Origin of the sequence: Pseudomonas sp. A214 (assembly GCF_900156295.1) — a bacterium.
Taxonomy (GTDB): domain Bacteria; phylum Pseudomonadota; class Gammaproteobacteria; order Pseudomonadales; family Pseudomonadaceae; genus Aquipseudomonas; species Aquipseudomonas rhizophila.
On sequence record NZ_LT707062.1, the window covers coordinates 5,022,533 to 5,137,875 of the forward strand.

Consider the following 115,343-nt stretch of genomic DNA (forward strand, 5'->3'; position numbering starts at 1 on the left):
TGATCTTGTATAACATGTAGCGAGCCGCCCACCCTTTCAACCCCCGCTCCAGGCCAGACTCTGCCAGATATTGCCCCTGCATATCCCACGCATAGCGAATGGGTGAGTGGCAATAACATACATGCAGTTGATCAGGACCGGTAATGACACCTTTAGCGACTGCATGACTGCTACTTATAACAAGATCATATCCAGAAAGGTCTAGTTGCTCAATCGCAAGAGGCATCAAAGGCAAATATAGCTGATATCGGGTGCGGGCTTTGGGGAGGTGTTGAATAAAAGTCGTTTTGGAAAGTTTTCCACCCAATTTTTCTCGATCACTAGCAGACAGAAAATCAACAACAGAGAAAAGATCAGCATCAGGCCAAAGATTAATAATTTCCGCCAATACTTTTTCAGCCCCAGCAAAAGTAACAAGCCAATCGTGAACTATAGCAATCTTCATATTTTTCCCTAAACACACAAATACAAAACAGAAAAGCAACCGATTACACTATCAATACATCATCCACTGCGATCACACTTCAAAAACAAATTTGAAAAGCATAATTTTATTATTATGCCCAACAAAAGCGCCGCAATCATTGCGTACTGCCCGAGACCTGTTGTGAATAAATTCACCACTGCAAAAAAAGGTATAAACGTGCAAAAAATTAAGTACATTGGCAACCAACAAAAGTTCCGAATTATTACATTGCGCGCCACCATGCCAATTACAATAGCAAAAAATAAACAAGCAACACCTGCGCCTAACGGGCCAAAATCATAAAGCACAGGCCCAAACAGTGTAGTGTAAACGCCCGGCCTGACTACACCCGCCGTTAAAACATCCTCAATTTTACCGAGTTCTAACAGAGACATAACAATTTTTGATGGAATATAAAAACTCTGTAAACCATACGTCGTCGCGCCGTCAGTCAATCCGCAAAGGTAAAAAAACTCGTATACCCCATGCGTAATATACTGACTAAAGTGAGTAAAAGCATATACAAGCCCAGATAAGCCAGCGTCACCATCGTTTGTCAGATAGTTGACAACCTCCTCACTTGCAGGGGCAAACCGTGCATAACCCGAAAGCTCCATAGACGCTATGGGATCAACTCCCATCTGCACTGTTCTTACCCAAAAAACCATACCTGCAAACCAAACCAAAGCAATCGCAGCGGTCATTCCTAAAATGATATTCCTCAAAGAAACCTTGATATATCCTGTCATCAAAACGGAAAGCAAACAAACGGCCATGAATATGACCAAACCACTTCGAGATCCTTGAAGCACCACATCGGAAACCGCAAATACAGCCGACAGAATCAGCATTGGAAAATGACTGATCCTTGAAATACCGGCACTTCTCATGAAAAAGATCAGAAATGGAAGAAATAAAAACATTGACGAGAGTACAGCTCCAATCAAGGCGACACTTTCCATACCTCCTGATGCAATCATTTCTCTGTTGGCCATAAAATCAGCGCCAATATTTCCCCCTGCCCGGATAAAAATTCGCTCGAAGATCCGAAGCGCTAATCCAAATACCCCCATCAAAAAAACGAGCCAAATTAAAGTACCTAACAGTCGCACATCAAAATGCACATAAAGCGCTTTCCCTCGCCTTCGCCCGCAAGACAAAAACATACCCATATAAAAAATCGATGTGTAGATTAAAAAAACTACAAAAGAAAAATCCCCGCCTTCATAGCTAAAATTAATCGGCGCCAACAACCAAATAAAAAAATATACAGTACCACCCATCAAAAAAATTTTATGCGGACAGAACACGGTTAGCTTCAAAACAGAAGCATTCATACTTTCACCCTTTATTTTTAGAATCAAAACTATCAACCCAGAAGCTTCGACCTAAATATGAATATAAACTGCACTGCAACCATACTAATAAAGCCTGCAAGCCATGCTATGGTGAGCGAAAACTTGTGATCCGTCCCCCCTGTAAAATAGAAACTCCCAAAGATAATTAGAAAGACAATTAACCCCAAGGCCACGGCAATAGATTGTGACATGACTCTACCTGCACTACTTAGAACCCCTTCGAAAGAGGCACTGGCGGACCATAAAATCATTACTCCGGCCATCGACCAGACCAGCCATATATCATTAGAGTCGGGTAAGGGAATATTAAAAGAGCGAACAAATTGAGACGAAACAGCGAATGCAATAAGTACGGAAAATATTGCCACCAGCCCTACACACCCCAACAAAGCAAATTTTCTTTTGGTCAGATCTCCACGATAGATCTGCCTAAAATAGAAAGTATTAATAAATTGATGGATTATAATTGCAATAGATAGCCAGCGAAAAACTATCGAAAAAGACGCTACAAGCGTCGCATCACTAATCCCGCCCATCAGCAATCTGGGCCCGGCCATAAACGCGCCCATTAATGTGCCTCCAATGAAAAATTTATGGCTAAGGGAGAACATTTTTTTATAGTCTTCATGAAACCAGTAATTAGCACTGGGCAGGTCTGATATTTTTATCAAAAGCCATAACATACAAAGCTCGATGGCGATCATCACGAGCATAAACCCGAGCACAAAATCCACACCCACAACCGTCAACAACAAGGACAACATTAGAGCGATATATAGAGCACTCTCTGCTAGAGATGCCCAAGCCCCCTTTCCTAGCCCCTTCAGACGAGCAGATAGCGCCAACTGCAGAACCACCATCGCACTTTGCAGTGTCACGACACCGACAAAGGAGACCTTCCAATCAATGCCTGCCACAGGTAATAGCAAAACAAAAAGCAGTGCACAAAAGCACACCAAGCAAACATACATCACGGCGGCTCTTACATAAGGAGTAAATACCCCTCCCAAGGAACCATAGGCGACAACACCATGAGCACCTAACGCCATTATCGGACCGAGGGTCATTGATAGCGAGAGCCACCATTCAAGAGCGCCATATTCGGCCTTGCTTAATAACCATGCGGCCAAAAACGGCGCAAATAATACTGAAGATTTCGAAGCACCAAATAAGACAGCATGCCCTGAAAGCCTCGTTACAAAACTATGCAATTTCAGCTCTCCGGTTTCTTATTGAAAACCGCTTCAACCAAACCATTAACTTTTACCTCTGGATAACGCTGCTTGGCCGCATCGTAATCTGACTCAATCCATCTCAGCGCTTGACTTACATACAGGCCAGGTTTAACAAGTGACTTCGAAACACAGGAAGATGCTCCGACCGTTATACCATTGTTAATTGTCACTCCAGCATTGATGACGCACGCAGAACCTATATAGACGTTATTTCCAATCTTTACGCTGCCATCAACTCTAAATCTATCCAGGCCGGCGGGAGCATGAAGATACCCATGCGTCCATATTTGGCTCGCCACTCCTGCAATAGTAGTATAGTTACCCAATCGAACGCTTCGAGTACAATCAACAAGATGCTTAGATGTAATTTTAGAAAACACCCCCAGACGCAAAACAGATCGCCCCCATGTAACGCCTCGTCTTGCTCTTATTATTTTATTGAAATTACCGATTGCGGCATTCGTTCGAAGAAATACCCAGACATCACCTCTTATCTGGTTAAAATGTTGGAGATATGAGCTATCTTTCAACACCAAAGCTTTGCATGACAGGTAGTTCCCATGACCAATTTTAACCGAATCATGTAAAATGATCTTGCCACACTCAATCCAGGAGAAACCGATTTTACAACCTTTGCCAATCTCCCAACCAAGAAGCCTTAACAAGAAATTTTTCGGCATTATTGGCGGAAATACCAAGCATACAATCGCCGCAAGTTTTTTCTTCACATGCATTGCTCAGCCACTCTTATCAGATTAGCGCCAACCTTTTCTATGTTCTTCGAATCTAACACCGAAGGTAGACTGGCAGGATCAGAGATCAAACCTGGAAAGGTAGTGAAGTAGAGTTTTTTAACCAAGTCGATTCTGCCCTTGTCGTCAGCCAACTGAAACAGCCCTGCGTCAATTCGTGCAATAACAGTTCTGACTTCCTCTACGCTGTCCGCATACGAATAGCCGACCTCATCAGACAATACTCCAGGCCCAAACTGAACAACAGGCTTACGAGAAAGAACACTTTCAACAGCAATAGTACCGGTAACAGTACAGACGAGATGAATCCGATTGAATATCTTGTCCATTCCCATTTCAAAGGGTATTGGAACAATACGTTGGTCCTTTGAGACAAGATCTAACAGGCTATTGTTCAGCTCGTACTTTGATTTGGGGTTCAATTTTACGAGTAACTTCCACCCCAGAGGTAAGGCCTCAGCGAGGTCACTTATAAGTCGTGACTGATCCCTGTATTCCTGCCCCCACAGATCAAGATTTGACTCTGGTTGCATTTGCATGGGATATAAGAGATAGCGATATCCATCGTCAAGTTTAAATTTCGACGTACAAATTTCACTCCACTCAATCAAAAGCCGTGACACCGCCTTGTCCAGCTTTCTTTTCCGCCAAGGAGATGGCGTATTAAATCGCTCCCCGCGAAAATAGCTCTTTATCAATACCAAGCGATTTGGAAACGAGCCATGGATTGGAAAAATACGTCCGACATCAGTAGGCAATGAGGGCCGCATATATTCAGGAATTCGCTCGCGCTTGCGTATAGCCTCCGCGAGGGAATAGCACTCTTCATCCGAAGGTAAATCTGTTGATCCATCAATCGCATTCTTGGTATCGCCCAGATAAATGCTATACCGTCCGCCAGGATAACCAGGCATCGATGGATGAAAGAATGGTACGTTATTTTTCTTGCACCACTCGACTGTCATCAACTCATGAAATAACGTCGCCTCACCAATCACAAGCTCAGGTTTCTCAATTGAAAGAATACGCTCTATTTCGGCGTTGTAGTACTCATAGTGAGTAGTGCCTCCGCCGAAATAGTTAATATATCTATCCGACTTGATAACTTTTTCGAGCCCATGATTACTTGAAAGAGATTTCATATCTCTTCTCGAAGGAAAAGGTATCAAATTAGCCGTGCCATTTTTAGGCATAAAACTCGGATTCTGCACTACCCAAGCTACATAATGTCCTTGCTTGATGAAATATTCAGCTAACGCATCCCAGAAAAAAGTCTTATATCTATTTTCCAACATTACTATTTTCATGAGTTAATACTTTTCTTTTCGCTCAATAAATCTAAAACCAGGACCAACGACGATCGAGTTCTCTGGAATGCTTTTACTTACAACTACCCCTGCTCCAATGACCGAATTCTTGCCAATTGTAACACCAGCCAAAATGATACTATGCGCACCAATCCACACACCATCTTCGATGGTGATTGGCTTAGCTATATGCTTATAGGGTAACTCTCCATTAATGTCTAAAGAGGCTGTCTCTATATGGACTCCTTGCGAAAGCCTAACTTCGCTGCCAAATGAAACAGGTGACATGGCGCCTATGACACAACCTGGACTCAACATGACTCTTCCTGAAAAGCGTATATTTTCAGGGTATTTAAAAACAACACTCCAATGACAGTTGCTTCCTTTCGGTATATCCAACAACGACCTCGCCCTCGCGAAGGTCCAAAATCTATCAAAACCAATGCCCAGAGTAATCAGCGCTCTAAAAAAGCACTTAACTATTGAAAATTGAAAAACAAACTCTGCAATATCCTTTAATGTATTCTTCATTTCACATAAAGCCGATTGACATAACCATCCAAATCCAAAATTTTACTACTGTTCAGTTTTACTGGACTGTAGTCGTATATACCTATTGGATGAAGGGAGTACTGTGCTTGAAATAAAAGCCGTCGCTCAGTCGAAGGAAGCTGTCCTTTATGCAAACCAAACGTATTTTCTAGAAAGGCTGTCCCCCTTGTACCAGTAAAATACTTGATACCGTCCTTTCCAAAACTAGTCTCCACTTCTTCATCTGTGTATCTGCGAATTTTTCTAAATGCCGGATTTCTATGACTCCCTGGAACAAAAACATGGGGCCCTGAGCCAGAGCCTACATCCGTCAAATATATAAATAACTTAATAAACCGCAGATCATCCACATCTCGATGAAAACTCTCAGCCTCCTGAGGAGCATCATGACCGGGATAAGACCACCAGACGCTTAAGTTGGACAGCGTCGGCTTTGCACCGAGGATACTTTCAACAACTTTAAGGACTCTCTCATCATTGACCCACTTCATTGCATGTGGCGAGTTAACAATATCCTCGGTAGAAAAAGGCGCGGTGTGACAATCCGCTGGTGGCCTCTCGGGGTCGAAGTAACCGGCATCTGCATCCCAACGATCGAAAGTTTTTTTATCAGAAAACCAGTCGACCATTTCTTTGACTTCGCTCTCCCTCACTAAATTATCCAGCATTGCATAGCCCGCTTTATGTAAAGAGGCCGCATCATCCTCATAGGGAATAACAGGTAGTGATTTGCTTGGCAACCGTTTACAAGCAAGGTCAGATAACAGCTCTCTGCACCTTGGATTCATCAAGAGCCTCTGACTGAAAAAAGCAAGTCTTTTTAAGGGATACACTCGACCTATTATTTTCTTTATCTTTGTTTCAGCCATGACTCACAGTCCTTTCATCAGAAGCCAACATTATCACTAAATTTTATATCCCAGTATCTACTAACTTAGTGCTATGCAAAAAAGCAATCCAACCCAGCTAGAGTTACCTTGTATCTCGTTCCATTACGTCGATTTACCGTAGGTCTATATCGAGACTCAAGCTATATGCGTCAAATCCTCTCCTGCGAATATGATCAAGCAAGTTGCCAACATGCTCCTAACAGATTAAATGGCAATCAGCCCCACGTTCTTAACGCTTCAGAAAAAGCCAGGCATTGAATGGCACACCCGCTGTTTATTTGCAGCGAAGCATCAATCCGAAACACCCCTTTCATTAAATTCACGAAGGGTTGGACTCAGCTTGAAAGGCTTTGTACAGCCATTCCGCGCGAACCCAGTCCTCGGGAGTATCTATGTCTTGCACGCGGTGACGCGGCAACAGGACGGCACTAGACTCGGGGCTGAAGATCATTTTGCCCTGCAACCATGCATCGGCGAGCCCCCAGTAGAACTGCCCGGCGTCGTGATAGCTTTCATCAAGGTCCTGAGAGCGGGTATTAAAGTACTCTGGGTAGAACATTTCGACACGTCCGGTTCCAGTCAGGCGAATTGCCCGCTGAACAGGGAATGCATAACTGGTGACTGAGAACGCATACTGGCTTCCCGACAGTTCCAGGGTGTTCAATCCGCGACGCAGATCCTCAGAACTTACAAAAGGCGCGGTGGCATATATACAACATACCTGTCGAGCGTCAAAACCGTTCGCCTTGCACCACTCGATCGCCTGCTGAATCACCGGAATAGTCCCGGTGTAATCGTCAGACAGTTCGGCCGGACGCATGAACGGAACACTGGCACCGTACTGTTGGGCAACTTCAGCTATTTCTTCGTCGTCCGTAGAAACAATTACTCTATCAAAACAACCACTTTTTAACGCCGCTTCAATCGACCAGGCGATCATCGGCTTTCCGCAAAACATTTTGATGTTTTTTCGTGGGATACGTTTGCTGCCACCCCGGGCAGGAATGACGGCCAGTCTCATACTCGCAGAGCCTTGGAGATTGCTGTCACGACCTGATCCTGCTGCTCGTTGGTCATGGTCTGGAACATTGGAATACTGATGGCTTCACGATAGTAGTCTTGCGCCACTGGGTAGTCTTCAGGCTTGAAGCCCATCCGCACGTAATAAGGCTGAGTGTGAACCGGAATGTAATGCAGGTTTACACCAATTCCTTGTTCTCTCAAGGATTCGAATACTTGACGGTGAGTCCGGGTAATTTTTTCCAGTTGCAGACGAATCACATAGAGGTGCAAACCCGAATAGCTGTCGACATGTTGCCACGGCGTGCTCACTGGTAATGTGGCCAGCAGATCGTTATAGCGAGCGGCCAACTCATGCCGACGAGCGATGTACTGATCCAAGCGCTCCATCTGGCTGAGGCCTAACGCTGCCTGCAGTTCGGTCATCCGGTAATTGAACCCCAGATCAATCTGTTGGTAGTACCAGGGCCCGTCTGCTTCGTGGGTCATCTGCTGCGGATCACGGGTAATACCGTGACTGCGCAACAGGGCCATTTTATTGGCCAACTCGGCATTGTTGGTCATAGCCATACCACCTTCAGCGGTGGTAATAATTTTGACCGGGTGAAAACTGAATACGGTGATGTCGCTGTACTTACTGTTACCGATGAACGCCCCCTGGTATTTACCGCCAATGGCGTGTGAGGCGTCTTCGATAATCTTGAAACCATAACGGCCGGCCAGGGCGTGAATCGCCTGCATGTCGCAGGGCTGCCCACATAGATGTACTGGCACCACGACTTTTGGCAAGGTTCCTTCGCGTTCAGCCTGTTCCAGCTTACGCTCAAGCGCTTGCGGGCATAGGTTGTAGGTACGAGGGTCAATATCCACGAAGTCGACTTGCGCACCGCAATACAAACCGCAGTTGGCGGAAGCAACGAAAGTAACCGGACTCGTCCACAGGCGGTCGCCGGGACCAAGACCCAGTGCAAGGCAAGCAATGTGCAGCGCCGAAGTGGCACTGTTCACCGCTAGCGCATGACTGGCGCCTACATGGCGCGCAACCTGTTGCTCAAAGCGAGGCACCATCGGGCCTTGAGTGAGAAAGTCCGATTGCAACACCCCAACCACCGCATCAATGTCAGCTTGGGTTATGTCCTGGCGACCATAGGGAATCATGTATCAGATGCTCCCAATCTTGGCTTCGTTGATGGTGATCCAATTCTGCAGATCTTCGTCACTCATCCACTCGGTATTATTGTCACTGGCATAAACAAAACCTTCAGGGACTTTCTTGCCATCCTTGATCCGTTTCGCGCAGGTTGCCCACTCGTTGATCACTGGCAGGATCTTGAAGTGCTCTGGGTACTCGTAGGTGTAATAGGAGTCTTCGGCGCTGATCATCTGCTCATGCAGCTTCTCCCCTGGACGGATGCCGACGATTTTTTGGGTGGCGTCCGGTGCAACGACACGGGCAAGATCAGTGACCTTCATGGACGGGATCTTTTTCACGTAGATCTCACCGCCCTCCATGTCTTCAAATGCATGCCAAACCAGCTCGACGCCCTCTTCCAGAGAGATCATGAACCGGGTCATGCGCTCGTCGGTAATAGGTAGTTCGCCACTGTCCTTGATCGACATGAAGAAGGGGATTACCGAGCCACGCGAGCCCATGACATTGCCGTAGCGCACTACTGCCATACGCGTCTCATGGCCCCCGGCATAAGAGTTACCGGCAACGAAAAGTTTGTCGGATGCCAGCTTAGTTGCGCCATACAAGTTGATCGGGCTGCTGGCCTTGTCGGTGGACAATGCGACAACGCGTTTGATGCCTTTGTCGATGCAGGCATCGATCAGGTTCATCGCACCGTTGATGTTGGTCTTGATGCACTCGAACGGGTTGTATTCGGCAGTGGGTACAATTTTGGTCGCAGCCGCATGAACCACATAGTCAACACCATCAAGGGCCCGATACAGGCGCTCTTTATCGCGAACGTCGCCGATAAAGAAACGAACACGTGAGTCACCCTCGAATTTTTTGGCCATGTCCCACTGCTTCATTTCATCCCGAGAGAAGATGATGATCTTTTTCGGGTTGTACTTGGCTAAAGTCATGGGCACAAAGGTGTTACCGAAAGAACCAGTACCGCCTGTGATGAGAATGGTTTTGTTGGTGAACATTAACGCGTCCCTTGGTTGCTTCCCGAGCGAAGTCAGGATTGGAATAAACGGTAAGGTGCGGAGTCAGGCAGTAGAGCCCCCATGACTTCCAGCCCAATACGAAAAAAAGCTGATATACAACTCTACTGGTACAGCCAGTTGCGACCAGTATTGCGCAAACCTCCAAGTTGTCAGGATGAAAATCCTCAGACTGGCATATGGCGATGAATCATCGGCCGCTCAACGCCTTGGGCACATATAGCCTGCGGGCAGGAACCGTGGACTCTCTGGCCCCGGGCACGCTACCGCCCCAGGATTTACCGTTGGCTTCCTGAGAACGCAAACACCTATCATTCTTCCCCTCCCGTATCTGAAGCCATCCATTGCTAGGCAGAAACGATATTTGCCAACGGTACACTGATTTGCCGTTGACGGTTCAGCATGTTGATGAGCAGGATGACTCGCTCCTCCCCTTCCATCGCCATGAACACGGCGTCGATCTCAGAGAGGCCACTGTCAAGGATGCGAACATTGTCGCCGACGTTAAAAATCTTTTTTACTTCGGATTCTGATCGCTGTTGCAGTTGGTAAATCAGGTCATCGGCTACGCGCAATGGCTGCCCGCCAAAAGCGACTACCCGAGCAATGCCGCGGGTTGAACGCAACGGTGCCCAGCTGGCTTCGTTAGACATCTGAATAAATAGATAACCAGGGAACAGCGATTCAATGCTTGTCTGCCGCTGTCCGCGCACGATGCGTTCGCGCCTGCACGTCGGACGCGCACATTCGTAGCCTTGTCGGCTAAGGTTGTCTTCGGCGCGCTCGTCCTGACGAGGTTTGCATTGCACCAGGTACCAATTTCGAGTCTGAATCATCAGGTGTCTTGGCATCGCGATCTAGTTTTCATTTCCCACTCTATCTCAAGCGCTTAGCTTGGTCGAAATTATGCCTGCTATCGCCCCACATGGCTTTAAGGTAATTATACGTCCACCCGAACGCATACCGCTGCCTGAGAAAACATGCGCAGGCGGCAGATTTCGCGAGATACCCGATTTTTCTGATGCTGGGGCTGACAGCTTATGGTGATTAGCTGACCAAAGTAGCAGCGTCATAAGCTTCGGTGCCCCCGGCAAAGGTCAGCTTTTTGAAACCTACCAAAAGAAAGCAAGGCAGACACCCGAAATGTCCGGCGCGCACAGACCAAGGCAAAAGCGCATTGCCCTCTGATTAATCGCGGCACACTGCTATGCGCCCTATTCGCCTGAACCTGTCAGTCGACTGCGCAAAAAACGCAGTCGACTGACAGGCTCAGGTTGGCACCAACATAACATTGATGACGCGATCGAGTGCCGCAGCACTATGGTGAAAACCGTTCGAAAATGAGATGACCTTGCAGCCAAAGAGCAGCTAACCCCCCATCAGTCGTTCGAAGGTTATCCCTTGACAGCCTTTTGGTGATCAGAAACCCGAGCCAAACCGAACCGAACCAACGCGAGCCCGCCCCCTAATATCAAGCCGGCAATAAAACCCAGCACTAAAATCAAAGCCTTTTTAGGTTTTATCGGACTCTCCGGCACTTCAACACTACCATCCTGCCGATAAACCGAAATCCTTTCAGGATCAACATTCAACTTACGATATAAACCGTACTGCATCTGCAGCGGCCGTAAATCAGTGATGAATGCATCATCAGAAGACCTGGACTCCAGCGCATTGATTTCCGCCGCCAATGCTTTGCTACCCCGCTGGTAATCCATTTTATCGCCGGTCTCTACCGTGATATCCACCGCTGCAGAAGAGTTGATTATCGGCGAGGTCAAACCTATCGCTTCAGCGATCTTCAACGCCTCCCGCAGCTGTTGAATGCGGTCCTCGCGAACTCGCTGCGCAGTCTCGCGCAAGCTCACAATTTGCTGCTCAAGATTACGCGCATTTACCGACGCCTCGGTGGTCACGTTCTTGACCAACTCCGACTCAGCAGCTTCACTGGCGTGCTGGACGTAGATCCTTGCCCATTCGGTGGCCTGAGTAGGGTCCCCACCTTGAACGGCCACCGAAAAGCGATCTGGCGTATCTTTTCCCGGCCCTTTGATCACCAGTTCCCGGGAAAAGCGCGCGTACAAACGGTCGAGAGCGCCCTGTCGTTGAGACTCTTCAAGGGAAGGAAGATAAACCTCATCGAAAAATTTCCGACGAAGGGATTCACCTTGGAGGTTTCTGGCAAAAACGTCATAAACATACTTGATCGAATAAGGTTCCAGCTCAGTGCTTTTCCCACGACCAAAATTCAGCTCGGCTATATCATTCTGCGTTGGCGGCATGATGAAAAGCTTGGACTCATAGACCGGCTTACTGAGAAGCGCATACGCAGCCGCACCTACCGTGACTAAAAGAGTCACACCAATGATCAGCCATTTTTGGGACCAAAGCCCCTGAGTAAGGGCGATAAGGTCAATCTCATCAGAGCGATGGGTTTCGACTTGATTATTTTGCATCTGAGGCCTCGTGTCCTTTTTTTGACATAGCGCCCGCACACAAACTGGACGCGCTAAAAGGCAGAACGATCAGCCCCTCGGCGGATACCGCAGTAAACTGAGTTAAATTAAACACGATCAAAACGCACCCAAAAGCCAGAAAAAAGTTGCAGACAGTGATCCTTTTACACAAAGACTTCCGGGCTCACACATCCATTATTTAAACCGCCGGCGCAGGCCCATGAACCATGCGAGTAGCGGGCCCAACATCATACCAGCGAGAAATGCCAACAGCACGAAAACCGAAACAGGAACCTGCGGCGTCGACCAGCCCAAGAACAACAATGCGACAGAGTGGGTATTTTCAAGCACAAACAGAACGATGACTGCAGCCACTAGCAACGCGAGCAAGACGAGGGCAAAACGTTTAAAGCGGTGCATGAATTTCCCCTTGCATAAACGCCTCCTTACAGGTCATCCCCCTCCTCCTCATTGACGCGATCCCTGAGTTCCTTGCCCGGCTTGAAATGCGGAACAAATTTACCGTCCAGGCTCACGGATTGGCCGGTTTTGGGATTGCGACCGACACGCGGCGCACGGTAATGGAGAGAGAAGCTGCCGAAGCCACGGATCTCGATGCGGTCTCCGGTCGCCAGGCACTGGGACATTTGCTCAAGCATGGTCTTGATGGCCAGCTCCACATCTTTAGATGAGAGTAGCCCTTGATGGGTGACAATTCGTTCGATCAACTCCGACTTCGTCATATTTTTCCCTTCTTTTTCAAGCAGCTAGGAAAATCGCTTGAAAAGGTTTTAGCATGACCGGAAGAATTTGAACAGCCCAAGTCTTGACATATCTTCATCCTGTCGTATTTGCCCCGCTTCTGCACAAGCCTTGCACTTGAGCGAATTCAACGACAAATGACCAACATCGTGCGGGTCAGGTAGCCTGCCGGATTGAAGCCGAATGGATACTGATCTTCATCCTTGGCATCATCGGAGCGAGTGATGACTTTGTACCCTGCGCCCTTGCACTCCTTCGCAGCGCGCTTGTGGCATTTTTCCCAGCCCGATCCCAGGCCGGAACAATCGACCTCGATGCCACTGACGCCACGCACCGCATGGGTCTTGGCACTTGTGGTGCAACCTGCCAAGGCCAATACCGCGAATACCAGGATGAGCCTGTTCATTCGTCTCCTTAAATAGCCAGCACCCGACTGGGTGGTGTCTGACCTGACGCTATCGCGAGCAGGCTCCCCCCCCACATTGGCCCGGGGAGACCAGGGCATCCACAGTCTAACCTTGAACAGGTGATTGATCTGCTTAAAGAAAGAGACAGTTAGGTTGCAGGATTGGTTTCACTGCCGAGTCAGATAGAGGAGCCAACTTACAAACAGGCCAGTTTTCCCGAATCACGCCCACAAAAAAGGGCGACCGAAGTCGCCCTTTTTTATGGTCTGACAGAACTCAGTTCTGCTTTTCCATCTGTGCACGCAGCAGGTCGCCCAGAGTGGTAGGACCAGCAGCAATGTCAGAGGTAGCTGGCTTGTCGCGCAGGCTCTGGATTGCTTCTTTCTCTTCAGCATCGTCTTTCGACTTGATGGAGAGCTGGATTACGCGGCTCTTGCGGTCAACGCTGATGATCTTGGCTTCTACTTCTTCGCCTTCTTTCAGAACGTTGCGCGCGTCTTCAACGCGGTCACGGCTGATTTCAGAGGCTTTCAGAGTCGCTTCGATATCGTCGGCCAGGGTGATGATGGCGCCTTTAGCGTCAACTTCTTTCACGATGCCCTTAACGATTGCGCCTTTATCGTTCTCTTGAACGTACTCGGAGAACGGATCGCTTTCCAGTTGCTTGATGCCCAGGGAGATGCGCTCGCGCTCTGGGTCAACCGACAGGATAACGGTGTCCAGCTCGTCGCCCTTCTTGAAGCGGCGTACGGCTTCTTCGCCCACTTCGTTCCAGGAGATGTCGGACAGGTGAACCAGACCGTCGATGCCGCCGTCCAGACCAATGAAGATACCGAAATCGGTGATCGACTTGATGGTGCCGGAGATTTTATCGCCCTTGTTGAACTGGCCAGAGAAATCTTCCCATGGGTTAGATTTGCACTGCTTGATGCCCAGGGAGATACGACGACGCTCTTCGTCGATGTCCAGAACCATAACTTCCACTTCGTCGCCGACTTGTACGACTTTCGAAGGGTGGATGTTCTTGTTGGTCCAGTCCATTTCGGAAACGTGTACCAGACCTTCAACGCCTTCTTCCAGCTCAGCGAAGCAGCCGTAGTCGGTGAGGTTGGTAACACGAGCGGTGACGCGGGTGCTTTCTGGGTAACGGGCTTTGATAGCAACCCATGGATCTTCACCCAGTTGCTTGAGGCCCAGGGAAACACGATTGCGCTCGCGATCGTACTTCAGAACCTTGACATCGATCTCGTCGCCAACGTTGACGATTTCCGAAGGATGCTTGATACGCTTCCAGGCCATGTCGGTGATGTGCAGCAGGCCATCGACGCCACCCAGATCGACGAATGCGCCGTAATCGGTGAGGTTCTTGACGATACCTTTGACCTGCTGGCCTTCCTGCAGCGATTCCAGCAGAGCTTCACGCTCGGCGGAGTTCTCGGCTTCCAGGACACTGCGACGGGAAACGACAACGTTGTTGCGCTTCTGGTCCAGCTTGATGACCTTGAATTCCAGCTCTTTGCCTTCCAGGTGCGTGGTGTCGCGCACTGGACGGACGTCAACCAGGGAACCTGGCAGGAACGCACGGATGCCGTTAACGTCGACAGTGAAGCCGCCTTTAACCTTACCGTTGATAACGCCCTTGACCACTTCCTCAGCTGCGAAAGCCGCTTCCAGAACGATCCAGCATTCAGCGCGCTTGGCTTTTTCACGGGACAGCTTGGTTTCACCGAAGCTATCTTCAACCGAGTCCAGCGCAACGTGAACTTCGTCACCGACGTTGATGTTCAGTTCGCCAGCGTCGTTGTAGAACTGCTCAAGCGGGATGAGTGCTTCAGACTTCAGACCAGCGTGAACGGTTACCCAGCGAGCTTGGTAATCGATATCAACGATAACACCGGTGATGATGGAGCCTGCCTGAAGGTTCAGGGTTTTCAGGCTTTCTTCAAAGAGTTCCGCAAAGCTTTCGCTCATTTTAATTCCTGTTGATTAGGGCGAAGAATACGCCCGCCTCCACACCCCAGACGGTGTGGGTTAGTTTCATATAAAAGAAGCACCGCAGGACTATGACTGGTCCCCTGCGGAGCTTCCTGGTCACCCGGCGATATCGCGGATGGCGATTTCGCTCATGATGCGTTGCAACACCTGATCGATGGACAACTCCGTGGAATCCAGCTGTATCGCGTCAGCCGCCGGCTTGAGCGGGGCTACTGCGCGCTGGGTGTCACGCTCGTCGCGTGCACGGATCTCATCTAGCAGACTCGACAGACTAACATCCTCGCCTTTGCCCTTCAACTGCAAATATCGGCGACGAGCCCTCTCCTCGGCACTGGCGGTGAGGAAAATCTTCAGCGGGGCATCGGGAAACACCACGGTCCCCATGTCGCGCCCATCGGCCACCAATCCGGGCGGCTCCTGGAAAGCGCGCTGGCGCTGTAGCAACGCCTCGCGCACCGCCGGCAGCGCGGCGACCTGGGAGGCCCCGGCCCCGACGCTTTCGGTACGAATGACATTGCTGACTTCGTCACCCTCCAGAATGATGCGCTGCAGCTGACCGTCGGTCGCCGCGATGAACTGCACGTCCAGATGCGCAGCCAGGGCCTTGAGCAGCTCTTCGTTGGTCAGATCGACGCCATGATTGGCCGCGGCGAACGCCAGCAGACGATACAAGGCGCCCGAATCAAGCAGGTTCCAGCCCAATTGTTTGGCCAGTATTCCGGCGATGGTGCCCTTGCCCGAACCGCTTGGGCCATCGATGGTGATAACCGGTGCCTTGATGTTCACGACTGTGCCTCTTGTGCTACTCGAATACCGACCTGGGCACACAGCGCCAGGAAGTTCGGGAACGACGTCGCGACGTTGGCGCAATCATGGATGCGGATCGGCGCACTGGCGCGCAAAGACGCAACACTGAAGGCCATGGCGATACGGTGATCACCGTGACCATGGACTTCGCCACCGCCGATCTGGCCGCCGTCGATAATGATGCCGTCCGGCGTCGGCTGGCATTTCACGCCCAACGCGATCAGGCCGTCAGCCATCACCTGGATACGATCCGACTCCTTGACCCGAAGTTCTTCAGCGCCGGTCAGCACGGTGCGCCCTTCGGCACAGGCCGCCGCCACGAACAACACCGGGAATTCGTCGATGGCCAGTGGCACCAGCGCTTCGGGAATCTCGATACCCTTGAGTTTAGCTGCTCGTACGCGCAGGTCTGCAACCGGCTCGCCGCCCACTTCACGCTGGTTTTCCAGGGTGATGTCAGCGCCCATCAGGCGCAGGATGTCGATCACACCGGTACGGGTCGGGTTGATGCCCACATGCTCAAGCACCAGCTCGGAGCCTTCGGCAATCGAGGCGGCCACAAGGAAGAACGCCGAGGACGAGATATCGCCCGGCACCTCAATGTGGGTCGCGGTCAGTTTGCTGCCGGACTCGACGGAGGCCGTGGCACCGTTGACCGTGACCGGGTAGCCGAAGCCGCGCAGCATGCGCTCGGTGTGGTCGCGGGTCGGGGCCGGCTCGGTGACAGTGGTCTTGCCTTCGGCATAGAGACCGGCCAACAGCAGGCAGGATTTCACCTGGGCGCTGGCCATCGGCATGGTGTAGGTCAGGCCCTTGAGCTTGTTGCCACCGCGAATGGTCATTGGCGGACGACCTTCGGCCGCCGTCTCGATCACCGCACCCATTTCCCGCAGGGGGTTGGCCACGCGATTCATCGGCCGCTTGGACAGCGAAGCGTCACCGGTCAGGGTGCTGTCGAAGTCCTGGGCGGCCAGCAGGCCGGACAGCAGGCGCATCGACGTGCCGGAGTTGCCCAGGTAGATCGGCCCCGGAGCCGGCTTGAGGCCGTGCAGGCCGACACCATGAATGGTCACGCGACCGTGATGCGGGCCTTCGATGACCACGCCCATGTCGCGGAACGCTTGCAGCGTCGCCAGGGCGTCTTCACCTTCGAGAAAGCCTTCCACTTCGGTCACGCCTTCAGCCAGGGAGCCGAGCATGATCGAACGATGGGAAATCGATTTATCGCCCGGTACACGAATACGCCCACTCAGGGAGCCACCAGGTTGTGCCAGGAAAATCAGATCGTTGGAGTTCATAGCGTCCACATAGGCCCGACGGGCCAGGATTTTACTGAAATGCTCGCGGGCCACCCTGGCGCGTGTGAAAACGCCCAGCAATTGGTGCCCGTCCCCTGCATCGACCGCGTCGCGCAAGGCGTCGAGGTCGCTGCGAAATGTATCGAGTGTGCGCAGGACAGCTTCGCGGTTGGCGAGGAAGATGTCGTGCCACATGACCGGGTCGCTACCGGCGATTCTCGTGAAATCGCGGAAACCGCCGGCAGCGTAACGGAAGATCTCAAGATTTTCATTGCGTTTGGCCAATGAATCCACCAGACCGAACGCCAACAGGTGTGGCAAATGGCTGGTGGCGGCCAATACTTCATCGTGGCGCTCGACCTGCATGTGCTCGACGTCCGCACCCAGCTCGCGCCACAGGCGATCCACCACTGCCAGCGCAGCCGGATCGGTCTGGTCCAGTGGCGTCAATATTACTTTGTGACGACGAAACAGTTCGGCGTTGGAGGCTTCCACCCCGCTCTGCTCGGAACCGGCAATCGGATGACCGGGCACAAAGCGCGCCGGCATCCCGCCGAAGGCTTCGGTGGCCGCCCGCACGACATTGCCCTTGGCACTGCCGACGTCCGTGAGAATCGCCTGCCCCAGGTCCATGGTCGCCAGGCGTGCCAGCAGCTTCTCCATGGCCAGGATCGGCACAGCCAACTGGATCACGTCCGCACCCTGGCAAGCAATCGCCAGGTCGTCCTCACAGCGATCCACCACTCCCAGTTCCACCGCCAGCCGACGCGACTGCGGGTCCAGATCGACACCCACCACTTCACGACACAGACCGCTTTCGCGCAGGCCTTTGGCGAAAGAGCCGCCGATCAACCCCAGACCGACCACCACCAGGCGACCGATCATAGGTGCAGCAGATTGCAGTGAAGTGACATCAACCACGAGCCAGAACCTTGCTCAACGCCTCGAGAAAGCGGCTGTTTTCCGCTGGCAGGCCAATGGTGACGCGCAGGTGGTTCGGCATGCCGTAGTTGGCAACCGGACGCACGATCACACCCTCGCGCAGCAAGCCCTGGAACACCGGGGCTGCGACACGGCCCAGGTCGACGCAGATGAAGTTGCCTTTGGATGGAATCCAGCTCAGGCCCAGCTCGCGGAACCCGGCTTCCAACTGCCGCATGCCAGCCTCGTTCAGGCGGCGACTTTCGGCCAGGTAGGCGTCGTCCCCGAGCGCAGCGCAGGCAGCGGCCAAGGCAAAGCTGTTGACGTTGAACGGCTGACGCACGCGGTTGAGCACATCGGCCACCACGGCGGTGGACAGGCCGTAACCAACCCGCAGCGATGCCAGGCCATAGGCCTTGGAGAACGTGCGCGAGACCAGCAGGTTCGGGTAGGCGGCGAGAAAATCCAGGCCATCGGGCAAATCGCTGCCTTCGGCGTATTCGATGTAGGCCTCATCCAGCACCACCAGCACGTGCTCGGGCACGTCCTGCAGGAAGTCGTCCAACGCCTGGGCGTCGAACCAGGTGCCGGTCGGGTTGTTTGGGTTGGCGATGAAGACGACCCGCGTGTTGGCGTCGATGGCCGCCAGCATGGCGGGCAGGTCGTGCCCCCAATCCTTGGCCGGCACCACATGGGCGTCGGCGCCGACAGCCTGGGTGGCGATCGGGTAGACCGCAAACGCATGCTCGCTGAACACGGCGTTGAGGCCCGGCGCCAGATAGGCACGCGCCACCAGCTCGAGAATGTCATTGGAACCGTTGCCCAGGGTGACCTGGCTCAACTCCACGCCACAGCGCTCGGCCAGCAGGCTTTTGAGGGCGAAACCGTTGCCGTCGGGATAACGGGTCAGCTCGGCCAGCTCGTCACGGATCGCTTCCAGCGCCTTGGGGCTCGCCCCCAAAGGGTTTTCGTTGCTTGCCAGCTTGACGATGCTGGCCGGGTCCAGATCCAGCTCACGAGCCAATTCGTCCACCGGCTTGCCTGGAACGTAAGGCGAGAGTTGTTGCACGCCTGGCTGAGCCAGAGCGAGGAAGTTGCCACTCATTAGCTATCCGCCCTTAAAGAACTGCTTTGGGGTAGGAACCCAGCACCTTGAGTGCCACTGCTTCCTGACTGATTTTTTCCAGCACACCTTTTACCAGTGGATCGCGGTGGTGGCCGACAAAATCGATGAAAAACACGTAGGTCCATTTACCGCTGCGCGACGGACGGGTCTCGATCCGTGTCAGATCGATGCCATTGTCATGGAACGGCACCAGCAGCTCATGGAGCGCGCCGGGCTTGTTGCTCATGGAGACGATGATCGACGTCTTGTCGTCGCCGGTCGGCGGCACTTCCTGGCTGCCAATCATCAGGAATCGCGTGGAGTTGTCCGGGCGATCCTCGATTTTTTCCGCCAGGCGGGTCAGGCCGTAGAGGCCGGCTGCCATGTCGCCGGCAATCGCCGCCGAGTTCCATTCACCCTTGACCCGCTTCGCCGCCTCGGCGTTGCTGGAGACCGCCACGCGCTCGACATTCGGGTAATGGGCATCCAGCCACTTGCGGCACTGGGCCAGTGACTGGGCGTGGGAGTAGATTCGGCTGATGCTGTCGGTCTTGGTGTTCTCCCCCACCAGCAGGTGATGGTGGATGCGCAGCTCGACTTCGCCGCAGATCACCATGTCGTGCTCAAGGAAACTGTCCAGCGTGTGGTTGACCGCGCCTTCGGTGGAGTTTTCCACCGGCACCACGCCGAAGTTCACCGCGCCCGCCGCCACTTCACGGAAGACTTCGTCGATGGCCGCCATCGGCTTGCTGATCACGGCGTGGCCGAAATGCTTCATGGCGGCCGCCTGGGTGAAGGTGCCTTCAGGACCCAGGTAAGCGACTTTCAGAGGCTGCTCGAGGGCCAGGCACGAAGACATGATCTCGCGGAACAACCGCGCCATTTCTTCGTTGCCCAGAGGCCCCTTGTTGCGCTCCATGACACGCTTGAGTACCTGCGCTTCACGCTCCGGGCGATAGAACACCGGCACTTCGCCTTCGGCCAGGGAGGCCATTTTCACCCGCGCCACTTCCTGGGCGCAGCGCGCGCGCTCGCTGATCAGCTCCAGGACCTTTTCGTCCAGGGCATCGATGCGCAGGCGCAGCGCCTTGAGTTCTTGCTCAGACATCAACCATGTTCCTTCTCGAACTCTGCCATGTAGGAAATCAACGCATTGACCGCGTTGATATCGACGGCGTTGTAGATGGAAGCGCGCATGCCGCCGACCGAACGGTGACCCTTGAGGTTCAGCAGCCCGCGCTCGTCAGCACCGGCCAGGAACGGCTTATCGAGACGATCGTCGGCCAGGCGGAACGGTACGTTCATCCACGAACGATCGGTCTTGTTGATCGGGTTGCTGTAGAGGCCGCTGGCGTCAATGAAGTCATAGAGCGTGCGCTGCTTCACTTCGTTGAGCTTGCCGATGGCCTCGACACCGCCCTGTTCTTTCAGCCACTCGAATACCAGGCCGGACAGGTACCAGGCCAGGGTCGGCGGGGTGTTGTACATCGAGCCATTGTCGGCGGCGACCTTGTAGTTGAGCATGGTCGGGCACAAGGAACGGGCGCGTCCCAGCAGGTCTTCGCGAATGATGCTGACCAGGATGCCGCTGGGACCGATGTTCTTCTGGGCGCCGGCGTAGATCATGCCGAAACGGGAGATATCCACAGGGCGCGACAGGATGTCCGAAGACATGTCAGCCACCAATGGCACGTCGCCGGTTTCCGGAATCCAGTTGAATTCCAGGCCGCCGATGGTTTCGTTCGGCGCGTAATGAACGTAGGCCGCATCCTTGGACAGGTTCCACTCGTTCTGGCCGGGAATGGCGAAATAGTCGTAGGGCTTGGCCGTGGCCGCGACATTGACGTGGCCGTAGCGCGAGGCTTCTTCGATGGCTTTCTGCGACCAGATCCCGGTGTCGATGTAGTCGGCCTTGCCGCTTTCGGGCAGCAGGTTCAGCGGGATCTGCGCAAACTGCTGGCTGGCGCCGCCCTGCAGGAACAGCACCTTGTAGTTGGAGGGGATGTTCAGCAGATCACGCAAGTCCTGCTCGGCCTTGGTGGCAATGGACACGAACTCATCGCTGCGATGGCTCATTTCCATGACGGACAGGCCCTTGCCATGCCAGTCGAGAAGTTCACCTTGGGCACGCTTCAGGACCGCTTCAGGAAGCGCCGCCGGGCCGGCACAGAAGTTATAGGCTCTCTTGCTCACATCCAATCTCGCTCTGATCTGGTGGTCACATCAATCTTCAATCAACACATGACCCAAATGTGGGAGCGAGCCTGCTCGCGATAGCGATGTAACAGTCAGCATCCATGTTGAATGTCAGTCCGTCATCGCGAGCAGGCTCGCTCCCACAGTTGCGCGTCATGTGCAGTGTCGCAAATTTTCAAACGGGACAAACAACAAGGGGGCGAATCTTCATCCGCCCCCTGCATGTCCGCTTAGTCCTGCGGTTCTTCTTCGTCTGCAGCAGCGTCGAGCGGTTGGTCGCCGGTCATGTCGTCAACGTCGGTAGCAAGAGTGCCGTCGAACGCCACGCCCTCCTCGCCTTCCAGCTCCTCGCCTTCGACTTCCGATGGCTCCTGCACGCGCTCAAGCCCGACCAGCGTTTCGTCGCTGGCCAGCTTGATCAGCGTCACACCCTGGGTGTTACGACCCAGGCTCGACACTTCGGCCACCCGCGTGCGCACCAAGGTGCCCTGGTCGGAGATCAACATGATCTCCTCGCCATCGAGCACCTGGACAGCGCCGACCAGACGACCGTTACGGTCGTTGCTGACCATGGCGATCACGCCCTGGCCGCCACGCTTGTACTCAGGGAATTCGCTGATGGCCGTGCGCTTGCCATAACCACGCGCCGAAGCGGTGAGGATCTGGCTGCCTTCTTCGGGGATCAGCATGGAAATCAGCTTCTGGCCTTCCGGCAGGCGCATGCCGCGTACACCGCGGGCGGTACGGCCCATGGCGCGAACGTCGGATTCCTTGAAACGAGTAACCTTGCCGCCGTCGGAGAACAGCATGACCTCACGCTCACCGTCGGTGATGGCAGCGGAAATCAGCACGTCACCTTCGTCCAGCTCCAGGGCGATCAGGCCGACACTGCGCTGACGACTGAAGGATTCCAGCGGAGTCTTCTTCACGGTGCCCTTGGCGGTGGCCATGAAGATGTAGTGGCCTTCGGTGTATTCCTCCACTGGCAGCATGGTAGTGATGTACTCATCGCTATCGAGCGGCAGCAGGTTGACCAGCGGACGACCACGGGCGGCACGAGACGCTTCGGGGATTTCGTAGGTCTTGAGCCAGTACACCTTGCCCTTGCTGGAGAACAGCAACAGCGTGGTGTGGCTGTTGGCAACCAGCAGGTGAGCGATGTAGTCCTCGTCCTTGACGCCTGTGGCCGACTTGCCTTTGCCGCCGCGACGCTGGGCCTGGTAGGCGGCCAACGGCTGGGTCTTGGCGTAGCCGCCGTGGGAAATGGTCACCACGCGCTCTTCTTCCGGGATCATGTCACCCAGGGTCAGGTCCAGGCGCGCATCGAGAATCTCGGTGCGGCGCACGTCGCCGTATTCGGCGCGGATCACTTCCAATTCTTCGCGGATCACTTCCATCAGGCGCGTGGCGCTGTTGAGGATGCGGATCAGCTCGCCGATCTGGTTGAGGATTTCCTGGTATTCAGCCAGCAGCTTCTCGTGTTCCAAGCCGGTCAGGCGGTGCAGACGCAGTTCCAGGATGGCTTGCGCCTGTTCCGGGGACAGGAAGTACTTGCCGTCGCGCAGGCCGTATTGCGGGTCGAGATTTTCCGGACGGCACGAGTCGGCGCCGGCACGCTCGACCATCGCCACTACCGCGGTGGATTCCCAAGGCGTGCTGATCAGCGCTTCCTTGGCTTCCGACGGCGTTGGCGAGGCCTTGATCAGGGCGATGACCGGGTCGATGTTCGACAGGGCAACGGCCTGGCCTTCGAGGATATGACCACGCTCACGGGCCTTGCGCAGCTCGAACACGGTGCGGCGAGTGACCACTTCGCGACGGTGACGCACGAAGGCTTCCAGCAGATCCTTGAGGTTCAGGATCCGCGGACGGCCGTCGATCAGCGCCACGATGTTGATGCCGAACACCGCTTGCAGCTGGGTCTGGGCATAGAGGTTGTTGAGGATCACCTCGGGCACTTCGCCGCGACGCAGTTCGATCACGACGCGCATGCCGTCCTTGTCGGACTCGTCCCGCAGCTCGGTGATGCCTTCAAGCTTCTTCTCTTTCACCAGCTCGGCGATCTTCTCGATCAGACGGGCCTTGTTCAGCTGGTATGGGAGTTCGGTGATGACGATCTGCTGGCGACCACCGACCTTGTCGATGTCTTCGATGGTCGAGCGGGCGCGCATGTAAATGCGGCCGCGACCGGTGCGGTAGGCTTCGATGATGCCGGCGCGACCGTTGATGATCGCAGCAGTCGGGAAGTCAGGACCGGGGATGTACTGCATCAGCTCATCGACCGTCAGCTCGGGATTGTCGATGAGGGCCAGGCAACCGTCGATGACTTCACCTAGGTTGTGCGGCGGGATGTTGGTCGCCATGCCCACGGCGATACCGCTGGAGCCGTTGACCAGCAGGTTCGGGATACGGGTCGGCATGACCGCCGGGATCATTTCGGTGCCGTCGTAGTTCGGCACCCAGTCCACGGTTTCCTTATGCAGGTCGGCCAGCAGTTCGTGGGCCAGCTTGGTCATGCGCACTTCGGTGTATCGCATGGCCGCGGCGTTGTCGCCGTCCACGGAACCGAAGTTGCCCTGGCCGTCTACCAGCAAGTAGCGCAGGGAGAATGGCTGGGCCATCCGGACGATGGTGTCGTACACGGCGGTGTCACCGTGGGGGTGATACTTACCGATCACGTCACCGACGACACGGGCTGATTTCTTGTACGGCTTGTTGAAGTCGTTGCCCAGCTCGCTCATCGCGAACAGCACGCGCCGGTGCACGGGCTTCAAGCCATCGCGCGCATCCGGCAGCGCCCGCCCGACGATTACGCTCATTGCGTAGTCGAGGTAGGACTGTTTCAGCTCGTCTTCGATATTGACCGGGAGGATTTCTTTGGCCAGTTCGCCCATGAGAAGCCTGATTCCTTTTTCTGGTGAAACCTCGTCACATCCAGATGGGACGAACGAAGCTCGCCGCTGCAGAACAAGTGCCATGCAGCGACTTACGACAAATCAACGAGTTATGCCATGGATCTGCGCAGTAAAGGCCACCTCATGAGGCAGCCCTGGAAACCGCCGGATGTTATCACAAGAGCCGCCACGCACCTATCCCCCTGATGCGCATGGAGCATAGTTAGTTGACCGGTGACAGGCTGATATGGGACGAGAGGGGCTTAGAGGCTTGCCGAAAGCAGATTTGAGGTTCAATTCAGGCTCATTTGCTGACTTTCAGGGCCTCATCGCGAGCGGGCTCGCTCCCACGGGGGATCTGTGTATGCCGAAGATTCCGGCCACAACACCGATCCAATGTGGGAGCGAGCCCGCTCGCGATAGCGGCAGACCCGCCACTCAAAGCCTTCAGTGCAACCGCTTGCGACACATCAACTGCGCCATCTTCGCCGTATCCGGGCGCTCGACGATGCCTTTCTCGGTGACAATGGCGTCGATCAGGTCCGCCGGGGTGACGTCGAACACCGGGTTGAAGGCATCCACCTCCGCCCCGACCCGCTTGCCGCCAACCTCCAGCAGTTCGCGCCCGTCGCGCTCTTCAATCGGAATGTCTTCGCCGCTGGCCAGGTTCATGTCGATGGTCGAACTCGGCGCCACCACCATGAAGCGCACGCCATGGTGCATGGCGCAGACCGCCAGTTGATAGGTGCCGATCTTGTTCGCCACGTCGCCATTGGCCGTGATGCGGTCGGCGCCGACGATGACCCAGGTCACGCCCTTGGTCTTCATGATGTGGGCGGCGGCGGAATCGGCATTGAGGGTCACCGGGATGCCTTCATTGGCCAACTCCCACGCGGTGAGGCGCGAGCCTTGCAGCCACGGACGGGTTTCGTCGGCGTAGACGCGCTCGACCATGCCTTCGATGAACGCGCCCCGGATCACGCCCAGGGCCGTGCCAAAACCGCCGGTGGCCAGGGCGCCGGTATTGCAATGGGTCAGGATGGCCTGGGCGTTGCCCTGATGCTTGCGGATCAGGTCGACACCCAACTGAGCCATGGTCAGGTTGGCTTCGCGGTCGCTTTCATGGATTGCGATGGCTTCGGCCTCAAGGGCCGCCAGCGGTTCGGCATGCTCTTTCAAGCGCCCCAGCCGGTCGCGCATCCGGTCAAGCGCCCAAAACAGGTTCACCGCCGTCGGCCGCGAGTCGGCCAGCAGGGCAAAATCAGCTTCCAGCGCCGTCTGCCAGTCCCCGCCCTCGGCCACCCGCGCCCGCGCTGCCAACACCACGCCATAGGCCGCACTGATGCCGATGGCCGGCGCGCCCCGCACCACCATCGAGCGAATGGCCTCGGCCACGCCGGCCGCCGAGGTATAGGCGATCCAGGTTTCCTCGAACGGCAAAATACGCTGATCCAACAGATAGAGGGCGCCATCACGCCAATCGATGGCCTTCACCTTCTCCGCAGCCAACAGTCGATCGCGCATCCCACACCCCGCACTCATGAACAAAAGCCGCCGATTATAGCGATCCCTCCGCGAAGACGCTCGGGTATACTTCGCCATCCTTTATACGCCATGGAACCGTTCCACGATGCCCAAGCCTGCCGTTGCGCTCGACTTATTACTGCTGCCGACCTGGTTGGTGCCTGTCGAACCCGCCGGTGTCGTGCTCAAGGATCATGGCCTGGGCATCCGCGACGGCTGCATCGTGTTCATCGGTCCAAGGGCAGAAGCCCTGAAGTGTGACTCAGCCCAGGTCCGCGAACTGCCGGGCATGCTCCTGAGCCCCGGATTGATCAACGCCCACGGCCATGCGGCGATGACCCTGTTCCGCGGGCTGGCCGACGACCTGCCCTTGATGACCTGGCTTGAACAACACATCTGGCCGGCCGAGGGTAAATGGGTCGACGAAGATTTTGTTCGCGACGGCACTGACCTGGCGATCGCCGAGCAGCTCAAGGGCGGCATCACGTGTTTCTCGGACATGTATTTCTACCCCAAGGTTGCCAGCGAGCGTGTGCATAACAGCGGTATCCGCGCACAAATCGCCATTCCGATCCTCGATTTTCCGATCCCCGGTGCCGCCAGCGCCGACGATGCCATTCGTCAGGGCATCGAATTGTTTGGCGACCTCAAGCATCATCCACGGATCAAAGTGGCATTCGGCCCCCATGCGCCCTACACCGTCGGCGACGAGAACCTGGAAAAAATCCGGGTAATCGCCGAAGAACTGGACGCGGCCATTCATATGCATGTTCACGAAACCGCCTTCGAAGTACAGCAGGCTGTGGATAACACCGGTGAGCGACCCATGGCCCGGCTTGGGCGACTGGGCCTGCTGGGGCCACGCTTTCAGGCGGTGCACATGACTCAGGTCAGCGATGAAGACCAGGCGTTGCTGGTAGAAAGCAACTGTAGCGTGATCCATTGCCCGGAATCGAATATGAAGCTGGCCAGCGGTTTCTGCCCGGTGGAGCGCTTGTGGCAGGCCGGGGTCAATGTCGCGGTCGGCACTGACGGGGCGGCGAGCAACAACGATCTGGACCTGCTGGGCGAGACGCGTACCGCCGCGTTGCTGGCCAAGGCCGTCGCCGGTTCGGCCACGGCCCTGGACGCCCACCGGGCGTTGCGCATGGCCACGCTCAATGGCGCCCGGGCACTGGGCATCGAAGCGACGGTCGGCTCGCTGGAAGTCGGCAAGGCCGCCGACCTGGTGGCCTTTGACTTGTCGGGACTGGCCCAGCAGCCGGTCTATGACCCGGTGTCGCAACTGATCTACGCCACCGGTCGCGACTGCGTGAAACATCTGTGGGTGGCCGGCAAGCCCTTGCTTGAGGACGGCCGCCTGACCCGCCTGGACGAATCGCAGCTCAGTGCCACGGCACAGGCATGGGGTCGTCGCATCAGCGGCCACAACGAATAACCAGGTCCCTTGAGCCACGGCTCGGGCCCTACGATTTTTCAAGTTTTTCGAGGATCTGCACATGAGCAACGTCGACCACGCTGAAATCGCCAAATTCGAAGCCCTGGCCCATCGCTGGTGGGACCGTGAAAGCGAATTCAAACCGCTGCACGATATCAACCCGCTGCGGGTCAACTGGATTGACGAGCGAGTCAGCCTGGCTGGCAAGAAGGTGCTCGATGTCGGCTGCGGCGGCGGCATCCTCAGCGAAGCCATGGCCCAGCGCGGAGCGACGGTGATGGGCATCGACATGGGCGAAGCACCGCTGGCGGTTGCGCAACTGCATCAACTGGAATCCGGCGTCAGCGTGGAATACCGGCAGACCACCGCCGAAGCCCTGGCCGAGGAAATGCCCGAGCAGTTCGATGTGGTCACTTGCCTGGAAATGCTTGAACACGTACCGGATCCATCATCGGTCATCCGCGCGTGCTTTCGCATGGTCAAGCCCGGTGGCCAGGTGTTCTTCTCCACCATCAACCGCAATCCGAAGGCCTACCTGTTCGCCATCATCGGCGCCGAATACATCATGAAGCTGTTGCCACGTGGCACTCACGACTTCAAGAAATTCATCCGGCCTTCGGAGCTGGGGGCCTGGAGCCGCATGGCCGGGCTGACCGTCAAGGACATCATCGGCCTGACGTACAACCCGCTGACCAAGCACTACAAGCTGGCCGCCGACGTTGATGTCAACTACATGATCCAGACCTTGCGCGAGGAGTAAGTCGATGCGTCTCAAAGCGGTTCTCTTCGACATGGACGGCACGCTGCTCGACACCGCGCCGGACTTCATCGCCATCTGCCAGGCCATGCGTGCCGACCGTGGCCTGCCACCGATGAACACGCAGCATATTCGCGACGAAATTTCCGGCGGCGCCCGGGCGATGGTCGCGGTGACCTTCTCCATGGACCCGGAGTCGCCGGGTTTCGAGGAACTGCGCCAGGAATTCCTCGACCGCTACCTCAAGGGCTGCGCGGTGCACAGCCACCTGTTTGACGGCATGGCCCAGGTGCTGGCCGACATTGAGGCCGCCAACCTGATCTGGGGGGTGGTCACCAACAAACCGGTGCGCTTTGCCGAGCCGATCATGCAGCAGCTAGGCCTGGCCGAACGCTCGAAAGTGCTGATCTGCCCCGACCATGTAAAGAACAGCAAGCCGGACCCCGAACCGCTGACCCTGGCGTGCAAGATGCTCGACCTGGATCCGGCCAGCGTATTGTTCGTAGGCGACGACCTGCGGGACATCGAGTCTGGCCGCAGCGCCGGCACCAGGACCTGCGCGGTGACCTACGGCTACATTCACCCGGACGACAACCCGAACCATTGGGGCGCGGATGTGGTGATCGATCACCCCTCGGCGCTGCGTGAAGTGCTGGATAACGCGTTGTGCAGTTGCTGAGCTGACCGTACTCACTGTTGTCGATGCTTTTGTGGCGAGGGGATTTATCCCCGCTGAGGCGCGAAGCGCCTCTCCTACAGCATCAGGCCAAGCTGCAAAAACTTGGGGCTGCTTCGCAGCCCAGCGGGGATAAATCCCCTCGCCACAGATCAATCCCTTCGCCACACGTGCGCATCACCACGCATTTGTTCTGTTTCGTGAGGTTTTTTTATGTTTGAGTATTCCGCCCGCCCCGACCTGCTCAATGGCCGGGTCATCCTGGTCACCGGCGCTGGTCGCGGCATCGGCGCCGCAGCCGCCAAGGCCTATGCCGCCCACGGCGCTACGGTATTGCTGCTGGGCAAGACCGAAGCCAACCTGACCCAGGTCTACGATGAAATCGAAGCGGCCGGGCATCCACAGCCGGTGGTAATCCCGTTCAACCTCGAAACCGCCCTGCCCCATCAGTACGATGAACTGGCGGCGATGATTGAAACCGAATTCGGCCATCTGGACGGCCTGCTGCACAACGCCTCGATCATCGGCCCGCGTACGCCGCTGGAGCAGTTGTCCGGCGAGAACTTCATGCGGGTGATGCAGGTGAACGTCAACGCCATGTTCATGCTCACCAGCACCTTGCTGCCGCTGCTCAAGCTGTCCAAGGACGCGTCCGTGGTGTTCACCTCCAGCAGCGTCGGGCGTAAGGGACGGGCTTACTGGGGGGCTTATGGCGTCTCCAAGTTTGCCACCGAGGGGCTGATGCAAACCCTGGCCGACGAAGTCGAGACCGTCGCACCCATGCGCGCCAACAGCATCAACCCCGGCGCCACCCGCACCAGCATGCGCGCCCAGGCCTATCCGGGGGAAAACCCGCTCAACAACCCTACGCCTGAAGAAATCATGCCGGTCTACCTGTACCTCATGGGGCCGGATAGCACAGGCGTCAACGGTCAGGCGTTCAACGCCCAATAATTGTTCACCTTCGCGTCGCGTCGGTTTACCGTCGCGACGTCCCTGCGCCCGATACGTAGCCAGGCGAACCGCCAAGTCCATGTCGCCCCATGCCGACGACGCGCTCGCCGTTTGCAGTCAATACATTGATTTACAATCGGTTTTTATTCTACTGAACCGAATGGCACGACTTTCGCTCTAAAGATCCTCAAACACGCCATGTTCGGCGGGTAATGGATGTTGAGATGAGACTTATGCCTGCCAGGTAAAGCGGACTAAACTCAAATCAGATGTCCTACGGGACTGAAGGACCAGTACGACGCGCCGCCCAAAGCCGCCTCACCCAACCTGTCAGGACAGATTTGCTTAGGGGCTCACGCCATATGAAAACGCCAACCCAGATCAACGCGATTGATTTCGACAGCGCCAAACTGCAGCGCCTGGGCTTTGGCCAGCCGTCACCGCTGGTGGCACGCTCTGTCAATCTTTCGCAGTTGCGTCAGCAGCTGAGCCAGCAATTGCAGACCAGCCTGGAGCCGCAACGGATCCTGGGGCTGTTTTTTCGTGAGGTTCAGCGGCTGGTGCCGCTGGACGCGCTGATCTACCGCCACAGCCCCAGCGATCTGCGCCTGGAGCTGGGGCAACGCGGGCATCACACCCTCACCTACAACCTCAGCCATGAAAGCGAGTACTTGGGCGAGCTGGTGTTTCGCCGCAATCAACGCTTCACCGAGACCGAACAAGCCGACCTTGAGTCTGTGTTGTCGACGCTGCTGTTTCCGTTGCGCAATGCTCTGCTCTACCGCGCCGCGACCCAAAGCGCCCTGCGTGACCCACTGACCGGCACCGGCAACCGCATCGCCATGGACCAGACGCTGATCCGTGAAATTGATATGGCCAAGCGTCATTTGCAACCGCTGTCACTGTTGATGCTGGACATCGATCATTTCAAGCGCGTCAACGACAGTCATGGGCACGGTATCGGCGATGAGGTGTTGAAGGGCGTAGCCGAGGCCATCAAGAATCAGCTGCGCAATGTGGACATGGTGTTCAGGTTCGGCGGCGAAGAATTCCTGATTCTGCTCTCGAACACCAGCCGGGACGCCGCGGCCTTGGTCGGAGAACGACTGCGTCATGCCGCCCAGGCGCAGGATTATTTTGCCGCAGGTACGCGGATCGAACTGACGGTGAGCCTGGGTTGCGCGACGTTGCTGCCGGGTGAGTCAGTCGAAAGCCTGCTGCGCAGGGCCGACAACGCGTTGTACGTGGCCAAGCGCGAGGGCCGCAACCGGCTGGCGATGGCGGGTTGAAAACCAGCAATGACAGATTCTGTGAACACCGTCGAAAAATGTGGGAGCGAGCCTGCTCGCGATGGCGATCAGGCAATCAACCTCCCCGTTGACTGTCCTGACCCCTTCGCGAGCACGCTCGCTCCCACCTGGGTTGGCTATCGGGTATCAGCTCCCGGCCAACGCCAGGCGCTCACGGGTCGATGAGGTTTTCCCCACCGATTCCGATTGCTCCAGTTGCATGCAGCGCTCCAGGAAGAGGTACATGTAGTCGTAGCTCTTGCAGACAGCCTGGCGCAGTTCGATCTGCAAGGCCTTGCTCGGGTTCATGCCCGCCAGGGTGCAGATGATTTCCAGGGCTTCCCAGGGATGGGCATCATCGTACTGGGCGTGCATCTTCAGCCACTTCATGGCTCGCTTGCGGTCTTCCTCGGCGAAAGCCGCCGCGTAGATACCACTGGAACACACCAGTGCCGACCACTCCCCGGTTGCCCCCTCGATGGCATAGTTGGTCGCGGCGATGGCCACGATCAGCGAGTCAGAAGAACTCGTATGCCAGCACCAGTGGCTCAGCGCATGGAGTTCGGGTGGCACTTGCTGCGCTTGCAGATCTTCCAGGGTCACGCCATGGGCGGCGCTCCAGTTGACCCAGTAATCGGCATGGTTGAGTTCGACACGAATGTTGCGCATCAGCCAGCGACGCGCCATGTCCTCGCCGGGATGGCGGGCAAAGCGCGTCTTGGTGAGGTTCTGTGCCATGTATAAGGCGAACTGTTCAACGACCGGCCAACCACCAATAAGGTAGTGGCGCATGGTCTTGGCACTGAGCTTGTTATCGCGCATGCGTTGATACAGCTCGTGTTCGACAACCCGGCGCTTGCTCTCGCTGCAATCGGTAATGAGCTGTTGTGCCCATTTCGGATAGCTTGTGGCGTCCATGAGCGGGCCTGTTCGGTTGAATGTGTCGATCACTGTCGGGCTCCTTTTGATTGTGATTTTTTCCGGATCAACAAGAGGTTCAGCGGAACGTGCCGGGGGCCTTGAATAACAGCGGCTGCGGCCGGGCCGGCCTGCATTGCAACGTATCACAGGTAAACAACTGCGGGCGTTCAATCACATACCCTTGAGCGTAGTCCACCCCAATCTCCAGCAACGCCTGCTCGATCTGGGTAGTTTCAACAAACTCGGCAATCGTGCGCTTACCCATGACGTGGCCGATGTGATTGATCACCTCGACCATTGCACGGTTAATCGGGTCGTCCAGCATATCCTTTACGAAACTCCCGTCGATCTTCAGGAAGTCTACAGGTAAATGTTTCAGGTAAGCGAATGAAGACATTCCGGCACAAAAGTCATCGAGCGAAAAGTAACAACCCAAGCTCTTGAGTTCATTGATAAAGCGGATGGCGCTGCCCAAATTCGAAATAGCACTGGTCTCGGTTATTTCAAAACAAATCATTTCTGGTGGAATCGAGTAGGCCGCGAACTGTTTACGCAGGAAATCAAGGAATGCCTGATCTCCGATAGTTGTGCCTGACAGATTAATCGCACACATGGCCATCGGTCCCTGTCGCGAATCGTTCAGGCACTGGCGGATGATCTTGAAGACGTTTTCCACCACCCAGCGATCCAGGGAAGTCATCAAGCCATAGCGTTCTGCCGCGGGAATGAAACTGTCCGGCAGAATCATCCTTCCGGCTTCATCATGCAGGCGCAACAGGATCTCGATATGCCCACCGCCATGGTCGCCCGGACCCAGCGCGGCGATTTCCTGGGCATAAAGACAGAAGCGATTCTCCTCCAGGGCCATGTGCAAGCGCTGGACCCAAGCCATCTCGCCAAAGCGCAGGGACAGCTCCGAGTCGTCGGCGTGATAGACCTGGACGCGGTTGCGGCCCTTTTCCTTGGCCATGTAACAGGCCATATCGGCGGCACGCAGGGACGCCTCCAGCGTCGTCGGGCTTTGAGCGATATGCACCAGACCGATGCTCACGGTGGTCACGAATGGCCGGCCCTTCCAGACAAAATGCAGGTTCTGTACGGTCTGGCGCAGCCCTTCGGCGATCTTTTCCGCGGCCTCCGGCGAGCAGTTCTCCAGCAAGATACCGAACTCATCGCCCCCCAGTCGGGCCAGGGTGTCGTTTTCCCGCAGCCCCGATTGCAACAGTGCGCATATATGCCGCAACAGTTCGTCACCCGCCGCATGGCCACAGGTGTCATTGACCAGCTTGAATTGGTCCAGGTCGAGGAACATCAATGCATGGCGCCCCACCTGGCGCGTCAGATTGTGCAGGGCTTGTTCAAGGCGATATTCAAATTCCCGGCGATTGGCCAGGCCGGTCAGCGCATCATGGGTGGCTTGCCACGACAGGTTGGCGATGTATTGGCGTTCCTGGGTCATGTCGTGCAACACCAGCACCGCTCCGCTGACCTTGCCGGCATGGCGGATCGGCGCGCCTACGAGCGTGACGGACACAGTGCTGCCATCCAGGCGCTGGATCAGTTTGGAATGCTCGCTGCCGCCACCGAGCCGGCCGCTGAGAATATGTTCGATCAGGGTCAGGCCTTCACTCTGGGCGTTGTCATCGAGCAAATTGAACAGGGCGGCCAGAGGCAGTCCCGTGGCGTGCTCGGCCTTCCAGTGAGTCATCGCTTCGGCGGCGGGATTCATGTAGGCAATTGCCCCTTCCACATCGGTGGTGATCACGCCATCGCCAATGGACTGCAAGGTGATCTGCGCCCGCTCCTTTTCCAGTTGCAGGGCATTGGCGAAGACCTGCCGCTGGGCCAGCAGTTTATGCGTGCGCAACAGCGCCAGCACGATCAACCCCAGTGCGGTGGCGAAGTTGGTCACCAGCAACAGGCGCAGGATGAAGCGCGACCCCTCCCCCAGCGCATCGCTGAAAGCTTTGGCTGCCGGGGTGACGGAATCGTTGATGGCAAAGATTTTCGCCTTCCAGCCGCGAATATCTGCCTCAGAAGCCTGACCTGCGGTAATCCGGCTGTGCATCTGGCGGGCGACGTCATCCAGTTCAATCAGGTAGCCGTCGCCCACCGTCCAGAGATCGATAGCCTCTTCCAGGTAACTGAAGTGTCGAAAATTCAGGTAGAGCCAGATCAGACTGGACACGTCGTCCGGGTGGTTGCCGCCCTTGAGGATTCCCGCCCGTGCAGCCTCCAGATCCGGCGGCTGACGGTCCAAGGCCACCCGCAGCTCATGCCCGCCCTCAGGTACGGCGATGGCCCGCTGGTACTTTTGAAAGATTGTTTCGTCGCGACTGTCGGCATAAAGATTGAGGTAGTAAATGGCGTCTTTCTGACCCTTGGACCAAAGGCTTTCTCCCGCCACGTAGCCGCGCACCGCAGACAACACGTAAAGACTGACACCCCCCAACAATGCCTGAAACAGGACGACGGCGATAAAAGGCCAGACGATGCCCAACAACCGGGGGGTTCCGAGAGTCCGCGCTTGAGTCATGAGATCCCTTGCATAGGCGTAGGCGATCAGCATTCAGACCGCTCATTCCCGCAAGACTAGGAGGCGTAGCAGCTCCCCGCAAGAGGCCGGACACTATTTGACACCCCATGCCCCTGGATGCCTGAGACAACAGCGGTGATAAAGCCCTGGTAATTGCCAAACGCCATTACAACTTTCCTGCACCCCATACATATCTACCACCCCGGGTTTGCCTGGACTGTTTTGATACGGAACTTCTCTAGACCTTGCACTTTATCGAGGCGCGTAGAGAAACGTTCGTTAATCACCAGGAAACCTCCATATGCAATCTACCGCCGCCCCCGGCCTTTCAACGAGTCTGAGCCCGACACCCTCTTATGCCGAGAAACATCAGGGTTTTCTGGGCGATTACGAGGCCATGCTATCGCTCGTTCGAAACCATCAGATACCGCTGCAGACGTTGGCCGACAGCCTGATCAAGCCCAGGCTTTGTTCACCCATGGCGTTGGAAAATGAAACCGGACAACGAGCACTGCACACGCTCATCCAGGATAAAAACTATCAGGCGCTGTGCAAAACGCTAAGCGCCCCTCATTACCACTTGATCGTCACTTTAAAAGACGGCAAAGCCCTCTACGAGACACTGTCAAGGAACAGAGAAACCACCATTCAGATTCCACTGAACAACGACCCCTCTTGGAACGGGCTGCGTGCAAAGATTGAAAAAACTGCTCGACTATTAGGCGGGCAAATTCGTTTCGACGGCCAAGTAACATTTGCACGAATGACCTGGTTTTACGGTATTACCCCATGCAATCGGCAAAACACCGAGCAACGCCACGCCACGATGAATGCGCTGGAAGAGAAACGCGCTCACCACACGCTGGGGCTTGGACATGGAATAAACATCGACGCCCTGAGCCCCCACACTGAGAACCTGATCACTGACACAGTGCGTCAATTCCTGCCTACGCCGCACACCCCATTGCTGGCCTACCTGGGCGCTTCGGATATCGACACATTGACGACGACGCAAATCCGGGCGAAGCCTTCGGCGTATCTGGAGGCTATTCTGCAATCGACGAACGCCCGGAAACTGGCAACCAGGTTATTGCAAGTGCTGGGCTGGTTTGGCGGCAGACCCGGTGAGGACACGGCTGCAGGGATATGCACCAAGCTGCTCGCCCACGCCATTCGTCTTTGGCTTGAAAAGGAGCAAAACGAGAGCCCGGACAGTATCGCCGGTTACCCGTGGCAACGTTCGTCCAACTGGGGGAAAAGCTATGGGCAGATTCGGGCCGAGTTCGAGGCGCATCTGCTGTCTTCAAAACGCGCCGCGTCAGTGAACGAATCCATTCTGCTCGCGCGTCTTTATCAATCCTTGTTCCCGCCGCACTTCCAGATTCACGATATACCGTCGCAACTGCCTTACCGAAGCTCCACCGTCTGGGTAAATTTTGCTCATGGTGTGGGTCTTGCTGACGCGATCGACCCGACGTTGCTGCAAAGACTGAGTTTCCAGCAACTGGTCGACTTCCCTGGCCAATACGCCAGTGAAGCCACGGCTGATGACCTGAAACTGGTCACCCTGACCAGATTGAAACCCATGCTGGAATGGGCCGTGACAAACGGCCTGGTTGCCCATAAGGCCGACGAGCACTACACCCTGCAGGACATACAGACTGCTGCAGAAAAGCTCGACTTCACCATCGATAGCTTGACCCGGGCGGTCAACTGGCTGGATAGCCGCCCCCCCGAGAGGCTGAACATCGCCCGGCTTAAAATGGCGAAGCTCTTCGCAGACGGCCGGTTCGTGACGGATGGCAGGAAGCTGGTGAAGGAGGCCAGCACTTATGCCGCCCCCGTGACTCGGCTCAGCGGCCCCATCGCAAGACTCGCCCCCCAAACTTACACATTCACGGATGTGTATGCAGCCGGCCAACTCACTGAGCATAAATGGTTCGTCACCCGGCCCGATGGAAAAGTCATCACCGATGTCTGGTTCAAGATCGACCACGATACGACCCTACAGACTAACTTTGCCGCGCCCGGCTTTAGCGCTATTGCCCAGCAGGACAGGAAGCTCCCCGATATCGAGCAAACGTTCAAAACCCATTTCGACATCTACCTCAGCTTCATCAGAAGTTCCTATCGCACGTTGATCACCCACCTGCTCGCATCCCTACCCCTGGCTGATCGCCAAGCCCTGGAGTACGGCGTGACAAAGGTCTACACCCTCAGAAAAGAAACCACGGGCATTGAAGCAAACAATGAATCCGAAGATAAGACGCTGCCCCTGCGCGCGCGTAATGGCTTCATCCTGGAAACGACGAGCCAGCGCAAAACCTCGTACTACGAACTGCTCCCGCGGGCTGGGGTGATCCGCCCACGACCGGATATTCAGCCACACCATATTGGCGCAGAGCGCAAAATCGAAAAGTGGAGAATCAGCCGCGGCTCGGCAGTGAGTGTGGATGTTCTTCGCCATAAAACCCTTCCGTTCGATTGGGATGCCCACGTAAAAGGCACCCTCCCCGGCGCTCACAAAGAATGCCAAGCCATCCTGGACCCACTTGGCGGCACGTTCGGCGAATCGAACAATAGCGACGCCAACCACACCCTACCGCGGACATTGGAGTCGAAAGTCACCCTGGACCTGGCCCGGTACATTTGCGAGAAGCTGCTTTTCGTTGACGAAAAACAGCTCTACGACAGTTGTTATGGCGAAACCGAATTCGACCGTCAAAAGGCCAGGCGTGAAAAAAACCTGGAAATCCTCAAAATGTTTGTGCCCTTCTGGGGCAGTATCGAAGACTTGGCTTCGGGGGACCGTGATCGCCTGGTGAGTGGAGCCTTTGGCCTGTTCACAGATTTTGTTGCATTCGCCCGACCCATGGGCAAGTTTGCGTCAGGCTCGCTGAAGTTGGTCAGCGCCGCGGGCAAGTTGAGCATTGGCAAAGCACTGCCTGCCTTTGCAACGCTGACAGGTAGTTTGCTCAACGCCACCCTGAACCCGCTCGACGGCATTGCGTCCTTGCTACGGGCAGGCAGCCAGAGCGTGTACAGGTTCAGTAAAAAGGGCTATCTGAGTCTCAAGACGTTGTCCGGGCGCGCCGGCCAATACGATTTCGTCCAAGGCATGGCCCAAGCCACGGACCCGGGCCGCTGGCGTCCACTGACAATGAATGACCAGTTGAGCACTGTGCGCGGAGTTGACGATGTTCCTGTGCGCAACACCACAGCCACAGGCAGCGCCGATTACCGTTTGATTGACCCTTTATCGTCCAGGCCTTACGGCCCTGGGCTGGGCGCTGACGTATCACCGGGCCGCTCCCACTTCAACACACGGGCGCAAACCGACATCGAGACCCTCGTTGAGTTACCGGAAAATGCCCGGGTACTAGAAGTGCTTGAAGCCGATGGCAGCCGCCTCTTCTATGTGGATGGCGTGCCCTATCGTTTGAAGGCCGGAACCCTGCGTCGCATCAGCCACCGGGATGACAATCCACCCTTCAGGAAACTGGCGTGCCGTGTTCGTCGTGCGCCGGATGAGGCGTGCAAAACCAGGTATGTAGTGCAAGACAAACCTGCCGAGCGCCCACCCGCGGGCGAGTTCAGCACTGAGTTAAGCTGGGCGCCCTGGTTTGGTGACGCAACGTTCTATCCCTCCACGCCCAAGCATCCCAACGATCGCGCCCTGCTCGCCTTCGAAGGGAAAATCTATGAACTCAAGGACGGCAAGCTCAACACCTACAAAGGCAAACCGCAATGGATCGGTCTCTCCAGCAGAATCCCCATCCCCAAAGAAACCATTACGGCGACCCTGGAATTTCAAACCGGTCTGTACGGTGGCATCAAAGTAACCGGTTCGGCAGAAAAAATTGACGATATCCATCAAACCGGCGCGCTCATCATTCCCTCGATCGATGAGCAGTTCACGTACATATTCACCCGCTTGAACACGGATGATTATTACATGACCAGATTGCTCTCCACTGAGAGTGTCGAGTCTGCTCTGAGCCTGAAAAGGCTTGGCCCAAGCGACCTGACGCCCGGCTCTTTGGGAGAAGAGCTGCAACGGGTTTATATCGGTTCGTTGAACGCCAACAACGCCGCGCGAATCTACGGCAGAGACCAGGTCGAACGGGCACTGGACAAGATCGATGAAATTTCGATACCCATTGGCGCACCGAGCCATCCACCCTCCAATATGAAGTGGTTGAAAGTCAGTACCTACCCCGCCGAGGCGGTGTTATTCGATCGTCGCACCAGGATGATTGTCTCTGATTTGCCTAACGGAGCAGCCGTGTGGCAACCCACCACACAAGCGCCCGAAGCCATACAAAAATCAACCGCAAGCATCTTCAACGCGCTTTTTACATCGCCGTCCATTGCCGGCCCGTCTCAATCCACCACCCGAGCGGTGACCATCAATGACGCCATGCGAGAACTGCAAAAAACCCTTCCGACCAAAAATCAAAAGAACATAGCTTTTGCCCACGTCATCACGGCATCCGGAAACAACGAAATATATGTCAGTGTTTCCGGAATCGAGGACTACACCCGGCACCTGCCGCTGTTCAAATCCCACAGTGGCTATACGCAAGTCAACGTCAAAGAGGCCACTTACTTCAATGTTGATGGCATCAGGAACGCGATTGACCCTGCCTCCCTCACTCTGAGCGCCGATGGAAAATTGCTCGCTATCCCCCATCTGATGGATGCTCCGGGCACCTCGGACAGGCTCAGTCGAGTGACCTCTGCGGACAGTGAAAGCAAACTGATTGCCTACATCAGCGAAAAGTATCCAAACCCTGAAGACATCAAGTCGATCACGCTTGCCACCACCCTGCCTCCTTGCGAATCCTGCGCGATTGTCATGAAGGAGTTCGGTCATGAGCGCGGAGCCGCTGCGTTGAACGTCATCTGGGGACAGCGCCGTAAGCGTCCGGCAACTGAAATGAGCTCTTCAACCGAATCCGATTGATCCCTGGCGATCAATGCTGCTGCAGATGCCCGTAGAGCTTGGCGTATAAACCACCGTCAGCAATCAGTTGCTGATGGTCGCCATCCTCGGCGATTTGTCCGCCGTCGAACACCAGCACGCGGTCGGCCTGCTTCACGGCCGACAACCGGTGCGCGATGATCAAGGTGGTCCGGTTGCTCAAGAACCGCGCCAGCGCCTGGTGCAGGTTGTACTCGGTGGCGGCGTCCAGCGCCGACGTCGCCTCGTCGAGGATCACCACCTTGGGCTCGGCCAGCACCATCCGGGCAATGGCCAGGCGCTGGCGCTGGCCGCCGGACAGACGCACGCCGGAACGGCCGACGATGCTGTCCAGACCGTTGGGCAAACTTATGATCGTCTGGTGCAGTTGGGCGATTTCCAGTGCCTGCCAGCAGGCCTCATCCGTGCGCTCGCGGCCCATGGTCAGGTTGGCCCGTACCGTGTCGTTGAACAGCGCGGGATGCTGCAGGACCACGGCAACATTGTCGCGCACGGTTTCCAGGCCGATTTCCTGCTGAGTCGAACCACCGAAACGGATAGTCCCGGCCAGCGGCGTGTACAGCCCCAACAGCAACTGGACCAAGGTACTTTTGCCACCCCCGCTGGCCCCGACAATCGCGACTTTCTCACCGGGGGCAATCGACAGGTTCATCTGGTTCAGCACCAGTTCGTCGCCGTAGCCGAAACTCAGCCCCTGAACTTCGATACCCACGGTGGCACGCCCCTGGAACGGGTTAACACTGCCGGTGTATTGCGGTTCGTCGGCACGGGCCAACAACTCGTTGATCCGCGACAATGCGCCCCCGGCGGCATAAAACGCGTACTGCAGATTGAGCAGTTGCTCCACCGGTCCGATCATGAACCACAGGTAGCTGAACACCGCCAGCATCTGGCCGATGGAGAGGTCGGAGAACAGTACGGTGAGCATCGCCGCTGCGCGGAAAATATCGATACCAAACTGAAACAGCAAACCGCTGGCGCGGTTCGAGGCATCGGTTTTCCACTGTGAACTCACTGCGTAATCACGGACCTCCCTGGCCCGTGTCCCCAATCGACCCAGGAAATAACCCTGGCGGTTACCGGCACGCACCTCCTGGATGGCATCCAGGGTTTCGGTCAGGGCCTGGGTGAAGCGCGAGGTGCTGTCATTCTCCAGCTTCTTGAGGTGCTTGACCCGTTTGCCCAACTGGACCGTGGCGTAGATCACCAACGGGTTGAACAACAGGATCAGCAGCGCCAGTTGCCAGTGCATCCACACCAGAATGCCGGCAGTGCCCACCAGTGTCAGCATCGCCACCAGGAAACGACTGAGGGTTTCGCCGATGAATTTATCAAGCGTGTCCAGGTCGGTGACCAGGTGTGTGGTCACGGTACCGCTGCCCAGGCTTTCGTACTCGCCCAGGGAAATACGTTTGAGCCGTTCGATCAATCGGACGCGAATGCGATAGACGATGTCCTTGGCCAGCCTGGCGAACAATCGCGCCTGCAGCACGTTGAACAGCAAAGCGCCGCATCGCAGGACCAGGGTCACCACCAGCATCAGGCCAATATAACCGGCCGCGCTTTGCCAGCCGCTGGGCAACGCATGGTTCATGACCTTCAATGCCGCGTCGCCCTGGCCCAGCAGCACTTCGTCCACTAAAAGCGGCAGTAGCAGCGGGATCGGTACGCTGCACAGCGTCGCCAGCACGGCCACGCCGTTGGCGATCCACAGGGCTTTCTTGTGTTTAAGGGCCAGACGGCGGATTTCTGCCCAGCTCAAGCGGTCGACGCGCTGCCCAGGGGATGCGTCATCCGCCCGGTCAGGCACAGGCCGCGCGCTCCAGCCAGCGGCCCAACAGTGGAGACAACTGGCTCAGGGGCTGGTAGCCGTTGGTAAGCAAGGCCAATTGACCGTCACGCTCGGCCAGCAGCGTAGGAAAACCCGCGATGCCAAGATCCTGCACCCAGGTGAAATCCGCGGCAGTGGCCGCATGTTGCTCGGCGCGGTCAAAGGCTGCGGCGAACTCGATGCGTGGCAGTCCAGCCTGTTCGGCCAGTTCCACCAGGACGCTGGCGTGGGTCACATCACGACCCTCGACATAAAACGCCTGCTGGATCAGCTTCAACAGCTTCCAGGCCAGGTCCGGCGCCAGGCCACGGGCCGTCACCAGTGCCCGGCAGGCCGGTTCGGTGTCATAGACAAAACCGTCCGGCAGCGCCCCTTCAAGCTTGAACGTCTGGCCGGTGGCCTGGGTGACGGCCTGCCAATGCTCGAGGATGTAGCGTCGGGTGGTCGGCTCCAGGGCCGAACCGCTGCCGGTGCGCAAACCGCCCACCACCAGGTGCAGTTCTACCCCGGCGGCCTGCGCCTGCTCGACCAGTGCCTCGGCAACCGGCGCAAACCCCCAGCACCAGGAACACATCGGGTCCATCACATAGAGCAGGCGTGGCGCCATGGTTCAAACCTCGGAAGGTGATTGCTTATAGTTGTAGCCGATCGGATGCGGCATGTTGCGGGCCTTGGCCAGTTCGATCTGCTTTTGCCGGTCGATGGCGCTGCGCCGGGTCTTCTCGCTCAGCTTGTCCCAGCAATGCGGGCAACTGATGCCTGGCACGTAGTGCTCCGAAGCACGGTCTTCTACGCTCACCGGTGTACGACAGGCATGACACTGATCGTAGTCGCCTTCGCTAAGGTCATGGCGAACGGTCACGCGGTTATCGAACACGAAGCAGTCGCCGCGCCATTTGGTTTCTTCCTGAGGCACCTCTTCAAGGTACTTCAGGATGCCACCCTTGAGGTGATAGACCTCGTCGAAACCCTGGCCGAGCATGTAGCTGGAAGCTTTTTCGCAGCGAATGCCACCGGTGCAGAACATCGCGACTTTCTTGTGCCTGGCCGGGTCGAAGTTGGCTTTGATGTACTCGGGGAACTCGCGAAAGCTGGTGGTCTTGGGGTCGATCGCGCCTTCAAAGGTGCCGATGGACACTTCGTAGTCGTTGCGCGTGTCGATCAGCAAGACTTCCGGATCGCTGATCAGTGCGTTCCAGTCCTGCGGTTCGACATAAGTGCCAACCTGTTTGTTGGGATCCACGCCTTCGACGCCGAGGGTGACGATTTCCTTCTTGAGCTTGACCTTGGTGCGATAGAACGGCTGCTCATCGCAGTACGACTCCTTGTGGTCGATGTCGATCATGCGCGGGTCGTTTTTGAGCCAGGCCAGCAATCCGTCGATGCCTTCGCGAGTGCCGGAAACGGTGCCGTTGATGCCTTCTTCGGCGATCAGCAGCGTGCCTTTGATGCCGTTGTCGAGCATGGCCTTGAGCAATGGCTCACGCAGCTCGACGTAATCTTCAAGGGTGACGAACTTATACAGTGCCGCCACGACAATGGATGGTGTCATGGGTATTTCTCCAGGTGGCTACCCTCGCAAAGGGTGAACCGGATGCGAAAAAAAACGCGCCCCGTGAGGCGCGTTGCGGATTCTAACAAAAAACAGAGGGGTTGCAGGAGTGCAGCGACAACAGCCACAACAGCAGTCATTCTCTGCAGATCAGTGCTTGCTGCCACCGGCACAAGTCGGCGAAGCCGGGGCTGTATCGATCTGCGCCCATTCCTCGGGGGTATAGGTGTGCAGCGCCAACGCATGGAACTCACCCATCAGCTCGCCCAGCGTGCCGTAGACCTTCTGATGACGCTTGACGCGATTGAGCCCCTCGAACTGGTGGCTGACCACCACGGCCTTGAAGTGGGTCTGTAACCCACGGCTGTGCATGTGGCTTTCATCCAGCACTTGCAGGTGCTCGGGCTGCAACAGCCCGAGCGTCGATTCGATGCGTTGTTGCATGCTCATACCGGGCTCCGCTTACGGCTTTTTCTTGGCAGGGGCGGCTTTGGGCTCAAGCTCGGCGGTCATGTCCGCCAGCAGCTTGTTGACCACCGGCACCGCGCTTTCCAGCTTGGCCTGGGTCAACTGGGCCGATTGCTGGGTCAGCTGGGGCATTTTTTCCAGGACTTTCTTGCCCAGGGGCGAACGGTAGAAGGACACCAGTTCCTTGAGCTCCGGCTCGCTGAAGTTGGAGGTGTAAAGCTTGACCATGTCCGGCTTGAGCTTCTTCCAGCCGATGGCCTGATCCAGCGCGGCGTTGGCCTTGGCCTGGTAGGTTTCGAGGGTGGCTTTTTTCGACTCGGGAGCCTTGGTCTGTTCAAAGCGCTGGGCAAACATCTGCTGCACTTGCATGTACACCGGGGTACCCAGTTTGTCGGCGTGCGCCAGGGTCAGGAACTCTTCGGCACTGGCGTTGTGGCTGGCGGTATCGGCAAAAACAGGACTGCTGGCACACACCAGAGCAACTGCGGTACAGATGGCACGAAGACGGGTCATCGAGTTTCCTTTTCTACAGGCGAGGTAAAACCCCAAGGGCGATCATTCTGCGCCTAATAAACGCCGAGCCTCAACCCCATTGCTCTACGCGTCCGATTGACGGGCCGAAACGATCGAAAAATGATTGAGGGAACCCGTGTCGCCCTTCAGGGCCTAAACTGCGCATTCAGACCTACAGGAGTTTGACCCGATGAGCCGTATCGAAACCGACAGCCTTGGCCAGGTTGAAGTCCCGGATGAAGCCTACTGGGGCGCCCAGACGCAGCGCTCCCTGATCAACTTTGCCATTGGCAACGAACGCATGCCGCTGTCGGTGCTGCACGCCCTGGCGCTGATCAAGAAAGCCGCCGCGCGGGTCAATGACCGCAATGGCGACTTGCCTGCCGACATCGCGCGCCTGATCGAACAGGCCGCCGACGAAGTCCTGGCCGGCCAGCATGACGACCAATTCCCCCTGGTGGTCTGGCAGACCGGCAGCGGAACCCAAAGCAACATGAACGTCAACGAAGTGATCGCCGGGCGCGCCAACGAGCTGGCGGGCAATCCCCGCGGCGGCAAGAGCCCGGTGCACCCGAACGATCACGTCAACCGCTCCCAGAGCTCCAACGACTGCTTCCCCACCGCCATGCACATCGCCGCCATCCAGGCGGTACATCAGCAATTGCTGCCGGCGATCGCCGAGTTGTCCGGCGCACTGGCGGAACTGGCGGCGCGCCACATGAAACTGGTCAAGACCGGCCGCACCCACATGATGGATGCCACGCCGATCACCTTCGGCCAAGAATTGTCAGCCTTCATCGCTCAACTCGATTACGCCGAACGGGCGATCCGTGCGGCACTGCCGGCGGTTTGCGAACTTGCCCAGGGCGGCACGGCAGTGGGCACCGGGCTCAACTCGCCCCACGGCTTCGGCGAGGCGATCGCCGCTGAACTGGCGGCGCTGTCCGGTCTGCCCTTCGTCACCGCGCCAAACAAGTTCGCGGCGTTGGCCGGCCATGAGCCCCTGACCACGTTGTCCGGCGCGCTGAAAACCCTGGCCGTGACCCTGATGAAGATTGCCAATGACCTGCGCCTGCTGGGCTCCGGGCCACGGGCCGGGTTCGCCGAAGTGAAGTTGCCGGCCAATGAGCCGGGCAGCTCCATCATGCCCGGCAAGGTCAACCCGACCCAGTGCGAAGCCTTGTCGATGCTGGCCTGCCAGGTCATGGGCAACGACGTGACCATCGGTTTCGCCGCCAGCCAGGGTCATTTGCAATTGAACGTGTTCAAGCCGGTGATCATTCACAACCTGTTGCAGTCGATCCGTCTGCTGGCCGATGGCTGCAGCAATTTCCAGCAGCACTGCATCGCCGGGCTCGAACCGGATGCCGAGCAGATGGCGGCGCATCTGGAACGTGGCTTGATGCTGGTCACCGCCCTGAACACACACATCGGCTATGACAAATCCGCCGAAATCGCCAAGAAAGCCTACGGCGAAGGGCTGACCCTGCGCGAAGCGGCCTTGCAGTTGGGGTATCTGACCGACGAAGAGTTCGATGCCTGGGTGCGGCCGGAGAATATGCTGGAGGCCGGAAGCCAGGGCTGAGATGTGTGCTTGGTTGGACGCAAAGCGTGCGCTCAACACAACCCACCTGTGGGAGCGAGCATGCTCGCGATGAGGCCGCTCGGCTCGACATCATTATCGACGACCAGACCGCTATCGCGCGCAGGCTCGCTCCCACAAAAAAGCGGTTCTTCTTGCAGTCGCGGTCTATCGCCCGACAGCCAGTCGCTCACGCCGGGCCCTGAGCCCGGCAATCAGCGACGGCCCCAGGGCAACCAATGCCGATCCCAACACCACCAGCACCGCCCCGCCATACCCCAACAGATTGATCTGCTCGGCATGCACGTAGTCAGGCCACCACCAGGCTGCCAACGCCACCGCAGCGAAGGTCACCAGCGGCGTGATCGCCAGGGTCGCGCTGACCCGCGACGCCTCCCAATGAGCCAGGGCCTCGGCAAAGGCGCCGTAGGCAATCAGGGTATTGAGGCAGCAAGCAAGCAGTAGCCAGCCTTGCAGCGGACTCAGTTGCAGTGCCTCCAGCGGATGCACCCAGGGCGTGAGCAGCAGCGCGCAGAACAGGTAGATCACCATCATCACCTGCAACGAATTCCACACCGTCAGCAGTTGCTTCTGGCCCAGGGCATAGAAGGTCCAGACCGTCGACGCCAGCAACACCATCAAGACCCCGGCGGTGTAGTCGCTCAGGGACGTCAGCAGCTCGCCGAGGCGCTGGTTGAAAAACAGCGTGAAGCCGATCAACAACACCAGCAGGCCGATGCCCTGTCCCACGCTGAAACGCTCCTTGAACACAAACAGGCTGGCCACCAGCAACATGATCGGCCCCATCTGCACCACCAGTTGCGCGGTGCCGGGGCTCAAGCGATTGAGGCCCATCAGGTACAGCACGTAGTTGCCGACCAGCCCCAACACCGCCATCGCCACCAGCCAGCCACCCCGGGGGCCCAACACCTTGCGACTGGGCAAACGGCGAGTGGCCGTCAGGTAGATGAACAGCAAGCCACCGGACACCAGCAAGCGAAACCAGGTCACGGTGACCGGATCCATCACCTGCAGCACTTGCTTGAGCTTGATCGGCAGGATGCCCCACAGCAGGGCGGTCAGCAGGGCAAGGAACAGGCCGTAGACCCAGCGACCGGACGATATGTGCATGCAACCCTCGCGGCTCAAGACAAAGAGCTCCCATTCTAGGCGCGGATCGCTCCAGGACACAGGGACAGTTAGGCCGTGGACGTCCATGGGACTGTACGGGTCGTTGCCGTCGATCGCCTGGCCAGGCGCAAATCAAGGACTGCGCATAAGCTCAAATGACATTGCCCCGCTGCCTTTGGAGACCGCCATGTTTGGCAAACGCGCCCAGGATCCCGCCCCTACGACGATTTTTCGCAGCGACCGGATCTGCCGGGTAAACGGCGAGTTTTACTTCAATACTCGGGAAGGCACGCAGGAAGGCCCGTTCGCCAGCCGTGAGGCGGCAGAACGGGAGATAAAAGCGTATATCGCGCGGATGCAGCAACTGACCCAGGTTGCCAGCTAGCGCAGCTGACGCAGCCCCCCTTGTGGCGAGGGGATTTATCCCCGCTGGGCTGCAAAGCAGCCCCAAAGCAAACCACTCTGTCAGCCTGATATACCTCGGTTGTAGATTTTAGGGTTGCTGCGCAACCCAGCGGGGATAAATCCCCTCGCCACAAGTAATCATCTCGCTAACTGTCAGCGCCCGGTTATCTCACCGCCTCAAACAACCCCGTCGCCCCCATCCCGCCGCCCACGCACATGGTCACGATGCCGTAGCGCAGGCTGCGCCGTTGCAGCTCGCGCACCAGATGGCCGACCTGGCGCGAACCGGTCATGCCGAACGGGTGGCCAATGGAAATCGAACCGCCGTTGACGTTGTACTTCTCGTTATCGATTTCCAGCCGGTTACGACTGTAGAGACACTGGGATGCGAAGGCTTCGTTGAGTTCCCACAAGTCGATATCATCGATATGCAAGCCCTTGGCCTTGAGCAGTTTGGGCACCGAAAACACCGGACCGATACCCATTTCGTCCGGCGCGCAACCGGCCACGGTAAAGCCACGGAAAAACGCCTTGGGCTTGAGCCCCAGGGCCAGGGCTTTTTCCAGGCTCATCACCAGGGTCATCGAAGCCCCGTCGGACAACTGTGACGAGTTGCCTGCCGTCACCGAGCCGTCTTCGGCGAACACCGGCTTCAAGCCCGCCAGACTTTCATAGGTGGTGTCGGGGCGGTTGCAATCGTCGCGATCAACCACGCCGTCGAGAATCTGCACCGCACCGGTGTTCTTGTCCTCGACCTTGTACTTGACCGCCATCGGCACGATCTCGTCGTCGAACAGCCCGGCCGCCTGGGCCTGGGCAGTGCGCTGCTGGCTCTGTAAGGCGTAGCGATCCTGTTCTTCACGGCTGACCTGATAACGGCGGGCGACGACCTCAGCGGTCTGGCCCATGGGGAAATAAATCCCCGGCACTTGCTCCTTGAGCAGCGGGTTGATCAGGTGATCGGTATTGACGCTTTTCATTGTCAGGCTGATAGATTCCACGCCACCGGCAACAATGATCTCGCTGCAACCGGAGGCGATCTGGTTGGCGGCGATGGCGATGGCTTGCAGGCCCGAGGAGCAGAAGCGGTTGAGGGTCATGCCGGCAGTGCCGATGCCCAGTTGCGAAAGCACCGCCACGTTACGGCCGATGTTATAGCCCTGGGCGCCCTCGTTCGAACCGGCGCCGACGATACAGTCCTCGACGCTGGCCGGATCGATCCCGTTGCGCGCCAACAATGCATCGACACAATGGGCCGCCATGTCGTCCGGACGGGTCATGTTGAACTTGCCGCGAAAAGACTTGGCCAGGCCGGTCCGCACGCTGTCGACGATCACCACTTCACGCATGGCTGTACCTCAATTGTTATTGTCGGTTAGGAGTCAATTGAGCATAAATCCACTGTATAACCGACCGCGACGATCATTCACCCCGCGTATGCGTTCCCATCGGCCACTATTTGCCCTTGCTCGCCTTGCGAGCCTGCTTTGCTGAGCGCTCGAAGGCCTCCTCCAGCGCTTCATTAAGCGTGCGCAACACCTTGACCCGCGCCCAGCGCTTGTCGTTGGCCTCCACCAGGGTCCAGGGAGAAATCTCGGTGCTGGTGCGGTCAACCATGTCGCACACCGCCGCCCGGTAGGCATCCCATTTGTCACGGTTGCGCCAGTCGTCCTCGGTGATCTTGAAGCGCTTGAAAGGAATTTCCTCGCGTTCCTGGAAGCGCTCCAGTTGAGTCTCCTTGTCGATGGCCAGCCAGAACTTGACGACCACGACTCCGGCGTCGGCAATCTGCTCCTCGAAATCGTTGATCTCGCCGTAGGCCCGCAGCCAGTCGGCCTTGCTGCAAAAACCTTCGACCCGCTCCACCAGCACCCGGCCGTACCAGGAGCGATCGAACACGGTGAACTTGCCCCGCGCCGGGATATGCCGCCAGAACCGCCACATGTAGGGATGGGCGCGCTCTTCCTCGGTGGGTGCGGCAATCGGTACGATGCTGTACTGGCGCGGGTCGAGCGCTGCCGCGACCCGCCGGATCGCCCCACCCTTGCCCGCCGCATCATTGCCCTCGAACACCGCCACCAGGGCATGGCGGCGCATGCGTTTATCGCGCAACAGGCCGGAAAAACGCGCCTGCTCGGCGATCAGTTGTTCTTCGTAATCGGCCTTGTCCAGACGCAGGGTCATGTCCAGGCTGTCCAGCAGCGTGACCTGGTCGTCCAGCGGCGGCAGTGGCGCCACATTGACCTTTTCCGCTTTGATCCTCGAGCGGTGCAAGGCCTGGCGCATCCCGTCAAGCAGGATCCGTCCGACCGTAAGGCTTCGATAATAACTGTCCATGCCTTCGATCACATGCCACGGGGCGTAGTCTCGACTGGTGCGGCGCAGGACCCGCTCACCGTATTTGACGAACTTGTCGTAGGTCTGGGACTGCTGCCAGTCCAGCGGGCTGATGCGCCAGCTGTGCAGCGGGTCGTCCTTGAGCCCCTTGAGCCGGGCTTTCATCTGTTTCTTGGACAGGTGGAACCAGAACTTGAAGATCAGCGCGCCTTCATCGCAGAGCATTTTCTCCAACCGTTCAGCGCCATTGATGGCCTGATCGAGCCGTGGGTCCTTGATCTGGCCATGAACGCGCCCCTGCAGCATCTGGCTGTACCAGTTGCCAAAGAAAATCCCCATGCGTCCCTTGGCCGGCAGCATCCGCCAATAACGCCAGGCCGGTGGCCGCGCCAGCTCCTCGTCGGTCTGCTGATCGAAGGTACGCACTTCGATCAGCCGCGGGTCCATCCACTCATTGAGCAATTTCACCGTTTCGCCCTTGCCGGCGCCTTCGATGCCGTTGATCAGCACGATGACCGGAAAACGGCTCTGCTGGTGTAGCTCGTACTGGGCTTCGAGCAACGCTTCACGCAGTGCCGGCACTTCGGCGTCATAGGTGTCTTTATCGACGGCGTGACCGATTTCAGCGGATTCGAACATGGACAGCTCCTTCCAGGGAATGGGGCAAGACTAGCGGATTGGACGCGGGCCGGTGCAGCAGATTCCATCCAGACGAACGCTGTATTGCGATGGGTCAAGCAAGCCCATACCGATCGGCTAGAATGGCCTCCCAGTTTTGACCGAGCCTGCCATGACACCCGTACAGCACCACGCCCAACTCGACTGGGACGATCAGGGTCGCCCGCGCTCGCGGGTGTTCGACGATGTGTATTTTTCCGATCAGTCGGGCCTGGAAGAAACCCGCTATGTGTTCCTTGAACAGAACAACCTGACCGAGCGTTTTGCCGCGCTGCCGGACGACGGGCGGCTGGTGATCGGCGAGACCGGGTTTGGCACCGGGCTGAATTTTCTCTGCGCCTGGCAGTTGTTCGAGCAGTGCGCACCGGCCGGGGCGCGGCTGCATTTTGTCAGTGTCGAGAAATTCCCCTTGAGCCCCCCCGACCTGCGCCGGGCACTGGATTTGTGGCCGCAACTCAAGCTTCAGGCGGATCAATTGCTTGCGCAGTACGTCGCCATCCATCAGGGCTTCCAGCGCCTGACGCTGGGAGACGGCCGGGTGACCCTGACCTTGTTGATCGGCGACGCCCTGGAACAATTGCCACAGCTGGATGCGCAAATCGACGCCTGGTTCCTGGACGGTTTCGCGCCGGCGAAAAATCCCGAGATGTGGACCGCCGAGCTGTTTGCCGAACTGGCGCGCTTGGCTGCCCCCGGCGCGACCCTCAGCACCTTTACCAGCACCGGCTGGGTGCGACGGTTGTTGAACGCGGCCGGCTTCAAGATGAAGCGTACGCCGGGCATCGGCCATAAATGGGAAATCCTTCGCGGGGTGTTTCTCGGCTGGCCGCAACTGACACCCGCACCGCCCCCGGTAAAACCCTGGTACGCCCGCCCCACGGCGCACAGCGGCGAGCGTCGAGCCCTGGTGATCGGCGGCGGCCTGGCCGGTTGCGCCAGCGCGTCCAGCCTCGCGGCCCGTGGCTGGCAGGTGACACTGCTGGAACGGCATGCCGGGTTGGCCGAAGAAGCGTCCGGCAACCCGCAGGGCGTGTTGTATCTCAAGCTTTCGGCCCATGGTACGGCGCTGTCGCAGATGATCCTCAGCGGTTTCGGTTACACCCGGCGCCTGCTCGAACATCTGCAGCGAGGTGTGGACTGGGACGGCTGCGGTGTCTTGCAACTGGCCTTCAGCGCCAAGGAAGCCGAGCGCCAGGCGCAATTGTCCGAGGCCTTTGCCGAAGATTTGCTGCATGTCCTGGATCAACCCCAGGCCGAGGCGCGGTCCGGTATCGGCCTGGCCTGTGGCGGTCTGTTTTACCCGCAAGGCGGTTGGGTACATCCGCCCGCGCTGTGCCGCTGGCAGGCATCCGCCCCCAAGATTGAGGTGCAAAACCACCATGAAGTCCTCGAGCTACGCCGCGTAGACGGTCAGTGGCAGGCCTGGGACGGTGAACGTTGCCTGGCCAGCGCGCCGGTAGTGATCCTCGCCAGCGCCGCCGAGATCAAACGCTTCGATGCGGCCGCCGACTTGCCCCTCAAGCGCATTCGCGGGCAGATCACCCGTCTGTCGCAAACCGCCCACAGCCAGGCGCTGCGCACGGTGGTCTGCGCCGAAGGCTACGTGGCTCCGACACGGTTGGGCGAGCACACCCTGGGGGCCAGTTTCGATTTCAAGAACGACGACCTGACCCCTACCGCCGCCGAGCACGCCGGCAACCTGCAGATGCTGGAGCAAATCTCCGCTGATCTGGTGGAACGCCTGGACGCCAGCACCCTGGACCCGGCACACCTCCAGGGCCGCGCGGCGTTCCGTTGCACCAGTCCGGACTATCTGCCGATTGTCGGCCCGTTGGCCGAGAGTCAGGCCTTCACCCAGGCATACTCGGCGCTGAGCAAGGACGCCCGCCAAGTGCCGGACTGCCCATGCCCCTGGCTCGATGGCTTGTACATCAACAGCGGCCACGGCTCCCGGGGCCTGATCACCGCGCCATTGTCGGGCGAGTTGATTGCCGCCTGGCTGGACAACGAACCTTTGCCCCTGCCCCGAAGCGTGGCCGAGGCCTGTCATCCGAACCGGTTTGCGTTGCGGGCGCTGGTTCGGGGCAAGGCCTAATGCAGATTGCCGGTATGCCACAAAAACCTGTGGGAGCGAGCCTGCTCGCGATTGCGCCAGATCATCTGGCATCTAAGTGACTGGCACACCGCGATCGCGAGCAGGCTCGCTCCCACAGGCTGATGTTTTGCCGTGGTTTTTCAGTCGCCCGAGCGTCCCTACTTCAGCTGCTTATAACGCATTGATCTAAAACTCACACCAATCCCACCGGTCAGTTTCAAAGTACCCGCCATTTTGGCGTATGGTGTTTGACCCTCCCCAACGGAAAAACCGGTAAGGACTTATGTGCGGATTAGCTGGAGAGTTACGTTTCGATCAACAACCTGCGGACCTTGCGGCCGTAGAGCGAATCACCCATCACCTGGCTCCTCGCGGCCCCGACGCGTGGGGTTTCCACAGTCAGGGCCCCATTGCCCTGGGCCATCGGCGCCTGAAAATCATGGACTTGTCCGACGGTTCGGCCCAGCCGATGATCGACAATCAACTGGGCCTGTCCCTGGCCTTCAACGGCGCGATCTACAACTACCCTGAATTGCGCGCCGAGCTGGAAGGCCTGGGCTACGCCTTCTATTCCGGTGGCGACACCGAAGTGCTGCTCAAGGGCTACCACGCCTGGGGCGAAGCACTGTTGCCCAAGCTCAACGGCATGTTCGCCTTCGCCATCTGGGAACGCGACGCCAAGCGGCTGTTCATCGCCCGCGACCGCCTCGGTGTCAAACCGCTGTACCTGTCGCGCACCGGCCAGCGCCTGCGCTTTGCCTCGGCGTTGCCGGCGCTGCTCAAGGGCGGCGACATCAGTCCGATGCTCGACCCGGTGGCGCTGAACCATTACCTGAATTTTCATGCCGTGGTCCCGGCGCCTCGCACCCTGCTGGCCGGCGTTGAAAAGCTGCCGCCTGCCACCTGGATGCGGGTCGAAGCCGACGGCACCACCGAGCAGAAAACCTGGTGGACCCTGCCCTACGGACCACGGGCCGACGAACAGCACCTGAATCTGCAAGACTGGATCGACCGCGTGCTCGACAGCACCCGTGAAGCGGTCGCCATTCGTCAGCGTGCCGCCGTGGATGTCGGCGTGCTGCTTTCCGGCGGCGTGGACTCCAGCATGCTGGTGGGCCTGCTGCGGGAGGTCGGTGTGGAAAACCTTTCCACATTCTCCATCGGCTTCCAGGATGCCGGTGGCGAGCGCGGTGACGAGTTCCAGTATTCGGACCTGATCGCCAAGCACTACGGCACTCATCACCACCAGTTACGCATCGACGAAAAAGAAATCATCGAGCAACTGCCGGCGGCGTTTCGCGCCATGAGCGAGCCGATGGTCAGTCATGACTGCATCGCCTTCTACCTGCTGTCGCGGGAAGTGTCCAAGCATTGCAAAGTGGTGCAAAGCGGCCAGGGCGCCGATGAACTGTTCGCCGGTTACCACTGGTATCCACAAGTGGACGGCGCCAGTGACCCATACGCGGCCTATCGCGCCGCATTCTTTGATCGCAGCTACGAAGAATATGCCGCTACCGTGCAGCCCAAATGGCTGACGGCCAATGACGCGGCCGGTGATTTCGTCAAGGAACACTTCGCCCAACCGGGCGCCGACGCAGCGGTGGACAAGGCCCTGCGTCTGGACAGCACGGTGATGTTGGTGGACGACCCGGTCAAGCGCGTCGACAACATGACCATGGCCTGGGGCCTGGAAGCGCGCACGCCATTCCTGGATTACCGACTGGTGGAACTCTCGGCACGGGTCCCGGCGAAATTCAAGCTGCCCGACGGCGGCAAACAGGTCCTGAAGGAAGCCGCTCGACGGGTGATCCCTGGCGAGGTCATCGACCGTAAAAAAGGCTATTTCCCTGTACCCGGTCTCAAGCATCTGGAAGGCAACACTTTGGCCTGGGTCCGCGAACTGCTGCTGGATCCGAGCCAGGATCGCGGCCTGTTCAACCCGGCGATGCTTGATCGACTGCTGACCGACCCCAACGGCCAGCTCACCCCGTTGCGTGGCTCAAGGCTGTGGCAACTGGCGGCGCTGAACCTGTGGCTCAGCGAGCAAGGAATCTGATCGATGAAACCCCACAATCAACGCCTGCTACGGGGCCAGGCGCCCTCCTACGAACGCCTGCAGGCGCGACTGGCCGAAGACGGCAGCGAACTGGGCGCCGACCCGATCGCGGTGCACTGCGGCTGGGGCCGATTGCTGATCGGCCACACCTTCCCAGACCCGGCAAGCCTGGCCCAAGAGCTGCTCAATGAGCAATCGGGTGAGCGCGACATTGCCTTGTACGTCGCCGCCCCCCAGCAAATACTCGGGCTGGAACCGGCGCAGCTGTTTCTCGATCCATCCGACACCTTGCGCCTGTGGTTCAGCGACTATCGCCAGGCCACCCGGGTATTTCGCGGTTTCCGGATTCGCCGGGCGCAAAGCGACGCCGACTGGCAGGCGATCAACCTGCTGTATCAGGCCCGGGGCATGTTGCCCATCGATCCGCAACGACTCACGCCGCGCCATGAGGGCGGGCCGGTCTACTGGCTGGCCGAAGATGATGACACCGGCGCGGTGATCGGCAGCGTCATGGGCCTGAATCACCAGAAAGCCTTCAACGACCCGGAAAACGGCAGCAGCCTCTGGTGCCTGGCCGTGGATCCGCAGTGCTCGCGGCCCGGTGTCGGGGAGGTCCTGGTGCGCCACCTCATCGAGCACTTCATGAGCCGGGGCCTGAGTTACCTGGACCTTTCGGTGCTGCACGACAATCGCCTGGCGAAAAGTCTCTACGCCAAGCTCGGGTTCCGCAATCTTTCGACGTTCGCCATCAAACGCAAGAACTGCATTAATCAGCCGTTGTTCCTGGGGCCGGGCCCCGAGGCGCAGTTCAATCCTTATGCGCGCATCATTGTCGAAGAGGCTCACCGCCGGGGCATCGAAGTCCAGGTGGACGACGCCGAAGGTGGATTGTTTACCCTGGTCCACGGCAGCCGCCGGATCAGGTGCCGTGAATCCCTCAGCGACCTGACCAGCGCTATCAGCATGACCCTGTGCCAGAACAAAAGCCTGACCCACAAGGTGCTGAAAAACGCCGGCTTGAACTTGCCGGCCCAACAGTTGGCTGGCAACGCCGATGACAACCTGGCCTTTCTCGATGAGCACGAACGGGTAGTGGTCAAGCCACTGGACGGTGAACAGGGCCAGGGTGTCGCGGTGGATCTGCGCACGATTGAAGAGGTGCAGAGCGCGATTGAAACGGCCCGCCAGTTTGACAGCCGGGTGCTGCTGGAGAGCTTCCACGAGGGCCTGGACCTGCGCGTGCTAGTGATTGGCTTTGAAGTGGTGGCAGCGGCGATCCGGCGGCCAGCGGAGGTGATCGGCGACGGTCGGCACACCATCGGCGCGCTGATCGAAGCCCAAAGCCGCCGCCGACAAGCGGCCACGGGGGGTGAAAGCAAGATTCCCATGGACGCCGAGACGCAACGCACATTGAGCGCCGCAGGTTATGACTACGACAGTGTGCTGCCCGCCGGCAAACACCTGTTCGTACGGCGTACGGCGAACCTTCATACGGGCGGCGTGCTGGAAGATGTCACGGGCATCCTCCATCCGACCCTGACTGAAGCTGCGATACGCGCCGCGCGGGCCTTGGATATTCCCATGGTTGGCCTCGACCTGTTAGTGCCAGCGGCCGATCAGCCCGAATACGTGTTCATTGAAGCCAACGAACGCGCCGGCCTGGCCAACCACGAACCGCAACCCACTGCCGAACGCTTTGTGGATTTACTGTTTCCCCATAGTCAGGCGGTGGCCCAATAGAGGTGTAGTGCCTGGGCGGGCCTCATCGCGAGCAGGCTCGCTCCCACCCGGTGGTATGCACCGCCGCAGAAACCTTGTGGGAGCGAACCTGTTCGCGATGGCGGCTTGAAGGACACCAACCTTTCATAGGTCAGACACATTCCCTTCCTCATCGAAACCATCGATGCGCTCAACTCATCAGGAGTTTCCATGATCAGCAAAATTCCCGAACCGGATCTCGAGTACCTGCAAAAAGTCCTGCTGGAAATGCTCGCCATTCCCAGCCCCACCGGCTTCACCGACACCATCGTGCGCTACGTCGCCGAGCGGCTCGAAGAGTTGGGTATCGAGTTTGAAATGACCCGGCGCGGCACGATCCGCGCCACCCTCAAGGGCCGCAAGAGCAGCCCCGATCGGGCCGTGTCGGCTCACCTGGACACCATCGGCGCCTCGGTGCGCGCCATCAAGGACAACGGGCGCCTGACCCTGGCTCCGGTGGGTTGCTGGTCCAGCCGCTTTGCCGAGGGCAGTCGCGTCAGCCTGTTTACGGACACGGGGGTGATCCGAGGCAGCGTACTGCCGCTGATGGCGTCCGGGCATGCATTCAACACCGCCGTGGACGAAATGCCCATCAGTTGGGATCACGTCGAACTGCGCCTGGACGCCTACTGCACCACCCGCGCCGATTGCGAAACACTGGGGGTGGGCATTGGCGACTATGTGGCGTTCGATCCTTTGCCGGAGTTCACCGAGAGTGGCCATATCAGTGCTCGGCACCTGGACGATAAAGCCGGGGTCGCGGCGCTGCTGGCGGCGCTCAAGGCGATTGTCGACAGTGGCGAAGAACTGCTGATCGACTGCCACCCGCTGTTCACGATTACCGAAGAAACCGGCAGCGGCGCGGCGGCTGCGCTGCCTTGGGATGTCAGCGAGTTCGTCGGCATCGACATCGCGCCGGTCGCACCGGGCCAGCACTCGAGCGAACACGCAGTGAGCGTGGCGATGCAGGATTCCGGGGGCCCTTACGACTATCACCTGTCACGGCACTTGCTGAAGCTGGCCAGGGAAAACGAACTGCCGGCGCGCCGCGACCTGTTCCGTTATTACTTCAGCGATGCCCATTCCGCCGTCACCGCCGGCCACGATATCCGCACCGCCCTGCTGGCTTTCGGCTGCGACGCCACCCATGGCTATGAACGCACCCACATCGACAGCCTGGCCGCCCTGAGCCGCCTGCTGGGCGCCTACATTCTCAGCCCACCGGTATTCGCCAGCGACGCCCAACCGGCCCAGGGTTCGCTGGACCGCTTCAGCCATCAGCTCGAACACGATGCGCAGATGGAAAGCGATACCCGGGTGCCGTCGGTGGATAGTTTGATTGGGCAGCGGTCGGATAACTGAGCACAGTTCCAGAATCTCAGTGCCCGTCATGACGCCATCGCGAGCAGGCTCGCTCCCACAAGGAGACCTTCGTTGAGCATAAAGTTCGTGCCCGACGCAGGCACACTGTGGGAGCGAGCCTGCTCGCGATAGCGCCGCAACAGACACCGCAAGCCCCAAGCCAGGCTAGCCGCAAAAGCCCTTTGGTCGTAGCATCGCGACATTGTCTAGCCGAGGTACCCCATGCTGATCCCTTACGACCAACTCGAAGTCGACACGCTCACTCGCCTGATCGAAGATTTCGTGACCCGCGACGGCACCGACAATGGCGATGACACGCCGCTGGAGACCCGCGTATTGCGGGTCCGGCAGGCCTTGACCAAAGGCCAGGCGATGATCGTCTTCGACCCGGAAAGCGAACAGTGCCAGTTGATGCTCAAGCACGACGTGCCCAAGCATCTATTCGACTGAGCAGACCTTGCGATTGGCCAGGGCCCTTTTTTTCTGAATCTTTTCGTATATCTCGGAGCGATGAACGTCGATGTGCCGTGGCGCTTCCACGCCAAAACGAACAGTGGTGCCGTTGACCGAGAGCACTCGGACGGAAATATCATCACCGATGGAAATCAGTTCACCCACAGCGCGGCTAAGTACGAGCATGGTTCTTGTCCTTAAGAATATCTGGACCTTGACCATGCCCGCCCCGCCTGAGGTTCTCAAGAGACCCTCAAGAATTCAGTAACGCCCTACAAGCAACACTCTGGCAACTGAAGGAAACGTCCTGCAAAACCCTGTCGGATAGCGGACTTATTCAAGAGGCGGAAACCCGCGGACCGAACAGAATCACACTCGCCCCCAACACGCAGAGCGCCACCCCCACCCAGTCGGAAGTCAGCGGCCGCGCTCGCTCCACCACGGCCAGCCAGCCGATCGAGGCGATGATATAGATACCGCCATAAGCGGCGTAGGCACGACCGGCGTAGGTCGCTTCGATGCGGGTCAGCAACAGGGCGAACAGCGTAAGACTCAACAGGGCCGGCACAATCCACCAGGCGCTCTTGCCCTGGCGTAGCCACATCCAGAACGCGTAACAGCCGGCGATTTCAAACAGCGCGGCGAGAAAGAACCAAAAATAGTTGAGCATGTGAGCGTCCATCAGGAGGGCCGAATGCGGCCATCCTGAGGACGCCGGACACTCAGGTCAACTCGGGTTCTGTCGAGCCTTGGCGCGCATCTTGTCGGCCATGACGGTCATTTCGTCGTACAGCAATTGCGGATTCTTCTGCTTGATGGCCCAGGCCATGCGCCCTTGCTCGTGGGGCAGGATCATGAACTGGCCCTGGGCGACCTGTTCATAGATGTAATCGGCAATCTCGGCAGCGCTGATCGGCGAGCTTTCCAGCAGCTTGCCGACCTGGGCTTTCATTGCCGGCGTCGGGCCGCGGAAGGAGTCCAGCAGGTTGGTCTGGAAAAACGACGGGCACACCACATGCACACCGATTTCCTGCTGTGCCAGCTCGATCAACAGGCTTTCCGACAGCGCCACCACACCAGCCTTGGCCACGTTGTAGTTGCTCATGGCCGGGCCCTGCATCAGGGCGGCCATGGAGGCGATGTTGATGATCTTGCCGCGGCTTTTTTCCAGCAACGGCAAGAACGCCTTGCAACCCTTGACCACGCCCATCAGGTTGATCGCGATCTGCCAGTCCCAATCCTCCAGGGACAGTTCACTGAAGAACCCACCCGAGGCCACACCGGCATTGTTGACGATGATGTCGATGCCACCGAGCTTCTCTTCGCAGGCCTGGGCAAACGCCGTCAGTTGGCTGTAGTCGCGCACGTCGCAGCGCTGGACAAAACCGTCGCCGCCAGCGTCACGCACCAACCTGAGGGTTTCCTGAAGGCCCGGCTCACTGACATCCGACAAGGCCAGGCGCCAGCCTTCGCGGGCCCAGCGCAGCGCGATTTCGCGACCCAGGCCAGAACCGGCACCGGTAATCATCATGCGATTTTGCATAGGAAACAGCCTTGTTGTTCCGGGAGAGATGCGCCGAGTGTAGCGAAGGACCCCGCCGCACCCACGCTCCATCAGAGTGCTGAATGGCGAGGGCAAACCTTAATAGGTTTTGAGGGGAACAACCCAGTGGAACCGCCTGTGGGAGCAAAGCTTGCTCGCGATCGGCGCGACGCAGTTCTGGAAGATGGTGTCGTTTGCAGCGCGAGCCCGCTTTGCTCCCGAAGACGGGTTCTTTCACGCCTCAAAAAGACTTTGAATTTTTTACAGGACGTTACGGTCGTACTTATTAAGCCGCCCGGATTTAACGCATGCGTGCTGGTAGTTGAAAGTTGCATCACTCCAGAACTGACCAATAAGGAAATCAACAATGGGCACAATACTCATCATTATCCTGATCCTCCTGCTGATCGGTGGCCTGCCGGTCTTCCCGCACTCTAGAAGTTGGGGTTACGGTCCGTCCGGAATCATCGGTGTCGTACTGGTAGTGCTGTTGATCCTGCTATTACTGGGCAAGATATGAACCACTAAGTGACAAAAAAAGAGGCCCGTTAAGGCCTCTTTTTTATGGGCGGAACTTCTCAGTCCGGAACACCTTGTGTCACGCCGGCGGTGTTATCCAGCAGGCTCTTGGTGGCGGTTTGCAGAAACGCCTCCAGCTTGAGTTTCATTTCGAGAGCCTGCGGCGCGTCGGAGATGACATCCGCGCGTGGCTGGGCACCCAGTTGGTAGCGGTACAGCTTCGGCGCCATTTCCTTTTCCCTTGGCAGTACCAGAATTTTGTCGTCGCGGATTATCGCCGTGGTCTGATCACTGCCCGACGGTTTGATCACGCCAAATCCGCTGTCGCCTGGCGGCAGGTTCAACAGATCGCGGCCCCAGCACTGGTTACGCACTTGCCCGCCGATCCGGCCCATGATGGTCGGGACGATATCGACCTGCGTGCCCACGGTGTGGTTGCGCTGGCCGAACTTTTCCTGGATACCCGGGCCGATCAACAGCATCGGTACGTTGAAACGGCCCAAGTCCATTTCGGTAATCTGGCGCTCGTTACCAAAGCCGTGGTCTCCGACGATGACAAACAGCGTCTCCTTGAAATAAGGCTCCTTGCGGGCCTTTTCGAAGAACTGACCCAGCGCCCAATCGGAATAACGCATGGCAGTCAGGTGCGCATTCAGGCTGCCACGGTCAGTGACCGGTTCCACCGGCAACGGTGTCGGCAGCGCATACGGCGTGTGGTTGGACAGGGTCTGCAGCAACGCATAGAACGGTTTGCCGTTTTCCCGTGCCTTGAGTTCGATCAGGCTGCGGTCGAACATATCCTGGTCGGACACGCCCCAGGTGGGGTCGGAGAACACCGGGTTCACATAATCATTGCGCCCGATGAACGTGGTCATACCTTGGCCGCTGAAGAAACCCGACTGGTTGTCCCAGGCGAAATCACCGTTGTAGACATACACGTCGTCGTAGTTGCGGGCACTGAGCAGTTGCGGCAGCCCCGAAAACTTGTGGCTGCCTTCAGGTGTCTGCATCAGATACTCGAAGCCCGGCAGGTTCGGGAAGCAGGCCATGGTGGCGAACATGCCCTGATGGGTGTGGGTACCATTGGAGAAGAAGCGGTCAAACAGCAGACCTTCCTTGGACAGTTTGTCCAGATAAGGCGTGATATTGCCCGGCGCGCCCAAGGCACCTACCGAGTGCCCCGCCATGCTTTCCATGAGAATCACTACCACGTTCTTGATCGGCAAAGTCTTGTCGGCCGGTGGCGTGTAGTCGCGACGTACGGCGGCGGTGTCTGCATCGACCAGTTTGTCGTCGGGCATCACCAGCATGTCCCGCACCGTCTGCTGGGCCAGCGGTTGCTCGAGGGTGGCTTTCCAGATGTTGTCGCGGTGTTCGGACATCCGGCTCTTGGCCGCGGCCACCAGTGACAACGTGCCATTAAGGCCCAACTGGTTGGCAAAGTTCGAATCGGTGGTGTAGACGTCACCCCAGCGCAGCGGCGGCCCCTGGCGCAAGGTACCCCGGGCGGCGCCCACGGCCACGACCAAGCAGACCATGAACACCGCGACACGCCCGTACCACGGAGCCACCTGGCGTGTGCCAATGGTGCCGCCACTGAACGGCCCGCGCGGTCGAGTCGCGCGGTCGGCGCCCTTGAACGCCATCGTGAGGATCAGCGTGCCCACGACCCACGCCAACAGGTAGCGCACCACCGGGAACCCATACCAGAGCATGCTCATCACGGTTTTCGGGTCTTCCTGCACATACTGGAAGACCAGGCCGTTGAGACGCTGGTGAAACTCGCGGTAGAAGTCCATCTCCATCAGACCGAGGAACAGCGCGATGCTGGCGGTCACGGTCAGCCAGAAACGAAAAAAACCACGAGCCGCCATGGCCCGCGCGCTGAACAAGGCCAGCAGCAGCGGAATACACAGATAGACCACCAGACGCAGGTCAAAACGCAGACCGTTGACGAACGCCTCGACGAAGGTCGAGGCCGGGGTGTCGAGGATCATTTCGCGGTTGTAGACCAGTAGCGCAACGCGCAACAGGCTGAACATGATCATCATCACCAAGGCACAGAGCAACGTGTAGGCCAGGTGAGATTTGACGGTCGGTTGCAGCAGGCGATGCGTGGTGCGTTGCTGACTCAGGGCGTCCGGGATTGCCATGTCGTGTAAGGACCTAATGGGGTTGAGGGCGAATAGAACAACGGCGCGTCCTATGCCGACCATCACCCGGGTCCCTGGGTCTGCGCGAGTGCGCGAGCGTTGAATGAATGGCTGAGCATCGCCATTCATTCACCGACGGCAACAGGCGCCGGGATTGTCCGCAAGGTCCTGTGAAAATTTTGTTCAATGACTATTCGCAAACACAAAAAACTCCGGATTGCCCGATGAGTCTGTGTCGAACCTCTCTGTGGTCAGGGGATATAACCCCCGCCACAGCTTGGGAGTCCTGATCAGTCGTTGCTTGGCTTGTTGATCGCCTGCAAGACGTACTGCGGCATGGCGAACGCGCCGATGTGAACTTCAGGGTTGTAGTAGCGGGTAACAATGCCGCTGCCAATGAAGCGCTCACGCAGGGTCTCGCGGGTCAGCTTGCGATAGGCAGTATCCGTCGAGCCCCAGGCGAAAGTCATGGCGCCGCCAATGTAGGTCGGCACGGCGGCCTGGTAGAAATGCCAGTCGGCAAACAGGCCACGCAGACGCCCGGCAGTGGTTTGTACTTCGCCCAGTTGCATGAACGGCGTGCCGTTCTGGGTCACCAGAATGCCGCCTTCGTTCAGGCAGCGATGACAGGCCTGGTAGAAGTTTTCCGAAAACAGCACTTCACCCGGGCCGATCGGGTCGGTGGAGTCGGAGATGATGACGTCGAACTTCTCCTGGGTGGTGGAGACGAAACGCATGCCGTCATCGATCACCAGGTTCAGGCGCGGGTCGTCGTAGGCGCCCTTGGAGTGGTTGGGCAGGAACGCCTTGCACATGTCCACCACGGTGCCGTCGATTTCCACCATGGTGATGTGCTCAACGCCCAGGTGCTTGGTCACTTCACGCAACATGCCGCCGTCGCCACCGCCGATGATCAACACGCGTTTGGCCGCGCCGTGGGCGAGGATCGGTACGTGGGTCAGCATTTCGTGGTAGATGAATTCATCGGCTTCGGTGGTCTGGATCACGCCATCCAGCGCCATCACCCGGCCCATGCGCGGGTTCTCGAAAATCACCAGGTGCTGGTGCTCGGTGCGCACTTCGTGCAGCAGCTTGTCCATCCGAAAACGCTGGCCGTAGCCTTCGTAGAGGGTTTCCAGGTAGTCGCCGGTCGGGGTAGTCGTCATGGTCAGGTGCTCCGATAAATACGCGGTTGGCCGGTGAAGGCTCGCAAAGGCGCGCATTCTACGACGCCGGGCATGACAGGTCGAACCTTGAACTCATCACCGGCCAAACTGCGTAGTAGCTGTCGAGCCCAGCCGGGGCGAGCCGGTTCGCCACAGGCTGGTCTCTCTTAGTGGAATTGACGCCCCAACCCCGCCGGAACGCCTTCGATGGTGGTTTCTTCCCACGGCCCGTTCGGGCTGATGGAGCGGCTCCAGCCGTTGCTCCAGCGGTAATAGGTGCGCTGGCGATAGAAGGTGTTGGTGTGGTTGTCCAGCACATAGACCCCAAGTTTGGCGTCCCAGTGGCTATTGCCGCCGGGTGGTGGGGCGAAGCTGGCGGAAGTACGAGGCAACGGCTTGGCCGGTGTGTTCGGCGTGACGGGCTTGCTTGGGGCGGTCGACGGCCCCGGCTTGGTGGCCGGGCCTGAAGACGGGATGGGAGGCAGCGGCGCCGACGGCTGCGGCGGACGCTGGACCGCACAAGCACTCAGGCCCAGGACGAGCGTGAGCAGGGTGATACGAGCGATGGCGGTCATGGTGCGAATTCCTGTTATTTATCCGGGCTGTCGATAGTCAGTTGTTGCTGCGCCGTGGTGCTGCTCGCCAGAGGCTTGCTGCGGCCGATCCATTCACCGGCGGTCGGTTGACCGGCCCGGGAAATGCGCGCCACCAGTTGGACTTCAGGGAAGTTCGACAGTTTCAGTTGCGGCATCATGGCGTCCGCGTCGCCCAGTTCCACGGTAACAGGCAGATCAGCGACGGTCAGGCGCTTGGCCGCCAGCGGCGCCGGCGGGCCGGAAGCGGCGCGGGCAAAGATGAACACGCTGTCGCCCGGCTGCACCTTGGCCTTGAGCGCTGGCGCCAGCTCGACGCGCACCTTGAGCAATGCCGCAGCCTTGCTCACTGGCGCTTGGGCGACCTTGCCGCCGCTGGCCTCAAGCTTCTCGGTGGCGCGGCTGATACCGCCCTGCAGCGCCTCACGGGACTTGTCGCCTTCCGGCAGTTGCGCGAGCAGGCGGCCCCAATAATCAATGGCTTGCTGATAACGCTCGCCTTCGAACGCGGCGATTCCCAGCAGGCCCAGGCTGGTGACTTCCTTGGGATCGAGCTTGAGCGCTTCGTCGGTCAGGGCCTGGACCTTGTCCGACCATTTCTTGCCATCGGCGAAATACTGCGCCTGAGCCCATTGCCCGAGCAGCTCGGGTTGCCGGCCGGCCACCACCACGGTGCGCTCGAAGATCTTCGCCGCATCCGCCGGTCGGTCCTGGGCCATGTAGGTGCGACCGAGGAAATACAAGCCCTCGGCGTTATCCGGTTGCGCGGCCACCGCGCGCTCCAGGCGCAGGGTCATTTCTTCCATCGACTGCGGTGCCTGGGCGAACTCACGGGTCAGCTCGACCTTGTCGCTGGCGCCGAAATGCAGATACAGCCCCAGGCCCAACACCGGCACCAGCACGGCGGCGAGTAACGGCAACGGTTTCCCCAAGCGAGACTCGCGCGGCGCATCGGCGCCTTCGGTGTCGGCGAGCAGTTCACGCGCGGCTTCGGCGCGGCCGGTGTCCAGTTGCGCGGCGTTCAGCACGCCCTCTTCCTGCTCGGCCTGCAACTCGGCGACGCGCTCCTGGTACAGCGCTACGTTGAGCGCGGTGCGGTCCTCTTCGCGCTGGGCGCGGCGACCGCGCAATACAGGGATCAACAGAAAACTCAGGGCAACCAGGAGAAGCAGACCTGCGGCGAGCCAGAAATCAATCATGCTTGGTTTTATCCAACAGTTGGTCGAGGCGCTGGCGCTCTTCGACAGAAAGCGTGTCCGGGGCAGCCGTGCGCTGGACCCGGCGGCGGCGCACAATCACCGCGATGACAACGAAACCACCGAACAACAGCCCGGCGGGGCCAAACCAGAGCAGCGCGGTCTTGGAGGTCAAGGCCGGGTTGTAGCGCACGAACTCCCCATAGCGGTCCACCATGAAATCGATGATCTGCTGGTTGTCCTTGCCTTCGCCGAGCATGCGGAAAATTTCCTTGCGCAGGTCGGCGGCAATCGGTGCGTTGGAATCGGCGATGTCCTGGTTCTGACACTTGGGGCAGCGCAGCTCCTTGGTCAATTCACGAAACCGCTCGCGCTCGCCCTCGTTGGCGAATTCATAGGTATCGATGGCGGCGTGGGCCACGCCAGCCAGGCTCACCCCGAGGATGAGGGCTGCTAACCAGCGCTTCATGGCTTGGCCTCGTCGACCAGCGCCTGATACTTGGCGGCCAGCTTCTCGCGCCAGACCTGTTCGTCGATCACGCCGACGAACTTGTCGCGGATGACACCCTTGGCGTCGATGAAAAAAGTTTCCGGCGCCCCGTAGACGCCCAGGTTCAGGCCCAGGGAGCCCTCTTCATCGCGGATATCCAGTTGATACGGGTTATGGAATTCGGCCAGCCACTTCAAAGCATCGGCGTTGACGTCCTTGTAATTGACGCCGTAGATCACCACGCCATTCTGGGCCAGTTTGTTCAATACCGGATGTTCAACCCGGCAGGAAATGCACCAGGTGCCCCAGACATTGACCAGTGCCGGTTTACCCAACAGGTCCGCCCGCGTCAGTGTCTTGTCGCCCTGCACCGACGGCAGGGAAAACTCAGGGAACGGCTTGCCGATCATCGCCGAGGGCAATTCGGCCGGGTTCAGGTAGAGCCCCCGGTACAAAAACACCGCCATCAACAAAAACAGCGCCAGCGGCAACAGCATCAACCAACGTTTCATGCAGGGGCTCCCGTCATGCCCAGGGTTTCACGCACCCGGGTTTTTACCTTGACCCGATAACGACGATCCAAGGCCGCCAGCACGCCACCCAGGCCGGTCAGCAAGCCGCCGAACCAGATCCAGCGCACGAACGGCTTGACGTGGACCCGCACAGCCCACGCGCCATCGCCCAGGGACTCACCCAGCGCTACATAGAGGTCGCGGGTGAAACCGGCATCGATCCCGGCTTCGGTCATCACCGAATTCTGCACGGTGTAGAGGCGCTTTTCCGGATGCAGCACGCTCACTTCCTGGCCGTCGCGGAGCACCCGCACGGTACCTTTGTCGGAAGTGAAGTTCGGGCCTTCGTAATGTTTGGCACCCTCGAAGACAAACTGATAGCCACCCAGATCCATGGACTCTCCGGGCGCCAGGCGCAGGTCGCGCTCGGCGCTGTTCTGGCTGGACAGCACCACGCCCAAGGCGCAGACCGCGATACCCAGGTGGGCGAGCTGCATGCCCCAGTAGCTGCGGGTCAGGGTTGGCAGGCCCTTGATCAAGCCCTTGTGGCGGGTCTTGTCGAAGATATCCCTGACCCCGGCCAGCAACACCCAGGCCGCCAGCACGAAGGTCGCCAGCACCGCCCAGTTGAAATCGCCATACGCGATCCCGGCGATGACGGCCAGGGCAGCAGTGCCCAGCAGCACGGGCGTCAGCATGCCCATCAGCCATTTGACCGGTGTGTCTTTCCAGCGCACCAGCATGCCGACAGCCATCACCACCATCAGGATCGCCATCAGCGGAATGAACAAGGCATTGAAGTACGGCGGGCCGACCGACAGCTTGGCGCCGGTCAGCGCATCGAGCACCAACGGGTACAACGTGCCCAGCAGGATCATCGACGCGGCAACCACCAGTACCAGGTTGTTGCCCAGCAGCAGGGTTTCCCGGGACCAGAGGTTGAAGCCGACCTGGCTTTTCACCACCGGCGCGCGCACAGCGAACAGCGTCAGAGAGCCGCCGACCACGAACAGCAGGAACATCAGGATGAACACCCCACGCTCAGGGTCAGAGGCAAAGGCATGCACCGAAGTCAGTACGCCGGACCGCACCAGGAAGGTTCCCAGCAGGCTCAGGGAGAATGCGGCGATGGCCAGCAGCACCGTCCAGCTCTTGAACACGCCACGTTTTTCGGTGACGGCCAGGGAGTGGATCAGCGCGGTGCCCACCAGCCAGGGCATGAAGGAGGCGTTTTCCACCGGGTCCCAGAACCACCAGCCACCCCAGCCCAGTTCGTAGTAGGCCCACCACGAACCCAGGGTGATGCCAATGCCCAGGAAGGCCCAGGCGACGATGGTCCAGGGACGCGACCAGCGCGCCCAGGCGGCATCGAGACGACCGCCCAGCAACGCGGCAATGGCGAAGGCGAAGGCCACGGAGAATCCAACGTAGCCCATGTAGAGCATCGGCGGGTGAACGATCAGGCCGATGTCCTGCAGCAACGGGTTGAGGTCGCGACCGTCCATCGGCACCTGGGGCAGGATGCGCTCGAACGGATTGGAGGTAATGATCAGGAATAACAGGAAACCGATGCTGATCATCCCCATCACCGCCAGCACCCGGGCCAGCATTACCTGGGGCAACTGCCGGGAGAACACCGAGACCGCGAAGGTCCAGCCGGCGAGGATCAACGCCCAGAGCAACAGAGACCCTTCATGGGCGCCCCACACCGCGCTGAACTTGTAGTACCAAGGCAAGGCGCTGTTGGAGTTGCCAGCAACGTAGGCCACGGAGAAATCATCAGCCATGAACGCGTAGGTCAGGCAACCAAAGGCGAACAACATGAAGGCGAACTGCCCCCAAGCCGCCGGCTGGGCCAGGCTCATCCACAAACGATCGCCACGCCAGGCACCGAGTAAAGGCACTACCGCTTGAACGATGGAGAAACACAAGGCCAGGATCATCGCTAGGTGACCCAGCTCGGGAATAAACAGACCGGTCATCGATCAACCCTCCTTCACGGGAGCGGGCGCCGACTGGCCGCTGTCTTTCAAAGCCTTGGTCACTTCCGGCGGCATGTATTTTTCGTCGTGCTTGGCCAGGACTTCATCGGCCACCACCACGCCTTCGGCATTGAGCTTGCCCAGGGCGACGATGCCCTGCCCTTCGCGAAACAGGTCCGGCAGGATGCCACGATAGGTGATGGTCACGGTCTTGTTGAAATCAGTGACGTTGAATTTCACGTCCAGCGAGTCCCCGGAACGCTCCAGGGACCCCTCCTCCACCATGCCGCCGGCACGAATGCGCGTGTCCTTGGGTGCTTCGCCGTTGGCAATCTGGGTCGGGGTGTAAAACAGGTTGATGTTCTGTTGCAAGGCGCTCAGGGCCAAGCCGACTGCGGCGCCGACCCCCACCAGGATGGCAAGAATGATGACAAGACGTTTTTTGCGCAGCGGATTCACTGACCATTCTCCCGGCGCAGACGACGCGCCTCTTGTTGCAGATACCGCTTGCGGGCCAGGATCGGCGCCGCCACGTTGAGGGCCAGCACCGCCAGGCAGATGCCATAGGCGGACCAGACATACAGGCCGTGATGGCCCATGGCGAGAAAATCGCCGAATGATGCAAAACTCATCGAGCGGCCTCCAGGCTGTTCTGTACTTCGGCCTTCACCCAACTGGCCCGGGACTCGCGCTTGAGCACTTCCAGGCGCATGCGCAGCAGCAGCACCGCGCCGAAGAAACAGTAGAAACCCAGCACGGTGAGCAACAGCGGCAGCCACATTTGCACAGGCATCGCCGGTTTTTCGGTGAGGGTGAAGGTCGCGCCCTGGTGCAGGGTGTTCCACCAGTCCACCGAGTACTTGATGATCGGGATGTTGATCACGCCGACAATCGCCAGTACCGCGCAGGCCTTGGCGGCGCTGTCACGATTGCTGATGGCGTTGCCCAGCGCAATAAGACCGAAGTACAGAAACAGCAGGATCAGCATCGACGTCAGTCGGGCATCCCAGACCCACCATGAGCCCCAGGTCGGCTTGCCCCAGATCGCCCCGGTGACCAGCGCTACGGCGGTCATCCAGGCTCCGATGGGCGCGGCGCATTGCAGGGCCACGTCCGCCAGTTTCATCTTCCACACCAGCCCGACCACGCCGCACACCGCCAGCATCACGTAGATGGACTGGGCCAACAGCGCCGTGGGAACGTGAATGTAGATGATGCGAAAGCTGTTGCCCTGCTGGTAGTCCGGCGGTGCGAAGGCCAGGCCCCAGACCACGCCGATGCCGATCAGCAGCAGTGCGGCGATGCTCAACCAGGGCAGCAGTTTGCCGCTGATGCCGTAGAACCACTTGGGTGAGCCGAGCTTATGAAACCAGGTCCAGTTCATTGCTGTTTCCATCACGGTTGCGACCCGTCATTACGAGTCGCCAGGTCTGCCTTTACTTCAAAAGAAGTGGTCAGTTCTTGACCAGGCCTCATTATTATTCGCCGACGCTGATTTTCAGGCCAGCGGCTATTGCAAAGGGTGTCAGGGTTATCGCCAGGGCGGTCAGGCTCCCAAGCCACAGCAGATAACCGGTTGCCGGCATGCCTTGCAGCGCGGCTTGCAAGGCGCCACTGCCGAGGATCAACACCGGGATATACAGCGGCAGGATCAGCAGCGCCAACAACAGGCCGCCGCGCTTCAACCCCACCGTCAACGCCGCGCCGACTGCGCCGAGCAGGCTCAACACCGGCGTGCCCAGCAACAGCGATACCAACAATACCGGCATGCAGGCAGCGGGCAAGCCCAGCATCATTGCCAGCAGCGGCGAGAGCAGCACCAGTGCCAGGCCGGAAAAAACCCAGTGTGCCAGTACCTTGGCCAAAACCAGAAGGGCCAGGGGGTGCGACGAAAGGACCCACTGCTCCAGGGATCCGTCTTCGAAATCACTGCGGAAAAGCCCGTCCAGCGAGAGCAGGACCGATAAAAGGGCCGCCACCCAGACCAGCCCCGGCGACAAGGTTTGCAACAATTGAGTCCCGGGACCGACCGCCAGCGGGAACAGTGCGATGACAATCGCGAAGAACACCAGCGGATTGGCCAGTTCGGCCGGACGGCGGAACAACAGGCGCGCCTCGCGGGCAAGCAGCAGGCCAAACACACTCATACAGCCCAGTTCCCAAGATCGATGTTGCGATAACCGGATGGCATCCGCGCCAATGTGTGGTGAGTGGTCAACAGCACCATGCCCCCCCTCTCGCAGTGCCCGGCCAGGTGCTCCTCGAGCTGCGCCACGCCCTGCTTGTCCAGGGCGGTGAACGGCTCGTCGAGAATCCACAGCGGCGGGCTGTCGAGATATAACCGGGCCAGGGCCACGCGGCGCTGCTGGCCGGCGGACAGGGTGTGGCACGGCACGTCTTCGAAGCCGCGCAGGCCCACCGTCGCCAGCGCCTGCCAGATCGCCTCGCGCCCGGCCGGTCGATGCAGCGCGCAGAGCCAACTGAGGTTTTCTTCAGGCGTCAGCAAATCCTTGATGCCAGCGGCATGGCCGATCCAGAGCAGATTGCGGGCCAGTTCGCTGCGCTGGCTGTGCAACGGCTGGCCATTGAGCAGCACTTGGCCGGCGGTCGGCTGCATCAACCCGGCCAACAGGCGCAACAGGCTGGTCTTGCCACTGCCGTTGGGACCGCTGATCTGCACCATATCGCCAGGCGAGAGTCTCAATTGGAGATTCTCGAAAAGCAGCCGCAAATCTCGCTCACAGGCGAGGCCAACGGTTTGCAGGAGAGGACTGGTCAAGGGATAGCGGGCCTTATACGGTTCAAGTCGGCAATGCAGCGGCCGTTAAAGAGGTGCAGCATAGATGCTTTGGCGGCCGGTTCCACAGAGCTGCGTCAAACAATTGCAAGGTTTTCGCCACTCCCTGAAAGACCGGCGGCATTATACATGTCATGCCCCAGGGGGCGTGCTCAATTAGTTTCCCAAGGTAAGACCGCAGATGACAGGCGACATGAACATCCCGCCGTTGCCTCAGGCCTCGGCAACAACCCGTATGCCGGCGGTCACGGGCGAGCTGCTCAAATTGCTGACGCCGGTCGAAGGCCTGATCGGTGCGGGCCAGACCGCCAAGGCCGAGGTGTTGTCGCTCAAGCAGGCGGAACAGACCTTCCAGCTGTTGCTCAAGGTCACCCTGGAGAGCGGTCGCCAAACCACCGTGCAAGCCACCAGCACCCAGCCATTGCCCCAAGGCACCAGCCTGGCCGTGACTCAGCCGTCCGCCAGCAACCTGGCGATTACCGTGCAGCAGGCCATCGCCTCGAGCGTCGCCACCCTGACCCGTATCGACACGGCACAGATGCCGGTCGGCACGCTGCTGCAAGGCAAGGTACTGACCAGCCAGGCGTTGCCGCAGTTGCCGGGGCAACCCGCGGTGTACCGGTCGCTGGTGAGCCTGCTCAACACCGCCCAGGCCGGAAGTACCCTGGACATCGACAGCCCGCAACCGCTGCGCATCGGCACGCTATTGAGCGCTCAGGTACAAGACGCCCAAACCTTGAAATTTGTCCCCTTGAGCAACCGCCAGGAACAACTGGCGGTGAGCCAGCAACTGGTCACGCAGATGAGCCGCCAGGGCTCGTTGGACAGCCTGGTCACCGCGCTGCAAAACACCGCGCTGCAAAAGCTTCCGGCCAGCGACGACACTGGCGCCGAGTTGCGCGCTGCGGTGACACGCCTGTTGGCGGGCCTGCCCGACATCCAGCAACTGAGCACACCCAAGGGCCTGGCCCAGGCCATGGCCGCCAGCGGCGCGTTCCTGGAAAGCAAACTGCTGGCCGGGCAAGTACCGAGCCTGGCGCCAGACATGAAGGGCGATCTGCTGAAACTGATCGCCCAACTGACCCCGGCCCTGCCCGCCTCAACCAACCTCGCCGCCATCATCGCCGCCAACACCTTGGCCCAGGCGCTACCCAGCTTCGTGCGTAACGCCCTCGGCACCCTCGGCCAGGTCAGCGTCAAGCCGCAACCCACCAGTTTCCCCCTGCCCTCGCGCCTGTTGAAAGGCCAGGACGATGAAGGCGACCTGGAACAGTTGTTGCGCCTGGCCGCCGCCGCCGTGTCGCGCCTGCAAAGCCATCAATTGTCGAGCCTGGAACAGACGGGCCTGACCGACGACGGTCGATTGATGAGCACCTGGCAGTTGGAAATCCCCATGCGCAACCTGCAGGACATCGTGCCGCTGCAGGTCAAGTTCCAGCGCGAGGAAACCCCGCCCCGGGAGGAGTCACCGGAACGCCGTGAAGAACGCGAGCCGAAACAGCAGCTCTGGCGGGTCGAGCTGGCGTTCGACATGGAGCCACTGGGGCCGCTGCAGATTCAGGCTCAGTTGCTCAGCGGCAGCCTGTCGAGCCAGCTATGGGCAGAGCGGCCGTACACCGCCAGCCTGATCGAAAACAATCTGACCGCGCTGCGTGAACGCCTGGTGACCTGCGGCCTGAACGTTGGCGACCTGGATTGCCACCTCGGCACCCCGCCCCAAGGCCCCAAGACGCGACTGGAACAACGCTGGGTGGACGAAACCGCATGACAACCGACACCGCACCACGCCAGGCCATCGCCCTCAAGTACGACGGCCTCCACGCCCCGACCCTCACCGCCAAGGGCGACGAAGCCCTTGCCGAGGAAATCCTGCGGATCGCCCGCGAAAGCGAAGTGCCGATCTATGAAAACGCTGAATTGGTGAAGCTGTTGGCGCGGATGGAACTGGGCGACAGCATCCCGGAAGAGTTGTATCGCACCATTGCCGAAATCATTGCCTTTGCCTGGAACTTGAAAGGCAAATTCCCCCAGGGCTATGACCCGAACGCGCCAAGTGTCGAGAAGGATGTGACCGATCGCGGCGACGATTATTGATCACTGCGATGCTGTTCCTGTGGCGAGGGGATTTATCCCCGCTGGGTTGCGTAGCAACCCCAAAAAAAGCGACTCATTTTCTCTGACTCGCCGGATCGCCCAGATTCAGGACCGCTTCGCGATCCAGCGGGGATAAATCCCCTCGCCACAAAAGCGCACCCCAAAAAAAATCGCAGCCTTCAGCAACGCCTACAGGGGAATGTGAACCCTGTAGACGCTGCCAAAGGCTGCGATCTCTTGATCTTTCTTGCAGCTTGCCGCTTGAAACTATCAGCCGCCCTTATGCAACTTGCTCATCAACTCCGCCTCGGCCTGGGTCAGGCCGCAGGCTTGGGTCAGTTCGTCGACGCTGGCGCCCATGCCCACCAGGCGAGCGGCCTGGGCGAAGGACAGGCTGGAGGGGTCGCGCTGCTCCAACTGGGCCAGTTTGTCCGGCAACGGAGCGACCACGGCGCGTAGCTCGTGCAGGGCTTCGCCCATGCGCACGGTGCCGTTCTGGTAATCGTCGACGCGTTTGGCCAGGTCGCGGATGCGTTGATCACGCAACGCATCGCCCTGGGCCTGCTGAGCGGCGATCTGCCGCTGGCCGCGTATGTACGCGACAAACATCGCCAGCGTGCCTGCCCAGAAAAGGAACAGGACAATGACTGCTACCTCAAGAATCAAATCAGATACTCTCCAGTTCCGACCATTCCTCTTCGCTCATCATCTTCTCCAGCTCGACCAGGATCAGCAACTCGTTGTTCTTGTTGCACACGCCCTGGATGAACTTGGCCGACTCTTCGTTACCGACGTTAGGCGCGGTTTCGATTTCCGACTGACGCAAGTAAACCACTTCAGCGACGCTGTCGACGAGGATGCCGACCACTTGCTTGTCGGCCTCGATGATCACGATACGGGTGTTGTCGTTGACCTCGGTGGAGTTCAGGCCAAACCGCTGGCGAGTGTCGATCACCGTGACCACGTTACCGCGCAGGTTGATGATGCCCAGCACGTAGCTTGGCGCACCGGGTACCGGGGCGATCTCGGTATAGCGCAGCACTTCCTGAACGCGCATCACGTTGATGCCGTAGGTTTCGTTATCGAGCTTGAAGGTTACCCATTGCAAAATCGGATCTTCGGAACCCTTGAGAGACGACGCCTTATCATTCATACCCTGACCCCTCGAAAAACCGCCTGTGGCGGTGTGTGTTCTGCCCCGTGACGTGGTGCGCCACGGGTTGTCTTATTTCGGTTTCTGAACCGGCTTGGCGCCGCCCAGGTGTTTTGCCCCGCCACTGGCGATCAATTCGGCCAGCTCGGAAACGTCCAGCAAGGCGCACATGTGCTCGATCACCGTACCGGCCAGCCATGGCCGTTGGCCTCGATGGCTGCGCCACTTGATCTCGTTCGGGTCCAGGCGCAGCGAGCGACTGACCTGATGCACCGCCAAACCCCATTCATACCCTTGCACCGAAATCACGTATTGCAGGCCCTGGCGAAAATCATCGCGATAACGGTCCGGCATCACCCAGCGCGCGGTATCCAGCACCTTCAGGTTGCCGGCCTGGCTCGGCAGGATCCCCAGGAACCATTCCGGCTGACCGAACAACGGCGTCAGTTCCTGCCCGGCCAGGGAATATATCGATCCCAGGCATACCAGCGGCACCGCCAGGGTCAACCCGGCCACATCGAACAACAAACACTCGAACGGCTCGGCGGCCCAGGCCGGACGGTCGTCGGTCGGCACCGGCGGCGGTGGGCTGCTTGGTGGCAGATGGACTTCCACCACCGGCGTCACCAGGCCCTGCAGCAACGGTGCAACGGTCGAGACCGGCGCCAGGATCGGCGCAGGCGCTTGCATCACTGCCACCTGAGGCTTGATGAACGGAGCCTCGACTGCCGCGGCAATCACTGTTTTGTGTGCATCACGGGCCTGCTCTTCGAGCACGGCCGCCTGAAATTCATCCAGTCCACCTTCGGCTTCGACGGTCTCGGGCAACGCCTCGATCACGCTCGGTTGCGGTGGCAGTTCTTCGGTTGCTTCCTGCAACAGCCCATCCAGATAAGACTGCAGGGCCAGTTGCGGACGCGAGGTTGTCTTTATCGGGCGGCTCATGGGAACAGTGCGCCACTTGAAAAGGTTATCGGCATGTATGCGCCTGGACTTGAGCGCTCACAAGCGAGTGCAATGCCTTTGGTAAGCCTCGTCACCTTAAGCCACCTGCTGCGAAACGAGCTGCTGGGCCAGCAGGTGCTTGAGCAGCGCCCGGTAGGCCAGCACGCCGCGGCTCTTGCCATCGAATTGCGAAGGGGTCACACCGGCACGGCTGGCGTCACGCAAACGCGTGTCGACCGGAATGTAGCCTTGCCAGATGTCATCCGGGTACATGTCCCGCAGCACGCGCAGGGTGCCCAGGGACGCCTGGGTGCGACGATCAAACAGGGTCGGCACGATGTTGAAGGCCAACGATTGCTTGCGTGAGCGGTTGATCATCGCCAGGGTATTGACCATGCGCTCCAGGCCCTTGACTGCCAGATGCTCGGTCTGCACCGGGATAACCAATTGCTGGCTGGCCGCCAAGGCGTTGACCATCAGCACGCCAAGCAGCGGCGGGCTGTCGATGATCGCGTAATCGAAGTCCTGCCACAGTTGCGCCAGACTCTTGGCGATCACCAGGCCCAGACCGCTTTGTCCCGGCGACTGCCGTTCCAGGGTCGCCAGGGCGGTGCTGGATGGCAACAGGGAAATCCGCTCATCGCTGGTGGACAGCAGCAACTGCCCCGGCAAGCCTTCGGGCACACCGCCCTTGTGCAGGAACAGGTCGTAGTTGCTGTGCTCCAGACTGTCGGGATCGTAACCAAAGTAGCTGGTCATCGAGCCGTGGGGGTCCAGATCGACCATGACCACGCGCTTGCCCGCCTCGGCCAGCAATCCGGCTAAAGCGATGGAAGATGTGGTTTTACCCACACCACCTTTTTGATTGGCGACTGCCCAGACTCTCATTCGGATTGTTCCTCCCGGTCGATAAAGGCTCGACCGAGAAATAGCTCGGTTATAAAGCGGGTGACGGAGAATTGACGGCGCTCTGTCTTCCCGGCGACTTGGGCTGGGTCGGTGCAGTTTGTGTGCCAGCACGCTTCAATGCCGCATCCGGTGTTGCATGGGCCGTACCGGTCCCGGTCAGGCTGCGGCGCACCTCAAGGTTGCGCGACACCACCAACACCACTCGCCGGTTGCGCGCCCTCCCCTCGGCGGTGGCATTGTTGGCCACCGGCTGGAATTCACCATAGCCCACCGACGCCAGCCGGCCGGGGTTTACGCCCTGCATCGCGAGCATGCGCACGATGCTCGCCGAACGCGCCGAGGACAGTTCCCAGTTGGTCGGGTACTGCGCAGTGCGAATCGGCTGATCGTCTGTGAAGCCTTCTACGTGGATCGGGTTGTCGAAAGGCCTGAGGATCGCGGCCACTTTATCGATGATGTTGAACGCCATGTCGCTGGGCATGGCATCGCCGCTGCCAAACAACAGGCTGGAATTGAGTTCGATCTCAACCCACAACTCGTTGCCGCGCACGGTCATCTGATTGGAGCTGATCAGATCACCAAACGCCGCGCTGATGTCATCGGCAATGCTTTTCAACGGATCGCTGCCGCCAGCGATACCGGCATCGACCTGCTCGGAGTCCCTGACCAGCGGTTTGGCCGGCGTGGTGGTCTTGGGCCGCTCATCACCAATGGGGATGGGCTTGAGGGCGCGGTCGGAGTCGGTAAACACGCCGATCAGCGCCTCGGAAATAACCTTGTACTTGCCTTCGTTGACCGACGAGATCGAATACATGACCACGAAAAAAGCGAACAGCAGCGTGATGAAGTCGGCGTAAGAGACGAGCCAGCGTTCATGGTTGACGTGTTCTTCACGATGCCTGCGACGTGCCATTTTCCATGTCTCCCATCAGTCCATGAAGCCCTGAAGCTTCAACTCAATGGAACGCGGGTTTTCACCTTCGGCGATCGACAGGATCCCTTCCAGCAACATTTCGCGATAACGCGACTGGCGCAACGCAATGGACTTGAGCTTGGCGGCGATCGGCAGCAGCACCAGGTTGGCACTGGCCACACCATAAATGGTCGCGACGAAAGCCACGGCGATACCACTGCCCAGTTGCGACGGATCGGCCAGGTTGCCCATCACGTGGATCAGGCCCATCACCGCACCGATGATGCCGATGGTCGGCGCATAGCCACCCATGCTTTCAAAGACTTTGGCCGCTTCGATGTCACGGCTTTCCTGGGTGTAGAAATCCACTTCCAGGATGCTGCGGATGGCTTCCGGCTCAGCGCCGTCCACCAACAGTTGCAGGCCTTTGCGCGAATAGTTGTCGGGTTCGGCGTCGGCCACCCCTTCCAGGCCCAGCAAACCTTCCTTGCGGGCGGTCAGACTCCAGTTCACCACGCGGTCGATGCCACCGGCCAGGTCGACACGTGGCGGGAACAGAATCCAGATGAGCACCTGCATGGCGCGCTTGAAGGCGCTCATGGGCGACTGCAACAGCGCCGCGCCCACGGTGCCGCCGATCACGATCAACGCCGCCGGGCCGTTGGCCAAGGCCCCCAGGTGACCGCCTTCCAGGTAATTGCCACCAATAATGGCGACGAACGCCATGATGATGCCGATCAGGCTGAGCACATCCATTACAGGCACGCCTCGACCAGATGTCTACCGATGTCGTCCAGCCCGTACACCGCGTCGGCCAGATCCGCTTTGACAATCGCCATCGGCATGCCATAGATCACGCAACTGGCTTCATCCTGGGCCCAAATGGCGCTGCCGCCCTGCTTGAGCAGGCGCGCGCCTTCGCGACCGTCGGCGCCCATGCCGGTGAGCACCACCGCCAGAACTTTGTCGCCGTAGGATTTAGCGGCGGAGCCGAAAGTGATGTCCACGCACGGTTTGTAATTGAGCCGCTCATCGCCGGGCAGGATTTTCACCGCGCCGCGACCATCGATCATCATCTGCTTGCCGCCTGGCGCCAACAGCGCCAGGCCCGGACGCAGGATGTCGCCATCCTCGGCCTCCTTGACGCTGATACGACACAGCTTGTCCAGACGCTCGGCGAACGCCTTGGTGAAGGCCGCGGGCATATGCTGGATCAGCACGATCGGCGCCGGAAAGTTGGCCGGCAACTGGGTCAGGACCCGCTGCAACGCCACCGGGCCGCCGGTGGACGTACCAATAGCGACCAGTTTGTAGGCTTTGCGCTTGGGGGCCGGCGACGATGACGTACTGGCGGGCGCGGAACGAGCTGGCGCTGGGGCCGGGGCACTGCGCGCTGGGGCCGGATTGAAGCTGCCCGATGAAGCCGGGGCTGGTGCAGGCGCTGGCGCAGGTATGCTATAGGCACCGACACGCCGGTTGCTGCGGGAAATACTGTGGACCTTCTCGCACAGCAACTGCCGAACCTTGTCGGGGTTGCGCGAAATGTCTTCGAAATTTTTCGGCAGGAAATCCACCGCCCCGGCGTCCAGCGCATCGAGGGTCACCCGGGCGCCTTCATGGGTCAGGGAGGAGAACATCAATACTGGGGTCGGGCAGCGCTGCATGATATGCCGCACCGCCGTGATGCCATCCATCATCGGCATCTCGTAGTCCATGGTGATCACGTCCGGCTTGAGCGCCAGCGCCTGATCGATTGCCTCTTTGCCGTTGGTCGCCGTACCGACGACCTGAATACTCGGGTCCGCCGAGAGAATTTCCGAGACGCGGCGGCGGAAAAACCCCGAATCGTCCACCACCAGGACTTTAACTACCATAAACACTCCGTTAGACGAGACGCGGCTGCGGGCCGCGCCCCTCCAGAATCAAATACGCCGTGCGGCGTAACGCTTGAGCATGCTTGGCACATCGAGAATCAACGCGATGCGACCGTCGCCGGTGATGGTGGCGCCGGACATGCCCGGGGTGCCCTGGAGCATCTTGCCTAGCGGCTTGATGACCACTTCTTCCTGGCCCACCAACTGATCGACGACGAAGCCGATCCGCTGGGTGCCCACCGAAAGGATCACCACATGGCCTTCACCCTGCTCGACATGAGCGGCGGAGCTGACCAGCCAGCGCTTGAGGTAGAACAGCGGCAGTGCCTTGTCCCGCACGATCACCACTTCCTGGCCGTCCACCACGTTGGTGCGCGACAGGTCGAGGTGGAAGATTTCGTTGACATTGACCAGCGGGAAGGCGAATGCCTGGTTGCCCAGCATCACCATCAGGGTCGGCATGATCGCCAGGGTCAGCGGGACCTTGATGACGATTTTCGAGCCCTGGCCCTTGGTCGAGTAGATGTTGATCGAACCGTTGAGCTGGGAAATCTTGGTTTTCACCACATCCATGCCCACGCCACGGCCCGACACGTCGGAAATCTCGGTCTTGGTCGAGAACCCCGGGGCGAAGATCAGGTTGTAGCACTCGGTGTCGCTCAGGCGGTCGGCGGCATCCTTGTCCATCACACCGCGCTTCACCGCGATGGAGCGCAGTACGTTCGGGTCCATGCCTTTGCCGTCGTCGGAGATCGACAGCAGGATGTGGTCGCCTTCCTGCTCGGCGGCCAATACCACCTTGCCGCTGCGGGGCTTGCCTGACTCTTCGCGCTCTTGCGGCGACTCGATACCGTGGTCGACCGCGTTGCGCACCAAGTGGACCAGTGGATCGGCCAGAGCCTCGACCAGGTTCTTGTCCAGGTCGGTCTCTTCGCCCACTAGTTCCAGGTTGATTTCTTTCTTGAGCTGGCGCGCCAGGTCGCGAACCAGGCGCGGAAAGCGCCCGAAGACTTTCTTGATCGGCTGCATCCGGGTCTTCATGACCGCCGTCTGCAAGTCAGCCGTGACCACGTCCAGGTTCGACACGGCCTTGGCCATGGCTTCGTCCTGGCTGTTGAGGCCCAGGCGCACCAGGCGGTTACGCACCAGCACCAGTTCGCCGACCATGTTCATGATCTCGTCCAGGCGAGCGGTGTCGACCCGTACAGTGGTCTCGGCTTCGCTGGCCGGCTTTTCCGCCGGCGCGGCCGCCGGTGCGCGGGCTGGCGCCGGGGCGGCGGCAGCAGGCTTGGGTGTCTCAGCCTTCGGTTCCGGTGCCTTGGCGGCGGGTTTGGCCGCGGCCTTCTCCGCTGGCGCAGCCGCTGTGGCAGTGGCGGCAGGCGCAGTGGCTGTTGAGGCGGTGCCGACTTCGCTGAACTTGCCCTTGCCGTGCAGTTCGTCGAGCAGTGATTCGAATTCGTGATCGCTGATCAGGTCGCTGCCCGCTGCGGCGGCGGCAGGCTTGGCTGGGGTCGGCGCGGAGGCGATAGCCGAATCCAGTGCGTCCACGGCGAAGTTACCCTTGCCGTGCAACTGATCGAGCAAAGCCTCGAACTCATCGTCGGTGATATCGGAGTTGTCGCCCGCCGCTTTCGGGGCGGCCGGGGCACTCGGGGGGGCGACGGCATCCACGGCGAACTGGCCCTTGCCGTGAAGCTGATCGAGCAGCGACTCGAACTCGGCGTCGGTGATTTCATCGCTGGCGGCGGCATCGGCGGCCGGCGCAGCCGGGACAGCAGGCGCTGCCGGAGCCTGGGCTTGAGCCTTGACGGCGTTCAGCGAGTCCAGCAGTTGTTCGAATTCGTTATCGGTGATGTCGCCTGATTCCTCGGCGACCGGTTCCTCAACCACTGGCGCGGCTACCGGTGCAGCTTCGTCAGCCGACTGCGGCTCGGCCAGGCGCGACAGCGCGGCGAGCAGCTCAGGCGTAGCAGCGGTGATCGGTGAGCGCTCGCGCACTTCACTGAACATGCTGTTGACCGCATCCAGCGCTTCGAGCACCACGTCCATCAATTCCGAGTCAACGCGACGCTCACCCTTGCGCAGGATGTCGAACACGTTTTCGGCAATGTGACAGCACTCCACCAGCTCATTGAGCTGGAGGAAGCCGGCGCCTCCTTTTACAGTGTGGAAACCGCGAAAAATTGCATTGAGCAGATCCGCATCATCAGGTCGGCTTTCCAGCTCGACCAGCTGTTCGGACAGTTGCTCTAGAATCTCGCCGGCCTCAACCAGGAAATCCTGAAGGATCTCTTCATCGGCGCCGAAGCTCATTAATGGGTGCTCCTAGAGGTCTAAAACCTAAAATCCAAGGCTGGACAGCAAATCGTCCACATCGTCCTGACCGGACACAACGTCTTCTCTTTTATCGGCATGAATTTGCGGACCTTCACCCTGAGAGAGATGTTTTTGTGGATCTTTTTCAGCGAGCATCGCTTCACGGTCGTGTTCGATGCCTGCAAAGCGGTCTACCTGGCTGGCCATCAACACCAGTTTGAGCAGGTTGCTTTCCACTTCGGTGACCAGTTGGGTCACCCGCTTGATCACCTGGCCGGTCAGGTCTTGATAGTCCTGAGCCAGCAGAATGTCGTTGAGGTTGCTCGCCACGGCGCGGTTCTCGGCGCTACTGCGCGTCAGGAAACCGTCGACCCGACGGGCCAGCTCGCGAAACTCTTCAGCCCCGACTTCGCGCCGCATGAAGCGACCCCAGTCGGTGCTCAAGGCCTGGGCTTCATCGCTCAGGCCATTGACCAGCGGCGTTGCGTTCTCCACCAGGTCCATGGTGCGGTTGGCCGCGGCCTCGGTCAGCTTGACCACATAACCCAGACGCTCGGTCGCGTCGGTGATCTGCGAGACCTCCTCGGCCTGCGGCATGTTCGGATCGATCTGAAAATTGACAATCGCGCTGTGCAGTTCACGCGTGAGCTTGCCCACTTCCTGATACAGACCGCGGTCACGGGTCTGGTTGAGCTCATGGATCATTTGAACCGCATCGCCAAAGCGGCCTTTCTCAAGGCTGTCGACCAGTTCGCGGGCATGTTTTTTCAGGGTCGATTCGAAATCACCCATTGAAGATTCGTTATCCATAGCTCCCCCGTGGCGCCGTTAACCGATGCGTTCGAAGATTTTTTCGATCTTCTCTTTCAACGCCTGGGCCGTGAAGGGTTTGACCACGTAGCCGTTCACACCGGCCTGGGCCGCTTCGATGATCTGCTCGCGCTTGGCTTCGGCAGTGACCATCAGCACCGGAAGGTGCTTGAGTTTTTCGTCGGCGCGCACATGGCGCAGCAAGTCGATACCGGTCATGCCGGGCATGTTCCAGTCAGTCACCAGAAAGTCGATGCTTCCGCTGTTGAGAACCGGAATGGCAGTGGTGCCATCGTCGGCCTCGACCGTGTTGGTGAACCCAAGGTCACGCAACAGGTTTTTTATGATCCGCCGCATCGTTGAGAAGTCATCAACGATGAGGATTTTCATGTTCTTGTCCAATTCGACCTCCAAGCAGTCTTAAACGCGCCCAGCACCTGAACGCGCCATTTCAATCAATCCGGCACAACACTCGACAACGGTCTGGAGGACAACAGAGAAAGACTGGCTCAGCACATGCCAGGCCAGCCTCGTTCGCAGTGTCCCCACACTGCTGTCAGCGCGCTCGCCACTCCCCCAAACGCCCCCGCAAACGGGCCGCGCACTGGCTGTGTAACTGGCTGACCCGCGATTCGCTGACACCCAGGACCTCACCGATTTCCTTGAGGTTCAGCTCTTCGTCGTAGTACAGCGCCAAGACCAGTCGCTCACGCTCCGGCAAATTGGCAATCGCATCCGCCAGCGCGCTCTGGAAACGCTCATCTTCCAGGTCACGCGATGGCTCCATGTGAGCACTCGCGCCGTCCTCGTGCAGCCCTTCGTGTTCGCCGTCCTGCAGCAGGTCGTCGAAACTGAACAGGCGACTGCCCAAGGTATCGTTCAAAATCCCGTAATAATCATCGAGACTCAATTGGAGTTCGGCCGCAACCTCGTGATCTTTAGCGTCACGCCCGGTTTTAGCTTCAATGGCGCGAATGGCGTCACTGACCATGCGGGTATTGCGATGCACCGAACGCGGCGCCCAATCACCCTTACGGACTTCATCGAGCATCGCCCCGCGAATGCGAATACCGGCATAGGTCTCGAAACTGGCGCCCTTGCTCGCGTCGTATTTGTTCGACACTTCGAGCAGGCCGATCATGCCCGCCTGGATCAGGTCTTCAACCTGGACACTGGCCGGCAAGCGCGCCAGCAAGTGATAGGCGATACGCTTGACCAGAGGCGCGTATCGCTCAATCAATTCGTACTGGGCGTCCCGTGCCGATTTCTTGTAGAGATGGTTGTAACCGCTGGCTGTCATAACACGGGCCCTGCTGTTTGTTGCACGAGACGCTCGACGAAAAACTCCAGATGCCCGCGAGGGTTGGCTGGCAGTGGCCAGGTATCAACCTTCTGGGCAATAGCCTTGAACGCCAGTGCGCATTTGGAACGGGGAAAGGCTTCATAAACCGCACGTTGCTTCTGGACGGCCTTGCGTACGCTTTCGTCGTAGGGCACAGCGCCGACGTATTGTAGGGCGACGTCCAGGAAACGATCCGTGACCTTTGTCAACTTGGCGAACAGGTTGCGACCTTCCTGCGGGCTCTGGGCCATGTTGGCCAGGACGCGGAAGCGGTTCATGCCGTAGTCACGGTTCAATAACTTGATCAGGGCATAGGCGTCGGTGATGGACGTCGGTTCGTCGCAGACCACCAGCAAGACTTCCTGGGCAGCGCGTACGAAACTGACGACCGAATCACCGATACCGGCAGCGGTGTCGATCACCAGCACATCGAGGTTGTCACCGATGTCGCTGAAGGCCTGGATCAGGCCGGCGTGTTGAGCCGGGGTCAGGTGAACCATGCTCTGGGTGCCCGAGGCAGCCGGCACGATGCGAATCCCGCCCGGCCCTTGCAGCAGCACGTCGCGCAGTTCGCAGCGGCCCTCTATCACGTCCGCCAGCGTGCGCTTGGGCGTGAGCCCCAGCAGCACGTCGACGTTCGCCAGGCCCAGGTCGGCGTCCAGCAGCATGACCCGTCGGCCAAGCTCTGCCAGAGCCAGGGACAAGTTCACTGACACGTTAGTCTTGCCGACGCCACCTTTGCCGCCGGTCACCGCGATCACCTGTACGGGATGCATGCTGCCCATGTTCGTTCTTTACCTTGTCTTACTTAGACGGAGGCCACATTACTGGCTGCGCGCTCGCATGAAGGAACAATGCATGGCAGACCATCGATGTAGGTACAAAAAATATTCATGATTACCTCAGCCGACCTGCTTGGTCGGGCTGTGGTAGATATCAGCGAACATATCAGCCATGGCTTCTTCGCTGGGTTCTTCCTGCATTTGCACACTCACGGCACGACTGACCAGTTGATGACGGCGCGGCAGATGCAAATCATCCGGGATCCGCGGCCCGTCGGTCAGGTAGGCCACCGGTAAATCATGACCGATCGCCAGGCTCAACACCTCGCCCAGGCTTGCCGTTTCGTCCAGCTTAGTCAGGATGCAGCCGGCCAGCCCGCAGCGTTTGTAGCTGTGGTATGCGGCGGTTAGAACCTGTTTCTGGCTGGTGGTTGCCAACACGAGATAATTTTTTGACCGGATCCCACGCCCGGCCAGGCTTTCAAGCTGCATGCGCAGGGCCGGATCGCTGGCTTGCAGGCCGGCGGTATCGATCAGCACGACGCGCTTGCGCAGCAGCGGTTCCAGCGCCTGGGCCAGGGACTGGCCCGGATCCACATGGGTCACCGACACATTGAGGATCCGGCCAAGGGTCTTGAGTTGTTCCTGGGCACCGATACGGAAACTGTCCATGCTCACCAGGGCGATGCTCTGGGCGCCGTACTTGAGTACATAACGCGCCGCGAGCTTGGCCAGGGTGGTGGTCTTGCCCATGCCGGCCGGGCCGACCATGGCAATGACGCCACCTTCTTCGAGAGGCTCGACTTCCGGTGTGGCGATCATCCGCGCCAGGTGCGCCAGCAACATGCGCCAGGCCTGACGAGGTTCTTCGATATCGTTGATCAGCGCCAGCAGGTCACGGGACAACGGACCGGACAGGCCGATACGTTGCAGGCGACGCCACAGGTTTGCCTGGGCCGGACGGTTGCCTTGCAACTGGTTCCAGGCCAGGGAGCCGAGCTGAACTTCCATCAGTTCACGCAGGCTGTTGAGTTCGAAGCGCATCGAGTCCAGGGCGCGCGGGTCGACGCCACCGCCCGAGGCAGCCTGAACCGGCGCCGGACGACGCGGCTCGGCCTTGGCCTGCTCGACCAGTGGCTCGGCAGCGGTCAACGGCAATCCAGCGGTCAGAGGCTGGCCGGCGAACAATTGACGATTGGTGCCCGCGCTGGCTTCGCCGTCACTGCTGCGCAAGCTCAATTCGGCCTGGGCACTGGCGATGCGCGACTGGGTCTTGCGCAGCTCATCCTCGAGTTCCATGTTGGGAACACGTGGGGCCAGCGCCGACAATTTGTAATCCAGAGCCGCCGTCAGCTCGACACCGCCGGCGATCCGACGGTTACCGATGATGGCGGCTTCAGCGCCCAGCTCGTCACGAACCAGCTTCATGGCCTGACGCATATCGGCGGCAAAAAAACGCTTCACTTGCATAAACCACTACCTCAGCCGTTGGGCCCTACTGTCGCAACGATGGTCACTTGCTTGTTGTCCGGTATTTCCTGGTACGCCAGCACATGCAACCCCGGGACCGCGAGGCGCCCGAATCGCGAAAGCATCGCGCGAATCGGACCGGCCACCAGCAGGATCACCGGTTGGCCTTGCATCTCCTGCCGCTGGGCTGCATCGATCAGCGAACGCTGCAGCTTCTCGGCCATGCTTGGCTCCAGCAGAACGCCCTCTTCCGAGCCTTGTCCTGCCTTCTGCAGACTATTGAGCAATATCTGTTCCAACCTTGGCTCCAACGTGATCACAGGCAGCTCCGACTCAGTGCCTACAATGCTTTGGACGATTGCGCGGGATACGCCAACCCGCACCGCAGCCACCAGAGCGGCGGTATCTTGACTCTTGGAAGCGTTGTTGGCGATAGCCTCGGCAATGCTGCGAATGTCGCGCACCGGCACCTGCTCAGCCAACAGCGCTTGCAACACCTTGAGCAATTGCGACAACGAAACCACGCCAGGCACCAGCTCTTCGGCCAGCTTCGGCGAGCCTTTGGCCAGCACTTGCAGTAATTGCTGGACTTCTTCGTGACCGATCAGCTCGCTGGAGTGCTTGTACAGAATCTGGTTCAAGTGGGTCGCGACCACGGTACTGGCGTCCACCACGGTATAGCCAAGGGACTGGGCCTGGGCCCGCTGGCTGATTTCGATCCATACCGCTTCCAGGCCAAAAGCCGGATCCTTGGCGGTAATGCCGTTGAGCGAACCGTAGACCTGTCCCGGGTTGATCGCCAGTTCACGGTCCGGGTAAATCTCGGCTTCGGCCAGGATCACCCCCATCAGCGTCAAGCGATAGGCACTTGGTGCCAGATCGAGGTTGTCACGAATATGTACGGTGGGCATCAGAAAGCCCAGGTCCTGGGACAGCTTCTTGCGCACACCCTTGATCCGCGCGAGCAATTGACCACCCTGATTGCGGTCCACCAAGGGGATCAGACGGTAACCGACTTCCAGGCCGATCATGTCGATCGGCGTCACGTCGTCCCAGCCCAGCTCCTTGGTTTCCATGGCACGAGCCGGCGACGGCAACAGTTCCTGCTGACGCTTGACCTCCTGCAGGGCCTGAACCTTTTGTACGTTCTGTTTCTTCCAGAACAGGTAGGCGCCACCCGCCGCCAATGCGGCCATGCTCAGAAACGAGAAATGGGGCATCCCGGGGACCAGGCCCATCACGGCCATCAGTCCGGCTGCAACGGCCAACGCCTTGGGCGATGCAAACATCTGCCGGCCGATCTGCTTACCCATGTCTTCGGAGCCGGACGCACGGGTCACCATGATCGCGGCAGCTGTGGATAACAACAGTGATGGCAATTGCGCCACCAAACCGTCACCAATGGTTAACAGCGCGTAAACCTTGCCGGCATCGCCGAATGTCATGCCGTGCTGGAAGATACCGACAGCCATACCGCCGATCAGGTTGATGAAGAGGATCAGCAGGCCGGCGATGGCATCGCCGCGCACGAATTTGCTGGCACCGTCCATGGAGCCATAGAACTCGGCTTCCTGGGCCACTTCCAGACGACGGGCCTTGGCCTGGCCCTGATCGATCAGGCCGGCGTTGAGGTCGGCGTCGATTGCCATTTGCTTGCCGGGCATTGCATCGAGGGTGAAACGCGCACTCACCTCGGAAATCCGTCCGGCACCCTTGGTCACCACGACAAAGTTGATGATCATCAAAATGGCGAAGACGACGATACCCACCACGTAGTTTCCGCCGATCACCACTTCACCGAAGGCCTGGATCACCTTACCGGCAGCGGCGTGGCCTTCATGCCCGTGGATCATCACCACCCGGGTGGACGCCACGTTGAGCGCCAGGCGCATCAGCGTCGCCACCAGCAGAATGGTCGGGAACACCGCGAAATCCAGTGGCCGCAATGCGTACACACACACCAGCAGTACAACGATGGACAAAGCAATGTTGAACGTGAAGAACACGTCCAGCAGAAACGGTGGCACCGGCAGCATCATCATGGCGAGCATGACCAGCAGCAACAACGGCACGCCCAGATTACCCCGGCTGAGGTCGGCTACGTTGTTGCGCGCGGTGTTGAATAACTGAGAGCGATCCACCAATAATCCCCGTTCCTGTGAAGCAAACTTTTGACGCCCGAAACGGGCGCAGACGGGGTATTGCAAGAAGCCTTCCAACTTTTGTCAGAGGCTGAAATAGAGGCGCTAGCCAAGGCGCTGAATGCAATCGAGGCTCGCTCCCACTGGTTCTGCATCCGAGCGCAATCAGCGCAGGCCCGAATCAGGAGTCGCGGCGCAAATCCGGTGGAATCGGCAAATCCTTGAGAGGCTCGGGGCGCTTGCCCTTGCCGGCGCGGTGTTGACGGATCTGATAGACGTAGGCCAACACCTGGGCCACGGCCAGGTACAGGCCTCCGGGGATTTCCTGGTCGAGTTCGGTGGAGTAGTAAATCGATCGCGCCAACGCGGGGGACTCGAGCAGCATCACTTCGTTGGCTACGGCAATCTCGCGGATTTTCAGCGCCAGGAAATCACTGCCCTTGGCCAGCAACACCGGAGCATTGCCTTTATCGGGGTCGTACTTGAGTGCCACGGCGTAGTGAGTCGGGTTGGTGATGACCACGTCGGCATCCGGGATCGCCGCCATCATCCGGCGCTGGGACACTTCACGCTGCAACTGGCGAATCCGTTGCTTGACCTCCGGCTTGCCCTCCTGGTCCTTATGCTCGTCGCGGATCTCCTGCTTGGTCATCATCAGCTTCTGCTTGCTCTGATACAGCTGGATCGGCACGTCGATGGCGGCGATCAGAATCAAGCCGCAAGCCATCCACAAGGTACTCCAGCCCACCAGCTGCACGCTGTGGATAATGGCCTGCTCCAAGGGTTCATGGGCGATGCGCAGCAAGTCGTCGATATCGGCCTGCAGTACCGTCAGCGCGACAAACAGGATCAGGAAAAACTTCCCAAGCGCCTTGAGCAACTCCATCAGCGCCGTACTGGAAAACATTCGCTTGAGGCCGTTGGCCGGGTTCATCCGACTGAACTTGGGCGCCAGGCTCTTACCGGCAAACAGCCAGCCCCCCAGGGAAATCGGGCCAATAATGGCCGCCAACAGCAGAAAGATCAGGACCGGTTGCACGGCCAGGATCGCGATCTTGCCGGAGTGCAGCAGGTATTGCCCCATGGCACCGGGACTGAGCAGTACCTCGCGGGGCAAGGAAAAATTCAGGCGCATGATTTCCAGCAGATCCAGGGCCAGCCCGCCGCCATAAATCAACAGACCGCCCGCCCCGGCCAACATCACCGCCAGGGTATTGAGCTCCTTGGAGCGCGCAATCTCGCCCTTGTCCCGAGACTCCTTCTTGCGCTTCTCCGTGGGGTCTTCTGTCTTGTCCTGCCCACTCTCGCTTTCGGCCATGGTTCAGCGCGCCTGTGCCATGTCGCGTAACAGCTGCAGGGCCTGGGTCGCCAGCGGCTGGTACTGATTGAGAAGATCCCCCAGGCTGATCCAGAAAATCACCAGGCCCAGCACCAGGGTCAACGGAAAGCCAATGGAGAAAATGTTCAACTGCGGCGCCGCCCGGGTCATCACGCCAAAGGCAATATTGACCACCAGCAACGCGGTAATCGCGGGCAATACCAACACCATCGCCGCCCCTAGAACCCAGCCAAGCTTGCCGGCGATGTCCCAGAAATGATTGACCAGCATCGCGCTGCCCACCGGCAATGTGGTGAAGCTCTCGGTCAGCACCTCAAACACCACCAGGTGCCCGTTCATGGCCAGAAACAGCAGGGTCACCAGCATCGTCAAGAACTGCCCGATCACAGCGCTGTTCACGCCGTTGGTGGGGTCGACCATGGAGGCGAACGCCATGCCCATCTGGATCGAAATGATTTGCCCGGCCACCACAAACGCCTGGAAAAACAGTTGCAGCGAAAAGCCCATCAAGACGCCAATCAGAATCTGCTCGGCCACCAGCATCAATGCACTGAGGTCCAGAGCGTTGACCGGCGGCATAGGTGGCAACCCTGGTGCGATGACCACCGTAATCGCCAGAGCGAAATACAGCCGTACGCGGGTTGGCACAAGGGTAGTGCCAAACACCGGCATGCTCATCAGCACCGCGGTGACACGAAACAGCGGCAGGATAAATGACGCCACCCAGGTACTGATCTGGGTATCCGTCAGTTCGAGCATCGACATCAGGTCAGCCGATCAACTGCGGAATACTGCCGTAAAGCTGCAGGATGTATTCCATGAAAGTTTGCACCAGCCAGGGACCGGCGACGATCAACGTCACCAGCATTACCAGCAGACGCGGCAGGAAGCTGAGGGTCTGTTCGTTGATCTGGGTCGCGGCCTGGAACATCGCCACCAGCAAGCCCACCAGCAGGCTGGGTATCACCAGCACAGCGACCATCATGGTCGTCAGCCAGAGCGCTTCGCGGAACAGGTCTACCGCTACTTCAGGCGTCATATTCTTGCTACCCGCACAAATGGCCTAAACACCGCCGAAACTGCCCGCCAGGGTGCCGATGATCAGGGCCCAGCCGTCCACGAGCACGAACAGCATGATCTTGAACGGCAGGGAAATGATCAATGGCGACAGCATCATCATACCCATGGCCATGAGCACACTGGCGACCACCAGGTCGATGATCAGGAACGGGATGAAAATCATGAAACCAATCTGGAACGCGGTCTTGAGCTCGGACGTCACGAACGCCGGCACCAGGATGGTCAGCGGCGCTTGATCCGGGCTGGCAATGTCAGTGCGCTTGGACAGGCGCATGAACAGTTCCAGGTCGCTGGTGCGGGTCTGGGCCAGCATGAAATCCTTGATCGGCACTTCAGCCTTGGCCACCGCGTCCTGGGCGGTGATGGTTTCCGCCAGATAGGGCTGCAGCGCATCCTGGTTCACCCGGTCGAAGACCGGTGCCATGATGAACATCGTCAAGAACAGCGCCATGCCGGTAAGAATCTGATTCGACGGCGTCTGCTGCAAGCCCAGGGCCTGGCGCAGGATCGAAAAGACGATAATGATCCGAGTGAAACTGGTCATCAGCATGACGAACGCCGGGATGAAACTCAGCGCGGTCATGATCAGCAGGATCTGCAGGCTGACCGAATACTCCTGAGCCCCTTCGGCGTTGGTGCCCAAGGTAATTGCCGGGATCGACAGCGGATCGGCGGCAAGCACCAACGGCGCGGCCAGCATCAGGACCACCGCCAACAGAATGCGCAATGGCATTACTTTTTATCCTTCTGATCTTTACCCAACAGTTCCATGAGACGCTGGGCAAACTCGGGGGTGGCCTGGTCGGTGGCAGGCACCTGCACCGGCTCCTTGAGAACATGCAATGCAGTAATGGTGCCCGGGCTCAGCCCCAGCAGAATCTGCTCGTTGCCAACCTGAACCAGCACCAGCCGGTCCCGCGGGCCAAGCGCGCGGGAACCGACGATGTCGATGACCTGCCCCTTGCCGGCTGGCCCCGCCTGCTGCACACGCCGCAGCAACCAGGCCAGGAAGAAGATCAACCCCAGCACCAGCAGCAGACCGAGCACCAATTGCGCCAGTTGCCCGGCGATCCCGCTACCCGCCGCCGGCGCAGCCGCTACGGTGGCTACCGGTTCGGCCGCCAGCACGCTGAATGGCAGCATCAAGGCTGCGGCGAAAAAACCTTTCACTCAGCGCAACTTCTTGATGCGTTCGCTCGGGCTGATCACGTCCGTCAGGCGAATGCCGAACTTCTCGTTGACCACCACTACCTCGCCATGGGCGATCAGCGTGCCGTTGACCAGTACATCCAACGGCTCGCCAGCCAGGCGATCCAGCTCGATCACCGAGCCCTGGTTAAGCTGCAGCAGATTGCGGATGTTGATGTCGGTGCTGCCCACTTCCATGGAAATCGACACCGGGATGTCGAGAATCACGTCCAGGTTCGGGCCGTCCAGCGTCACCTGTTCGTTGCTTCTGGGCACGCTGCCAAACTCTTCCATCGGCAGGCGGTTGGAGGCGTGAGCGCCAGTGTCGGCCGCCAGCAAAGCGTCAATGTCGGCCTGCCCGGCGTCGCCGGTTTCTTCCAGGGCCGCAGCCCACTCGTCGGCCAGCGCCTGGTCATCCTGGGTGTTCATATCGTCAGCCATCATTTGTCCTCGGCGGGCAAAAATTCAGTTAAAAACGTAAGGATTCGACACCGCTCAGCGGCGTTCGATCGGCTCGATCACCTGCAACGCCAGGTTGCCTTTGTGAGAGCCCATCTTGACCTTGAAGGCCGGTACACCGTTGGCGCGCATGATCATGTCTTCAGGCATCTCGACAGGAATAATGTCCCCCGGCTGCATATGCAGGATGTCCCGCAGGCGCAGCTGACGCCGGGCAACCGTCGCGCCGATCGGCACGTCGACATCCAGCACATCCTGACGCAAAGCATTGATCCAGCGCTCGTCCTGATCGTCGAGATCCGACTGGAAGCCGGCGTCGAGCATTTCCCGTACCGGCTCGATCATCGAGTACGGCATGGTCACGTGCAGATCGCCACCACCGCCATCGAGCTCGATGTGGAAGGTCGAAACCACAATGGCTTCGCTCGGGCCGACGATGTTGGCCATGGCCGGGTTCACTTCCGAGTTGATGTACTCGAAGTTCACTTCCATGATCGCCTGCCAGGCCTCCTTCAGATCGACAAAGGCCTGCTCCAGCACCATGCGCACTACCCGCAGCTCGGTCGGGGTGAATTCACGCCCTTCGATCTTGGCGTGACGACCGTCACCGCCGAAGAAGTTGTCCACCAGCTTGAACACCAGTTTGGCGTCAAGGATGAACAGCGCTGTGCCGCGCAACGGCTTGATCTTCACTAGGTTGAGGCTGGTGGGTACATACAGCGAGTGCACGTATTCACCGAACTTCATCACCTGCACGCCACCGACGGCCACATCGGCCGAACGGCGCAGCATGTTGAACATGCTGATGCGGGTGTATCGGGCGAAACGCTCGTTGATCATTTCCAGGGTCGGCATCCGTCCGCGAACGATGCGATCCTGGCTGGTCAGGTCGTAGCTTTTGACGCTGCCCGGCTCAGCAGCGTTTTCGGTCTGCACCAGGCCATCGTCGACACCATGCAACAGCGCGTCGATTTCATCCTGGGACAACAGGTCCTGCACGGCCATGTCGGGTTCCTACTGCAATACGAAGTTAGTGAAGAGCAACTGTTCGATCACCACTTTGCCGAGCTCTTTCTGAGCCACTTCCTGCACGCTGGCCGTGGCTTTCTGACGCAGCATTTCCTGGCCGACGGGCGTGGCCAGGGTGTCGAAATTCTGTCCGGAAAAGAGCATCACCAGGTTATTGCGGATCAGTGGCATGTGCACCCGCAGCGCTTCCAGATCAGCCTGGTTGCGGCCCAACAGGGTGATACTGACCTGCATGTAGCGTTGGCGGCCGTTCTGGGTGTAGTTGGCCACGAAAGCGGGCGCCATCGGCTCGAAAATCGCCGGCTGCTTGCCCACCGGCGCGGCCTCGACCGCCACGGCCGGCTTGCTTTGAGCGTTGTGCATGAAATACCAGGTCGCCCCCACAGAGACCCCAATGGCCAGGAGCAAGCCCACCACGATCAAGATGATCAGCTTGATTTTGCCCTTGGTTGTCGGGTCCTTTACAGCTGCTGCTTCGCTCTTCGCCATGCCAATAATCCGTCACTAATCGGGGTTTTCACTGTTGCACGGCAAGGCAGGAGCAAGTGTTATGCCAGAAGTGTCGGGGCACAAGGATCACGATTGGGATGCAATCTGCAGAACGCCATAAAACCAATGTGGGAGCGAGCCTGCTCGCGATAGCGGAGTGTCAGTCACCCATTTTGGGACTGATTCACCTCTATCGCGAGCAGGCTCGCTCCCACAGGGGGGGGACATCTTGGGGTCAGGCGTAGAAATCGACCGCGCTGGTGCCGATCACGCTGGTGGCAGTGGCTGCTACTTCAGCAATGCTGGCTGGCAGGTCTTCCTCTACCGAATCCACCCGACCGCCGGACGATGTTGTGCGCCCAGCCTGGGCCTGTTGCTGCGCTTGCTGTTCCTGCCCTTGGGAGCCACGGGATTGGTCGGACACGCTGACGTCGACCTGGCCCATGCCCTGCTGGGCAAAACTGTCGCGCAGGCGATGCATCTGACCTTCGAGCGCTTCGCGAACGCCGGAATGAGCGCTCATGAACGTCACCTGGGTCTGCTGATCCGGAACCATGTTCACCCGAATATCCAGACGACCGAGTTCGGCCGGCTGCAACTGGATATCGGCCGCCTTGAGGTTGACACTCGACAGGTACATCACCCGGTTGACCACTTCTTCGGTCCAGCCGCTCTGATTCATGGCGATAGGCTGGTTGACCGGTATCGCATTGGCGGTTTTTGGCGTGGCGGCCTGGGTTAGCGCCGCCAGACGGTTAGCGAAGTCATCCACGCGAGTATCGCTGGAGGCGGCGGTCAGATCCTTGAGACCCTCATTGATCAAACCGCCAAATGCCTTTTCACCGCCTTGGCTGCCGGGGCCAGTACTGTTCTGATCAGCCTGGACGGTGAGCATGCTTGCCATGCCGGCGGCAAAGGTTTGGGCCGATGACGGCTCACCGTCAACCGATGTAGGGGCAGGCGTCTTGGACTGCGCGTGGCTGGCAGCGGAAACATGGCCGCTCTGCTCCATCGCCAGGCGCAAGGCAGGCAATGCATCAAGCGGATCGGCCGCCGGATCGAATTCAGGATCGACCACAGCCGAAGTCTGGGCTGCTGCGGCCAATGGAGCAACCGGCGCCGCCACCGCAGCCGCGACTTGAGGCATCGTCGTGGCCACCACGGGGGCGGGTTCTGCCTCGGTTGCGACAACCGTTGCGATCATATCCGGCAGCAGCGCGGGGTCCACAGCCGGATCGCCAGAAGCGACTTCCGCCACTGGGGTTTCAGTCGTGTCGGCACCGTCATCACTGACCACCTTGTCATCGGTCGTTGACGGCTTGTCGGCGGGCAAGGATTTGCCGCTATCGGCAACCGTCGTCTCGGAGGCGGCAGCCGTTTCGTTGCCATCGTCTTTTTTGACGGTGTTATCAGAAGCCTGGTCGCGCACCTGTTTAACCGATGGCTCGGGGGCGGTCGACGACTTCGCGGGGGCCTGGCGGGCGAAGACCTGGGCGAAGCTGGAGGCTTTATTCCCGAACTCAGGGGCCGCTGCCGGTGAATTGACGGCGGCCTGAGGCTTGGCCTGCGGGGTGGCCTGAAGCAGTGTATTGGGCGTTACGGGCATAAAAAGGTCTCCGCTGCACTGGAATCATAGGTACAGTCGAGAGAGGACAATGCAAGGGACGGGCCAACCTATTGGCAATGCTCGAATCTCAGCAGTGGAACCCTTCACGCTCTTCCCTGCAAAGCTTGCGGACATGGGCGAATTCACTGTCGATTTCGCTGACCAGCTTTTCAATCCCGCTCAACGACGGCTGTTTGGCACGTTGCTCCAGTTCGCCACACAGTTCTGCCAGGCGGATGGCGCCCATGTTGCTGCTGCTGCCCTTGAAACTGTGGGCCGTGGCACTGAGCTTTTCCGCATCCCGCGCCTCATGCAGCACACGCAGGCGTGCTTCGGAATCGTTAAGAAAGGTATCCAGCAACTCCAGATACCCGTCCTCCATGACTTCCTTCAACGTACTCAGTACGTCGCGGTCCAGATGAATCTCACTCACTTGTTCGCTCCCTGATCAAGAATGGCGCCGATTATGCCAGAGCCTCCCAGAAAAACTCCACGCGCGCACTACGACCATCGTCGGACCAGCAGGCCTGATGGCTCAACTGACGCACCAGGCTCACGCCGCGCCCCGACAACCGGTTACTGTCCGCAGGTCGTGCCAACACCCGGGCGACATCGAAGCCCTGGCCACTGTCTTCGACTTCAATGACCAGACGACCACCGTCACCGTGAGGCGTGACGTGCACATGAACCCGGACGTGACCGCTGTTCAATTCATCCAGGCGCTGGTTGCGCTCGCTGTAGTAACGGGCGAAACCCGACGCGTCGCGCTTGAGACTCGAATCAAGCCCCAATACGCCATGGTCCAGCGCATTGGAGTAGAGCTCCGACAGCACGCTGTAAAGAGCGCCACTCTGAGCCCTGAGCCCATGAACCTCAAGCAACAGCTGCAACAGGTACGGCATCGGGTTGAACCGCCTGAGCGTCTGCGCGCGAAACTCGAAACTCATCGACCAGTCCAGCGGACTGGACTGGCCGCTATCGGAATAGACCGGCGGTGGCGGGTTGAGTTGCGTCGGCGCGACCAAGCGCACCTCGACCATGCTGAAGTCGTCCCGCGGCTCGCCGCGAAAGTCCCGCAAGGCTTGCTGGATGTCTTCGAAAAGACAGTCGGGCTCACGATTGGCCGAAAAGACCTGTTGCAAACGCTCCACGCCAAACAGCTGCTCATTGTCGTCAGCGGTGTCGATCACGCCATCGGACAGCAGGAATACCCGGTCACCCAGCGACATGGGGTGTACTTCAGTGCGGTCATCGAACAACTGGGGAGTGAGCACGCCCAGCGGCAGGTGCCGCGCCGGCAATGACGTGCGCACACCGCTGAGGCTGTCATGCAGGTAACCATCGGGCATGCCGCCGTTCCAGACTTCCACCGTGCAGCGCTGGAAACTCAGGCATAACAGGGTCGCGCAACAGAACATGTCCACCGGCAGGATGCGCTTGAGCTTGGCATTCATCTCCCGCAGGATCTGCGCCAGGCCATAACCTTTGGCGGTCATGCCGTAGAACACCTCCGCCAGCGGCATCGCGCCGACAGCGGCCGGCAAACCGTGTCCGGTGAAATCCCCCAGCAGGATGTGCATATCGCCCGCCGGGTTGAATGCGGCCAGCAGCAGATCGCCGTTGAACAGGGCGTAAGGGGATTGCAGGTAACGGATGTTCGGTGCGCTCAGACAGCCGGAATGGGCGATCTTGTCGAACACGGCCTTGGCCACGCGCTGCTCGTTGAGCAGGTAGTCATGGTGCCGGGATATCTGGTCACGCTGTTCCACGACAGTGGCCTGCAACCGACGCAAGCGGTCCATGGCCTTGATCTTGGCGGCCAGGATGACCTGGTTATACGGCTTGGCCAGAAAATCGTCACCCCCGGCTTCCAGACATCGGGCCAAGGCTTCGCTTTCGGTCAACGAGGTGAGAAAGATGATCGGAACCAACTGCTCCCCAGCCAGTTGCTTGATCTTTTGCGCCGCCTCGAAACCATCCATCACCGGCATCATCGCATCCATCAGCACCAGGTGCGGACGCTGCTGGATATAGATGTCCACCGCTTCGGCACCGTCAGCCGCAGTGAGCACGTGATGGCCCTGACGACGGACAATAGTCGACAGCAGCAGTCGGTCAGCGGCACTGTCTTCGGCAATCAGGACCGTCAGCGGTTCGAGGTCGGACAACATGGCTGCCGGTCAAGCTTTTCCGGGATGAAGTTTGTCCTGGAGATGGCCTGCCTGTGGCTTGTCTTTTTCTCCCGAGCTGTCTTTCCCTGCTTCTTCTTTCGGATAGATATCGAACAGCTTGTCGAAGTTGGAGATCGCGAGGATTTTCTTGACGTCACTGTTGCTGTTCACGATCCGGATATCCGAATCTTCGCCGCCGGCATGATCGCGTAGCAGCAGGAGCATGCCCAAGGCGGAACTGTCGAGATAAGTGGCTTCTTTCAAGTCCACCACAATGGATTCGGGCTTTTTGTTGAGCCGCTCGTAAGACTCGCGAAACTCCTGATGCCGCCCAAAATCGAAACGACCCTTGATCGAGATCGTCAGCTTTTGCCCATCGGGGGATACTTCGGTAACGACTGACATGTTCGGCTTCCTTGTCATGGACATACGTGTACAAGGTTTAGCACCTGGTAGAAGTCTGAGCAAGGTTTGGAACACTTCCCTCTCAAAATCCCGGCCCGATGATCAATACGGATCCTGACGCGGCAGACGCTGGGACAATTCATCCAGCAGTTTTTGCTCGCGCCTGTCCTCCAATCGCCGCGCTTCGTCGATATAACGCTGTACGAGTTTGCGCAGCCCTTCGACCCGGGCGAAAGCCTCCTGCCAACTCTGGCGAGCCTTTTCCAGGTTGTTCTGGTGCCAGACCAGACTCTGGCGCTGCTGGTCAATGGCGGTGCCCAATTGCGCAAGAAAGCCCTGGTAACCCAGCAACCATTGGCCGGAAACCCCATGGCTGCCACGGGCGATCCACTGCTCCTGGTATTCGAGACGGAAGTTTTCCAGGTCCGCCAGTTTGCTTTCGGCGACGGCCACCTGCCCCTGGAAATATGCCAGACGCTGGACGGCGGTTTTTTCGGCTTTTTCCGCCATCTCCACCACGGGCGCCAGACGCGCCGCACGACTTGTGGCCATGGCCGGTTACCCGCCGGCGACCGGAGTGAAGATGCTCTGCAGGTGCGCTTCGCTGGCGCCCATGCCGATGTTGTCGTTCAGGCTCTGGCGCAGATAGACCGCCATTGCCGGATAGAGATTGATGGCGGTATCGGTCTCACGATCACCGCCGGGCACGTAGGCACCGACGCTGATCAGATCGCGGCTTTGCTGATAGCGCGACCAGTATTGCTTGAACTGTTGGGCACGCTTGAGGTGCTCGGCGCTGATGACCGACGGCATGACCCGACTAATGGACGCCTCGATGTCGATGGCCGGATAGTGCCCTTCTTCGGCCAGACGCCGGGACAACACGATGTGACCGTCGAGCACGCCACGGGCCGAGTCGGCAATGGGATCTTGCTGATCGTCGCCTTCGGACAGCACGGTATAGAACGCCGTGATCGAACCGCCGCCCTTTTCCGCATTACCGGCGCGCTCAACCAGCTTGGGCAACTTGGCGAATACCGAGGGTGGATAGCCTTTGGTGGCCGGCGGCTCGCCAATGGCCAGGGCGATTTCCCGCTGGGCCTGGGCGAAACGGGTCAACGAGTCCATCAGCAGCAGGACATTCTTACCCTTGTCGCGGAAATACTCGGCGATTCGCGTGCAGTACATGGCGGCCCGCAGGCGCATCAACGGAGCATCATCGGCTGGCGAAGCCACGACCACTGATCGCTTGAGGCCCTCTTCGCCGAGGATGTGCTCGATGAACTCCTTCACCTCGCGGCCCCGTTCGCCGATCAGCCCGACCACGATAATGTCCGCCTCGGTGAATCGGGTCATCATGCCCAGCAGCACACTCTTGCCCACCCCCGTACCGGCAAACAGGCCCAGACGCTGACCGCGCCCGACCGTCAACAAACCGTTGATGCAACGAATGCCCACGTCCAGCGGCACGCTGATGGGGTCGCGCTTGAGGGGGTTGATCGTCGGGCCGTCCATCGGCACCCAATCCTCGGCCTTCATGCCGCCCTTGCCGTCCAGGGCACGCCCGGCGCCGTCCAGCACCCGTCCGAGCATGCTCATGCCCATGGGCAGCCGACCGGTGTCAGCCAAAGGCACAACCCGCGCGCCAGGTGCGATGCCGGCTACGCTGCCCACCGGCATCAGAAAGACCTTGCTGCCGGAGAAGCCCATGACTTCGGCTTCGACCTGGACCGGGTGATAACTGTCGTCGTTGATCACCATGCAACGACTGCCCATGGCGGCACGCAGGCCCTCGGCTTCGAGGGTCAGGCCAACCATGCGCAGCAAGCGCCCTTCCAGGATCGGCTGCCCGGCCAGCTCGGTGGCCTCGGCGTAGCTGCCCAGGCGCTTGCCGAAGCTGGTTCGCTCAAGGCGCATCGCGGCCGTCCAGTTCAGGGGTACTGAGTTCAAGAGCATCCGACTCTGCGGCGTCTGGATCAATAGGGGTGTCAACCTGGGGCTCGTCCGGCAATTCCAGGCTCAGGTCGGCAGCAGCCGGGTGCAGTGCCTGTTCGTGCAACTGGTCGAAGAGCTTGGCCATGATCTGGCTGATGCGGGTTTCGATGGTCGCATCAATGCGGCTGTGCTCGGTTTCCACACGGCAACCGCCCGGCAGCAGGGATTCGTCCTCGACGATGCGCCAGGTTTCTTCATGACGCTCACGCAGTGCCTTGACCAGTTCGAAATCCTGAGGATTGATGTACAGCCGCACATTGCCCACGCCCAACGGCAAAAGCTTGAGGGCTTCGCGCATGACGTGTTCGATCTGGCTCGAATCAATGGCCAGTTCCCGCTGGATCACTTGTCGAGTGATGTGCTGCACCAGCCCGACCAGGGACTTCTCGATCTGAGTGTCCTGCTCGGCGATGGGCTCGAACAGGTTGAGCATCAGCGATTCCAGCGCGCGGAGCTTGGCTGTCAGCGCTACGTCGGCTTCCTGGCGAACCTTGAGCGTGGTGCTATGGAAACCTTCTTTTTCACCAATGGCGAAGCCTTCGTTGTAGGCCTCCTGACGAATGCTTTCGACTTCTTCGAGGGTCAGTGGCTGGACTTCTTCCAGCGGCACCTCCTCCATTTCCGGCAGTTCTTCCTCGGGCTCAGGCTCAGGCTCGGGCACGTGGGGATCGAAGCTGGGCAGCGACCAGACGTCAAAACCACCGACGTCCCGAGCGCGGATCAGGTCGCTGGGTGAACCATCACTCTTGGCAGACATAACGACCTTAGATCATCTCTTCGCCGCCCTTGCCACCGAGCACGATCTCTCCGGCTTCGGCCATACGGCGGGCGATGGTGAGGATTTCCTTTTGTGCGGTTTCCACGTCGCTGACACGTACCGGGCCCTTGGCCTCGAGATCGTCGCGCAACAGTTCGGCCGCCCGTTTGGACATGTTCTTGAAGATCTTTTCCTTGACGCCTTCGTCCGACCCCTTGAGGGCCAGTACCAGGACGTCGGAGGACACTTCGCGCAACAGCGCCTGAATGCCGCGATCGTCGACATCGGACAGGTTGTTGAACACGAACATGAGGTCTTCGATCTGACCGGACAGGTCTTCGTCGAACTCGCGGATCGAGTCCATGAGCTGGCCTTCGATCGAACTGTCGAGGAAGTTCATGATGTCCGCCGCGCGCTTGATGCCACCCAGAGTGGTGCGCGAGGCATTGGAGTTACCCGAGAACTGCTTCTCGAGAATCTGGTTCAATTCTTTCAGGGCCGCCGGCTGCACGGTATTGAGCGACGATACCCGCAGGATGATGTCCAGGCGCACCTTATGATCGAAGTTGCCCAGCACTTCACCGGCCTGGTCCGGGTCGAGGTAAGCCACCACGATCGCCTGGATCTGCGGGTGCTCGTAACGAATCACGTCAGCCACCGCGCGCGGCTCCATCCACTTGAGGCTGTCCAGGCCGCTGGTATTGCCGCCCAGCAGAATCCGGTCGATCAGGCCATTGGCCTTGTCCTCGCCCAGGGCCTGGGTGAGCATTTTGCGCACGTAGTCGTCAGATCCGACGCCCAGGCTGGTCTGGTCGCCGACGATGTCGACGAACTCGCTCATCACCTGTTCGACCTGCTCACGGTGCACGTTGCCCATCTGCGCCATGGCCACGCCCACGCGCTGGACCTCCTTGGGACCCATGTGACGCAACACTTGGGCGGCGTCGGTCGACCCCAGGGACAGCAGCAAAATCGCGGCTTTGTCGACCCGGGACAATTTGGCAACAGCGGCTCGATTATCACTCATCTGCGTTAATCCACTCTTTCACGACCTGGGCCACACGACCCGGATCTTCTGCCACCAGACTCTTGATAGCGTTCAACTGAGCGTCATAGCCTTCACTCGGACTTGGCAGCAGAATGCTCTGCGGCCCACCGAGGCTGACGCGATCATTGGCCAATTCGCCATCCAGGCCGCCCATGCCTCCCAGCTCTACATCACCCAAGCCAGCCAACTGCTTGTTCTTGCCGCCACCGGTAATGTTGTTGAGCACCGGACGCAGCACGCCGAACACCAGGATCAGGATGAACAGCACACCCAATACTTGCTTGACCACATCCCAGAACCAGGGTTGCGAATAAAATGGAATGTCGGCGATTTCTTCGCCGCGCTCCTGGGAGAACGGCACGTTGATCACGCTCACGCTGTCGCCACGGCTGGCGTCGAAACCGACCGCGTCCTGCACCAGGCGAGTGAACCGCGCCAGTTCGTCGGCACTCCACGGCGCACGGCTGGTTTCGCCATTGGCCGGGTTGATCTTGACCTGATCGTCCACCACCACCGCGACCGACAGGCGATTCAAACGGCCCTGTTGCTGCTTGGTGTGGCTGATGGAGCGGTCGAGCTCGAAGTTCTTGGTCGATTGTTGGCGCTTGTCGGCCGGGTACGGCGCCAGCATCGGCTGACCGGTGGCCGGATCCATGATCTGTTGGCCGTTGGCGTCGATCAGCGGCTGGCCCGGTTGCACCATGCCAGCGGCCGCAGTGGCACCACCGGTGGTCTGGGGCGCGCTGGCCGGCGACGGCGGTTGGTTGCTAAGCGCACCAGGCACGCCTTGCGGGCCATTGCTGGCGGTGCGTTGCTCGTTCACCGACTGTTCGCTGCGCAACGCCGGTTGATCAGGGTTGAACTGTTCGGACGTCGACTCGACGGAGCTGAAATCCACATCGGCCGACACCTCGGCCTTGTAGCGGTCGTTACCCAGGATCGGTTGCAGGATGTTGTGCACCCGCTGAGTCAGCATGCCTTCCATGCGACGGCTGTAGTCGAATTGTTTGCCGGCCATGGTCAGAGCAGAGTTCTCCGCCTGATCGGACAACAGGTTGCCCTTCTGGTCGACCACGGTGATCTGGGACTTGCTCAACTCGGGAACACTGGTAGCCACCAGATTGACGATGGCCACGACCTGGCTGGGCTCCAAAGAGCGACCGGAATACAGTTCAACCAGTACCGAGGCGCTTGGCTTGCGCTCATCGCGCACAAACACCGAGCTTTTTGGAATCGCCAGGTGCACACGGGCACCCTTGACGTTGTTCAGACTGGCAATGGTGCGCGCCAATTCGCCTTCAAGGCCGCGACGATAACGGGTCGCCTCCATGAACTGGCTGGTACCCAGGCCCTGGTCCTTGTCGAGGATCTCGAAACCGATATTGCCATCGGTGGGCGTTACGCCAGCAGCGGCGAGCTTGAGGCGCGCGCGCGCCACGTCGTCGGCCTTGACCAGCAAGGCGCCGGAATTGGGTTCGACGGTATAAGGAATGTCGGCGGCAGCCAGGGTTTCCATGACTTGCTTGGCGTCCATGCCCTCCAGACTGCCGTACAAAGGACGGTAGTCTGGCTGCTGGGACCACAGCACCACGGCAAACCCGATCGCCACGCTGGCAGCCAGGCCGACCAACAGGCCCACCTGACGCAGCATGGTCATCTCGGAGAGGTTTTCCAGGAAGGACAGACCGAACAGCGGCGGTTTGCCGTCGGGCGGAGTGGCCTTGGCCGGAACGTTATCAGCGACTGCTTCTGCCATGACTCAATAATTTCCTTAGACCGGCATCTGCATGATGTCTTGGTAGGCTTGAACCAGCTTGTTACGAACCTGGGTCAACGCCTGAAACGAGACACTGGCTTTCTGCGAAGAGATCATCACGTCCGTCAGATCGACGCCACTTTTGCCAATCTCGAAAGCACTGGCCAACTGACTCGATGCCTGCTGGGTATCGTTCACTTTATTGACGGCCTGACCGAGCATGTCGGAAAAACTGCTGGCGCCCACTTCCGGGACCGCGACCGACTTAGGCTGTGCCATGGCGTCCATTTGCATGGCCCGCATGTCCAGCATCAACCGATTAAATTCAATACCTTGGCTCATGGTCTACTCTCTCTGGCGGCCCGCATTTTTTTGACACTTACTCAGCGGGTACACAGGTATTAGCAACAAGGGTGCCAGCTCCGTGACCGTAAAAAACAAATGCATGTGGGAGCGGGCTTGCTCGCGAAGGCGGTGGTTCAGTCAATGCAACGGCGACTGGTAAATCGCTTTCGCGAGCAAGCCCGCTCCCACAAGGGATATTCGGTGCACATCACTCAACTGGCGAACAGGTAGGCCTCGACGTCCATGCCGGCGTCACGCATTTGCGCCAGCTTGTAGCGCAGGGTGCGCGGGCTGATCCCCAAGCGCTCGGCCGCTTCCTTGCGACGCCCGCGCTCGGCGCGCAGGGTGTCGATGATCATCTGGAATTCGCGACGACGCAGGTCGTCTCCCAAAGCACCGGCCGATTCGCCCTCCACTTCCGCCGGAGGGGCGAACGCCGGGACCGCTGACACGGCCGGCAATGGCGCGCAGGCCACCGGACCGCTCAGGCAAAAATCTTCCGGCTGGATCAGACCGCCCTGCTGCAGAATCAATGCCCGCTGAATCGCGTTATCCAGCTCCCGTACGTTGCCAGGCCAAGGGTAGGCGATCAGAAACGCCTGGGCCTCGGGGGACAGCCTGGCTGCCGCATGCTTCATTTTATTGACGTGTTTGGTCAGCAGACGCTCGGCCAGCGGCAGGATATCGGCGGTGCGCTCGCGCAACGGTCGCCAGGCCAGCGGAAATACTGATAGACGGTAGTAAAGGTCTTCGCGAAAACGCCCTGCCGCCACTTCGCCAGCCAGGTCGCGGTTGGTGGTCGCCACCACGCGGATATCCAGGCTGATAGGCTTGCGCGCACCCACCCGCTCCACTTCCCGCTCCTGCAACACGCGCAACAGCTTGGCTTGCAGGCCAAGGGGCATTTCGGAAATTTCATCGAGCAGAATGGTGCCACCGTCAGCCTGCTCGAACTTGCCGGCCTGGGCCGAGATGGCGCCAGTAAACGAGCCCTTCTCGTGACCGAACAGCGTCGCCTCCAACATATTGTCGGGAATCGCCGCACAGTTAATGGCAATGAACGGTTCGCTGGCACGCCGGGATTGCTGGTGAATGTAGCGCGCCAGCACCTCCTTGCCGGTGCCGGATTCGCCGGAAATCAAAACAGTGGAGTCGCTGCGAGCCACCCGCGCGGCCAACGCCAGCAACTGCGCACTGGCCGGTTCGATCGCGACCGGGCCTTCACCCTCGACGGCAGGGCTGCCCAAGGCATGGCGGGCCACCAGGTCCAACAGCGCCTTGGGCTCGAACGGCTTGACCAGATAATCCGCAGCCCCCTGGCGCATGGCATCCACGGCACGCTCGACGGCACCGTGGGCAGTCATCAGCAGGACCGGCAATTGAGGTTGGCGGGCGCGCAACAAACCAAGCAGCTGGTGCCCATCCATGCCCGGCATGTTGACGTCACTGACCACCAGGCCGAAGGCCTCTTGAGCCACGGCCAGCAAAGCATCTTCCGCCGAACCGACGGCGGTGTAATCGTGCCCGGCCAGCACCAGGGTATCGGCCAGCGCCTCACGCAGGGCCCGGTCATCCTCAACCAGTAACACCTTGATCGCCATGACCTTCACTCCACTCCCGGCGTACTGGAAAACAATGGCAAAAGCACCAGTGCACAGGTGCCACGCCCCAGACGCGAGCGCAGTTGCAATTCTCCCTGATGGGCACGCGCCACTGCCTTGACTACGGTCAGGCCCAAGCCCGTGCCTGTGGTCTTGGTGGTAAAAAAGGGTTCGCCCAAACGCGCCAGCACCGCTGGCTCGATGCCGCTACCACTGTCACTGACACACAAGCGCAAGGTGTTGCCCCGTGTGTACAAGTGCACTTTGAGCCGGACGTCGCCGCCGCTGGCCTGGACCGCGTTTTCGATCAGGTTCAACACTGCGCCCACCAGGGTGTCGCGATTACACAACACCTCGCCATCATGGCTGTCGCATTGCCAGCGAATTGGCAGGTCCTGCACGTGAGTCAATGCGGCGGCTTGCAAGGATTGCAGCAAGACCTTGGGGGTGACGCGATCGGTCAATGGCAACTCGCCACGAGCGAACACCAGCATGTCGCGCACCTGATGCTCCAGCTCGTGCAGCCGCTCTTTCAGGCGTCCGGCGAAGCGTTGTTGGGTTTCCACCGGCAGTTGCTGCTCGGTCAGATGACTGGCGTACAGCAAAGCGGCCGACAGCGGCGTACGAATCTGATGAGCCAGCGAGGCCACCATCCGCCCCAGGGAAGACAGGCGTTCGTGGCGGGCCAGTTGATCTTGCAGGTGACGGGTTTCGGTCAGGTCATTGAGCAACACGAGCTGCCCGGGCTCGGCGTCCAGCGAACGAGTGGAGATGGACAGGCGCCGACCGTCCTTGAGCGACACTTCATGGCCGTCGTCTTCACGCGGGGCGAAGCAGCGGGCGATGACGTGCCGCCACAACTCGCCCTCCAATGGCAGGCCAAGCAGCTCGCAGGCCGCCGGATTGGCTTCGCGCACGCGACCATGGGCATCGATGACGATAACGCCACCGGGCAACAGGTCGAGGAGATTTTGCAGCCGATTAGCCAGCCGTTCCTTTTCCGCCAGCTCCTGCATGCGCTGGGCACTGACCACTGCCAGCTCGCCCTTGAGCTCAGTGACGCGAGCTTCGAGCAGGCTGTAGGAATCGGTCAACCGGCTGGACATCTGGTCGAACAGCGAAAAGGCCTGCTCAAGTCCAACCCGGCTTGCCTGCTCGGCGGACGGCATGATCCCCGGCTCGGGGACAGGTGAGATCTGGGCGGCTTGGGTCATCGTGCTCTCTCGCTTGGCTGACCGTCAGTTAAACGGAACGTTGCGAGGGATGTAGCAATACCCGTGCCGAAAAAAAACCGCCTGAAAAATCAGGCGGTTGGAAAACAGGCGTCAATCATCCGCCTGTTCATCTCCTTCGCGACGGCTCATGCCGTACTTGCGCATCTTCTCCACCAGGGTGGTACGACGGATGCGCAGGCGTTCGGCGGCGCGGGCCACGATACCGTTGGCATCGTCCAGGGCCTGCTGGATAAGGCCTTGTTCCAGGCCTCCCAGATAATCCTTGAGGTCAAGGCCTTCTGGTGGCAGCAAGGCATTGGCGGTGAAGTCCGGCGTATGGCCGTTGATCGCCACGCGCTCTTCCAGATCGCTGCGCAGGCTATCGACCATTTGCTCGTCTTCATCGTCGACATAACGGAATTTCTTCGGCAACTCGACCACGCCGATCACACCGTAGGGATGCATGATCGCCATGCGCTCGACCAGATTGGCCAGCTCACGGACGTTACCCGGCCAACCGTGGCGGCACAGGGACATGATTGCCGCCGAGTTGAAACGGATCGAGCCGCGCTTCTCGTGCTCCATGCGCGAAATCAGTTCGTTCATCAGCAGCGGGATGTCTTCGACCCGCTCACGCAGCGGTGCCATTTCAATCGGGAAAACATTGAGGCGGTAATAGAGGTCTTCGCGGAAACTGCCCACCTCGATCATGCTCTCGAGGTTCTTGTGGGTCGCGGCGATGATTCGCACATCGACGCTCTGGGTCTTGTTGCTGCCCACGCGCTCGAAGGTGCGTTCCTGCAAGACTCGCAGCAACTTGACCTGCATCGGCAACGGCATATCACCGATTTCATCGAGAAACAGCGTGCCGCCGTTGGCCAGCTCGAACCGCCCGGCCCGGCTGGTGATGGCGCCGGTGAAGGCGCCCTTCTCGTGTCCGAACAGTTCGCTCTCGAGCAACTCGGCCGGGATCGCACCGCAGTTGACCGGCACGAACGGCGCTTCGCGACGCTTGGAATGGTAGTGCAGGTTACGCGCAACCACTTCCTTGCCGGTGCCCGACTCACCCAGGATCAACACGCTGGCGTCGGTATCGGCGACCTGCTGCATCATCTGGCGCACATGCTGGATCGCCCGACTGGTGCCAACAAGACTACGGAAAAGGTTGGGCTCGCGATGCCGGCCGCGCTCGCGCGCCTGGTCGTACATCTCGCGATAAACCTGGGCGCGGTGCAGCGAATCGAGCAACTTGCTGTAGCTGGGTGGCATTTCCAACGTGGAAAGCACCCGGCGGCGCTGGTCCTCAGGCAAGTCAACGGAAGAATTTTCGCCCATTAACAAAACCGGAAGGAACTCATCCCAGGTTGAGAGTGTCTTTAGCAAGCCCAAAAGCGTTGCGGGTGCATTTACGGTTCCGATCAGAACGCAAATGACTTCACGACTGGACGACAAAGAGCCGACGGCCTGCTGCCAGTCATGGCTTCCGCAGGGTAAATTTTCTTCACCAAGAAAATTTAGGATCACCGCCAAATCGCGGCGGCGGACGCTATCGTCATCGATCAGGAGAATTTTGGTTTCACGCCACATGCAATAGCAACTTCCCTAGTCAACTCAATGCCCGGAATTTGGGGGCAAGCTAGACGCTTGCAGACTTGTCATGCCTGTAGACGCCTGAAATCTGTAAACAGCCACTAGTTAAGTCAAAAAACCGTGCACAGTCAAATTTATGGCGCACTTTGTTCGGATTAACTGAGCGTTAACCGAACAGATGGTAAACCTTTGCCGCGTTCTGCGCTTGATGGATCTGCGACATCTCGTCGACAATCGCCTGACGCTCGCCAGTGGCCGCCTCCAGCAGCTGCCGATAGACCCCCAGCAACTCCTCAAGATTGCTCCGCAACGCCGCCTCGTCTACCTCAGGCTCGCTCAGAACGTCTTCCATGCAGGAACGGCAAGCCAGGTCCAATTGACCGATTGCCTCCCAGTTGCGCTCGGCCAGGGCACCGACCAGGGCATCACGGGTTTGTTCGATTCGCTGCAAGACAAGACTCATGAGCGTGCTCCTTAGAATTGCGGACCCGGTACGGCGATGGCATCCCAACCTTCCTTGACCGTGCTCAGCAGATCGGCGACTTCGTCGAGGATCTTCGGATCAGTCTTGGCGTTGGCTTCGGCCAGGCGCTTCATCATGTAGGTATAGAGGCTATCCAGCTCAGTGACCGACTCGGCCTGGTTTTCCAGGTCCAGGCCTTCACGCAAACCGCCAATGATGCCGATGGCCTTACTGATCAGTACGCCTTTATTGGCGATATCCTTGCGCTCCATCGCACCCTTGGCCTGGGCAATGCGGTCCAGCCCGCCCTCCATCAGCATCTGCACCAGACGATGGGGACTTGCTTCGGAGGTTTGCGCCTGGGCGCCAATCTTCTGGTATTGGCGAAGGGCTAACATCGGATTCATGTTCTACCTCATCAAAAAAAACTTCGGTTCGTATAAACAGCGTATCGACGCCGCGTCAAAAAACTTTAGATCGAAAAAGCCGAAAGCCCGGAGCGTCCTGAGACGCTACCGGGCTTTTGTGTATCGACCAGAATCAGCTGTTTTTCTGCTGTGCCGTCATGGCTTCGAACATCGAGGTGATGTTACTGGCAGTGGCTTTCAGCCTGCCCACCAGGGTATCCATGTCGTTGTACTTTTTGGTCAGCACCGCGGTGAGGGTTTCGATTCGGCGATCAAGGGCCAACTGATCTTCGCTCAGTTTCGCCTTGAGAACTTCCAGGTTCTTGGATCGAGCCGTCAGGATGTTATCCACAGGCTTGCCATTGGAGTCCTTCTTACTGGTCTCCGTGTAGGGATTGAGTGCATTCTGCATGCGCTCGATCAGACCATTTTCCCCAGTGAACAGGGTCTGGATTTCTCCACCCAACTGCCTTTCGTTCACGGCAGTTGCGAACTTCGTACTGTTAAAATCCAGGGCACCAGTCGTCTGGTTGGTGGTAATCCCCAACTGCGACAACACGGTCAGCTTATCGCCAGCACCGGTTTCGGACAAAGGCGCGCGAATAGCCGCCAAAAGCGAGCGAGGCAATGAGTCACCGGTCAATGCTGCCGGAACCGAGTTACCTTCGGCATCTGTCGATGGCTTGGTCAGGGAAGTCACGGCCTTCGCAATAGCGTTATAAGCATCGACAAATTTCTGAATCGAAGCTTTCAGACCGTCGGTGTTGGCAGCAACGGTGACGGTCGTCGGGCCGGTACCGGCAACGACTAACGTCATGCTCAAGCCTGAGACCACGTTATCCAGCTTGTTGGTCGGACTGGTCATCGCCAGGCCGTCGACGTTGAACTTGGCATCCTGTGCGAACACCAGAGAACCTGAAGAAGTCGCGGTGGGGGGTGTAGCCATCGCTACAGAGCCGTCAGCCGCAAGACTGGCAATGCCGCTGAGAGAAATATCGTTGCCCGCACCAGTTTTAGTCGAGCCCACCACAAGACGTGAACCAAAACTGTCGGTCACGATGTTGGCGGCCAGACCGCTGGAGGAGTATTTGCTGTTGATAGCGTCCCGAACCGACTGCAGCGTCGAATCAGCAGGAATATCAAGGGTGTAATCCGTACCGCCCTGGCTAATGGTCAGCGTACCGGTCTCCACCGCACTGGAAGCGCCACCGGCGAAAGCAGCCGTGGCAACTTTTGAGGAGGTTGCCAGCTGAGTGACGTTGACCGAGTAGATACCACTTACCGCCGAGTTCCCGGCTGTCACCGTCAGCGCACTGGTATTGGCCGAAGTAGCGGAAACACCGGTGAATTGAGGCGTGGTCGTGCTGCCCAGGCTTTCAAGCGCGGACTGGAAGGTAGCCAACAGCGATTTCAGGGTGCCGATCCCCGAAATATTGGCGGTATTGGTCTTGGTGGCGCGGTCAATCTGACCTTGCTTGGCTGCTTTGTCAGAATCCACCAATGCCTTCACGATAGCACCGGTATCAAGGCCAGAGCCTAAACCCAAGCCAGGTAGAATTGGACTTGCCATGTGGGACTCCCTTCAGTGTGCCGCCGGTCTTTTGACCTTTAAAACGTCAAAAGAACCAAACAACAAAATTCGTGCCAGCTGTCAGGCTTGTGCGCTGAACAACAGGCTGCTTGCATCATTCAAACTGTTCGCCAGCTTGAGCACTTCTTCATTAGGGATCTGGCGAATCACTTCACCGGAGCCGCTGGCAATCACTTTGACGACCACTTTGCCTGAAGGCTCATCGATTGAGAACTCCAGATTGCGCTTGACCGACTGAACAAAGGTTTCGATCTCCTGAACCGCTCTCTTCAGCTTTTCCTGCTCGGCCTCAGCGTCTTTTGGCTCATCCTTGACCGGTACCACGGTGGCAGCATCGGCTCGAGGCTTCTCCACTGGCTTGTCGGCAAATGTCGTCGCCGGCTTCGCAGCTGGATAAGACAAGTTCAGCTTCACGCTCATATCCATGTCCATCACCTCTTGAACGGAAAAAGCGAGAGAGTACGCAAGCGCACTCCCCCGCTAAAACTCATCCGACTATTACTGAAGCAGCTTCAGTACAGCGGATGGCAGTTGGTTGGCCTGGGCCAGAACCGAAGTGGAAGCCTGTTGCAGAGTCTGCTGCTTGGTCAGCTGGGCAGTTTCAGCAGCGAAGTCGGTGTCTTGTACACGACCCAGTGCAGCAGCGGCGTTTTCGTTGATGTTCTGCAGGTTGGAGATGGTGCTGGTCAGACGGTTCTGGGCAGCACCGAGGTCCGCACGGCTGGCGTTGATGGTCGCCAGAGCAGCGTCGATCGCGTCGATTGCAGCTGCAGTGTTGGTTTCAGCCTCAGCACTATCAGCAGCACTGATCGCGATGGCAGCAGAGTCAACGCTCAGGGTCGCAGCGTCGAAGCTGTCGCTCAGGGTCAGAGTGATCTGGTTGGTAGCACCGGTGTTGGAGCCGACCTGGAAGGTCATGGTGCCAGCGGAACCGTCGATCAGGTTCTTGCCGTTCAGGTTGGTCGAATCAGCGATACGGGTCAGTTCGTCCGACATCTGAGCAAATTCTTTGTTCAGAGCATCACGGTCAGCAGTGCCGTTGTTGTCGTTTCGAGCCTGGACAGCCAGCTCACGCATACGTTGCAGAATGTTGGTGGATTCCTGCAGAGCGCCTTCAGCGGTCTGAGCGATGGAGATACCATCGTTGGCGTTTTTGATCGCAACAGTCTGACCGCGGATTTGCGAGGTCATACGAGTAGAGATCTGCAGGCCGGCGGCGTCGTCTTTGGCGCTGTTGATTTTCAGGCCGGAAGACAGACGGGTCATCGAAGTGGACAGAGCATCGGAAGCCTTGTTCAGGTTCTTCTGAACGTTCAACGATGTGACGTTAGTGTTTACTGTTAAAGCCATGACGAATTCCTCGTTGGTTGGGTACTGCGGCTTCCGGCCCTGGCAACCGCCGGGTGTGGCCTAGAGAACCTTCGTAATAGTTATCGTCGTAATCGGAACTTGCTTTAGCTGTTTTTTCAAATAATTTGCCATCAGGGTGCCACCCCTCGTAAATCAAGGACTTGGCAGCGCTCAGAAGGTAAAAAAATGACGTCAGGGAATTGCCGGAGCCGCTATTCGTCCAGACAGCGGTCCTAGCGGAGGGGAAAAAGACTTAAACCGCCTGACCAGCGGTCAATAGGTCAACCAGCTCGTACTCAAGATAATCCGCCAGCGAAAGCCAGTTCTGAGCCTGCTGATCGTTGAACATCAAGCCAAGCAAACCGCCCCACGATGACTGGACATCGCCTGGCATAAGCTCGACAAAAGGCTGGGCCGCCTCGACCACTGCAACCATCGCCAGCCCCGCCTCGACATCGCGGCCAAGACGAAACAGCCGAGCACATCCGCGCGCGTCTTCGATGACCACCTCAAGGCTGCTCATCGCACAAACTCTGGATGAAAAGCAGTGCCCACGATCATCGCTCCATCTCGACTGCTGTTATAAAAGCGCACCTGAGGGTGCCTGGCGACAAATCGCTCCAGCTCACACAAATAGCTACGGAAGTTGAGCTGAGTCTTGACCCGCTGGCCATGGCCATCAAGCACCCAGTGCCTGGATGCGTCCAACTGAGGCCCCAGGTCGCCGTCGCCCCAACCCGCATGGGTCTTGTCATGGGGAAAAGCGAAATCGGCTCCGAACAAAGTGACCTGCGTCGCACCCATCCTGACGGCCAGGTCCACGGCCGGATGAATCACGCTGCCACCTACGTACAGCTCGCCCCGAGGCAGTTGCTGGCGCATTTGATGATAGACAGGGCTGGCGGAATAACCGGCATAACGGCGGCCCTGCCAGGCTTCAATCACCGATGGATCCGCCATTGGCAGGTAAACCAGGGCAATGTCGCCGGTGTCTTCGGGCGGAAGGTGGCGCGCCGAAATGCGTTGATCAATGCTGACCACGATATCCGGTCGGATGCCTTGGGTGATCAAGGGCCGATAGGCCGTATCGACACAGATCAATAGCGGCCGCTCGGCTTGGCTATTCAAGCCGCGAAGTCTCTCGAAATGTTGCTCAAGGCTGGGACCGGTGGCAACGACGAACGCCTCACGCCCCTTGAACGCGCCGAACAGCTCGGCAACATCGCGGTCGTCTCGCACGAGATTGAATGTCGATTGCAACCGCTCGACGATCTCGGGGGCTTGGGAATCGAACTCCCGGTTAGTGAAGTCCAGATGAATTTCGCTGATCAGGCGATCACGAATCTTGGCACTGTAATCATCGGCCAGTACCAGCTCGGCGGGGAGCGCGAAGAATGGCAATTGGATTTCCGCCAGATCGCCCGAGTAGAGCAACACCACCCTGGGATCGGCAAGCCATGGCATCTGATCCAGTACCTGCAGTACCAGGGAAAACACCGCGCCGTTGAGAACATGAACATACAACCGCTCGAGCCCTGCCCGCTCCAGCAAGCGGTTTTGCAGGTCGCCCAACCCGGTGCCGTAGACATGCACCATGGTGGCATCCTGCGGCAGGCTGGCCGCTTGCAGATCAGCTTCGGCGAGACGGTCATGCCGGCTGGTCAGCTGGATGCCGTTGATGCTCAGGGTCGAACCCAGGCCCTCCACCAGATCGGCCTGCAACTCACCGGCATTCTCCAGCAGCAGCCGCTGGGCCACGGCCGGCCAGCGTTGCTCGATCACCTGGAAATTGCGCTCAAAGAACTCGCTCATGGCGTCTCGCTTTTCCATCAGGCAAAAAAATAGCGTTCAAGGTTACACCTTGGACGCTATTTTTTGTGCTCGGGCATTAACGGCTCAAGGACGATAAATGATCGCCGACCCCCAGGACAGGCCCACGCCAAAACCACTTAACGCCACGCGTTTCCAGTCGGAATCGAGCACGTGCTTTTCCAGCAGCAATGGAATGCTCGACGACACGGTGTTCCCGGTCTCGACCATATCCTTGATGAACTTCTCCGGCTCGCCTTCGAAACGCCGCGCCACCGCATCGACAATCGCCGCACTGCCCTGGTGAATGCAGAACGCATCGATGTCGCTGGCTTGCAGATCGGAATCGGCGAGCAACTCATGCAAATGAGCCGGAACCTTGATCAAGGCGAAATTGAACACTTGGCGACCGTTCATGAAGAACACCCCGTCGCTGACCTTCAGGTGCGGCGCACCGGAACCGTCGGTGCCGAACTTGGCCTTGCCCAGGTGCCACGGTGCATCCTCGCCCATCCAGGTAGCGGTGGCGGCGTCTCCAAACAACATCGTGGTGTTGCGATCTTCCGGATCAACGATTTTCGAATACGGGTCCGCCGTTATCAGCAGGCCATTCTTCAGGCCGGCGGCTTCCATGAAGCCCTTGATGGCGTAGATGCCATAGACATAACCCGAGCAGCCCAGGGAGATATCAAACGCTGCGACAGTGGTCGGCAAACCCAGCTTGTCCTGAACGATGGCCGCCGTGTGAGGCAAGCCTTCTTCGTCGCCGTTCTGGGTAACGACGATCAGTACATCGACAGATTCACGTTTCAGGCCGGGATTGTTGGCAAACAGCGCATTGGCCGCTTCTACACACAGGTCCGAGGTTTCCTGCCCGTCATCCTTGCGCGGCAAGAAGGCGGAACCGATCTTGCCCAGGATGAACTCTTCATCCTTGTCGAACTTCGCACCTTGTGCGTAATTATCCACGCCGGCTACAGGAACGTAGCTCGCAATGCCTTTTATGCCAATCATTACGGCTTCCCAATTAAAAACAGCCCAATACCACCGCTCGCAAGGATTCGAGGGGCGCCGACAAACGGGAAGTGTAAAGGGCTATCACTGGGCCTGATAAGGGCCAGGCGCCATCTTCCCGGTCAATACAATACAGTGAAGATGCGCGTTATGACTCACAGGTCACGCGATTTTACTGATTAAGCCTTTTGAAAAGGCCTAATCAGCAACAACGGGTTTAGTAACAGACCCTATGCAAGCAACCGCGACCAATCGACAGCCGTAGCGGTGCCCAGCGCAAAGCCGGTGCCGGTCAAGGCCAGGTTGGGGTTACGGGCCGGGTCGTGTTCAAAGCGCGCCCGCCATTTGTCCTGCAGGGCGCTAGCAGCCTGTGGCGCTTGGGCGAATGTGCCGGGGTGCAGCATCTGGGCCTGAGGGGTCCAGACGGTGAGATAACCCGCATCGGCCGCTTTCAGGCACAGATCGACATCGGCAAACGCCTCAGCGAAGTGGTCCTCGTCCAGGCCGTCCACGGCTTCGAACAGCTCCTTGCGGATCATCAGGCAAGCGCCCGACACCGCCGAGTAGCTCTGCTCCACCTGATGACCGTTGAGGTAGCCCTTGGCGTCCTTGCGTTCGCCAACAAACACCGAGCCCACCTGGCCGTCGGGCTTAAGCACCAGCCCGGCCTGGGTGGTGACACCGCGGTTGTCCATCTGTTTGCTGCCGACGACCCCCACTTCAGGCCGCTGGGCCTGGTTGAGCAGACTGTCGAGCCAGTTGGAATTGACCACTTGCACCTGGGCAGACAGCAGCACCAGATAGTCACCTTTGGCCTGGCCGCTGGCCCAGTTGTACAACGCCGAAGTGCTCAAGCGCCGCTCGCTGCGCAGGATGCTAATCCGGTCGCCCTTGCCTTCCAGGCTATCCAGCCACTGGATCAGGTCTTCGGATTGGCTGTGGTTGTCGGCAATCACGATTTCATGACGATGGTAGCGGGTACGCTGCAGCACGCTGACCAACGCCTGTTGGATGTGTTCGAAGTTGTCGCGGCTCTCG

General features: G+C 59.0%; 108 protein-coding genes (2 of these 108 running past the window's edge). 16 read left to right on the forward strand and 92 right to left on the reverse strand.

Annotated features, from left to right (window positions below; genetic code table 11):
- From BW979_RS22355 to mtnA, 23 genes are all read right to left on the reverse strand, one after another.
- Positions 1-445, reverse strand: partial view of a glycosyltransferase family 4 protein gene (locus BW979_RS22355; RefSeq protein ID WP_076385758.1) — the 5' portion only. 683 nt of this gene lie to the left of the window's left edge; 445 of the gene's 1,128 nt are visible here — the first part of the coding sequence; it begins with the start codon at positions 443-445; its stop codon lies beyond the left edge, outside the window.
- A 59-nt stretch (positions 446-504) separates the two neighbouring features.
- Positions 505-1,803 carry a hypothetical protein gene (locus BW979_RS22360; protein ID WP_076385760.1) on the reverse strand — a complete coding sequence of 433 codons (1,299 nt, stop codon included), beginning with the start codon at positions 1,801-1,803 and terminating at the stop codon, positions 505-507.
- 32 nt (positions 1,804-1,835) lie between these two features.
- Positions 1,836-3,035, reverse strand: coding sequence for a hypothetical protein (locus BW979_RS22365; RefSeq protein WP_156893524.1), 1,200 nt, complete (start codon positions 3,033-3,035; stop codon positions 1,836-1,838).
- A 2-nt stretch (positions 3,036-3,037) separates the two neighbouring features.
- Positions 3,038-3,793, reverse strand: a complete 756-nt coding sequence (locus BW979_RS27485) for an acyltransferase (protein WP_156893526.1) — start codon at positions 3,791-3,793, stop codon at positions 3,038-3,040.
- On the reverse strand, positions 3,784-5,118 hold the full coding sequence (locus BW979_RS22375) for a hypothetical protein (protein WP_156893528.1): 1,335 nt from the start codon (positions 5,116-5,118) through the stop codon (positions 3,784-3,786). The genes BW979_RS27485 and BW979_RS22375 overlap by 10 nt, the downstream gene beginning before the upstream one ends.
- Positions 5,119-5,121: 3 nt before the next feature.
- Positions 5,122-5,649 carry an acyltransferase gene (locus BW979_RS22380; protein ID WP_076385768.1) on the reverse strand — a complete coding sequence of 176 codons (528 nt, stop codon included), beginning with the start codon at positions 5,647-5,649 and terminating at the stop codon, positions 5,122-5,124.
- A complete protein-coding gene (locus tag BW979_RS22385) occupies positions 5,646-6,539 on the reverse strand; it encodes a phytanoyl-CoA dioxygenase family protein (protein ID WP_076385770.1) in 894 nt (297 codons plus the stop codon). The genes BW979_RS22380 and BW979_RS22385 overlap by 4 nt, the downstream gene beginning before the upstream one ends.
- 340 nt (positions 6,540-6,879) lie before the next feature.
- Positions 6,880-7,581: a pseudaminic acid cytidylyltransferase gene (pseF, locus tag BW979_RS22390; protein WP_076385772.1), complete on the reverse strand. Its 702-nt coding sequence runs from the start codon at positions 7,579-7,581 to the stop codon at positions 6,880-6,882.
- Positions 7,578-8,738: a UDP-4-amino-4,6-dideoxy-N-acetyl-beta-L-altrosamine transaminase gene (gene pseC, locus BW979_RS22395; RefSeq protein WP_076385774.1), complete on the reverse strand. Its 1,161-nt coding sequence runs from the start codon at positions 8,736-8,738 to the stop codon at positions 7,578-7,580. Before pseC ends, pseF begins: the two co-directional genes overlap by 4 nt.
- Before the next feature lie 3 nt (positions 8,739-8,741).
- Complete coding sequence (gene pseB, locus BW979_RS22400; RefSeq protein WP_076385776.1) at positions 8,742-9,740, reverse strand: UDP-N-acetylglucosamine 4,6-dehydratase (inverting); 999 nt, start codon at positions 9,738-9,740, stop codon at positions 8,742-8,744.
- Between the two features lie 365 nt (positions 9,741-10,105).
- Positions 10,106-10,594: a transcription/translation regulatory transformer protein RfaH gene (rfaH, locus tag BW979_RS22405; protein WP_231990598.1), complete on the reverse strand. Its 489-nt coding sequence runs from the start codon at positions 10,592-10,594 to the stop codon at positions 10,106-10,108.
- 558 nt (positions 10,595-11,152) lie between these two features.
- Positions 11,153-12,214 carry an LPS O-antigen chain length determinant protein WzzB gene (locus BW979_RS22410; RefSeq protein WP_076385778.1) on the reverse strand — a complete coding sequence of 354 codons (1,062 nt, stop codon included), beginning with the start codon at positions 12,212-12,214 and terminating at the stop codon, positions 11,153-11,155.
- Positions 12,215-12,409: 195 nt separating this feature from the next.
- Positions 12,410-12,634, reverse strand: a complete 225-nt coding sequence (locus BW979_RS22415; RefSeq protein WP_047226314.1) for a LapA family protein — start codon at positions 12,632-12,634, stop codon at positions 12,410-12,412.
- Positions 12,635-12,660: 26 nt separating this feature from the next.
- Positions 12,661-12,957 (reverse strand): integration host factor subunit beta, encoded by a 297-nt coding sequence (ihfB, locus tag BW979_RS22420; protein ID WP_047226313.1) that lies wholly within the window; start codon positions 12,955-12,957, stop codon positions 12,661-12,663.
- A 146-nt stretch (positions 12,958-13,103) separates the two neighbouring features.
- Entirely contained in the window at positions 13,104-13,382 is a 279-nt protein-coding gene (locus tag BW979_RS22425) for a hypothetical protein (protein ID WP_076385780.1), read from the reverse strand.
- A gap of 277 nt (positions 13,383-13,659) precedes the next feature.
- On the reverse strand, positions 13,660-15,354 hold the full coding sequence (gene rpsA / locus BW979_RS22430; protein ID WP_076385782.1) for a 30S ribosomal protein S1: 1,695 nt from the start codon (positions 15,352-15,354) through the stop codon (positions 13,660-13,662).
- Positions 15,355-15,474: 120 nt separating this feature from the next.
- Positions 15,475-16,164, reverse strand: coding sequence for a (d)CMP kinase (gene cmk, locus BW979_RS22435; protein ID WP_047226311.1), 690 nt, complete (start codon positions 16,162-16,164; stop codon positions 15,475-15,477).
- Positions 16,161-18,368: a bifunctional prephenate dehydrogenase/3-phosphoshikimate 1-carboxyvinyltransferase gene (locus BW979_RS22440; RefSeq protein WP_047226310.1), complete on the reverse strand. Its 2,208-nt coding sequence runs from the start codon at positions 18,366-18,368 to the stop codon at positions 16,161-16,163. The genes cmk and BW979_RS22440 overlap by 4 nt, the downstream gene beginning before the upstream one ends.
- Positions 18,369-18,396: 28 nt before the next feature.
- Positions 18,397-19,509, reverse strand: coding sequence for a histidinol-phosphate transaminase (gene hisC / locus BW979_RS22445; RefSeq protein WP_047226309.1), 1,113 nt, complete (start codon positions 19,507-19,509; stop codon positions 18,397-18,399).
- Between the two features lie 13 nt (positions 19,510-19,522).
- Positions 19,523-20,617: a prephenate dehydratase gene (pheA, locus tag BW979_RS22450; protein ID WP_003199233.1), complete on the reverse strand. Its 1,095-nt coding sequence runs from the start codon at positions 20,615-20,617 to the stop codon at positions 19,523-19,525.
- Positions 20,617-21,702, reverse strand: coding sequence for a 3-phosphoserine/phosphohydroxythreonine transaminase (gene serC, locus BW979_RS22455; protein ID WP_076385786.1), 1,086 nt, complete (start codon positions 21,700-21,702; stop codon positions 20,617-20,619). Before serC ends, pheA begins: the two co-directional genes overlap by 1 nt.
- 233 nt (positions 21,703-21,935) lie before the next feature.
- Positions 21,936-24,599: a DNA gyrase subunit A gene (gene gyrA, locus BW979_RS22460; protein WP_047226307.1), complete on the reverse strand. Its 2,664-nt coding sequence runs from the start codon at positions 24,597-24,599 to the stop codon at positions 21,936-21,938.
- A gap of 447 nt (positions 24,600-25,046) precedes the next feature.
- A complete protein-coding gene (mtnA, locus tag BW979_RS22465) occupies positions 25,047-26,123 on the reverse strand; it encodes an S-methyl-5-thioribose-1-phosphate isomerase (protein ID WP_076385788.1) in 1,077 nt (358 codons plus the stop codon).
- 106 nt (positions 26,124-26,229) lie between these two features.
- On the opposite strand from mtnA, the gene BW979_RS22470 reads away from it, so the two are divergent.
- The 5 genes from BW979_RS22470 to BW979_RS22490 all read left to right on the forward strand — a co-directional run bounded on the left by BW979_RS22470 (position 26,230) and on the right by BW979_RS22490 (position 31,237).
- Positions 26,230-27,561 (forward strand): TRZ/ATZ family hydrolase, encoded by a 1,332-nt coding sequence (locus tag BW979_RS22470; protein ID WP_047226305.1) that lies wholly within the window; start codon positions 26,230-26,232, stop codon positions 27,559-27,561.
- Between the two features lie 61 nt (positions 27,562-27,622).
- A complete protein-coding gene (gene ubiG, locus BW979_RS22475) occupies positions 27,623-28,321 on the forward strand; it encodes a bifunctional 2-polyprenyl-6-hydroxyphenol methylase/3-demethylubiquinol 3-O-methyltransferase UbiG (RefSeq protein WP_047226304.1) in 699 nt (232 codons plus the stop codon).
- A 4-nt stretch (positions 28,322-28,325) separates the two neighbouring features.
- A complete protein-coding gene (gene mupP / locus BW979_RS22480; RefSeq protein ID WP_047226303.1) occupies positions 28,326-28,997 on the forward strand; it encodes an N-acetylmuramic acid 6-phosphate phosphatase MupP in 672 nt (223 codons plus the stop codon).
- 210 nt (positions 28,998-29,207) lie between these two features.
- Positions 29,208-29,948 (forward strand): YciK family oxidoreductase, encoded by a 741-nt coding sequence (locus BW979_RS22485; protein WP_047226302.1) that lies wholly within the window; start codon positions 29,208-29,210, stop codon positions 29,946-29,948.
- Between the two features lie 362 nt (positions 29,949-30,310).
- Positions 30,311-31,237: a GGDEF domain-containing protein gene (locus tag BW979_RS22490; protein ID WP_047226301.1), complete on the forward strand. Its 927-nt coding sequence runs from the start codon at positions 30,311-30,313 to the stop codon at positions 31,235-31,237.
- Between the two features lie 147 nt (positions 31,238-31,384).
- Here the strand turns inward: BW979_RS22490 and BW979_RS22495 are convergent, their stop codons facing one another.
- Positions 31,385-32,155: a TenA family transcriptional regulator gene (locus BW979_RS22495; protein WP_370695177.1), complete on the reverse strand. Its 771-nt coding sequence runs from the start codon at positions 32,153-32,155 to the stop codon at positions 31,385-31,387.
- 79 nt (positions 32,156-32,234) lie between these two features.
- A complete protein-coding gene (locus BW979_RS22500; protein WP_047226416.1) occupies positions 32,235-34,694 on the reverse strand; it encodes an EAL domain-containing protein in 2,460 nt (819 codons plus the stop codon).
- Between the two features lie 301 nt (positions 34,695-34,995).
- Between BW979_RS22500 and BW979_RS22505 the strand changes: the two genes are divergently transcribed.
- Positions 34,996-39,660, forward strand: a complete 4,665-nt coding sequence (locus BW979_RS22505) for a deaminase domain-containing protein (RefSeq protein WP_083714452.1) — start codon at positions 34,996-34,998, stop codon at positions 39,658-39,660.
- A 10-nt stretch (positions 39,661-39,670) separates the two neighbouring features.
- Here BW979_RS22505 and BW979_RS22510 read toward each other — a convergent pair whose 3' ends face one another.
- From BW979_RS22510 to BW979_RS22530, 5 genes are all read right to left on the reverse strand, one after another.
- Positions 39,671-41,488 (reverse strand): ABC transporter ATP-binding protein, encoded by a 1,818-nt coding sequence (locus BW979_RS22510; protein WP_076385790.1) that lies wholly within the window; start codon positions 41,486-41,488, stop codon positions 39,671-39,673.
- Positions 41,481-42,083: a DsbA family protein gene (locus BW979_RS22515; RefSeq protein ID WP_171061403.1), complete on the reverse strand. Its 603-nt coding sequence runs from the start codon at positions 42,081-42,083 to the stop codon at positions 41,481-41,483. The genes BW979_RS22510 and BW979_RS22515 overlap by 8 nt, the downstream gene beginning before the upstream one ends.
- 36 nt (positions 42,084-42,119) lie before the next feature.
- Complete coding sequence (gene trhO / locus BW979_RS22520) at positions 42,120-43,061, reverse strand: oxygen-dependent tRNA uridine(34) hydroxylase TrhO (protein ID WP_076385792.1); 942 nt, start codon at positions 43,059-43,061, stop codon at positions 42,120-42,122.
- A 150-nt stretch (positions 43,062-43,211) separates the two neighbouring features.
- Positions 43,212-43,511 carry a BolA family protein gene (locus tag BW979_RS22525; RefSeq protein ID WP_047226295.1) on the reverse strand — a complete coding sequence of 100 codons (300 nt, stop codon included), beginning with the start codon at positions 43,509-43,511 and terminating at the stop codon, positions 43,212-43,214.
- 12 nt (positions 43,512-43,523) lie between these two features.
- Positions 43,524-44,042: a DUF2059 domain-containing protein gene (locus BW979_RS22530; RefSeq protein WP_047226294.1), complete on the reverse strand. Its 519-nt coding sequence runs from the start codon at positions 44,040-44,042 to the stop codon at positions 43,524-43,526.
- A gap of 190 nt (positions 44,043-44,232) precedes the next feature.
- Here BW979_RS22530 and BW979_RS22535 point away from each other — a divergent pair, with 190 nt between their 5' ends.
- Complete coding sequence (locus BW979_RS22535) at positions 44,233-45,627, forward strand: class II fumarate hydratase (RefSeq protein WP_076385794.1); 1,395 nt, start codon at positions 44,233-44,235, stop codon at positions 45,625-45,627.
- A 165-nt stretch (positions 45,628-45,792) separates the two neighbouring features.
- Here the strand turns inward: BW979_RS22535 and BW979_RS22540 are convergent, their stop codons facing one another.
- Positions 45,793-46,755 carry a DMT family transporter gene (locus BW979_RS22540; protein ID WP_076385796.1) on the reverse strand — a complete coding sequence of 321 codons (963 nt, stop codon included), beginning with the start codon at positions 46,753-46,755 and terminating at the stop codon, positions 45,793-45,795.
- Between the two features lie 187 nt (positions 46,756-46,942).
- Between BW979_RS22540 and BW979_RS22545 the strand changes: the two genes are divergently transcribed.
- Positions 46,943-47,140, forward strand: a complete 198-nt coding sequence (locus tag BW979_RS22545) for a DUF6316 family protein (protein ID WP_047226415.1) — start codon at positions 46,943-46,945, stop codon at positions 47,138-47,140.
- 184 nt (positions 47,141-47,324) lie between these two features.
- Here BW979_RS22545 and BW979_RS22550 read toward each other — a convergent pair whose 3' ends face one another.
- A complete protein-coding gene (locus tag BW979_RS22550; protein ID WP_076385798.1) occupies positions 47,325-48,509 on the reverse strand; it encodes a thiolase family protein in 1,185 nt (394 codons plus the stop codon).
- A gap of 106 nt (positions 48,510-48,615) precedes the next feature.
- Positions 48,616-50,136, reverse strand: a complete 1,521-nt coding sequence (gene pap, locus BW979_RS22555) for a polyphosphate:AMP phosphotransferase (protein ID WP_047226290.1) — start codon at positions 50,134-50,136, stop codon at positions 48,616-48,618.
- A 151-nt stretch (positions 50,137-50,287) separates the two neighbouring features.
- Here pap and mnmC point away from each other — a divergent pair, with 151 nt between their 5' ends.
- The 5 genes from mnmC to BW979_RS22580 all read left to right on the forward strand — a co-directional run bounded on the left by mnmC (position 50,288) and on the right by BW979_RS22580 (position 57,896).
- Positions 50,288-52,270 carry a bifunctional tRNA (5-methylaminomethyl-2-thiouridine)(34)-methyltransferase MnmD/FAD-dependent 5-carboxymethylaminomethyl-2-thiouridine(34) oxidoreductase MnmC gene (gene mnmC / locus BW979_RS22560; protein ID WP_076385800.1) on the forward strand — a complete coding sequence of 661 codons (1,983 nt, stop codon included), beginning with the start codon at positions 50,288-50,290 and terminating at the stop codon, positions 52,268-52,270.
- A gap of 283 nt (positions 52,271-52,553) precedes the next feature.
- A complete protein-coding gene (locus tag BW979_RS22565; protein WP_047226288.1) occupies positions 52,554-54,326 on the forward strand; it encodes an N-acetylglutaminylglutamine amidotransferase in 1,773 nt (590 codons plus the stop codon).
- 3 nt (positions 54,327-54,329) lie between these two features.
- A complete protein-coding gene (ngg, locus tag BW979_RS22570; protein ID WP_047226287.1) occupies positions 54,330-56,066 on the forward strand; it encodes an N-acetylglutaminylglutamine synthetase in 1,737 nt (578 codons plus the stop codon).
- A 189-nt stretch (positions 56,067-56,255) separates the two neighbouring features.
- Positions 56,256-57,446: an osmoprotectant NAGGN system M42 family peptidase gene (locus tag BW979_RS22575; protein ID WP_076385802.1), complete on the forward strand. Its 1,191-nt coding sequence runs from the start codon at positions 56,256-56,258 to the stop codon at positions 57,444-57,446.
- A gap of 222 nt (positions 57,447-57,668) precedes the next feature.
- Positions 57,669-57,896 (forward strand): YheU family protein, encoded by a 228-nt coding sequence (locus BW979_RS22580; RefSeq protein WP_047226285.1) that lies wholly within the window; start codon positions 57,669-57,671, stop codon positions 57,894-57,896.
- Here BW979_RS22580 and csrA read toward each other — a convergent pair.
- From csrA to BW979_RS22595, 3 genes are all read right to left on the reverse strand, one after another.
- The gene (gene csrA, locus BW979_RS22585) at positions 57,885-58,085 is read right to left on the reverse strand and encodes a carbon storage regulator CsrA (protein ID WP_076385804.1); all 201 of its coding nucleotides are present in this window, start codon (positions 58,083-58,085) and stop codon (positions 57,885-57,887) included. The two genes, BW979_RS22580 and csrA, sit on opposite strands and share 12 nt — an antisense overlap.
- A gap of 151 nt (positions 58,086-58,236) precedes the next feature.
- Positions 58,237-58,569 (reverse strand): YnfA family protein, encoded by a 333-nt coding sequence (locus BW979_RS22590; RefSeq protein WP_076385806.1) that lies wholly within the window; start codon positions 58,567-58,569, stop codon positions 58,237-58,239.
- A gap of 57 nt (positions 58,570-58,626) precedes the next feature.
- Entirely contained in the window at positions 58,627-59,442 is an 816-nt protein-coding gene (locus BW979_RS22595) for an SDR family oxidoreductase (RefSeq protein ID WP_076385809.1), read from the reverse strand.
- A gap of 367 nt (positions 59,443-59,809) precedes the next feature.
- Between BW979_RS22595 and BW979_RS22600 the strand changes: the two genes are divergently transcribed.
- Positions 59,810-59,962: a DUF3309 family protein gene (locus BW979_RS22600; RefSeq protein ID WP_018606531.1), complete on the forward strand. Its 153-nt coding sequence runs from the start codon at positions 59,810-59,812 to the stop codon at positions 59,960-59,962.
- Between the two features lie 58 nt (positions 59,963-60,020).
- Here BW979_RS22600 and BW979_RS22605 read toward each other — a convergent pair whose 3' ends face one another.
- The 12 genes from BW979_RS22605 to ccmA form a co-directional block, all read right to left on the reverse strand.
- Positions 60,021-62,114, reverse strand: coding sequence for an LTA synthase family protein (locus BW979_RS22605; protein WP_076385811.1), 2,094 nt, complete (start codon positions 62,112-62,114; stop codon positions 60,021-60,023).
- Positions 62,115-62,404: 290 nt separating this feature from the next.
- On the reverse strand, positions 62,405-63,280 hold the full coding sequence (gene speE / locus BW979_RS22610) for a polyamine aminopropyltransferase (protein WP_076385812.1): 876 nt from the start codon (positions 63,278-63,280) through the stop codon (positions 62,405-62,407).
- A 167-nt stretch (positions 63,281-63,447) separates the two neighbouring features.
- Positions 63,448-63,855, reverse strand: coding sequence for a lipoprotein (locus BW979_RS22615; protein WP_047226279.1), 408 nt, complete (start codon positions 63,853-63,855; stop codon positions 63,448-63,450).
- Between the two features lie 14 nt (positions 63,856-63,869).
- Positions 63,870-65,072, reverse strand: a complete 1,203-nt coding sequence (gene ccmI / locus BW979_RS22620; protein WP_076385814.1) for a c-type cytochrome biogenesis protein CcmI — start codon at positions 65,070-65,072, stop codon at positions 63,870-63,872.
- Complete coding sequence (locus tag BW979_RS22625; protein WP_047226277.1) at positions 65,065-65,538, reverse strand: cytochrome c-type biogenesis protein; 474 nt, start codon at positions 65,536-65,538, stop codon at positions 65,065-65,067. The genes ccmI and BW979_RS22625 overlap by 8 nt, the downstream gene beginning before the upstream one ends.
- A complete protein-coding gene (locus BW979_RS22630; RefSeq protein WP_047226276.1) occupies positions 65,535-66,071 on the reverse strand; it encodes a DsbE family thiol:disulfide interchange protein in 537 nt (178 codons plus the stop codon). Before BW979_RS22630 ends, BW979_RS22625 begins: the two co-directional genes overlap by 4 nt.
- Positions 66,068-68,053, reverse strand: coding sequence for a heme lyase CcmF/NrfE family subunit (locus BW979_RS22635; protein WP_076385816.1), 1,986 nt, complete (start codon positions 68,051-68,053; stop codon positions 66,068-66,070). The genes BW979_RS22630 and BW979_RS22635 overlap by 4 nt, the downstream gene beginning before the upstream one ends.
- Positions 68,054-68,056: 3 nt before the next feature.
- Positions 68,057-68,512, reverse strand: coding sequence for a cytochrome c maturation protein CcmE (gene ccmE / locus BW979_RS22640; protein WP_076385818.1), 456 nt, complete (start codon positions 68,510-68,512; stop codon positions 68,057-68,059).
- On the reverse strand, positions 68,509-68,685 hold the full coding sequence (ccmD, locus tag BW979_RS22645; RefSeq protein WP_007939192.1) for a heme exporter protein CcmD: 177 nt from the start codon (positions 68,683-68,685) through the stop codon (positions 68,509-68,511). The genes ccmE and ccmD overlap by 4 nt, the downstream gene beginning before the upstream one ends.
- The gene (locus BW979_RS22650; protein ID WP_047226273.1) at positions 68,682-69,437 is read right to left on the reverse strand and encodes a heme ABC transporter permease; all 756 of its coding nucleotides are present in this window, start codon (positions 69,435-69,437) and stop codon (positions 68,682-68,684) included. Before BW979_RS22650 ends, ccmD begins: the two co-directional genes overlap by 4 nt.
- A 94-nt stretch (positions 69,438-69,531) precedes the next feature.
- Entirely contained in the window at positions 69,532-70,200 is a 669-nt protein-coding gene (gene ccmB / locus BW979_RS22655) for a heme exporter protein CcmB (RefSeq protein ID WP_047226272.1), read from the reverse strand.
- The gene (gene ccmA, locus BW979_RS22660; protein ID WP_047226271.1) at positions 70,197-70,832 is read right to left on the reverse strand and encodes a cytochrome c biogenesis heme-transporting ATPase CcmA; all 636 of its coding nucleotides are present in this window, start codon (positions 70,830-70,832) and stop codon (positions 70,197-70,199) included. Before ccmA ends, ccmB begins: the two co-directional genes overlap by 4 nt.
- A gap of 199 nt (positions 70,833-71,031) precedes the next feature.
- On the opposite strand from ccmA, the gene fliK reads away from it, so the two are divergent.
- The gene (gene fliK, locus BW979_RS22665; protein ID WP_076385820.1) at positions 71,032-72,618 is read left to right on the forward strand and encodes a flagellar hook-length control protein FliK; all 1,587 of its coding nucleotides are present in this window, start codon (positions 71,032-71,034) and stop codon (positions 72,616-72,618) included.
- The gene (locus BW979_RS22670) at positions 72,615-72,944 is read left to right on the forward strand and encodes an EscU/YscU/HrcU family type III secretion system export apparatus switch protein (RefSeq protein ID WP_047226269.1); all 330 of its coding nucleotides are present in this window, start codon (positions 72,615-72,617) and stop codon (positions 72,942-72,944) included. Before fliK ends, BW979_RS22670 begins: the two co-directional genes overlap by 4 nt.
- Before the next feature lie 270 nt (positions 72,945-73,214).
- Here BW979_RS22670 and BW979_RS22675 read toward each other — a convergent pair whose 3' ends face one another.
- The 44 genes from BW979_RS22675 to BW979_RS22890 all read right to left on the reverse strand — a co-directional run.
- Positions 73,215-73,610: a DUF2802 domain-containing protein gene (locus BW979_RS22675; protein WP_047226268.1), complete on the reverse strand. Its 396-nt coding sequence runs from the start codon at positions 73,608-73,610 to the stop codon at positions 73,215-73,217.
- A 1-nt stretch (position 73,611) separates the two neighbouring features.
- Entirely contained in the window at positions 73,612-74,097 is a 486-nt protein-coding gene (locus BW979_RS22680) for a chemotaxis protein CheW (RefSeq protein ID WP_024778681.1), read from the reverse strand.
- A 72-nt stretch (positions 74,098-74,169) separates the two neighbouring features.
- Positions 74,170-75,042 (reverse strand): CheW domain-containing protein, encoded by an 873-nt coding sequence (locus tag BW979_RS22685; protein ID WP_047226267.1) that lies wholly within the window; start codon positions 75,040-75,042, stop codon positions 74,170-74,172.
- 96 nt (positions 75,043-75,138) lie between these two features.
- The gene (locus BW979_RS22690) at positions 75,139-75,930 is read right to left on the reverse strand and encodes a ParA family protein (protein ID WP_047226266.1); all 792 of its coding nucleotides are present in this window, start codon (positions 75,928-75,930) and stop codon (positions 75,139-75,141) included.
- 49 nt (positions 75,931-75,979) lie between these two features.
- Positions 75,980-76,864 carry a flagellar motor protein MotD gene (motD, locus tag BW979_RS22695; RefSeq protein ID WP_047226265.1) on the reverse strand — a complete coding sequence of 295 codons (885 nt, stop codon included), beginning with the start codon at positions 76,862-76,864 and terminating at the stop codon, positions 75,980-75,982.
- Positions 76,865-76,879: 15 nt separating this feature from the next.
- Entirely contained in the window at positions 76,880-77,620 is a 741-nt protein-coding gene (locus tag BW979_RS22700) for a flagellar motor protein (RefSeq protein ID WP_018606553.1), read from the reverse strand.
- The gene (locus BW979_RS22705) at positions 77,620-78,738 is read right to left on the reverse strand and encodes a protein-glutamate methylesterase/protein-glutamine glutaminase (RefSeq protein WP_047226264.1); all 1,119 of its coding nucleotides are present in this window, start codon (positions 78,736-78,738) and stop codon (positions 77,620-77,622) included. The genes BW979_RS22700 and BW979_RS22705 overlap by 1 nt, the downstream gene beginning before the upstream one ends.
- A 48-nt stretch (positions 78,739-78,786) precedes the next feature.
- Positions 78,787-81,051 (reverse strand): chemotaxis protein CheA, encoded by a 2,265-nt coding sequence (locus BW979_RS22710; RefSeq protein WP_076385822.1) that lies wholly within the window; start codon positions 81,049-81,051, stop codon positions 78,787-78,789.
- Positions 81,052-81,078: 27 nt separating this feature from the next.
- The gene (locus tag BW979_RS22715) at positions 81,079-81,864 is read right to left on the reverse strand and encodes a protein phosphatase CheZ (protein WP_047226262.1); all 786 of its coding nucleotides are present in this window, start codon (positions 81,862-81,864) and stop codon (positions 81,079-81,081) included.
- Between the two features lie 18 nt (positions 81,865-81,882).
- Positions 81,883-82,254, reverse strand: a complete 372-nt coding sequence (locus BW979_RS22720; RefSeq protein ID WP_003183998.1) for a chemotaxis response regulator CheY — start codon at positions 82,252-82,254, stop codon at positions 81,883-81,885.
- A 166-nt stretch (positions 82,255-82,420) separates the two neighbouring features.
- Positions 82,421-83,164 (reverse strand): RNA polymerase sigma factor FliA, encoded by a 744-nt coding sequence (gene fliA / locus BW979_RS22725; RefSeq protein ID WP_003184000.1) that lies wholly within the window; start codon positions 83,162-83,164, stop codon positions 82,421-82,423.
- Positions 83,161-83,991, reverse strand: coding sequence for a flagellar synthesis regulator FleN (gene fleN / locus BW979_RS22730; protein WP_003184001.1), 831 nt, complete (start codon positions 83,989-83,991; stop codon positions 83,161-83,163). Before fleN ends, fliA begins: the two co-directional genes overlap by 4 nt.
- Positions 83,992-84,108: 117 nt before the next feature.
- A complete protein-coding gene (gene flhF, locus BW979_RS22735; protein ID WP_047226261.1) occupies positions 84,109-85,458 on the reverse strand; it encodes a flagellar biosynthesis protein FlhF in 1,350 nt (449 codons plus the stop codon).
- Positions 85,459-85,469: 11 nt separating this feature from the next.
- On the reverse strand, positions 85,470-87,599 hold the full coding sequence (flhA, locus tag BW979_RS22740) for a flagellar biosynthesis protein FlhA (protein ID WP_047226414.1): 2,130 nt from the start codon (positions 87,597-87,599) through the stop codon (positions 85,470-85,472).
- A gap of 181 nt (positions 87,600-87,780) precedes the next feature.
- Positions 87,781-88,917: a flagellar biosynthesis protein FlhB gene (gene flhB, locus BW979_RS22745; protein WP_047226260.1), complete on the reverse strand. Its 1,137-nt coding sequence runs from the start codon at positions 88,915-88,917 to the stop codon at positions 87,781-87,783.
- A 3-nt stretch (positions 88,918-88,920) separates the two neighbouring features.
- Positions 88,921-89,703 carry a flagellar biosynthetic protein FliR gene (gene fliR, locus BW979_RS22750; protein ID WP_047226259.1) on the reverse strand — a complete coding sequence of 261 codons (783 nt, stop codon included), beginning with the start codon at positions 89,701-89,703 and terminating at the stop codon, positions 88,921-88,923.
- Between the two features lie 4 nt (positions 89,704-89,707).
- Positions 89,708-89,977 carry a flagellar biosynthesis protein FliQ gene (fliQ, locus tag BW979_RS22755; RefSeq protein ID WP_047226258.1) on the reverse strand — a complete coding sequence of 90 codons (270 nt, stop codon included), beginning with the start codon at positions 89,975-89,977 and terminating at the stop codon, positions 89,708-89,710.
- 24 nt (positions 89,978-90,001) lie between these two features.
- Positions 90,002-90,751 (reverse strand): flagellar type III secretion system pore protein FliP, encoded by a 750-nt coding sequence (fliP, locus tag BW979_RS22760; protein ID WP_047226257.1) that lies wholly within the window; start codon positions 90,749-90,751, stop codon positions 90,002-90,004.
- Entirely contained in the window at positions 90,751-91,188 is a 438-nt protein-coding gene (gene fliO / locus BW979_RS22765; RefSeq protein WP_047226256.1) for a flagellar biosynthetic protein FliO, read from the reverse strand. Before fliO ends, fliP begins: the two co-directional genes overlap by 1 nt.
- Positions 91,189-91,647 (reverse strand): flagellar motor switch protein FliN, encoded by a 459-nt coding sequence (gene fliN / locus BW979_RS22770; protein ID WP_047226255.1) that lies wholly within the window; start codon positions 91,645-91,647, stop codon positions 91,189-91,191.
- Positions 91,648-91,701: 54 nt separating this feature from the next.
- Positions 91,702-92,670 (reverse strand): flagellar motor switch protein FliM, encoded by a 969-nt coding sequence (fliM, locus tag BW979_RS22775; RefSeq protein WP_003184019.1) that lies wholly within the window; start codon positions 92,668-92,670, stop codon positions 91,702-91,704.
- Positions 92,671-92,679: 9 nt separating this feature from the next.
- On the reverse strand, positions 92,680-93,183 hold the full coding sequence (gene fliL, locus BW979_RS22780; protein ID WP_076385824.1) for a flagellar basal body-associated protein FliL: 504 nt from the start codon (positions 93,181-93,183) through the stop codon (positions 92,680-92,682).
- A gap of 235 nt (positions 93,184-93,418) precedes the next feature.
- Positions 93,419-94,789 (reverse strand): flagellar hook-length control protein FliK, encoded by a 1,371-nt coding sequence (locus tag BW979_RS22785; RefSeq protein ID WP_076385826.1) that lies wholly within the window; start codon positions 94,787-94,789, stop codon positions 93,419-93,421.
- An 88-nt stretch (positions 94,790-94,877) separates the two neighbouring features.
- The gene (locus BW979_RS22790; RefSeq protein ID WP_047226252.1) at positions 94,878-95,222 is read right to left on the reverse strand and encodes an Hpt domain-containing protein; all 345 of its coding nucleotides are present in this window, start codon (positions 95,220-95,222) and stop codon (positions 94,878-94,880) included.
- Between the two features lie 31 nt (positions 95,223-95,253).
- Positions 95,254-96,960: an ATP-binding SpoIIE family protein phosphatase gene (locus BW979_RS22795; protein WP_076385828.1), complete on the reverse strand. Its 1,707-nt coding sequence runs from the start codon at positions 96,958-96,960 to the stop codon at positions 95,254-95,256.
- 9 nt (positions 96,961-96,969) lie between these two features.
- The gene (locus BW979_RS22800; protein ID WP_331717220.1) at positions 96,970-97,365 is read right to left on the reverse strand and encodes an STAS domain-containing protein; all 396 of its coding nucleotides are present in this window, start codon (positions 97,363-97,365) and stop codon (positions 96,970-96,972) included.
- 102 nt (positions 97,366-97,467) lie between these two features.
- The gene (fliJ, locus tag BW979_RS22805; RefSeq protein ID WP_047226250.1) at positions 97,468-97,917 is read right to left on the reverse strand and encodes a flagellar export protein FliJ; all 450 of its coding nucleotides are present in this window, start codon (positions 97,915-97,917) and stop codon (positions 97,468-97,470) included.
- A 6-nt stretch (positions 97,918-97,923) separates the two neighbouring features.
- Entirely contained in the window at positions 97,924-99,282 is a 1,359-nt protein-coding gene (fliI, locus tag BW979_RS22810) for a flagellar protein export ATPase FliI (protein WP_047226249.1), read from the reverse strand.
- Complete coding sequence (gene fliH / locus BW979_RS22815; protein WP_047226248.1) at positions 99,272-100,117, reverse strand: flagellar assembly protein FliH; 846 nt, start codon at positions 100,115-100,117, stop codon at positions 99,272-99,274. Before fliH ends, fliI begins: the two co-directional genes overlap by 11 nt.
- A 7-nt stretch (positions 100,118-100,124) precedes the next feature.
- Complete coding sequence (gene fliG / locus BW979_RS22820; protein ID WP_003199086.1) at positions 100,125-101,144, reverse strand: flagellar motor switch protein FliG; 1,020 nt, start codon at positions 101,142-101,144, stop codon at positions 100,125-100,127.
- The gene (gene fliF / locus BW979_RS22825; RefSeq protein WP_047226247.1) at positions 101,137-102,921 is read right to left on the reverse strand and encodes a flagellar basal-body MS-ring/collar protein FliF; all 1,785 of its coding nucleotides are present in this window, start codon (positions 102,919-102,921) and stop codon (positions 101,137-101,139) included. Before fliF ends, fliG begins: the two co-directional genes overlap by 8 nt.
- A 15-nt stretch (positions 102,922-102,936) precedes the next feature.
- Positions 102,937-103,263 (reverse strand): flagellar hook-basal body complex protein FliE, encoded by a 327-nt coding sequence (fliE, locus tag BW979_RS22830; RefSeq protein ID WP_047226246.1) that lies wholly within the window; start codon positions 103,261-103,263, stop codon positions 102,937-102,939.
- 215 nt (positions 103,264-103,478) lie between these two features.
- Positions 103,479-104,867: a sigma-54-dependent transcriptional regulator gene (locus tag BW979_RS22835; RefSeq protein WP_076385830.1), complete on the reverse strand. Its 1,389-nt coding sequence runs from the start codon at positions 104,865-104,867 to the stop codon at positions 103,479-103,481.
- A gap of 5 nt (positions 104,868-104,872) precedes the next feature.
- Positions 104,873-106,081, reverse strand: a complete 1,209-nt coding sequence (locus BW979_RS22840; RefSeq protein WP_076385832.1) for a sensor histidine kinase — start codon at positions 106,079-106,081, stop codon at positions 104,873-104,875.
- A 111-nt stretch (positions 106,082-106,192) separates the two neighbouring features.
- Positions 106,193-107,668 carry a sigma-54 dependent transcriptional regulator gene (locus BW979_RS22845; protein WP_047226243.1) on the reverse strand — a complete coding sequence of 492 codons (1,476 nt, stop codon included), beginning with the start codon at positions 107,666-107,668 and terminating at the stop codon, positions 106,193-106,195.
- Positions 107,669-107,837: 169 nt separating this feature from the next.
- Complete coding sequence (locus BW979_RS22850) at positions 107,838-108,134, reverse strand: hypothetical protein (protein ID WP_047226242.1); 297 nt, start codon at positions 108,132-108,134, stop codon at positions 107,838-107,840.
- A gap of 11 nt (positions 108,135-108,145) precedes the next feature.
- The gene (fliS, locus tag BW979_RS22855; protein WP_047226241.1) at positions 108,146-108,541 is read right to left on the reverse strand and encodes a flagellar export chaperone FliS; all 396 of its coding nucleotides are present in this window, start codon (positions 108,539-108,541) and stop codon (positions 108,146-108,148) included.
- A 133-nt stretch (positions 108,542-108,674) separates the two neighbouring features.
- The gene (gene fliD / locus BW979_RS22860; RefSeq protein ID WP_076385834.1) at positions 108,675-110,111 is read right to left on the reverse strand and encodes a flagellar filament capping protein FliD; all 1,437 of its coding nucleotides are present in this window, start codon (positions 110,109-110,111) and stop codon (positions 108,675-108,677) included.
- A gap of 81 nt (positions 110,112-110,192) precedes the next feature.
- On the reverse strand, positions 110,193-110,558 hold the full coding sequence (locus BW979_RS22865; RefSeq protein ID WP_047226239.1) for a flagellar protein FlaG: 366 nt from the start codon (positions 110,556-110,558) through the stop codon (positions 110,193-110,195).
- Positions 110,559-110,630: 72 nt separating this feature from the next.
- Positions 110,631-111,482, reverse strand: a complete 852-nt coding sequence (locus BW979_RS22870; RefSeq protein ID WP_024617493.1) for a flagellin domain-containing protein — start codon at positions 111,480-111,482, stop codon at positions 110,631-110,633.
- Between the two features lie 253 nt (positions 111,483-111,735).
- Positions 111,736-112,005, reverse strand: a complete 270-nt coding sequence (locus BW979_RS22875; RefSeq protein ID WP_076385836.1) for a hypothetical protein — start codon at positions 112,003-112,005, stop codon at positions 111,736-111,738.
- A complete protein-coding gene (locus tag BW979_RS22880) occupies positions 112,002-113,294 on the reverse strand; it encodes a motility associated factor glycosyltransferase family protein (RefSeq protein WP_076385838.1) in 1,293 nt (430 codons plus the stop codon). The genes BW979_RS22875 and BW979_RS22880 overlap by 4 nt, the downstream gene beginning before the upstream one ends.
- Positions 113,295-113,378: 84 nt before the next feature.
- Positions 113,379-114,305 (reverse strand): ketoacyl-ACP synthase III, encoded by a 927-nt coding sequence (locus BW979_RS22885; RefSeq protein ID WP_047226235.1) that lies wholly within the window; start codon positions 114,303-114,305, stop codon positions 113,379-113,381.
- A gap of 230 nt (positions 114,306-114,535) precedes the next feature.
- Positions 114,536-115,343: the 3' portion of a TIGR00180 family glycosyltransferase gene (locus BW979_RS22890; protein WP_076385840.1), read on the reverse strand. The gene runs 2,126 nt beyond the window's last position; only the last 808 of its 2,934 coding nucleotides appear in the window; its start codon lies off the right edge, out of view; the stop codon is at positions 114,536-114,538.

Coding starts and splice junctions, on each gene's coding strand:
- BW979_RS22360 (WP_076385760.1), bottom strand. CDS start 1,803: ATGAATGCTTCTGTTTTGAAGCTAACCGTGTTCTGTCCGCATAAAATT.
- BW979_RS27485 (WP_156893526.1), bottom strand. CDS start 3,793: ATGCATGTGAAGAAAAAACTTGCGGCGATTGTATGCTTGGTATTTCCG.
- BW979_RS22375 (WP_156893528.1), bottom strand. CDS start 5,118: ATGAAAATAGTAATGTTGGAAAATAGATATAAGACTTTTTTCTGGGAT.
- BW979_RS22380 (WP_076385768.1), bottom strand. CDS start 5,649: ATGAAGAATACATTAAAGGATATTGCAGAGTTTGTTTTTCAATTTTCA.
- BW979_RS22385 (WP_076385770.1), bottom strand. CDS start 6,539: ATGGCTGAAACAAAGATAAAGAAAATAATAGGTCGAGTGTATCCCTTA.
- pseF (WP_076385772.1), bottom strand. CDS start 7,581: ATGAGACTGGCCGTCATTCCTGCCCGGGGTGGCAGCAAACGTATCCCA.
- pseC (WP_076385774.1), bottom strand. CDS start 8,738: ATGATTCCCTATGGTCGCCAGGACATAACCCAAGCTGACATTGATGCG.
- pseB (WP_076385776.1), bottom strand. CDS start 9,740: ATGTTCACCAACAAAACCATTCTCATCACAGGCGGTACTGGTTCTTTC.
- rfaH (WP_231990598.1), bottom strand. CDS start 10,594: ATGATTCAGACTCGAAATTGGTACCTGGTGCAATGCAAACCTCGTCAG.
- BW979_RS22410 (WP_076385778.1), bottom strand. CDS start 12,214: ATGCAAAATAATCAAGTCGAAACCCATCGCTCTGATGAGATTGACCTT.
- BW979_RS22415 (WP_047226314.1), bottom strand. CDS start 12,634: ATGCACCGCTTTAAACGTTTTGCCCTCGTCTTGCTCGCGTTGCTAGTG.
- ihfB (WP_047226313.1), bottom strand. CDS start 12,957: ATGACGAAGTCGGAGTTGATCGAACGAATTGTCACCCATCAAGGGCTA.
- BW979_RS22425 (WP_076385780.1), bottom strand. CDS start 13,382: ATGAACAGGCTCATCCTGGTATTCGCGGTATTGGCCTTGGCAGGTTGC.
- rpsA (WP_076385782.1), bottom strand. CDS start 15,354: ATGAGCGAAAGCTTTGCGGAACTCTTTGAAGAAAGCCTGAAAACCCTG.
- BW979_RS22440 (WP_047226310.1), bottom strand. CDS start 18,368: ATGATCGGTCGCCTGGTGGTGGTCGGTCTGGGGTTGATCGGCGGCTCT.
- hisC (WP_047226309.1), bottom strand. CDS start 19,509: ATGAGTGGCAACTTCCTCGCTCTGGCTCAGCCAGGCGTGCAACAACTC.
- pheA (WP_003199233.1), bottom strand. CDS start 20,617: ATGTCTGAGCAAGAACTCAAGGCGCTGCGCCTGCGCATCGATGCCCTG.
- gyrA (WP_047226307.1), bottom strand. CDS start 24,599: ATGGGCGAACTGGCCAAAGAAATCCTCCCGGTCAATATCGAAGACGAG.
- mtnA (WP_076385788.1), bottom strand. CDS start 26,123: ATGCGCGATCGACTGTTGGCTGCGGAGAAGGTGAAGGCCATCGATTGG.
- BW979_RS22470 (WP_047226305.1), top strand. CDS start 26,230: ATGCCCAAGCCTGCCGTTGCGCTCGACTTATTACTGCTGCCGACCTGG.
- ubiG (WP_047226304.1), top strand. CDS start 27,623: ATGAGCAACGTCGACCACGCTGAAATCGCCAAATTCGAAGCCCTGGCC.
- mupP (WP_047226303.1), top strand. CDS start 28,326: ATGCGTCTCAAAGCGGTTCTCTTCGACATGGACGGCACGCTGCTCGAC.
- BW979_RS22485 (WP_047226302.1), top strand. CDS start 29,208: ATGTTTGAGTATTCCGCCCGCCCCGACCTGCTCAATGGCCGGGTCATC.
- BW979_RS22490 (WP_047226301.1), top strand. CDS start 30,311: ATGAAAACGCCAACCCAGATCAACGCGATTGATTTCGACAGCGCCAAA.
- BW979_RS22495 (WP_370695177.1), bottom strand. CDS start 32,155: ATGGACGCCACAAGCTATCCGAAATGGGCACAACAGCTCATTACCGAT.
- BW979_RS22500 (WP_047226416.1), bottom strand. CDS start 34,694: ATGACTCAAGCGCGGACTCTCGGAACCCCCCGGTTGTTGGGCATCGTC.
- BW979_RS22505 (WP_083714452.1), top strand. CDS start 34,996: ATGCAATCTACCGCCGCCCCCGGCCTTTCAACGAGTCTGAGCCCGACA.
- BW979_RS22515 (WP_171061403.1), bottom strand. CDS start 42,083: ATGTGTTCCTGGTGCTGGGGGTTTGCGCCGGTTGCCGAGGCACTGGTC.
- trhO (WP_076385792.1), bottom strand. CDS start 43,061: ATGACACCATCCATTGTCGTGGCGGCACTGTATAAGTTCGTCACCCTT.
- BW979_RS22525 (WP_047226295.1), bottom strand. CDS start 43,511: ATGAGCATGCAACAACGCATCGAATCGACGCTCGGGCTGTTGCAGCCC.
- BW979_RS22530 (WP_047226294.1), bottom strand. CDS start 44,042: ATGACCCGTCTTCGTGCCATCTGTACCGCAGTTGCTCTGGTGTGTGCC.
- BW979_RS22535 (WP_076385794.1), top strand. CDS start 44,233: ATGAGCCGTATCGAAACCGACAGCCTTGGCCAGGTTGAAGTCCCGGAT.
- BW979_RS22540 (WP_076385796.1), bottom strand. CDS start 46,755: ATGCACATATCGTCCGGTCGCTGGGTCTACGGCCTGTTCCTTGCCCTG.
- BW979_RS22545 (WP_047226415.1), top strand. CDS start 46,943: ATGTTTGGCAAACGCGCCCAGGATCCCGCCCCTACGACGATTTTTCGC.
- BW979_RS22550 (WP_076385798.1), bottom strand. CDS start 48,509: ATGCGTGAAGTGGTGATCGTCGACAGCGTGCGGACCGGCCTGGCCAAG.
- pap (WP_047226290.1), bottom strand. CDS start 50,136: ATGTTCGAATCCGCTGAAATCGGTCACGCCGTCGATAAAGACACCTAT.
- mnmC (WP_076385800.1), top strand. CDS start 50,288: ATGACACCCGTACAGCACCACGCCCAACTCGACTGGGACGATCAGGGT.
- BW979_RS22565 (WP_047226288.1), top strand. CDS start 52,554: ATGTGCGGATTAGCTGGAGAGTTACGTTTCGATCAACAACCTGCGGAC.
- ngg (WP_047226287.1), top strand. CDS start 54,330: ATGAAACCCCACAATCAACGCCTGCTACGGGGCCAGGCGCCCTCCTAC.
- BW979_RS22575 (WP_076385802.1), top strand. CDS start 56,256: ATGATCAGCAAAATTCCCGAACCGGATCTCGAGTACCTGCAAAAAGTC.
- BW979_RS22580 (WP_047226285.1), top strand. CDS start 57,669: ATGCTGATCCCTTACGACCAACTCGAAGTCGACACGCTCACTCGCCTG.
- csrA (WP_076385804.1), bottom strand. CDS start 58,085: ATGCTCGTACTTAGCCGCGCTGTGGGTGAACTGATTTCCATCGGTGAT.
- BW979_RS22590 (WP_076385806.1), bottom strand. CDS start 58,569: ATGCTCAACTATTTTTGGTTCTTTCTCGCCGCGCTGTTTGAAATCGCC.
- BW979_RS22595 (WP_076385809.1), bottom strand. CDS start 59,442: ATGCAAAATCGCATGATGATTACCGGTGCCGGTTCTGGCCTGGGTCGC.
- BW979_RS22600 (WP_018606531.1), top strand. CDS start 59,810: ATGGGCACAATACTCATCATTATCCTGATCCTCCTGCTGATCGGTGGC.
- BW979_RS22605 (WP_076385811.1), bottom strand. CDS start 62,114: ATGGCAATCCCGGACGCCCTGAGTCAGCAACGCACCACGCATCGCCTG.
- speE (WP_076385812.1), bottom strand. CDS start 63,280: ATGACGACTACCCCGACCGGCGACTACCTGGAAACCCTCTACGAAGGC.
- BW979_RS22615 (WP_047226279.1), bottom strand. CDS start 63,855: ATGACCGCCATCGCTCGTATCACCCTGCTCACGCTCGTCCTGGGCCTG.
- ccmI (WP_076385814.1), bottom strand. CDS start 65,072: ATGATTGATTTCTGGCTCGCCGCAGGTCTGCTTCTCCTGGTTGCCCTG.
- BW979_RS22625 (WP_047226277.1), bottom strand. CDS start 65,538: ATGAAGCGCTGGTTAGCAGCCCTCATCCTCGGGGTGAGCCTGGCTGGC.
- BW979_RS22630 (WP_047226276.1), bottom strand. CDS start 66,071: ATGAAACGTTGGTTGATGCTGTTGCCGCTGGCGCTGTTTTTGTTGATG.
- BW979_RS22635 (WP_076385816.1), bottom strand. CDS start 68,053: ATGACCGGTCTGTTTATTCCCGAGCTGGGTCACCTAGCGATGATCCTG.
- ccmD (WP_007939192.1), bottom strand. CDS start 68,685: ATGAGTTTTGCATCATTCGGCGATTTTCTCGCCATGGGCCATCACGGC.
- BW979_RS22650 (WP_047226273.1), bottom strand. CDS start 69,437: ATGAACTGGACCTGGTTTCATAAGCTCGGCTCACCCAAGTGGTTCTAC.
- ccmB (WP_047226272.1), bottom strand. CDS start 70,200: ATGAGTGTGTTTGGCCTGCTGCTTGCCCGCGAGGCGCGCCTGTTGTTC.
- fliK (WP_076385820.1), top strand. CDS start 71,032: ATGACAGGCGACATGAACATCCCGCCGTTGCCTCAGGCCTCGGCAACA.
- BW979_RS22670 (WP_047226269.1), top strand. CDS start 72,615: ATGACAACCGACACCGCACCACGCCAGGCCATCGCCCTCAAGTACGAC.
- BW979_RS22680 (WP_024778681.1), bottom strand. CDS start 74,097: ATGAATGATAAGGCGTCGTCTCTCAAGGGTTCCGAAGATCCGATTTTG.
- BW979_RS22685 (WP_047226267.1), bottom strand. CDS start 75,042: ATGAGCCGCCCGATAAAGACAACCTCGCGTCCGCAACTGGCCCTGCAG.
- BW979_RS22690 (WP_047226266.1), bottom strand. CDS start 75,930: ATGAGAGTCTGGGCAGTCGCCAATCAAAAAGGTGGTGTGGGTAAAACC.
- motD (WP_047226265.1), bottom strand. CDS start 76,864: ATGGCACGTCGCAGGCATCGTGAAGAACACGTCAACCATGAACGCTGG.
- BW979_RS22700 (WP_018606553.1), bottom strand. CDS start 77,620: ATGGATGTGCTCAGCCTGATCGGCATCATCATGGCGTTCGTCGCCATT.
- BW979_RS22705 (WP_047226264.1), bottom strand. CDS start 78,738: ATGGTAGTTAAAGTCCTGGTGGTGGACGATTCGGGGTTTTTCCGCCGC.
- BW979_RS22710 (WP_076385822.1), bottom strand. CDS start 81,051: ATGAGCTTCGGCGCCGATGAAGAGATCCTTCAGGATTTCCTGGTTGAG.
- BW979_RS22715 (WP_047226262.1), bottom strand. CDS start 81,864: ATGGATAACGAATCTTCAATGGGTGATTTCGAATCGACCCTGAAAAAA.
- BW979_RS22720 (WP_003183998.1), bottom strand. CDS start 82,254: ATGAAAATCCTCATCGTTGATGACTTCTCAACGATGCGGCGGATCATA.
- fliA (WP_003184000.1), bottom strand. CDS start 83,164: ATGACAGCCAGCGGTTACAACCATCTCTACAAGAAATCGGCACGGGAC.
- fleN (WP_003184001.1), bottom strand. CDS start 83,991: ATGGGCAGCATGCATCCCGTACAGGTGATCGCGGTGACCGGCGGCAAA.
- flhF (WP_047226261.1), bottom strand. CDS start 85,458: ATGCAAGTGAAGCGTTTTTTTGCCGCCGATATGCGTCAGGCCATGAAG.
- flhB (WP_047226260.1), bottom strand. CDS start 88,917: ATGGCCGAAAGCGAGAGTGGGCAGGACAAGACAGAAGACCCCACGGAG.
- fliR (WP_047226259.1), bottom strand. CDS start 89,703: ATGTCGATGCTCGAACTGACGGATACCCAGATCAGTACCTGGGTGGCG.
- fliQ (WP_047226258.1), bottom strand. CDS start 89,977: ATGACGCCTGAAGTAGCGGTAGACCTGTTCCGCGAAGCGCTCTGGCTG.
- fliP (WP_047226257.1), bottom strand. CDS start 90,751: ATGCCATTGCGCATTCTGTTGGCGGTGGTCCTGATGCTGGCCGCGCCG.
- fliN (WP_047226255.1), bottom strand. CDS start 91,647: ATGGCTGACGATATGAACACCCAGGATGACCAGGCGCTGGCCGACGAG.
- fliM (WP_003184019.1), bottom strand. CDS start 92,670: ATGGCCGTGCAGGACCTGTTGTCCCAGGATGAAATCGACGCGCTGTTG.
- fliL (WP_076385824.1), bottom strand. CDS start 93,183: ATGGCGAAGAGCGAAGCAGCAGCTGTAAAGGACCCGACAACCAAGGGC.
- BW979_RS22785 (WP_076385826.1), bottom strand. CDS start 94,789: ATGCCCGTAACGCCCAATACACTGCTTCAGGCCACCCCGCAGGCCAAG.
- BW979_RS22795 (WP_076385828.1), bottom strand. CDS start 96,960: ATGTTGTCCGACCTCGAACCGCTGACGGTCCTGATTGCCGAAGACAGT.
- BW979_RS22800 (WP_331717220.1), bottom strand. CDS start 97,365: ATGTCAGTCGTTACCGAAGTATCCCCCGATGGGCAAAAGCTGACGATC.
- fliJ (WP_047226250.1), bottom strand. CDS start 97,917: ATGGCCACAAGTCGTGCGGCGCGTCTGGCGCCCGTGGTGGAGATGGCG.
- fliI (WP_047226249.1), bottom strand. CDS start 99,282: ATGCGCCTTGAGCGAACCAGCTTCGGCAAGCGCCTGGGCAGCTACGCC.
- fliH (WP_047226248.1), bottom strand. CDS start 100,117: ATGTCTGCCAAGAGTGATGGTTCACCCAGCGACCTGATCCGCGCTCGG.
- fliG (WP_003199086.1), bottom strand. CDS start 101,144: ATGAGTGATAATCGAGCCGCTGTTGCCAAATTGTCCCGGGTCGACAAA.
- fliF (WP_047226247.1), bottom strand. CDS start 102,921: ATGGCAGAAGCAGTCGCTGATAACGTTCCGGCCAAGGCCACTCCGCCC.
- fliE (WP_047226246.1), bottom strand. CDS start 103,263: ATGAGCCAAGGTATTGAATTTAATCGGTTGATGCTGGACATGCGGGCC.
- BW979_RS22835 (WP_076385830.1), bottom strand. CDS start 104,867: ATGGCGATCAAGGTGTTACTGGTTGAGGATGACCGGGCCCTGCGTGAG.
- BW979_RS22840 (WP_076385832.1), bottom strand. CDS start 106,081: ATGACCCAAGCCGCCCAGATCTCACCTGTCCCCGAGCCGGGGATCATG.
- BW979_RS22845 (WP_047226243.1), bottom strand. CDS start 107,668: ATGTGGCGTGAAACCAAAATTCTCCTGATCGATGACGATAGCGTCCGC.
- BW979_RS22850 (WP_047226242.1), bottom strand. CDS start 108,134: ATGAGTCTTGTCTTGCAGCGAATCGAACAAACCCGTGATGCCCTGGTC.
- fliS (WP_047226241.1), bottom strand. CDS start 108,541: ATGAATCCGATGTTAGCCCTTCGCCAATACCAGAAGATTGGCGCCCAG.
- fliD (WP_076385834.1), bottom strand. CDS start 110,111: ATGGCAAGTCCAATTCTACCTGGCTTGGGTTTAGGCTCTGGCCTTGAT.
- BW979_RS22865 (WP_047226239.1), bottom strand. CDS start 110,558: ATGGATATGAGCGTGAAGCTGAACTTGTCTTATCCAGCTGCGAAGCCG.
- BW979_RS22870 (WP_024617493.1), bottom strand. CDS start 111,482: ATGGCTTTAACAGTAAACACTAACGTCACATCGTTGAACGTTCAGAAG.
- BW979_RS22875 (WP_076385836.1), bottom strand. CDS start 112,005: ATGAGCAGCCTTGAGGTGGTCATCGAAGACGCGCGCGGATGTGCTCGG.
- BW979_RS22880 (WP_076385838.1), bottom strand. CDS start 113,294: ATGAGCGAGTTCTTTGAGCGCAATTTCCAGGTGATCGAGCAACGCTGG.
- BW979_RS22885 (WP_047226235.1), bottom strand. CDS start 114,305: ATGATTGGCATAAAAGGCATTGCGAGCTACGTTCCTGTAGCCGGCGTG.